The organism is Phycicoccus jejuensis (genome assembly GCF_000720925.1).
Taxonomy (GTDB): Bacteria; Actinomycetota; Actinomycetes; order Actinomycetales; family Dermatophilaceae; genus Phycicoccus; species Phycicoccus jejuensis.
Map to the genome: position 1 here is coordinate 1 of NZ_JOEE01000008.1, position 114,551 is coordinate 114,551.

At 73.9% G+C, this 114,551-nt stretch carries 107 protein-coding genes, 2 tRNA genes and 1 pseudogene (1 of these 110 running past the window's edge); 66 read left to right on the plus strand and 44 right to left on the minus strand.

Annotated elements, in window-relative coordinates; translation table 11 throughout:
- Positions 1-106 precede the first annotated feature (106 nt).
- The 4 genes and pseudogenes from IG69_RS23300 to IG69_RS0114770 form a co-directional block, all read left to right on the plus strand.
- Positions 107-232 (plus strand): annotated as a pseudogene (locus IG69_RS23300) (hypothetical protein); the annotation flags it as partial.
- A 247-nt stretch (positions 233-479) separates the two neighbouring features.
- On the plus strand, positions 480-4,544 hold the full coding sequence (locus tag IG69_RS0114760) for a fibronectin type III domain-containing protein (RefSeq protein WP_030528941.1): 4,065 nt from the start codon (positions 480-482) through the stop codon (positions 4,542-4,544).
- A 57-nt stretch (positions 4,545-4,601) separates the two neighbouring features.
- A complete protein-coding gene (locus tag IG69_RS0114765) occupies positions 4,602-4,850 on the plus strand; it encodes a hypothetical protein (RefSeq protein WP_030528942.1) in 249 nt (82 codons plus the stop codon).
- Positions 4,851-4,873: 23 nt separating this feature from the next.
- On the plus strand, positions 4,874-6,130 hold the full coding sequence (locus tag IG69_RS0114770) for a gluzincin family metallopeptidase (protein WP_030528943.1): 1,257 nt from the start codon (positions 4,874-4,876) through the stop codon (positions 6,128-6,130).
- On the opposite strand, the gene IG69_RS0114775 is transcribed toward IG69_RS0114770, so the two are convergent.
- Together IG69_RS0114775 and IG69_RS0114780 are read right to left on the minus strand one after the other, a co-directional pair.
- Positions 6,087-7,469 carry a hypothetical protein gene (locus IG69_RS0114775; protein ID WP_157577632.1) on the minus strand — a complete coding sequence of 461 codons (1,383 nt, stop codon included), beginning with the start codon at positions 7,467-7,469 and terminating at the stop codon, positions 6,087-6,089. The two genes, IG69_RS0114770 and IG69_RS0114775, sit on opposite strands and share 44 nt — an antisense overlap.
- Positions 7,462-9,252 (minus strand): AMP-dependent synthetase/ligase, encoded by a 1,791-nt coding sequence (locus IG69_RS0114780; protein ID WP_030528945.1) that lies wholly within the window; start codon positions 9,250-9,252, stop codon positions 7,462-7,464. Before IG69_RS0114780 ends, IG69_RS0114775 begins: the two co-directional genes overlap by 8 nt.
- 75 nt (positions 9,253-9,327) lie before the next feature.
- Here IG69_RS0114780 and IG69_RS0114785 point away from each other — a divergent pair, with 75 nt between their 5' ends.
- The 4 genes from IG69_RS0114785 to IG69_RS0114800 are packed head-to-tail and all read left to right on the plus strand — an operon-like array spanning position 9,328 to position 11,874.
- Positions 9,328-9,771, plus strand: coding sequence for an SRPBCC family protein (locus IG69_RS0114785; protein WP_030528946.1), 444 nt, complete (start codon positions 9,328-9,330; stop codon positions 9,769-9,771).
- An 8-nt stretch (positions 9,772-9,779) separates the two neighbouring features.
- Positions 9,780-10,148, plus strand: a complete 369-nt coding sequence (locus tag IG69_RS22785; RefSeq protein ID WP_030528947.1) for a hypothetical protein — start codon at positions 9,780-9,782, stop codon at positions 10,146-10,148.
- The gene (locus IG69_RS0114795; protein WP_211251020.1) at positions 10,141-11,181 is read left to right on the plus strand and encodes an ROK family glucokinase; all 1,041 of its coding nucleotides are present in this window, start codon (positions 10,141-10,143) and stop codon (positions 11,179-11,181) included. Before IG69_RS22785 ends, IG69_RS0114795 begins: the two co-directional genes overlap by 8 nt.
- Before the next feature lie 9 nt (positions 11,182-11,190).
- Positions 11,191-11,874 carry an endonuclease/exonuclease/phosphatase family protein gene (locus IG69_RS0114800; RefSeq protein ID WP_030528949.1) on the plus strand — a complete coding sequence of 228 codons (684 nt, stop codon included), beginning with the start codon at positions 11,191-11,193 and terminating at the stop codon, positions 11,872-11,874.
- Positions 11,875-11,883: 9 nt separating this feature from the next.
- Here IG69_RS0114800 and IG69_RS0114805 read toward each other — a convergent pair whose 3' ends face one another.
- Positions 11,884-12,432: a hypothetical protein gene (locus IG69_RS0114805; RefSeq protein ID WP_157577634.1), complete on the minus strand. Its 549-nt coding sequence runs from the start codon at positions 12,430-12,432 to the stop codon at positions 11,884-11,886.
- Between the two features lie 144 nt (positions 12,433-12,576).
- Here IG69_RS0114805 and IG69_RS0114810 point away from each other — a divergent pair, with 144 nt between their 5' ends.
- The 6 genes from IG69_RS0114810 to IG69_RS0114835 all read left to right on the plus strand — a co-directional run bounded on the left by IG69_RS0114810 (position 12,577) and on the right by IG69_RS0114835 (position 18,144).
- Positions 12,577-13,383, plus strand: a complete 807-nt coding sequence (locus IG69_RS0114810) for a lysophospholipid acyltransferase family protein (protein WP_030528951.1) — start codon at positions 12,577-12,579, stop codon at positions 13,381-13,383.
- Positions 13,384-13,390: 7 nt separating this feature from the next.
- Positions 13,391-14,572 (plus strand): MacS family sensor histidine kinase, encoded by a 1,182-nt coding sequence (gene macS / locus IG69_RS0114815; protein ID WP_030528952.1) that lies wholly within the window; start codon positions 13,391-13,393, stop codon positions 14,570-14,572.
- Positions 14,569-15,270: a response regulator gene (locus IG69_RS0114820; protein WP_030528953.1), complete on the plus strand. Its 702-nt coding sequence runs from the start codon at positions 14,569-14,571 to the stop codon at positions 15,268-15,270. Before macS ends, IG69_RS0114820 begins: the two co-directional genes overlap by 4 nt.
- A gap of 70 nt (positions 15,271-15,340) precedes the next feature.
- A complete protein-coding gene (locus tag IG69_RS0114825) occupies positions 15,341-16,693 on the plus strand; it encodes a class II 3-deoxy-7-phosphoheptulonate synthase (RefSeq protein ID WP_030528954.1) in 1,353 nt (450 codons plus the stop codon).
- Positions 16,694-16,701: 8 nt separating this feature from the next.
- Complete coding sequence (locus tag IG69_RS0114830; protein WP_030528955.1) at positions 16,702-17,748, plus strand: threonine aldolase family protein; 1,047 nt, start codon at positions 16,702-16,704, stop codon at positions 17,746-17,748.
- Between the two features lie 63 nt (positions 17,749-17,811).
- A complete protein-coding gene (locus IG69_RS0114835) occupies positions 17,812-18,144 on the plus strand; it encodes a hypothetical protein (protein ID WP_157577636.1) in 333 nt (110 codons plus the stop codon).
- Positions 18,145-18,457: 313 nt separating this feature from the next.
- On the opposite strand, the gene IG69_RS0114840 is transcribed toward IG69_RS0114835, so the two are convergent.
- From IG69_RS0114840 to IG69_RS0114850, 3 genes are read right to left on the minus strand one after another with little or no spacing between them, the layout of a single operon-like run.
- The gene (locus IG69_RS0114840) at positions 18,458-19,387 is read right to left on the minus strand and encodes a DMT family transporter (protein ID WP_030528957.1); all 930 of its coding nucleotides are present in this window, start codon (positions 19,385-19,387) and stop codon (positions 18,458-18,460) included.
- A gap of 5 nt (positions 19,388-19,392) precedes the next feature.
- Positions 19,393-21,303, minus strand: a complete 1,911-nt coding sequence (gene pknB / locus IG69_RS0114845) for a Stk1 family PASTA domain-containing Ser/Thr kinase (RefSeq protein WP_030528958.1) — start codon at positions 21,301-21,303, stop codon at positions 19,393-19,395.
- A gap of 50 nt (positions 21,304-21,353) precedes the next feature.
- The gene (locus tag IG69_RS0114850) at positions 21,354-22,463 is read right to left on the minus strand and encodes a LysM peptidoglycan-binding domain-containing protein (protein WP_051750610.1); all 1,110 of its coding nucleotides are present in this window, start codon (positions 22,461-22,463) and stop codon (positions 21,354-21,356) included.
- Positions 22,464-22,628: 165 nt separating this feature from the next.
- On the opposite strand from IG69_RS0114850, the gene IG69_RS0114855 reads away from it, so the two are divergent.
- Entirely contained in the window at positions 22,629-23,018 is a 390-nt protein-coding gene (locus IG69_RS0114855; protein WP_030528960.1) for an Rv2175c family DNA-binding protein, read from the plus strand.
- Between the two features lie 9 nt (positions 23,019-23,027).
- On the opposite strand, the gene IG69_RS0114860 is transcribed toward IG69_RS0114855, so the two are convergent.
- Entirely contained in the window at positions 23,028-24,113 is a 1,086-nt protein-coding gene (locus tag IG69_RS0114860; protein ID WP_030528961.1) for a polyprenyl synthetase family protein, read from the minus strand.
- Between the two features lie 105 nt (positions 24,114-24,218).
- Between IG69_RS0114860 and IG69_RS0114865 the strand changes: the two genes are divergently transcribed.
- From IG69_RS0114865 to IG69_RS0114875, 3 genes are all read left to right on the plus strand, one after another.
- Entirely contained in the window at positions 24,219-25,124 is a 906-nt protein-coding gene (locus IG69_RS0114865; RefSeq protein ID WP_051750656.1) for a methylenetetrahydrofolate reductase, read from the plus strand.
- Between the two features lie 274 nt (positions 25,125-25,398).
- The gene (locus tag IG69_RS0114870) at positions 25,399-25,809 is read left to right on the plus strand and encodes an MmcQ/YjbR family DNA-binding protein (RefSeq protein WP_030528963.1); all 411 of its coding nucleotides are present in this window, start codon (positions 25,399-25,401) and stop codon (positions 25,807-25,809) included.
- Positions 25,810-26,249: 440 nt separating this feature from the next.
- Positions 26,250-26,825, plus strand: coding sequence for a hypothetical protein (locus IG69_RS0114875; RefSeq protein WP_157577638.1), 576 nt, complete (start codon positions 26,250-26,252; stop codon positions 26,823-26,825).
- A gap of 76 nt (positions 26,826-26,901) precedes the next feature.
- On the opposite strand, the gene IG69_RS0114880 is transcribed toward IG69_RS0114875, so the two are convergent.
- Both IG69_RS0114880 and IG69_RS0114885 read right to left on the minus strand, forming a co-directional pair.
- Positions 26,902-27,372, minus strand: a complete 471-nt coding sequence (locus IG69_RS0114880; protein WP_030528965.1) for a heme-degrading domain-containing protein — start codon at positions 27,370-27,372, stop codon at positions 26,902-26,904.
- A gap of 53 nt (positions 27,373-27,425) precedes the next feature.
- The gene (locus IG69_RS0114885; RefSeq protein WP_051750612.1) at positions 27,426-27,962 is read right to left on the minus strand and encodes a YbaK/EbsC family protein; all 537 of its coding nucleotides are present in this window, start codon (positions 27,960-27,962) and stop codon (positions 27,426-27,428) included.
- A 69-nt stretch (positions 27,963-28,031) separates the two neighbouring features.
- Here IG69_RS0114885 and IG69_RS0114890 point away from each other — a divergent pair, with 69 nt between their 5' ends.
- The 7 genes from IG69_RS0114890 to IG69_RS0114920 all read left to right on the plus strand — a co-directional run bounded on the left by IG69_RS0114890 (position 28,032) and on the right by IG69_RS0114920 (position 35,871).
- Complete coding sequence (locus IG69_RS0114890; protein ID WP_030528967.1) at positions 28,032-28,517, plus strand: hypothetical protein; 486 nt, start codon at positions 28,032-28,034, stop codon at positions 28,515-28,517.
- Between the two features lie 190 nt (positions 28,518-28,707).
- Positions 28,708-28,983: a DUF6504 family protein gene (locus IG69_RS0114895; RefSeq protein ID WP_030528968.1), complete on the plus strand. Its 276-nt coding sequence runs from the start codon at positions 28,708-28,710 to the stop codon at positions 28,981-28,983.
- 14 nt (positions 28,984-28,997) lie between these two features.
- Complete coding sequence (locus tag IG69_RS0114900) at positions 28,998-29,411, plus strand: SAV_6107 family HEPN domain-containing protein (RefSeq protein ID WP_036830319.1); 414 nt, start codon at positions 28,998-29,000, stop codon at positions 29,409-29,411.
- Positions 29,412-29,419: 8 nt separating this feature from the next.
- Entirely contained in the window at positions 29,420-33,292 is a 3,873-nt protein-coding gene (locus IG69_RS0114905) for a DNA polymerase III subunit alpha (protein ID WP_036830322.1), read from the plus strand.
- Positions 33,293-33,337: 45 nt separating this feature from the next.
- Positions 33,338-34,111, plus strand: a complete 774-nt coding sequence (locus IG69_RS0114910) for a class I SAM-dependent methyltransferase (RefSeq protein WP_030528971.1) — start codon at positions 33,338-33,340, stop codon at positions 34,109-34,111.
- 18 nt (positions 34,112-34,129) lie between these two features.
- Complete coding sequence (gene dinB / locus IG69_RS0114915; RefSeq protein ID WP_084696845.1) at positions 34,130-35,428, plus strand: DNA polymerase IV; 1,299 nt, start codon at positions 34,130-34,132, stop codon at positions 35,426-35,428.
- 62 nt (positions 35,429-35,490) lie between these two features.
- Positions 35,491-35,871, plus strand: a complete 381-nt coding sequence (locus IG69_RS0114920; RefSeq protein WP_030528973.1) for a DUF3040 domain-containing protein — start codon at positions 35,491-35,493, stop codon at positions 35,869-35,871.
- A gap of 34 nt (positions 35,872-35,905) precedes the next feature.
- Here the strand turns inward: IG69_RS0114920 and IG69_RS0114925 are convergent, their stop codons facing one another.
- Both IG69_RS0114925 and IG69_RS0114930 read right to left on the minus strand, forming a co-directional pair.
- Positions 35,906-36,388, minus strand: a complete 483-nt coding sequence (locus tag IG69_RS0114925; protein WP_030528974.1) for a DUF456 domain-containing protein — start codon at positions 36,386-36,388, stop codon at positions 35,906-35,908.
- A gap of 35 nt (positions 36,389-36,423) precedes the next feature.
- On the minus strand, positions 36,424-36,636 hold the full coding sequence (locus IG69_RS0114930) for a DUF7455 domain-containing protein (protein ID WP_030528975.1): 213 nt from the start codon (positions 36,634-36,636) through the stop codon (positions 36,424-36,426).
- A gap of 236 nt (positions 36,637-36,872) precedes the next feature.
- Between IG69_RS0114930 and IG69_RS0114935 the strand changes: the two genes are divergently transcribed.
- Both IG69_RS0114935 and IG69_RS0114940 read left to right on the plus strand, forming a co-directional pair.
- Positions 36,873-38,999 (plus strand): DNA gyrase/topoisomerase IV subunit B, encoded by a 2,127-nt coding sequence (locus IG69_RS0114935; RefSeq protein WP_030528976.1) that lies wholly within the window; start codon positions 36,873-36,875, stop codon positions 38,997-38,999.
- Between the two features lie 135 nt (positions 39,000-39,134).
- Positions 39,135-40,580 (plus strand): APC family permease, encoded by a 1,446-nt coding sequence (locus IG69_RS0114940; RefSeq protein WP_030528977.1) that lies wholly within the window; start codon positions 39,135-39,137, stop codon positions 40,578-40,580.
- On the opposite strand, the gene IG69_RS0114945 is transcribed toward IG69_RS0114940, so the two are convergent.
- From IG69_RS0114945 to IG69_RS0114970, 6 genes are all read right to left on the minus strand, one after another.
- Complete coding sequence (locus IG69_RS0114945; RefSeq protein WP_051750657.1) at positions 40,573-41,619, minus strand: LacI family DNA-binding transcriptional regulator; 1,047 nt, start codon at positions 41,617-41,619, stop codon at positions 40,573-40,575. The two genes, IG69_RS0114940 and IG69_RS0114945, sit on opposite strands and share 8 nt — an antisense overlap.
- Positions 41,616-42,566 carry a carbohydrate ABC transporter permease gene (locus tag IG69_RS0114950; protein ID WP_030528978.1) on the minus strand — a complete coding sequence of 317 codons (951 nt, stop codon included), beginning with the start codon at positions 42,564-42,566 and terminating at the stop codon, positions 41,616-41,618. Before IG69_RS0114950 ends, IG69_RS0114945 begins: the two co-directional genes overlap by 4 nt.
- Positions 42,567-42,569: 3 nt before the next feature.
- Positions 42,570-43,589 (minus strand): carbohydrate ABC transporter permease, encoded by a 1,020-nt coding sequence (locus IG69_RS0114955; protein ID WP_084696846.1) that lies wholly within the window; start codon positions 43,587-43,589, stop codon positions 42,570-42,572.
- Positions 43,590-43,679: 90 nt separating this feature from the next.
- The gene (locus tag IG69_RS0114960; protein WP_030528980.1) at positions 43,680-45,053 is read right to left on the minus strand and encodes an ABC transporter substrate-binding protein; all 1,374 of its coding nucleotides are present in this window, start codon (positions 45,051-45,053) and stop codon (positions 43,680-43,682) included.
- A gap of 284 nt (positions 45,054-45,337) precedes the next feature.
- Positions 45,338-47,782 carry a DNA gyrase/topoisomerase IV subunit A gene (locus IG69_RS0114965; RefSeq protein ID WP_030528981.1) on the minus strand — a complete coding sequence of 815 codons (2,445 nt, stop codon included), beginning with the start codon at positions 47,780-47,782 and terminating at the stop codon, positions 45,338-45,340.
- Positions 47,783-47,875: 93 nt separating this feature from the next.
- Positions 47,876-48,481 (minus strand): nitroreductase family protein, encoded by a 606-nt coding sequence (locus IG69_RS0114970; RefSeq protein WP_030528982.1) that lies wholly within the window; start codon positions 48,479-48,481, stop codon positions 47,876-47,878.
- Positions 48,482-48,534: 53 nt separating this feature from the next.
- Between IG69_RS0114970 and IG69_RS0114975 the strand changes: the two genes are divergently transcribed.
- Positions 48,535-51,198: a bifunctional acetate--CoA ligase family protein/GNAT family N-acetyltransferase gene (locus IG69_RS0114975; RefSeq protein ID WP_030528983.1), complete on the plus strand. Its 2,664-nt coding sequence runs from the start codon at positions 48,535-48,537 to the stop codon at positions 51,196-51,198.
- Positions 51,199-51,204: 6 nt separating this feature from the next.
- Here IG69_RS0114975 and IG69_RS0114980 read toward each other — a convergent pair whose 3' ends face one another.
- On the minus strand, positions 51,205-52,827 hold the full coding sequence (locus IG69_RS0114980; RefSeq protein WP_157577640.1) for a hypothetical protein: 1,623 nt from the start codon (positions 52,825-52,827) through the stop codon (positions 51,205-51,207).
- Between the two features lie 144 nt (positions 52,828-52,971).
- Between IG69_RS0114980 and IG69_RS0114985 the strand changes: the two genes are divergently transcribed.
- The 3 genes from IG69_RS0114985 to IG69_RS0114995 are packed head-to-tail and all read left to right on the plus strand — an operon-like array spanning position 52,972 to position 55,387.
- Positions 52,972-53,562: a DUF5998 family protein gene (locus IG69_RS0114985; RefSeq protein WP_036830325.1), complete on the plus strand. Its 591-nt coding sequence runs from the start codon at positions 52,972-52,974 to the stop codon at positions 53,560-53,562.
- Between the two features lie 2 nt (positions 53,563-53,564).
- Entirely contained in the window at positions 53,565-54,698 is a 1,134-nt protein-coding gene (locus tag IG69_RS0114990) for an alkaline phosphatase family protein (RefSeq protein WP_051750613.1), read from the plus strand.
- A gap of 11 nt (positions 54,699-54,709) precedes the next feature.
- Positions 54,710-55,387, plus strand: coding sequence for a thymidine kinase (locus tag IG69_RS0114995; protein WP_030528987.1), 678 nt, complete (start codon positions 54,710-54,712; stop codon positions 55,385-55,387).
- Positions 55,388-55,806: 419 nt separating this feature from the next.
- Here the strand turns inward: IG69_RS0114995 and sepH are convergent, their stop codons facing one another.
- Entirely contained in the window at positions 55,807-56,949 is a 1,143-nt protein-coding gene (gene sepH, locus IG69_RS21185; protein WP_051750614.1) for a septation protein SepH, read from the minus strand.
- A 108-nt stretch (positions 56,950-57,057) separates the two neighbouring features.
- Between sepH and IG69_RS0115005 the strand changes: the two genes are divergently transcribed.
- The 7 genes from IG69_RS0115005 to IG69_RS0115035 all read left to right on the plus strand — a co-directional run bounded on the left by IG69_RS0115005 (position 57,058) and on the right by IG69_RS0115035 (position 61,841).
- On the plus strand, positions 57,058-58,164 hold the full coding sequence (locus IG69_RS0115005; protein WP_030528989.1) for a ferrochelatase: 1,107 nt from the start codon (positions 57,058-57,060) through the stop codon (positions 58,162-58,164).
- Complete coding sequence (locus tag IG69_RS0115010) at positions 58,164-59,030, plus strand: inositol monophosphatase family protein (protein WP_036830391.1); 867 nt, start codon at positions 58,164-58,166, stop codon at positions 59,028-59,030. Before IG69_RS0115005 ends, IG69_RS0115010 begins: the two co-directional genes overlap by 1 nt.
- A 160-nt stretch (positions 59,031-59,190) precedes the next feature.
- Positions 59,191-59,490 carry a DUF4193 domain-containing protein gene (locus tag IG69_RS0115015; RefSeq protein WP_030528991.1) on the plus strand — a complete coding sequence of 100 codons (300 nt, stop codon included), beginning with the start codon at positions 59,191-59,193 and terminating at the stop codon, positions 59,488-59,490.
- Positions 59,491-59,522: 32 nt separating this feature from the next.
- Positions 59,523-59,975, plus strand: coding sequence for a dUTP diphosphatase (gene dut, locus IG69_RS0115020; RefSeq protein WP_242525613.1), 453 nt, complete (start codon positions 59,523-59,525; stop codon positions 59,973-59,975).
- A 35-nt stretch (positions 59,976-60,010) separates the two neighbouring features.
- Positions 60,011-60,754 (plus strand): DUF3710 domain-containing protein, encoded by a 744-nt coding sequence (locus IG69_RS0115025; RefSeq protein WP_030528993.1) that lies wholly within the window; start codon positions 60,011-60,013, stop codon positions 60,752-60,754.
- On the plus strand, positions 60,754-61,113 hold the full coding sequence (locus IG69_RS0115030) for an OB-fold nucleic acid binding domain-containing protein (protein WP_030528994.1): 360 nt from the start codon (positions 60,754-60,756) through the stop codon (positions 61,111-61,113). The genes IG69_RS0115025 and IG69_RS0115030 overlap by 1 nt, the downstream gene beginning before the upstream one ends.
- Complete coding sequence (locus IG69_RS0115035; protein WP_051750615.1) at positions 61,110-61,841, plus strand: DUF3159 domain-containing protein; 732 nt, start codon at positions 61,110-61,112, stop codon at positions 61,839-61,841. Before IG69_RS0115030 ends, IG69_RS0115035 begins: the two co-directional genes overlap by 4 nt.
- Before the next feature lie 28 nt (positions 61,842-61,869).
- Here the strand turns inward: IG69_RS0115035 and IG69_RS0115040 are convergent, their stop codons facing one another.
- Entirely contained in the window at positions 61,870-62,562 is a 693-nt protein-coding gene (locus tag IG69_RS0115040) for a potassium channel family protein (RefSeq protein WP_030528996.1), read from the minus strand.
- Between the two features lie 17 nt (positions 62,563-62,579).
- Positions 62,580-63,242, minus strand: coding sequence for a potassium channel family protein (locus IG69_RS0115045; protein WP_030528997.1), 663 nt, complete (start codon positions 63,240-63,242; stop codon positions 62,580-62,582).
- An 88-nt stretch (positions 63,243-63,330) separates the two neighbouring features.
- Between IG69_RS0115045 and IG69_RS0115050 the strand changes: the two genes are divergently transcribed.
- The 4 genes from IG69_RS0115050 to IG69_RS0115065 all read left to right on the plus strand — a co-directional run bounded on the left by IG69_RS0115050 (position 63,331) and on the right by IG69_RS0115065 (position 70,401).
- Positions 63,331-65,337, plus strand: coding sequence for an APC family permease (locus tag IG69_RS0115050; protein WP_036830327.1), 2,007 nt, complete (start codon positions 63,331-63,333; stop codon positions 65,335-65,337).
- Positions 65,337-66,632: a class I SAM-dependent RNA methyltransferase gene (locus IG69_RS0115055; protein ID WP_030528999.1), complete on the plus strand. Its 1,296-nt coding sequence runs from the start codon at positions 65,337-65,339 to the stop codon at positions 66,630-66,632. The genes IG69_RS0115050 and IG69_RS0115055 overlap by 1 nt, the downstream gene beginning before the upstream one ends.
- Positions 66,629-67,474, plus strand: coding sequence for an alpha/beta hydrolase family protein (locus IG69_RS0115060; RefSeq protein ID WP_030529000.1), 846 nt, complete (start codon positions 66,629-66,631; stop codon positions 67,472-67,474). The genes IG69_RS0115055 and IG69_RS0115060 overlap by 4 nt, the downstream gene beginning before the upstream one ends.
- A 146-nt stretch (positions 67,475-67,620) precedes the next feature.
- On the plus strand, positions 67,621-70,401 hold the full coding sequence (locus IG69_RS0115065) for an aconitate hydratase (protein ID WP_030529001.1): 2,781 nt from the start codon (positions 67,621-67,623) through the stop codon (positions 70,399-70,401).
- A gap of 85 nt (positions 70,402-70,486) precedes the next feature.
- Here the strand turns inward: IG69_RS0115065 and IG69_RS0115070 are convergent, their stop codons facing one another.
- The 4 genes from IG69_RS0115070 to IG69_RS0115085 are packed head-to-tail and all read right to left on the minus strand — an operon-like array spanning position 70,487 to position 74,889.
- The gene (locus IG69_RS0115070) at positions 70,487-71,425 is read right to left on the minus strand and encodes a carbohydrate ABC transporter permease (protein WP_245616164.1); all 939 of its coding nucleotides are present in this window, start codon (positions 71,423-71,425) and stop codon (positions 70,487-70,489) included.
- Positions 71,422-72,582, minus strand: a complete 1,161-nt coding sequence (locus IG69_RS0115075; RefSeq protein WP_051750616.1) for a carbohydrate ABC transporter permease — start codon at positions 72,580-72,582, stop codon at positions 71,422-71,424. Before IG69_RS0115075 ends, IG69_RS0115070 begins: the two co-directional genes overlap by 4 nt.
- Positions 72,579-73,829 carry an extracellular solute-binding protein gene (locus tag IG69_RS0115080; RefSeq protein WP_030529004.1) on the minus strand — a complete coding sequence of 417 codons (1,251 nt, stop codon included), beginning with the start codon at positions 73,827-73,829 and terminating at the stop codon, positions 72,579-72,581. Before IG69_RS0115080 ends, IG69_RS0115075 begins: the two co-directional genes overlap by 4 nt.
- A 40-nt stretch (positions 73,830-73,869) precedes the next feature.
- Positions 73,870-74,889 (minus strand): LacI family DNA-binding transcriptional regulator, encoded by a 1,020-nt coding sequence (locus tag IG69_RS0115085; protein WP_030529005.1) that lies wholly within the window; start codon positions 74,887-74,889, stop codon positions 73,870-73,872.
- A 92-nt stretch (positions 74,890-74,981) separates the two neighbouring features.
- On the opposite strand from IG69_RS0115085, the gene IG69_RS0115090 reads away from it, so the two are divergent.
- Positions 74,982-77,090: an amylo-alpha-1,6-glucosidase gene (locus IG69_RS0115090; RefSeq protein ID WP_169742077.1), complete on the plus strand. Its 2,109-nt coding sequence runs from the start codon at positions 74,982-74,984 to the stop codon at positions 77,088-77,090.
- 83 nt (positions 77,091-77,173) lie between these two features.
- Positions 77,174-78,448, plus strand: a complete 1,275-nt coding sequence (locus tag IG69_RS0115095; RefSeq protein ID WP_030529007.1) for a NupC/NupG family nucleoside CNT transporter — start codon at positions 77,174-77,176, stop codon at positions 78,446-78,448.
- Positions 78,449-78,469: 21 nt separating this feature from the next.
- Here IG69_RS0115095 and IG69_RS0115100 read toward each other — a convergent pair whose 3' ends face one another.
- Positions 78,470-79,195 (minus strand): phosphoadenylyl-sulfate reductase, encoded by a 726-nt coding sequence (locus IG69_RS0115100; RefSeq protein ID WP_030529008.1) that lies wholly within the window; start codon positions 79,193-79,195, stop codon positions 78,470-78,472.
- Positions 79,192-80,901, minus strand: coding sequence for a nitrite/sulfite reductase (locus IG69_RS0115105; RefSeq protein ID WP_030529009.1), 1,710 nt, complete (start codon positions 80,899-80,901; stop codon positions 79,192-79,194). Before IG69_RS0115105 ends, IG69_RS0115100 begins: the two co-directional genes overlap by 4 nt.
- Positions 80,902-81,008: 107 nt before the next feature.
- On the opposite strand from IG69_RS0115105, the gene IG69_RS23030 reads away from it, so the two are divergent.
- Positions 81,009-81,467: a hypothetical protein gene (locus IG69_RS23030; RefSeq protein WP_242525614.1), complete on the plus strand. Its 459-nt coding sequence runs from the start codon at positions 81,009-81,011 to the stop codon at positions 81,465-81,467.
- Positions 81,468-81,580: 113 nt separating this feature from the next.
- Here the strand turns inward: IG69_RS23030 and IG69_RS0115115 are convergent, their stop codons facing one another.
- A complete protein-coding gene (locus tag IG69_RS0115115; protein ID WP_030529011.1) occupies positions 81,581-82,195 on the minus strand; it encodes a DUF305 domain-containing protein in 615 nt (204 codons plus the stop codon).
- A complete protein-coding gene (locus IG69_RS0115120) occupies positions 82,192-82,824 on the minus strand; it encodes a thioredoxin-like domain-containing protein (RefSeq protein ID WP_030529012.1) in 633 nt (210 codons plus the stop codon). Before IG69_RS0115120 ends, IG69_RS0115115 begins: the two co-directional genes overlap by 4 nt.
- 201 nt (positions 82,825-83,025) lie before the next feature.
- On the opposite strand from IG69_RS0115120, the gene dxs reads away from it, so the two are divergent.
- From dxs to IG69_RS0115135, 3 genes are read left to right on the plus strand one after another with little or no spacing between them, the layout of a single operon-like run.
- Positions 83,026-84,894 carry a 1-deoxy-D-xylulose-5-phosphate synthase gene (dxs, locus tag IG69_RS0115125; protein ID WP_030529013.1) on the plus strand — a complete coding sequence of 623 codons (1,869 nt, stop codon included), beginning with the start codon at positions 83,026-83,028 and terminating at the stop codon, positions 84,892-84,894.
- An 8-nt stretch (positions 84,895-84,902) separates the two neighbouring features.
- On the plus strand, positions 84,903-85,481 hold the full coding sequence (locus IG69_RS22205) for a class I SAM-dependent methyltransferase (protein ID WP_211251021.1): 579 nt from the start codon (positions 84,903-84,905) through the stop codon (positions 85,479-85,481).
- Between the two features lie 10 nt (positions 85,482-85,491).
- Positions 85,492-85,821 (plus strand): VOC family protein, encoded by a 330-nt coding sequence (locus tag IG69_RS0115135; protein ID WP_030529015.1) that lies wholly within the window; start codon positions 85,492-85,494, stop codon positions 85,819-85,821.
- Between the two features lie 31 nt (positions 85,822-85,852).
- Here the strand turns inward: IG69_RS0115135 and IG69_RS0115140 are convergent, their stop codons facing one another.
- The gene (locus tag IG69_RS0115140; protein ID WP_030529016.1) at positions 85,853-86,173 is read right to left on the minus strand and encodes a putative quinol monooxygenase; all 321 of its coding nucleotides are present in this window, start codon (positions 86,171-86,173) and stop codon (positions 85,853-85,855) included.
- A 68-nt stretch (positions 86,174-86,241) separates the two neighbouring features.
- On the opposite strand from IG69_RS0115140, the gene IG69_RS0115145 reads away from it, so the two are divergent.
- Entirely contained in the window at positions 86,242-86,826 is a 585-nt protein-coding gene (locus IG69_RS0115145) for a DUF1349 domain-containing protein (RefSeq protein ID WP_030529017.1), read from the plus strand.
- A gap of 131 nt (positions 86,827-86,957) precedes the next feature.
- Here the strand turns inward: IG69_RS0115145 and IG69_RS0115150 are convergent, their stop codons facing one another.
- From IG69_RS0115150 to cysM, 3 genes are all read right to left on the minus strand, one after another.
- On the minus strand, positions 86,958-87,188 hold the full coding sequence (locus tag IG69_RS0115150) for a hypothetical protein (protein WP_030529018.1): 231 nt from the start codon (positions 87,186-87,188) through the stop codon (positions 86,958-86,960).
- A gap of 40 nt (positions 87,189-87,228) precedes the next feature.
- Positions 87,229-87,540 carry a PLD nuclease N-terminal domain-containing protein gene (locus IG69_RS0115155; protein WP_030529019.1) on the minus strand — a complete coding sequence of 104 codons (312 nt, stop codon included), beginning with the start codon at positions 87,538-87,540 and terminating at the stop codon, positions 87,229-87,231.
- A gap of 184 nt (positions 87,541-87,724) precedes the next feature.
- The gene (cysM, locus tag IG69_RS0115160) at positions 87,725-88,639 is read right to left on the minus strand and encodes a cysteine synthase CysM (protein WP_211251022.1); all 915 of its coding nucleotides are present in this window, start codon (positions 88,637-88,639) and stop codon (positions 87,725-87,727) included.
- A 113-nt stretch (positions 88,640-88,752) separates the two neighbouring features.
- Here cysM and IG69_RS0115165 point away from each other — a divergent pair, with 113 nt between their 5' ends.
- On the plus strand, positions 88,753-89,202 hold the full coding sequence (locus tag IG69_RS0115165; RefSeq protein ID WP_030529021.1) for a hypothetical protein: 450 nt from the start codon (positions 88,753-88,755) through the stop codon (positions 89,200-89,202).
- Positions 89,203-89,220: 18 nt separating this feature from the next.
- Here the strand turns inward: IG69_RS0115165 and IG69_RS0115170 are convergent, their stop codons facing one another.
- The 5 genes from IG69_RS0115170 to IG69_RS0115190 all read right to left on the minus strand — a co-directional run bounded on the left by IG69_RS0115170 (position 89,221) and on the right by IG69_RS0115190 (position 94,892).
- Positions 89,221-89,463 (minus strand): hypothetical protein, encoded by a 243-nt coding sequence (locus IG69_RS0115170; protein WP_030529022.1) that lies wholly within the window; start codon positions 89,461-89,463, stop codon positions 89,221-89,223.
- A 52-nt stretch (positions 89,464-89,515) separates the two neighbouring features.
- Positions 89,516-89,857: an antibiotic biosynthesis monooxygenase family protein gene (locus IG69_RS0115175; RefSeq protein ID WP_051750618.1), complete on the minus strand. Its 342-nt coding sequence runs from the start codon at positions 89,855-89,857 to the stop codon at positions 89,516-89,518.
- A gap of 10 nt (positions 89,858-89,867) precedes the next feature.
- Positions 89,868-91,409, minus strand: a complete 1,542-nt coding sequence (locus IG69_RS0115180; protein WP_245616165.1) for a helix-turn-helix domain-containing protein — start codon at positions 91,407-91,409, stop codon at positions 89,868-89,870.
- 141 nt (positions 91,410-91,550) lie between these two features.
- Positions 91,551-93,677: a 3-hydroxyacyl-CoA dehydrogenase NAD-binding domain-containing protein gene (locus IG69_RS0115185; protein WP_030529025.1), complete on the minus strand. Its 2,127-nt coding sequence runs from the start codon at positions 93,675-93,677 to the stop codon at positions 91,551-91,553.
- Between the two features lie 3 nt (positions 93,678-93,680).
- The gene (locus tag IG69_RS0115190; protein WP_030529026.1) at positions 93,681-94,892 is read right to left on the minus strand and encodes a thiolase family protein; all 1,212 of its coding nucleotides are present in this window, start codon (positions 94,890-94,892) and stop codon (positions 93,681-93,683) included.
- A gap of 130 nt (positions 94,893-95,022) precedes the next feature.
- Between IG69_RS0115190 and IG69_RS0115195 the strand changes: the two genes are divergently transcribed.
- Together IG69_RS0115195 and IG69_RS0115200 are read left to right on the plus strand one after the other, a co-directional pair.
- Entirely contained in the window at positions 95,023-95,658 is a 636-nt protein-coding gene (locus IG69_RS0115195) for a pyridoxamine 5'-phosphate oxidase family protein (RefSeq protein WP_030529027.1), read from the plus strand.
- Positions 95,659-95,724: 66 nt separating this feature from the next.
- Positions 95,725-96,006: a YrhK family protein gene (locus tag IG69_RS0115200; RefSeq protein WP_030529028.1), complete on the plus strand. Its 282-nt coding sequence runs from the start codon at positions 95,725-95,727 to the stop codon at positions 96,004-96,006.
- Between the two features lie 43 nt (positions 96,007-96,049).
- Here the strand turns inward: IG69_RS0115200 and IG69_RS0115205 are convergent, their stop codons facing one another.
- Together IG69_RS0115205 and IG69_RS0115210 are read right to left on the minus strand one after the other, a co-directional pair.
- Positions 96,050-97,306, minus strand: coding sequence for an HRDC domain-containing protein (locus tag IG69_RS0115205; protein ID WP_030529029.1), 1,257 nt, complete (start codon positions 97,304-97,306; stop codon positions 96,050-96,052).
- A 7-nt stretch (positions 97,307-97,313) separates the two neighbouring features.
- Entirely contained in the window at positions 97,314-97,898 is a 585-nt protein-coding gene (locus tag IG69_RS0115210) for a DUF3000 domain-containing protein (protein ID WP_030529030.1), read from the minus strand.
- A 161-nt stretch (positions 97,899-98,059) separates the two neighbouring features.
- Between IG69_RS0115210 and IG69_RS0115215 the strand changes: the two genes are divergently transcribed.
- From IG69_RS0115215 to IG69_RS0115235, 5 genes are all read left to right on the plus strand, one after another.
- A complete protein-coding gene (locus IG69_RS0115215; protein ID WP_030529031.1) occupies positions 98,060-98,260 on the plus strand; it encodes a hypothetical protein in 201 nt (66 codons plus the stop codon).
- A 74-nt stretch (positions 98,261-98,334) separates the two neighbouring features.
- Positions 98,335-99,159 (plus strand): DMT family transporter, encoded by an 825-nt coding sequence (locus IG69_RS0115220; RefSeq protein ID WP_030529032.1) that lies wholly within the window; start codon positions 98,335-98,337, stop codon positions 99,157-99,159.
- A 25-nt stretch (positions 99,160-99,184) separates the two neighbouring features.
- Positions 99,185-100,261, plus strand: a complete 1,077-nt coding sequence (hemE, locus tag IG69_RS0115225) for a uroporphyrinogen decarboxylase (protein WP_030529033.1) — start codon at positions 99,185-99,187, stop codon at positions 100,259-100,261.
- A gap of 32 nt (positions 100,262-100,293) precedes the next feature.
- On the plus strand, positions 100,294-100,749 hold the full coding sequence (locus IG69_RS0115230; protein ID WP_051750661.1) for a DinB family protein: 456 nt from the start codon (positions 100,294-100,296) through the stop codon (positions 100,747-100,749).
- A gap of 4 nt (positions 100,750-100,753) precedes the next feature.
- Entirely contained in the window at positions 100,754-101,263 is a 510-nt protein-coding gene (locus IG69_RS0115235; RefSeq protein ID WP_036830331.1) for a GNAT family N-acetyltransferase, read from the plus strand.
- A 3-nt stretch (positions 101,264-101,266) separates the two neighbouring features.
- On the opposite strand, the gene IG69_RS0115240 is transcribed toward IG69_RS0115235, so the two are convergent.
- Complete coding sequence (locus IG69_RS0115240) at positions 101,267-102,226, minus strand: DUF4349 domain-containing protein (RefSeq protein ID WP_030529036.1); 960 nt, start codon at positions 102,224-102,226, stop codon at positions 101,267-101,269.
- Between the two features lie 174 nt (positions 102,227-102,400).
- Here IG69_RS0115240 and hemG point away from each other — a divergent pair, with 174 nt between their 5' ends.
- From hemG to IG69_RS21190, 3 genes are all read left to right on the plus strand, one after another.
- Positions 102,401-103,873 carry a protoporphyrinogen oxidase gene (hemG, locus tag IG69_RS0115245; RefSeq protein WP_051750621.1) on the plus strand — a complete coding sequence of 491 codons (1,473 nt, stop codon included), beginning with the start codon at positions 102,401-102,403 and terminating at the stop codon, positions 103,871-103,873.
- Positions 103,870-104,595, plus strand: a complete 726-nt coding sequence (gene hemQ, locus IG69_RS0115250; RefSeq protein WP_030529038.1) for a hydrogen peroxide-dependent heme synthase — start codon at positions 103,870-103,872, stop codon at positions 104,593-104,595. The genes hemG and hemQ overlap by 4 nt, the downstream gene beginning before the upstream one ends.
- 212 nt (positions 104,596-104,807) lie before the next feature.
- Positions 104,808-105,725, plus strand: a complete 918-nt coding sequence (locus tag IG69_RS21190; protein ID WP_051750622.1) for a type IV toxin-antitoxin system AbiEi family antitoxin domain-containing protein — start codon at positions 104,808-104,810, stop codon at positions 105,723-105,725.
- Between the two features lie 126 nt (positions 105,726-105,851).
- Here IG69_RS21190 and msrB read toward each other — a convergent pair whose 3' ends face one another.
- A complete protein-coding gene (msrB, locus tag IG69_RS0115260) occupies positions 105,852-106,283 on the minus strand; it encodes a peptide-methionine (R)-S-oxide reductase MsrB (protein WP_030529040.1) in 432 nt (143 codons plus the stop codon).
- Positions 106,284-106,364: 81 nt separating this feature from the next.
- Between msrB and IG69_RS21730 the strand changes: the two genes are divergently transcribed.
- Positions 106,365-108,533: an ATP-dependent DNA ligase gene (locus IG69_RS21730; RefSeq protein WP_030529041.1), complete on the plus strand. Its 2,169-nt coding sequence runs from the start codon at positions 106,365-106,367 to the stop codon at positions 108,531-108,533.
- On the plus strand, positions 108,530-109,714 hold the full coding sequence (locus IG69_RS0115270) for an alpha/beta hydrolase family protein (protein ID WP_030529042.1): 1,185 nt from the start codon (positions 108,530-108,532) through the stop codon (positions 109,712-109,714). Before IG69_RS21730 ends, IG69_RS0115270 begins: the two co-directional genes overlap by 4 nt.
- Positions 109,715-109,733: 19 nt before the next feature.
- On the opposite strand, the gene IG69_RS0115275 is transcribed toward IG69_RS0115270, so the two are convergent.
- Positions 109,734-110,477: a dihydrofolate reductase family protein gene (locus tag IG69_RS0115275; RefSeq protein ID WP_030529043.1), complete on the minus strand. Its 744-nt coding sequence runs from the start codon at positions 110,475-110,477 to the stop codon at positions 109,734-109,736.
- Between the two features lie 39 nt (positions 110,478-110,516).
- Here IG69_RS0115275 and IG69_RS0115280 point away from each other — a divergent pair, with 39 nt between their 5' ends.
- Complete coding sequence (locus IG69_RS0115280) at positions 110,517-111,488, plus strand: polyphosphate kinase 2 family protein (protein ID WP_030529044.1); 972 nt, start codon at positions 110,517-110,519, stop codon at positions 111,486-111,488.
- Here IG69_RS0115280 and IG69_RS0115285 read toward each other — a convergent pair.
- The gene (locus IG69_RS0115285) at positions 111,478-113,157 is read right to left on the minus strand and encodes an acyl-CoA dehydrogenase family protein (protein WP_030529045.1); all 1,680 of its coding nucleotides are present in this window, start codon (positions 113,155-113,157) and stop codon (positions 111,478-111,480) included. The two genes, IG69_RS0115280 and IG69_RS0115285, sit on opposite strands and share 11 nt — an antisense overlap.
- Positions 113,158-113,189: 32 nt before the next feature.
- Between IG69_RS0115285 and IG69_RS0115290 the strand changes: the two genes are divergently transcribed.
- From IG69_RS0115290 to IG69_RS0115300, 3 genes are all read left to right on the plus strand, one after another.
- Positions 113,190-114,311, plus strand: coding sequence for a YihY/virulence factor BrkB family protein (locus IG69_RS0115290; RefSeq protein ID WP_084696850.1), 1,122 nt, complete (start codon positions 113,190-113,192; stop codon positions 114,309-114,311).
- Between the two features lie 108 nt (positions 114,312-114,419).
- A tRNA-Gly gene (locus IG69_RS0115295) sits at positions 114,420-114,492 on the plus strand.
- A 22-nt stretch (positions 114,493-114,514) separates the two neighbouring features.
- Positions 114,515-114,551: transfer RNA gene (locus IG69_RS0115300), tRNA-Cys, on the plus strand (it continues 34 nt past the right edge of the window).

Genomic DNA, 114,551 nt, shown 5'->3' on the forward strand with positions numbered 1-114,551 from the left:
CGTGCGGGTCGTCGGCGACGAGGTCAACTCCGCGCCGACCCTGCGGCCCGGTGGCGCCCAGCTCACCCAGCGGCGCTACCCGGTCATCGCGGGCAAGCGGCTGTCGGTGCCGGTCCTCGCCGACTGGCGCGACCCCGAGAACGACACGCTGGCCGCCCGCGCGGACGCCGAGGGAGCCGTCGTCGACGGCGCGGGGCGGGTGACGCTCACCGCTCCGGTGGAGGAGGGGCGCCAGCCGATCGGCTACGTCGTCACCGACGGCCGCGGCGGGTCCACGAAGGGCACCGTCGAGGCCCAGGTGCTCGGCACCGGGCCTGAGGTGCGCTTCGAGCCCCCCACCACGCAGCCGGATGCCGTGCGCGGTGTCGTCGGCAAGCCGCTGCAGGTCGAGCCGCTGGGCAACGACATCGCCGGCGCCGACCCGGGGGAGCCGGACGCGTCGCTGCGGCTGCGCTCCGAGGTCCGGCCGGCGTGGGGACGTGCTGGTCACCGCGGCCGCGTCGCCCGCGGACGGCTCCGGCTGGCTGCGCGCCTCCATCTACCAGGGTCGCTGGCTGCGCCTGGAGGCCGCGGAGCCCGCACCCCTCGACGCGGGGACCGGGCGTCGCGGCACCATCCGCTACACCGTGAGCGACGGCACGCAGCGCACCAGCGGAGAGGTGTCGGTGCTCCAGCAGCCCCCCGCCGACGACGCCGTCCCGCTCGTCGAGGACGACACCGCGACGGTGCGCGAGGGCGACACGGTGAGCATCCCGGTGCTGGACAACGACACGATGGCCGACGGCATCCCGCTGCGCCTGGACCCCGAGTCGGTGAAGGTCGTGAGCAAGGGGGACGCCCAGCGCGCCTTCGCCTCCGGCAACGTCGTGCGCTACGTGCCCGAGGCCCGCGGCCTGCGGGCGCCGAAGTTCGTGACGATCGAGTACGCCGCGTACGCCGAGGGTGCGAAGGGTCGGGCGCAGACCGCACGAGCGCGCGTGCAGGTCAACCCTCTTCCCACCAAGCAGCAGGTCAACCAGTCGCCCGTGGCTCGCAGCTTCACCGCGACCGTGACGGCGGGCGACCCGCTGACGATGACCATCCCGACCTTCGGCGTCGACCCCGACGGCGACAGCGTCACCCTGACCGGGGTCGTGGGCGCCGACGACGGCCCGGTCGACCTCGCGCTGGGCCGGGTCGTGGGGGTCGGGCCGACGACGATCCGGTACGAGTCCTTCCCGCTCGCGGCAGGGACCGAGGTCATCACGTACGAGGTGCGCGACCGCTTCGGCGCGACGAGCCGCGCGTTCGTGAGGGTCGGCGTGGTGCAGCCGGGCGACCCGCAGCCGCCCGTCGCCGTCGACGACGAGGTGTTCGCCGCGCCGGGCAAGACGGTCACCGTCAAGCCGCTCGTCAACGACCTCATCGCCCGCGGCGACGTCGTCGAGGTCGACACCGAGTCGCTCAACCCGGCGGATGCCCTGCGCGCCTGGCGCGTCGACGAGGACCACACGGTGCGGACCAAGGTCCCGGACGACACCGCCCGCGTGCACCAGCTGGCGTACGGCATCAGCGACGGCCTGTACGACCCGTCCCGCGCGAGCATCCTCGTCCGGCCCGTCGCGGGGTACAAGAACCCGCCGGTGGCCAACGACGACGTCGCCGCGCCGAAGCCGGGGGAGACCTCGACGGTGGTCGACGCGCTGGCCAACGACACCGACGTCGACTCCGACCCCGCGACGCTGCGGGTCAAGGAGGTCCTCTCCCCGGACGCGCAGGTCACGCCCGACGGTCGGGTCAGCGTCAAGATCCTCGACCACGCCTACTCGGTGCCCTACGTCATCGTCGACGAGGACAACGAGGAGGCGATGGCGCTCATCCACGTCCCGACCGGCGCCAACGGGCAGCCGTTCGTCGTGGCCGGCTCGCTCATCACGATGGACCCCGACTCGTCCAAGACCGTCAACCTGGGCGACCACGTGCGCTCCCCGCGCGGTCGGGTGGTGTCGGTGACGACGGCCTCGACGGTCTCGGCCTCCCCGGCGGAGAACCTCTCGGTCAGCCTGGGCGACAACCGGACCCTGCAGCTGACCTCCTCCAACGGGTACGTGGGCCCGGCCGCGGTGATGCTCGAGGTCACCGACCAGAGCGCGGTGGACCAGAAGGACTTCGGCACGGCGTACGTGTCGGTGCCGGTGCAGGTCGGGCCGCTGGTGCCGCTGCTGCGCTGCCCCGACGGCGCCGTCTCGGTCACCGCGGGCGGCCTGGACCGCACGGTCGACATCCCGACGGTCTGCCACGCCTGGCTCCCGGTCGGCATGACCCTCGACGACATCGAGTTCTCCGCTCGCTGGCGGGAGGAGCCGGACGCGGACCTGCGCGTCGACGGTGCGGGCAACCGCCGCCTGACGCTCCACGCGGACGGGGACGCCCGCAGCAGCAACGGCACCATCGAGGTCTCGGCGCCCGGTCTGCGCGAGCCCTCGACGATCGCCGTGCGGGTCATCGGCCGTGCCGACACCGCGGGGGCCGACGGCACCGACAGCACCTCGCCCGAGGACCCGCTGCCGCCGGCACGCGTGCGACCGGTGACGGTCGACGGCCTCGAGGCCGGCCAGTCCCGCACCGTCGACCTGCGTCCCTACCTGGACTCGCCGCTGCCGCAGCCCGAGTGCACCGTCACCGCCGCGTCCGTCGAGCAGGGGAGCGGCCTGACCGTGGCCCGCTCCGGATGCTCCGTCACGCTGACCGCCGGCGACCGGCCCTCGCAGAAGGCCGCGGTCGCCGTGACCCTCAGCGACGGCCCGAAGCGCAGCGCGCGCGGGCGCATCACGGTGACCCTCCTCGGCCGTCCCGACCCGCCGCGTCGCGTGCAGGCGGTCGCCGACCGCGACGCCGGCGGCCAGGCCCGCGTCGCGTGGCTGCCCCCCACCTACGACGGCGGAGCCACCATCACCTCGTACGTCGTCCGCTGGACCGGCGGCTCGTCCGGCAGCACGACGTGTACCGCCTCGCCCTGCACCGTCCAGGGACTGACCAACGGCAAGGACTACAGGTTCACCGTCGCGGCGGTCAACGGTGTGGGAGAGGGCGACCCGTCCGAAGCGAGCGCCGCGGTCCGCCCCGACACGCTGCCGCGGGCGGTGACCGGCGTGCGGATGGTCGACCGCGGCGACGGTCGCCTCACCATCGCGTGGGACCAGCCGGTCAACGAGGGCAGCGCCCTGCGCAAGTACGTCGTCCGCCTGATCTCCTCGACCGGCCAGACCACGACGCAGAACGTCGTCGCGCCGCGGCGGCAGGCCACCGTCACGGGCCTGGACAACATGGCGGAGCAGGACGTCCAGGTCCAGGCGTGGAACGAGCTCGGCGCGGGTCCGTTCGGACCCGCCGTCTCGATGCAGTCCGCCGGCACCCCGCCCGCGCTGCCGGCCCCGAAGATCGCGGCGAGCGGCCCCGGCCCGGCGAAGGACTCGGCGACGCTGACCGTCTCGTGGGAGCAGGGCAGCCCCAACGGGCCGCCGACGACCGGCTACACGCTCTACCAGTCCGTCGACGGCGGCGGGTGGACCGTCGCCGCGCGCACCGGGGCCGGTGACCGCAGCGCGAGCGTCGTCATCCCCTACGACGGGCGCCAGTACCGGTACACGGCGACCCTGACCAACGGTGCCGACCTCGAGGGGCCCAAGTCCAACGCGTCGTCGTTCACGTCGGTCGGACAGCCGTCGACCCCGACCGTCACCGCGTCGACGCCGTCGGCGAACCGCCAGATCCAGCTGACCGTCGGGGTCGGCCAGCCGCGCGCCGGGTCCTTCAGCGCGATCCGGTGGTCCGGCGGCGGCAAGAGCGGGTCGGTCGCCTGTGGCTGCGCGCCCGGCTCGCAGAAGACGTTCTCCGTCGGCCCGTTCGACACCAACCCGACCCGCCAGTACGCGATCACGGTGTGGACGGTGAACTCCGGGGCCCAGGAGTCGGTCCGCAGCTCCGCGGCCGCGACCCCCTACGGCGACACCCTGACCCCCACCGGCCTGCGCAGCTCGCGCAACGGCGACACCATCACGTGGACGTGGAACCTGCCGGAGAACGGCCGGCCGATCACGGACGTCCAGGTCCGCGGCGCCGTCGACCAGACCTTCGGCGGCAAGCGGACGCAGGTGAGCCACACCGGGTCGCCGGGGAACACCTACCGGCTCGAGGTGCGGTCGAAGTCGGCCGCCGGGTGGTCGGCGTGGGCCGGTCCGCGGGCCGAGACGATCCCCGATCCCAAGGCGATCTCGCTGAGCAGCCGTCAGGGCGCTGCCGAGCGGGGCGTCTGCGCGAACTGCTACCGCCTGGTCTGGACCCCGTCGGGGGTCGCGAACGGCACCTACGACTTCGCCTGCTACCGGACGGGCGGGGTGCGGTTCTACCCGCCCTCCGGGACGAGGACCGTCACGGTGAGCGGGTCATCGCACTCGGGGGCATGGTGCGCCGTCGACCCGAACTACGGGTATGACCTGTGGATCGTGCTGACGAACGGCCCCTCGGGGAGAGTCGAGTCCAACCACGTGAAGATGCAGCGCTGACCCCTGTCGGTGGTCACCCCTAGCGTCGTTCACGACAACGAGGACGAGGTGAGACGCATGACCCGTGACGACGTGATGACCATCGACTGCCGCACCTGCCCGGTGCGCGAGCTGCACTGCGACGACTGCATGGTGCCCGTGCTCCTGAGCATCACCGGCACGCGCACCGACGGCGCCCTCGACGCCGAGGAGCGGGCCGTCGTGACCCGGCTCGTCCGCGCCGGCCTCGTCGACGCCGAGACCGCCGCCACCGTGCGGGCCACGGTCGAGCCCGGGGCCGCCCACGGGAGCCGCGCCGTCGGCTGAGCCGTTCTCCGTACGATGACGCGGTGCCCGCCCACCGCCCGTCCCGCCCGCTGACGGCGGCGGTCGTCGGGCTGGTGCTCCTGGCCGGCTGCAGCGGGGGCGACGCGTCGCCACCCCGGGTCGCACCGCGGACCGCGACCCCGACCGGCTCTCCCGAGGTCGACACCGCCTCGGCCACCGCCACCGCCCTGGACGAGCTCCTCGCGCGCCGCGACGCCGCCGTCCTCGACGGTGACCGGGACGCGTTCCGCGCCACCGTCGCCGACCCCGACGGTGCCGCCGGCCGCGCCCAGCTGGCCGCCTTCGACGCCGCCCGCGCGCTGCGCCCGGACCGCCTCGCCCACGACGTCGTCGCACCCGTCGACGACCCCTCCGCCGTCGACGTCGGCGTCCGCTACCGCCTCGCGGGCCTCGACCGCGGTGACCGGACGGCACGCACCCGCTACCGCGTCGTGCGGGACGGCGACCGCTGGCTCGTCGCGTCCGAGGCCTCCGCGCCGGGGGCCCAGGCGCCGCCGTGGACGGCGATGCCGGGCCTCACCGTCCGCCGCACGACGCACGCCGTCGTCGCCGGCACCCTGCCGTCCGCCGACCTCGACGCCGCCGGCCGGACGGTCGACGACGCGCTGCCGGGTCTGGCCCGCCGCTGGTCACGCGCCCCGGGCCGAGTGCTCGTCCTCGCCCCGGCGACGGTGGCCGAGGGCGAGGCGCTCCTCGGTGCGGCCGCGGACGACGGGGTGGGCGCGAGCACCGACGGCCCGACGGGCGAGGACGGTCGGGCCACGGGCGACCGCGTCGTGCTCGACCCCTCGGCGCACGCGCGCCTGACCCGGACCGGGCGCGTCGTCGTCCTCACCCACGAGCTGGCGCACGTCGCCGTCCGCGCCACGCTGCCGGGCGCCCTGCCCACGTGGCTCTCGGAGGGCTACGCCGACCACGTCGGGTACGCCGGGGCCGACGTCCCCGTCACGGACCTGCTCGCGCCGCTGACCGCCGCCGTCCGGGCCGGCGCCGCACCCCGGGACCTCCCGGACGCGGCCGCCTTCGCCGCCGGTGGGTCGCTCGAGGTCACCTACCTCGCCGCGTGGCAGGCCGTCGAGCTCCTCGCCGACCGGCGGGGCGAGGCCGGCCTGGACCGGCTGCTGCGGGCCTGTGCCTCCACCGGCGGTGAGCAGGCTGCCGAACGCATCTGCGACACCGCCCTGCCGGAGGTCGCAGGGCTCGACCGTCAGGCGCTCACGCGGCTGTGGCGTCAGCGCCTCGACGACCTCGCGCGCTGAGCGCGTCCGGGTCGCCGCGCCCGGCTGCGTCGTCGTCGGCCCCGGAGGGCACGAGGACCGACGCCAGCACGAGCGCCGCCACCAGCCAGAACTGGTTGTAGAACGCCTGCTTGTTGACGAGGTTCGCGACGGCGAGCACGAGCGCGGCCCAGCGCAGCACCTCGCCGACCGGGGGCCGGCGCCGCCACACGGCCCACATCGCGCCGCCGACCGCGGCGAGCATCGCGAGCCCGGTGACGGCGAACGGCAGCGCCACGCCGTGGACGTTGAGGAAGTACAGGTACCAGGTGTTGGCGAACCGGATCGGGTGGAAGGTGAGCAGGGTCGTCACGGTGTCGTCGACGAACGCCGCCGGGTCGGCCACGAGCCACGGCAGGAGGAGGACGCCCGCGAGGCCGCCGGTGGCGAGAGTGCGCCGCCAGCCGAACGGCTGCCACACGAGGAGCACCGGGGCGACGAGGGCGAGGTGCTGCTTGCTCGCACAGGCCAGGGCGAGCGGCACGACGGCCCACCAGGCGTGCCCGCGGCGGACGAGCGCGGCCCACCAGACGAGGAGGGCGGCGAGCACGGGCTCGGTCCAGGACTGGTCGACCTGGGTGATGGTGCCCGGCGCGACGACGAGCACCGCGGCCGCGGCCGCCGCCCGCGCCCGGCCCGAGGGCGTGCCGCCGGCGAGGTACCAGAGACCGGCCAGCAGCACGAGGGTCCAGACGAGCATCATCCAGCGCACGTCGCCGGCGACCCAGCGCCCCGGCGCGGTGAGGACCATCATCCACGGCAGGTACGTGAAGTGGTCCTGCACACCGGGGGAGCCGCTCCACTGCGCCGTGTAGACGTTGCCGAGGCGGGCCGAGACGTCGGCGCCCTGCTGGAGGATGACCCACACGTCGATCTTCGGTGCACGGTCCCCGAGCACCGCGACCGAGGCGAGCACGGTGTGGGTCAGGGCGGCCCCGCCCAGCACCGCGGGCGGACCCCACGGCGCGCGGACGAGGAGCAGGCCGGCGAGCGCCACGCCGCCCACCGCGACGACGGCGAGCGCCGCCGTCAGCCACCCGCCGCGCAGGTACGAGAACAGCGGGACGGTGAGCGTGAGCACGACCGAGCCCAGGACGAGCACCGGTGCGAGCCACCGGGGCAGGGGCACCTCGACCCGGCGGACGAGCCACCACGCGAGCAGTGCCGTCCCCGCCGTGAGGACGAGGAGGATCGGTACCCGGAAGCGCACGACGCTCCACTGCGCGACCCCGAACCAGGCGAGCCAGGCGACGGCGAGGACGACAGCGGGTGCCGCCGCCCGCACTCCCGGCGCGGGGCGCCCGGCCGCGGGCTCAGCCACCGTAGAGCGCGTCGACCTCGTCGCCGAAGTCGCGCATCACCACGTTGCGCTTGAGCTTGAGCGACGGCGTAAGGTGGCCCGACTCCTCCGTGAAGTCGGCGTCGAGGACGACGAACTTGCGGATCGACTCCGCCTTGGAGACAGCGGTGTTCGCGTCGTCGACGGCCCGCTGGATCTCGGCCTGGATGCGCGGGTCGTCCTTCGCCTTCGAGAACGGCAGGTCGTCGAGCCCGTGGTTCGCGGCCCAGGCGGGGTACATCTCCTCGTCGAGCGTCACGAGCGCGCCGATGAACGGCTTGCCGTCGCCGACGACGATGCACTGGCTGACGAGCGGGTGTGACCGGAGGCGGTCCTCGAGGACGGCGGGCGCGACGTTCTTGCCGCCGGCCGTCACGAGGATCTCCTTCTTGCGGCCCGTGATCCGCAGGTAGCCCTTCTCGTCGAGCTCGCCGATGTCGCCGGTGTGGAACCACCCGTCGCGCACCGACTCCTTCGTCGCGTCGTCGTTCCCGCGGTAGGTGCGGAAGACGTTGACCCCCTTGATGCAGATCTCGCCGTCGTCGGCGATCTTGAGGTCGACGCCCGGCAGCGGCGGACCGACCGTGCCGATGCGCATCGCGTCGGGGAGGTTGACGCACGCCGGGGCGGTGGTCTCGGTCAGGCCGTAGCCCTCGAGGATCGAGACGCCGATGCCGCGGAAGAAGTGCCCCAGCCGCGTCCCGAGCGGCGCGCCGCCCGAGACGGCGTACTGCACCCGGCCGCCCATCGCGTCGCGCAGCTTGGCGTAGACGAGCTTGTCGAAGACGGCGTGCTTGACGCGCAGCCCGAGCGGGACCGAGCCGGTGTCGAGCGCCTCGGACCAGGCGATGGCGGTCGCGGCCGCTCCGGCGAAGATCTTGCCCTTGCCGCCGGCCTCCGCCTTGGCCTCGGCGCTGTTGTAGACCTTCTCGAACACCCGCGGCACCGCGAGGATGAAGGTGGGCCGGAACGACGCGAAGTCGTCCATCAGCGTCTTGAGGTCCGACGAGTGGCCCATCCGCACACCGGCGGTCACCGCGAGCACCTCGATGAAGCGCGCGAAGACGTGGGCGAGCGGGAGGAAGAGGAGGGTCGAGGCGCCGTCGGCCTTGACGACCGCCGCGATCTGCTCGGCGGTGTTCTCGGCGAGGGTGAGGAAGTTGCCGTGCGTCAGCTCGACGCCCTTGGGGCGGCCGGTCGTGCCCGAGGTGTAGATGACGGTGGCGAGCGAGTCGCGGTCCATCCCCGCGCGGCGGTCGGTCAGCTCGTGGTCCTCGACGTCGGCCCCGTCGCGGCTCAGCGTGTCGACGTCGCCGTGGTCGAGCACCCAGACGTGCGCGAGGCCGGGCAGCCGCCCGCGGACCCGCTCGATCGCGGCGAGGTGGGACTCGGACTCGACGAGCACGCCGACCGCGCCGGAGTCGCCGAGGATCCACTCGACCTGGTCGGGGGAGGAGGTCTCGTAGATCGGCACGGGCACCGCGCCGGCCGCCCAGAGGGCGAAGTCGGCGAGGGTCCACTCGTACCGGGTGCGGCTCATGATCCCCACGACGTCGCCGACCCCGATGCCGGCGGCGAGGAACCCCTTGGCGAGCGCCGCGACCTCCGCGGCGAACGTCGCGCTCGTGACGTCGGTCCACCCCGCGCCGGAGCGGACCGAGAACGCCACCCGCCCGGGCCGGTCCGCGGCCAGACGGGCCGGGAGGTCTCCCAACGTGCCCTCGTTCGTCGCGGGCAGGACGAGGGGCGTGAAGGTCTCGTGCACCGTCGGACTCCTTCGGTCTCGGGTGGGGAAGCCCCCCCAACTCTAGGCCCCGGCCTACGGGTAGCCTGCGGTGCCATGGCCGACCGCACCCGTTCCTCCACCGAGATCGCCGCCTCCCCGGGCGAGGTGCTCGACGTCATCGCGGCGTTCGAGGACTACCCCGAGTGGGCCGAGCAGGTCAAGGCGTGCTCGGTCCTCACCGAGGACGGCGACGGCTGGGCCGACCAGGTCGAGTTCACCCTCGACGCGGGCGCGATCAAGGACCAGTACGTGCTCGAGTACGACTGGGCGGTCGCCGAGGACGGCACCGGCGTGATCTCGTGGCACCTCGTGCGCGCCTCGCTGCTCAAGGGCCTCACCGGCAGCTACACCCTCGAGGCCGTCGGCGCCGGCACCCGGGTCACCTACGACCTCGAGGTCGACCTCACCATCCCGATGATCGGGATGCTCAAGCGCAAGGCCGAGAAGCTCATCATCGACGCCGCGCTCAGCGAGCTGAAGAAGCGCGTCGAGGGCTGATCGCCACGATGACCGCGCAGCGCTGGCACGAGGACGTCGGGAGCGTCGCCGAGGAGGCCGGGCGCCTCCTCGAGAGCCTGCGCCGCGCCGGTCGCGACTCCGCGGCGGACGCCGGAGCCACCGGAGCGCCGGCCGCGGGCGACACCGGAGCGGACGACACCCGCACCGACCCGCCTGCCGCCGAGACGTTCTCGTGCGACGACCCGGTGTGCCAGTGGTGCCCGGTGTGCCGGGCCTCGGCCTTCGTCCGCCAGCTCAGCCCCGAGACGCTCGGAACGCTCGCCGAGCTCGCGGGCTTCGCCGCCGCCGTCCTCGGCGACCTCGCCTCCGCCCGCGGGCGGGCCCACAACGACCAGCAGGGAGGCGACCGTGGCTGAAGGACCCCTCGCGGTCGGTGTCGACATCGGCGGCACCAAGGTGGCCGCCGGCCTCGTCGACGGCAGCGGCGCCGTGCTGCGGCGCACCCGCCGCGACACCCCGCACCGCTCGACGAGCCCGCGGGTCGTCGAGGACACCATCGTCTCCGCGGTCGAGGAGCTGCTCGGCGCGGGCAGCGAGGAGGTCGTGGCCGTCGGCATCGGCGCCGCGGGCTTCGTCGCCGCCGACCGCGCGACCGTCGTCTTCGCCCCGCACCTCTCGTGGCGCAACGAGCCGCTGCGCGCGGCCCTCGGCGAGCGGCTCGCGATGCCGATCTTCGTCGACAACGACGCCAACGCCTCGGTGTGGGCCGAGCACCGCTTCGGCGCCGGCCGCGGCGAGAGCCACCTCGTCATGGTCAACCTCGGCACCGGCATCGGCGGCGGCATCGTCCTCGACGGCCGGGTCGTGCGCGGCCGCTTCGGCATCGCGGGCGAGTTCGGGCACATGCAGGTCGTGCCGGACGGCATCCGCTGCGAGTGCGGCAACCGCGGGTGCTGGGAGCAGTACGCCTCCGGCAACGCGCTGGTCCGCGAGGCGCGCGCCCTGATGTCGGCCGGCAGCCCGGTCGTCTCGGACCTCTTCGAGCGCGTGGGCGGTGACCCCAGCGAGCTGACCGGTCCGCTCGTCACCGAGGCTGCGCGCGACGGCGACGCGCTGGCCCGTGAGCTGCTCGGCGAGATCGGCCGCTGGCTCGGGGTCGGGATGGCCGACCTCGCCGCGGCGCTCGACCCGGGCACCTTCGTGATCGGCGGCGGCGTGAGCGCGGCCGGCGAGCTCCTCCTCGGCCCGGCGCGCGAGGCCTTCCGGCGCCAGCTGACCGGCCGCGGCTACCGCCCGGAGGCGACGATCGTCGCCGCGCAGCTCGGCAACGAGGCGGGCCTCGTCGGGGCCGCGGACCTCGCGCGGGTCGGGGCGGCGGACCTCGCCTGGGCCGACGCGGCCGACCACGCGTCCGGTCCGGCAGCCGGCGACGCGCCGCCCGCCGGCTGACCGGACGCCGTGCCGGTCGAGCGGTTCCGGGTCGCGACGTACAACACGCGCGACTTCCTCGACGACCACCGGCTCGCCGCCCGGCTCGTGCGTGCCGTCGACCCCGACGTGCTCTGCCTCCAGGAGGTGCCCCGGCGCCTGCTCGCGCCGTGGCGGCTGCGGCGCTTCGCCGACGCCTGCGGGATGCGCTGGAGCGGCCGGCAGCGGGGGAGCGGCGGGACGACCGTGCTCACCGCCCCGCACGTCGAGCTGCTCGACGCGTCCCACCACCGCCTGCCGGTGCGCTGGCCCGACCGCACCCGGGGCTGGGCGCGGGCGACCGTCCGCCTGCGGGGCGGGCACGAGGTGACGGCCGTGTCGCTGCACCTGTCCCTGCGCGCGGACGAGCGGGTGCGCCACGTCGAGGCGGTCCTCGCCGCGCTCGACGGGGTCGAGCCGCTCGTCGTCGCCGGCGACCTCAACGAGGGCGAGGACGGGGAGGCGTTCCGCCGGGTCGCGCAGCCGGACCGGCTCGGTGTCGCGGGCCCGCACGTCCCGACCTTCCCGGCGCGGTCACCGCGCAGCCGCCTCGACGTCCTCTTCGCATCTCCCGGGCTGCGGGTCCTGCCGTTCCGCGAGGTCGCGGTCCCGGAGGCGGTGTGGGCGCGGGCGAGCGACCACCGCCCCGCCTGGGTCGACCTCGAGGTCGGCTGAGCCCGAGCGTCAGACGCGGGCGCCGTCGTCGCTGTCGTCGCGGTGGCGGGGTTGGCGCAGGACGAGGAGCGCGAAGCCGGCCAGCGAGAGCACGAGCCCGGCGACGAACCAGCGGGTGCTGTGGAAGGGCCGGGCCAGCGCGACGTAGAGCAGGCAGAGCGGCCCGGCGACGAGGCCGACGACCGCGCCCCAGAAGTGCAGGTCCTCCTGCGGGGGGAGCTCGACGGCGGGCGGGTCGTAGTGCTCGTCGTCGTCCGGATCCTCCGCGGCGGCCTCGGCGGCGGGCTCGGGCGCAGGCTCGGCGGCGCGCCACGCGGAGGCGGGGACGACGACGTCGACCGGCGGGTTGACCCACGGCGGACGCGTCGCGGGCGGGGTCGGCGTCGACGCGGCGGGCTCGTCCGGGTCGTCCTGCGCGGGAGCGGTGTCCCGGGCCGTGGGGGTCTCGTCGACCTCGGGGTCGTCGGCCGAGGGGAGGGCCCCGTCCCACGCCGCCACGATGGACGCGAAGCGCTCGTCGACGTCGCGCTCGTCCATCTCGCCTGGCCGCTCGTTCACGGTCACTCCTGGGGGTCCGGGGCAGGGCATGATCTTCGCACGGCCTCCTGTGCGAGCGAAGGGGTCGCCCGTCGTCCGTGACGGGGGGAGCAACACCGCGGGGGTGCACTAGGCTTCCCGGCACAGACGCGGAAGGGTGGATCGGTGTTCTACTGGGTGCTGAAGACGGTCGTCCTGGGGCCGATCCTCCGCCTCCTGTTCCGGCCCTGGGTCGAGGGCGAGGAGAACATCCCCGAGGAGGGGGCCGCGATCTTCGCGAGCAACCACCTCTCCTTCAGCGACTCGATCTTCCTGCCGCTCGTCGTGCCGCGCCGGATGACCTTCCTCGCCAAGGCCGACTACTTCACCGGCGTCGGCCTCAAGGGCCGGCTCACGGCGGCGTTCTTCAAGGGCGTCGGCCAGCTGCCGATCGACCGCTCCGGCGGCCGGGCGAGCGAGGCCGCGCTCACCTCCGGCCTGCGCGTCCTGCACCGCGGCGAGATCCTCGGTCTTTACCCCGAGGGCACCCGCAGCCCCGACGGTCGCCTGTACAAGGGCCGCACCGGCGTCGCCCGGATGGCCCTCGAGGCCGGCGTCCCGGTCATCCCCGTCGCGATGATCGACACCGACAAGGCGCAGCCCACGGGCACGAAGGTCCCCAAGCTCGTGCGCATCGGCGTCCGGATCGGCGAGCCCCTCGACTTCTCGCGCTACGAGGGGATGGAGGGCGACCGCTTCGTCCTGCGCTCGGTCACCGACGAGATCATGTACGCGCTGATGGAGCTCTCCGGGCAGGAGTACGTCGACATGTACGCGACGGCGATGAAGGACCGCATCGCCCGCGAGAAGAAGAACAAGGCCAAGGAGGCCGCCGAGGCCGCCACCCCCGGGCGCGCCGCGACCGAGCTCGAGGCCGCGCTCGACGCCGAGGGGCTGGAGGGCGACGCCGGTCCGGAGCGTCGCGCGAGCTGAGGCGCACGTGGGAGTCCTCGGACCGCGCTCACCCCGCACCGGCCGCCGCGAGCCGGTCGTCGTCGAGGCCTTCCTGCGCGGGCTCGACGTCTTCCGCCCGATCGGCACCGCCTACGCGGCCTTCCTCGCGTGGACCCGCCGCGACGACATGGTCCGGCCATGGGTCGCCGTCCTCGTCATCGGCGTCCTCGCGGCGTGGTCGCTCGGGCTGCTGCTCTACCGGCGGCGCAGCCGGGTCGTCGTCGGGGTCGAGGTCGTCATCGCCGTCCTCGCCATCCTCGCGACGCCGCTCGCGGACGGGATGGACGCGGTCAGCGCCGGCCAGTACACGCTGCCGACCGTGTGGGCGGCCGGGTCGGTCGCGGGCGGCGCGGTCGTCGCCGGGGCCCGGGGCGGGCTGCTGTCCGCCCTCGTCATCGCCGCCGCCGACCTCGTCGAGATCGCCGGCCGTCCGACGCAGGCGACCGTGCACAACATCGTCATCCTCGTCCTCCTCGGCGGGCTCATCGGCCTCGCCGTCGACCTCGCCCGCTCCGGGCTGGCCCGGGAGGAGCAGGTGCTGCTCGAGCGCGAGCGGCTGCGCGAGCGCGAGCGCATCGCCCGCGTCGTGCACGACGGCGTGCTGCAGTCCCTCGCGTGGATCCACCGCCGGGGCGTCGAGCTCGGCGGTCCGGCGCAGGAGCTCGCCGACCTCGCCGCCGACCAGGAGCGGGCGCTGCGCCGCTTCGTCTCGGGGGCGGGCGCACCGGGCGAGGCGCCCGTCGACCTCCACGGCGTCGAGGGCGCCGAGGTCGACCTGCGCCTGCTCGTCACCGCCCACGAGCGCCCCGGCGTCGGGGTGGCCGTGCCCGGCGACCCGCTGCTCGTCGACCCGCAGGTCGCCCACGAGCTGGACGCCGCGCTCTCGGCGGTCCTCGACAACGTCGAGCGGCACGCCGGTCCCGGGGCCCGCGCCTGGGTGCTCCTCGAGGGCGACGCGACCGGCGTCGAGCTGACCGTCCGTGACGACGGCGCGGGCGCCGAGCTCGCCGAGCTCGTGTCCGCCTCCTCCCGTGGCCGGCTCGGGGTCTCGTCGTCCATCCGCGGCCGGGTCGAGGACCTCGGCGGAACCGCCACGTGGACCACGCGTCCCGGGGCAGGATGCACCGTGCACCTCACCGTCCCGCGCCGAGCCCAGGAGCAGCCGTGACCGACGCCCCGACGACCGGGACGGACACCGCCCCCCGGGTGCTCGTCGCCGACGACCACCCGCTCTGGCTCTCCGCGCTCGAGCGCGACCTCGTGGCCCGCGGCGTGCAGGTCGTCGGCACCGCCGCGGACGGACCGTCGGCCGTGCGGCGCACCCGCGCGACGACCCCCGACGTCCTCGTCCTCGACCTCAACCTGCCGGGGATGCGCGGCGACGAGGTGTGCCGGGCCCTCGGCGACCTGCCGACGCGCGTGCTCATCCTCTCCGCGAGCGGCGAGCAGCAGGACGTCCTCGCGGCGATCAAGGCCGGTGCCACCGGTTACCTCGTGAAGTCGGCCTCGCCCGGCGAGATCCTCGACGCCGTGCTCGCGACGGCCCGCGGCGAGGCGGTCTTCACGCCGGGGCTCGCCGGGCTCGTCCTCGGGGAGTTCCGTCGGCTCGGCGCGGCGGAGGAGCCGGCGGAGTCCGCGCCCGAGCGGCCCATCCCGCAGCTGACCGCCCGCGAGACCGAGATCCTGCGCCTCGTCGCGACGGGGATGACGAGCAAGGAGATCGCCGCGCAGCTCGTGCTGTCGCACCGGACGGTCCAGAACCACGTGCAGAACACCCTCGGCAAGCTGCACCTGCACAACCGCGTCGAGCTCGTCCGGTTCGCGCTCGCGCACGGCCTCGAGGACGAGGACCCCGCGGCCACCTGAGGCGTCGGGGGCCATCCGGCATCCGGGCCCCGTGTCCCGGATGCCGGACGCGCACCTACCATTGACGCTCGTGAGCACGACCACCTCCTCCACGCCCCTCCAGCGGCTCGCCGCCGGTGCCGACCTCCCGGCTGCGCAGCAGCCGACCTGGCCCGACCGCGCCGCCCTCGACGAGGCCGTCGGGACGCTCGCGACCTATCCGCCGCTCGTGTTCGCGGGGGAGTGCGACGTCCTCAAGGCCCGGATGGGCGCCGTCTCGCGCGGCGAGGCGTTCGTGCTCCAGGGCGGCGACTGCGCCGAGACCTTCACCTCGGCGACGGCCGACAACATCCGCGACCGGGTCAAGACGATCCTCCAGATGGCCGCCGTCCTCACCTACGGCGCGTCGGTGCCGGTCGTCAAGGTCGGGCGGATGGCCGGGCAGTACGCCAAGCCGCGCTCGAGCGACGAGGAGACCCGCGAGGGCGTGACCCTGCCGGCCTACCGCGGCGACATGGTCAACGACTACGAGTTCACCGCCGAGTCGCGCCGCCCGGACCCGATGCGTCTGGTCCGCGGGTACCACGCGAGCAGCGCGACCCTCAACCTCGTGCGCGCCTTCACGACCGGTGGCTTCGCCGACCTGCGCCACGTCCACGACTGGAACAAGGGCTTCGTCGCCAACGCGGCCAACGCCCGCTACGAGCGCCTCGCCAAGGACATCGACAAGGCGATGCGCTTCATGTCGGCGTGCGGCGCCGACTTCGACGCGATGCGCACGACCGAGTTCTTCTCCGCGCACGAGGCGCTGCTGCTCGACTACGAGCGACCGATGACCCGCGTCGACTCGCGCACCGGTGAGCTCTACGACACCTCGGGCCACTTCATCTGGGTCGGCGAGCGCACCCGCGACCTCGGCGGCGCGCACATCGACTTCGTCTCGAAGGTCCGCAACCCGGTGGGCGTCAAGGTGTCCGCGGGCGCCGACGTCGACGACCTCCTGCGGATGATCGACGTCATCGACCCGCAGCGCGAGCCCGGCCGGCTGACCTTCATCACCCGGATGGGCGCCGGCCGCATCCGCGAGGCGCTGCCCTCCATCGTCGAGAAGATCACGGCGTCCGGCGCGCAGGTCTCGTGGGTCTGCGACCCGATGCACGGCAACACGTTCTCGTCGGCGTCCGGGTTCAAGACCCGCGACTTCGACGACGTCGTCGACGAGGTGCGCGGCTTCTTCGAGGTCCACCAGGGCCTCGGGACGCACCCGGGCGGCATCCACGTCGAGCTGACCGGCAACGACGTCACCGAGTGCATCGGCGGGTCGGAGAAGATCCTCGACGCCGACCTCGGGACCCGGTACGAGTCGGTCTGCGACCCGCGCCTCAACCACCAGCAGAGCCTCGAACTGGCGTTCCTCGTCGCCGAGATGCTCTCGCAGGACTGACCCGAGAGGTGGCCGCCATCCGCGCCGACCTGCTGTCCGACACCCTGACCCGACCGACCCCCGCCATGCGCGAGGCGATGGCCCGCGCCGACGTCGGCGACGACGTCTTCGGCGAGGACCCCACGGTCCGCGCCCTCGAGGAGAAGGTCGCCGGCCTGCTCGGCCACGAGGCGGGGCTGTACACCCCCACCGGGTCCATGGCCAACCAGCTCGGGCTGCGGCTGCACGTCGCACCCGGACGGGAGCTCGTCGCCGACCAGCAGGCGCACGTCGTGCGCGCGGAGCTCGGTGCGGCAGCGGTGTTCTCGGGCATCACGAGCCGCACCTGGGCGAGCGAGCGCGGCCTGCTCGACCCGGCCGGCCCGATGTCGCTCGTGACGACCGGGGTCGGTCCGTACCAGGTCGAGACCTCGCTCGTCGTCGTCGAGAACACGCACAACTTCGGCGGCGGCACCGTCCAGCCGCTGTCGGCCATCCGCGAGGTGCGTTCTGCCACAACGGCTCTCGGCGTGGCGATGCACCTCGACGGCGCGCGCCTCTGGAACGCCCACGTGGCGTCCGGGGTGGCGCTGACCGACTACGGTCGCGAGTTCGACACCGTGTCGGTCTGCCTCTCCAAGGGCCTCGGCGCCCCCGTGGGCTCGGTCCTCGTCGGGTCCGTCGACGCGATGGCCGAGGCGCGCATCTGGCGCAAGCGCTACGGCGGCGGGATGCGCCAGGTGGGCATCCTCGCGGCCGCCGGCCTGCACGCCCTCGAGCACCACGTCGAGCGGCTCGCCGACGACCACGCCCGGGCGCGCCGCTTCGCCGACGCCTGCGCCGAGGCGGTGCCCGGGGTCATCGACCCCGCCACCGTCGAGACCAACATCGTCGTCCTCGACGTCGGGGCGGCCGGGCTCACCTCGGCCGCGTTCGTCGAGGCGCTGCTCGTCCACGGCGTGCGGACGTACTCGGTCGGGCCGCGGGCCGTCCGCCTGGTCTGGCACCTCGACGTCGACGACGCCGGCACCGAGGCCGCCATCGCCGCGGCGCGCGAGGTGCTCACCGCGGCCTGACGCCTCGCACCCGGCGGAGGAACCCGGTTGTCGGCGGGCCTGGCACGGTGCCACCCTCGCAACGTGCGACCCGTGCCGACCCACCCGCCCTACGACCAGTTCCTCGCGACCGCCGAGTGGGTGGCCGACGCCCGGCCGGGGGTCGACCGGGAGATGGCCCGGGAGGTCTTCGGCGAGGCTGCGACCCTGCTGTACGACGGGCTGGTGATCGACGACCTCGACGAGCACGACGCGGGGCTCGTCGTCACCGGGCTGTGCCTCGACCTCGTCTCGCCCGACCCGGGAGCGGCGCTGCGCGAGCGCGCGCGGCGCGTCGGTGAGTCTCCGGGGGAGCACCACGACCCGGAGTCGGTGGCGCGCTGCTACGCCGTCTGCGTGCGGCTCTTCCAGCTCTGACCGGGGTCCCAGGCGTCGACCCCCAACGGGCACACGCCGGTGAGGTCGAACGCGGCGTCGTCGAACGCACCCACCACGGAGCGCAGCCGATCCGAGACGTCGAACAGCTCGGGGAGCTCGGCCTGGCGTCCTGCGAGTGTCGAGGTCGTCCACGTAGCGACTGATCGCGGTCCGTACCTCCTCCGCGCGGGCCAGCAGGACCTGCCTGGCCTCGAGGCTCCACTGGTCCGGACCGTCGTCCACGGCACCCGTCTCGTCGTCCGTGCGACGACCGTACGTCGGCACGTCGCGACACCTCGCCCCCCGGGTGGCGTCAGACGTCGTGGTGCAGCGCCTCGACGGGCGGGTCGTCCGCGGCGCTGGCTCCCCGGCGGCGGCGGCGCGCGAGCATCCCGCGCAGCTCGACGAGGTACATCGACGCCACGACGAGCCCGCCGCCGAGCAGCAGCCGGGGCGTGGCCGACTCGCCGCCGAGCAGCACCGCGAAGAACGCCGCGAACACCGGTTCCATCGCCATGACGATGGCGGCGCGTGTCGCCGTGAGGTGCGCCTGCGCCCAGGTCTGTGCCCAGAGGGCCGCCGCGCCGGCGACGAGGGCCATGTAGAGCACCGAGGCCCACTGGCCGCCGCCGGAGGGCAGGGTCAGTCCGCCCGGGACCGCCCCCACCCCGCAGACGAGCGCGATGACGCCCGCCTGCACGGTCGCCAGCCCGACGGCGGCGGACGGGGTCGACCACCGGCCGAGGACGATGATGTGCCCGGCGTAGAGCACGGCCGACGCGAGCGTCACGCCCTCGCCGTACCCGACCGACAGCCCGCGCAGCGACAGCACGGCGAGGCCGACGGTCGTGAGGGCCACGGCGCCCCACGTGACGGCGTCGACGCGGTCGCGCAGGAGCAGCGCGCCGAGCACCGGCGTGAGCACGACGTAGGTGCCGGTGACGAACCCCGACACCGAGGCATCGGTGTGCGCGAGCCCGACGGTCTGCAGCACCTGGGCGAGCCCGTAGAGCACGCCGAGGGCGATCCCGAGGCGCAGGTCGGCGCGCGAGAGGGCCAGCGTCTGACGCCGGAAGACGGCGAACATCACGACGGCCGCGATCGCGAAGCGCACCGCGAGGAAGTCGCTCGGCGGCACCGTCTCGACGAGGTCGCGGATGAGGAAGAACGTCGAGCCCCAGACGGCCGTGACGAACAGCAGGAGCAGCGTCGCCGCGCGGGCGAGCCGGGGGGAGGTGGTCACCGTCGTCAGACGATGGTGACCGTGACGGTCGAGCCCTTGCGGGCCTTGCCGTTCTCGGGGTCCTGGAAGCGGACGGTGCCGAAGATGCCGCCGAGGGCCCGCTCGACCTTGACCTGGAAGCCGGCGCCCTCGAGGATGCGGCGGGCCTCCGGCAGCTGCTTGCCGATGACGTTCGGCACGTCGACGAGCACCGGCCCCTTGGACACGACGAGGGTGACCTGGTCGCCGCGGTACAGGGTGCCGTCGCGCGGCGACTGGCTGACGACGTCGCCCGCGGCGACGGTGTCGCTGTTCTCCTGGCGGGAGGCGTCGACGTCGAGGCCGAGGTCCTCCAGCGTCTTCGTGGCCGCCGCGGCGTCCTTGCCCGTGACGTCCGGCACCGAGATCGGCTGGCGTCCCTTGGACACGACGAGCGCGACGGCGGCGTCCCGCTTGAGCTGCGTCCCGGCCTTGGGCGAGGTCGAGACCACCTGGCCGTCAGGCACCTTCTCGGAGAACGCCTCGGTGACCTTGCCGAGGGCGAGCGTGCCGGACTCCAGCTGCCGGCGGGCCTCGGCGAGCGAGGACCCGGCGAGGTCGGGCACGGCGTAGCGCTCCTTGCCCTTGGAGACGGTGAGGACGACGTCGCTGCCACGCCGGACGGTCGAGCCCACGCCGGGGCGCACGTCCATGACGGTGCCGCTCGCGACGTCCTCGGAGAACGCCTGCTGCACGGTGGCGTCGAGCTCGGCCGAGCGCAGCGCCGCGACGGCCTGCGCCTGCGGGCGGTCGACGACGGACGGCACGGTGGCGGTCGCCCCGGGGCCGAGGAAGAAGAACCACGCGGTCGCGGCGGCGAGGAGCACCGACGCGGCGGCGGCCGGCCACCAGTTGCGCGGCCGGCCGCGCCGGTCGTCGACGACGACGCCCTCGAGCGGGCGCGCCCCGACGTCGATGGCGGTCGTGCGGGCGGTGTCGGAGGCGGGCGCGAGGGCCGTGCGGTCGCGCACCGGCAGGGCCGCGGTCGAGGTCGGCACGCTGGCAGCGGCGGCCGCGGCGACCCCGGCGGGGCGCGCGTCGAGGTCGGCGGCGCTGAGGCCGGAGCGGGTGCGGCGCAGCAGCGCGAGCAGCTCGGCGGCGTCGGCCGGCCGCTCGTCGGGGTCGCGGGCGGTCGCCTCGGCGACGAGCTCGTCGATCGACGCGGGCAGGCCGGGGACGCGCTCGGACGGAGCCGGCACGCCGCCGTGCACGTGCTGGTAGGCCACGTGGATGGGGGTCTCGCCGGTGAAGGCCTTGGTGCCGGTTAGCATCTCGAAGAGGACGAGGCCGGCGGCGTAGACGTCGGAGCGGGCGTCGGCCACCCCGCGCTCGACCTGCTCGGGGGAGAGGTAGGCGACGGTGCCGAGCAGGACGCCGGACGAGCTGGTCATCGTCTGGCTCGAGACCGCGCGGGCCAGGCCGAAGTCGGCGACCTTGACGGTGCCGTTGTCGTTGATGATGACGTTCTCGGGCTTGACGTCGCGGTGGATCAGGCCCTTGCCGTGGGCCTCGGCGAGCGCCATGAGGACCGGCTCGAGGAGGTCGAGCGCGGCGCGCGGCGAGAGCGAGCCCTCGGCGTGCAGCACCTCCCGGAGGGTCTGGCCGGGCACGTACTCCATCGCGAGGAAGGCGTGCCCGTCGTCCTGGCCCTGGTCGAAGACCGCGACGACGTTCGGGTGCGAGAGCGAGGCGGCCGAGCGGGCCTCGCGCCGGAAGCGGCTGACGAAGGTGTCGTCGTGGACGAGGTGCGGTCGCATCACCTTGAGCGCGACCTCGCGCTCGAGGCGCTCGTCGAGGGCGAGGTAGACGGTGGCCATCCCGCCGTCGGCGAGGCGCGACAGCACGCGGTAGCGGCCGTCGAGGGTGCGCCCGATGAGCGCGTCGCCGGTGGATGACACCGTAGGAGTGTACGTAGTCACGACCCTGCCCCCGTCCCGCGACCGGCCGGTCACATGGTCGCGCGGAGGCGGTTGATCGAGCGCACGTAGGCCTTGGTGTCGGAGTACATCCCGTGGCGCTGGACCGACGCCAGGCCCTGGTAGTACCCGGCGATCGCCTGGTCGGTGCTGGAGGCCGCGCGGCCGAGCGCGCGCAGCATCACGACCCCCGCGGTGATGTTGTCGCGGGCGTCCAGCAGGTTGAGCTTCCTCCCGACGAGCGAGGAGGCCCACTCGCCACCGGAGGGGATGACCTGCATGACGCCGACGGCGTTGGCGGGGGAGACGGCCCGCTGGTTCCAGCCCGACTCGTGGTAGCCGACGGCGAGCGCGAGGCGGGGGTCGACGCCGTGCCGGCGGGCGGTCTCGGTGATGATCCGCTTGGTCTCGGTGCGGCTCGGGACCGAGCGCTTCGCGAGGAGGTCGTGGTTGCGGCGGGCGGCCGCGACGACGCCGGAGGGGTACTTCACGCCGTTGAAGGTGTCGGAGACCGCGTGCGCCGCGGTCGTGGGCACCTTGAGGCGCTGGCCGACCCGCAGCAGCGAACCCGTGGAGATGCCGCTGGCGCGGGCGAGCGCGCCGACCGTCGTGTCGTACCGGGCGGCGATGCCGCTCAGGGTGTCGCCGGAGCGCACGGTGTAGGACCTGGTCGAGGGGGCCGTCGAGCGGGCCGCCGCCTTGGAGGTCGACGACGACGCGCTCTTCCCGCCCCGGACGACCAGGCGGTCGCCCGGGTGGATGAACGAGCTCGCGGAGCGGTGGTTGGCCTTGAGCAGGGACGCGAGCGAGACGCCGTAGCGCTGCGCGATGCCGCTGAGGGTGTCGCCGGAGCGCACGACGTGGACGGTGCTCTTGGTGGTCGCCGCCTTGGCCGACGAGGCGCCGCCCGAGGTGCGCGGGACCGAGATCCGGTCGCCGGGGTGGATCATGCCGGGGTTCTTCAGGTGGTTGTGCGCCGCGAGGACCCGCACGGTCGTGCGGTAGCGCTGCGCGATGCCGTCGAGCGTCTCACCGGGGCGCACGGTGTGCGCGGTCCAGCCGTGCGGGGCGACCCGGCCCGGGGCGGCGACGGCGTGCAGCGTGGCGGCGGGAGCGGCGGGCGGGGGAGCGGCGGTGACCATGCGGAGGGGTCCTTCGTCGGGGGTGTCGGGCGCGCGAGGGCGTCTCGGCTGTGATATCCGGGACTCAAGGTACCGGAGTGACGGCTGGTGTGCGTGGTGTGGAAGGGATTCGGCGGCCCCGGGGCTGCTCCCGTCGCCGGCCCGGGCTGTGGCACGCTGGCCCGCGTGAGCGAGACCCCGACGAGCCCCGACGCCCGCGACGACCTCGAGGCCCTCGTCCCCGAGTGGCTGACCGTCCCCGACCTCGTCGAGCGGCTGGGCCGCCGGCTCTCGGACGTGCGCACCCTCCTCGAGGAGCGCGAGCTCATCGCGGTGCGCCGCGGCGAGCGCAACGTCGTCTCGGTCCCGGCGGGCTTCGTCGACGACGACGGGCCCCTGCCGGCGCTGCGTGGCACCTTCACCGTGCTCGCCGACGGCGGGATGGACGACGCCGAGATCATCCGCTGGCTGCACACCCCGGACGACACGCTGCCGGTGCCCGGCACGCCGCTCGACGCCATCCGCGCCGGCTTCAAGACCGAGGTCCGCCGGCGGGCGATGGAGGAGGCCTTCTAGGCCCTCGCCTCAGGCGCGGCGGGCGGTCGCGGTCGCGACGAGCTCGAGGAGCACCTCGCGGGCCTGCGGGTCCAGCGCGGGCGCGGCGTCGAGCGCGGCCCGGGCGGAGTCCGCGAGCCGCCCGATCTCGTCCTCGAGGACGCCCACGGCGCCCGAGCCGGTGATGAGGCCGCGCAGCTCGTCGACGTCGCCGACCGCGAGGTCCGGGCGGCCGACGAGCTCCTCGACGCGGGCGCGCCCGCCGGCGTCGCTGCCGGCGAGGGCGTGCGCGAGGAGGACGGTGCGCTTGCCCTCGCGCAGGTCGTCGCCGGCGGGCTTGCCGGTCTCGTCGGGGTCGCCGAAGACGCCGAGCAGGTCGTCGCGCAGCTGGAACGCCCGCCCGACGTCGAGGCCGTAGCGCGAGAGCGCGTCGAGCCCGGCGGCGTCCATCCCGCCGACCGTCGCGCCGATGAGGAGGGGGTGCTCGACCGTGTACTTGGCGCTCTTGTAGCGGATGACCCGGCCGGCGCGGGCGACGCGCTCGTCGTCGGGCAGGCCGGCCCAGGGGCGCACCGACTCGACGACGTCGAGGAACTGGCCGGCCATCAGCTGGGTGCGCATCCGGTCGAAGACGGGGCGGCCGCGGGCGACGTCGGCGTCCGGCAGCCCGCACGTCGCGTAGAGCTCGTCGGTCCACGTGAGGCAGAGGTTGCCGGCGAGCACGGCGCCCGCGAGGCCGAAGCGGGCGTCGTCGCCGGACCAGCCGCGGTCGGCGTGCCGGGTGGCGAGCGCGCGGTGGGCGGCGGGCATCCCGCGGCGGGTGTCGGAGTCGTCCATGACGTCGTCGTGGATGAGCGCCGCGGCCTGGAACAGCTCCATCGCGGCGGCGAGGCGCACGAGCGCCTCGGAGTCGGGGAGGCCTGCGGCGCGACCGCCCCAGTAGAGGAAGGCGGCGCGCAGCCGCTTGCCGCCCCGCAGGAGGTCGCCGATCGCCAGCAGCAGGTCCTCGACGTCCGGTCCGAGCTCGGCGAGGACGTGCGCCTGCGCGGCCAGCTCGTCGTCGAGGACGCGCTGGACCCGTCCGCGCAGGTCGGCGGTGTCGAGCACGCTGGTCACGCGGTGGCTCCTCGGCGGTTCGGGCGGGGTCGGCGCCGGACGGGCGACGGTCGGATGCTGGCGCCCCCGAGCCTACGGTGTCGCGCCTCGCGTACCCTCGCCGCCATGGCCCACTTCGGCGGGGGCGGCCGCCCCGAGCACCTCGTCGCGTCGATCCCGGCGCGCCTGCGGGATGCCCGCCCGGCCGTCAGCTTCGAGTTCTTCCCCCCGAAGGACGACGCCGCGGAGGTGCTCCTCTGGGACGCGATCCGTCGTCTGGAGCGGGTCCGCCCGGCGTTCGTGTCGGTCACCTACGGCGCCGGCGGCACGAGCCAGGACCGCACCGTCCGGGTCACGGGCCGGATCGCCGACGAGACCTCGCTCACCCCGCTCGCGCACCTCACGTGCGTCGACCAGTCGGTCGCCGACCTGCGCCGGGTCGTCGGCCAGTACGCCGACTCCGGCGTCCGCAACGTCCTCGCGCTGCGCGGCGACCCGCCGGGCGACGTCCGCGGCACGTGGCGCAACCACCCGGACGGCCTCGACCACGCCGAGGACCTCGTCCGGCTCGTCCGCGGGCTCGGCGACTTCACGCTCGGCGTCGCGGCCTTCCCCGACGTCCACCCCGACAGCCCCGACCTCGACCACGACGTCGAGGTGCTCGTGCGCAAGGCCGACGCCGGCGCCGAGTTCGCCATCACCCAGATGGTCTTCGACCCCGCCACGTGGCTGCGTCTGCGCGACCGGGTCGCCGCCCGCCGCGACCTGCCGGTGACTCCCGGGCTCATGCCGGTCACGAGCTACCGGCAGATCCAGCGGATGAGCGAGCTCATGGGCACGCCCCTGCCGCCCGGCGTCGTCGAGCGCCTCGAGGTCGTCAAGGACGACCCCGCGGCGGTGCGCGCGGTCGGCGTCGAGATCGCCGTCGAGATCGGCCGCCGCCTCCTCGACGAGGGCGCGCCGGGGCTGCACTTCATCACGATGAACCGCTCGACCGCCACGCTCGAGGTGCACGAGGCCCTCGGCCTCTGACTCCGGCGCCGCGTGTCCCCGCCGGCCGAGAAGCCGGGGGAGTGACAGGGCCGGCTTTCGCGTCGTCACGGTGATGGCGCAGAAACTCATGGAGGACCCGGATGCATCCGCGTCCCGCGCCGACTTCCGCGTCACGCCCGTGACGGCAGCGTTGCACGGCCGCCGCTCTGGCCCCTGGTGATGCGTCCGTCGGACTGGCCCCACGGTCGCTGGAGAACCCCGCGGTGCATCACCGGTTCGGGGAGCTGTCGGAGGGCGCTGGGAAACTCGACGGGTGGCCAGGGAACCGCGTATCGAGCCCTCCGGGGACGTCGTCGACCGGGTCGCGTCCACGGCTCTGGCGCTCCCCGACGCGTACGAGGAGGACGCCTGGACGGGTGTGAGGTGGCGGGTGCGGAGCAGAACCTTCGCCCACGTCCTGGTCTCCCAGGAGGGTTTTGCGTCGTCCTACCGGGACGTGACCGGCGTGGCCGCACCCATCACGGTCCTGACCTTCCGGTCGACCGGGGAAGAGCTGCAGGCACTGACACACGTGGGCCCGCCCTTCTACCGACCGTCCTGGTCGCCCACCGTCGTCGGCATGGTGCTCGACGACGAGACCGACTGGCAGGAGGTCGTCGAGCTGGTGACGGAGAGCTACCGGTTCTGCGCACCCAGGAAGCTCGGGCGGCGGCTGGACGGATGACGACTGGCCATCATGCGGCGAACGCACCGCGGCAGGTGGGTACGTACGACGGAACCGCCGCGTCATCACTGGGACGGCGCGGAAACCGGTGCTCAGCGGCAGATGCGGACGGAACTGCGCCGTCTCGACCCGTGTCTCGTCGCCGGTAGGCGACGGTCGCGTGGTGGTGCGACCCTGACGATGGTCGAGGTCGCGCAGGGCCGACGAGCGGCGTCGAGGCGGGCCACGACGACCACGTCGTCGATCCGAGCAGTGCGGATCCGCATCCGCTGCGCGCGGGCCAGCGCTCGCAGCTCGGCCCGCAGCCCGTTCGCCTCGGTGTCGGCCACGCGCCGGGCCGACTCCCTCCTCGCGTCGTCGAGCCCGGTGACCGATAGTCGCCCAGGGGGGCGGCGACGCGAAGCCTTCCCTCGAGGGGAACCGTGCAGGACACTCCCGAGATGAGCACGGACGCTTCGATCGTCGCCGCATGGATCGCCGCAGGGGCTGCACTCGCCGCTGCCGGGGTGGCCTACTGGTCGTCGCGCGAGCAGGTCTCTCGCCAGAACGCCTTCGAGAGGGAGCAGTCTCGGCTCCTCGACCTGCGGACGACCTACCGCTCGTTCATGGCACCTGCCGAAAAGCTCGTCGACCTCCTCGACCAGTACATCCACGTGGGGGAGATCAGCAGGTACGAGATCGCGCTGGAGCTGACCAGCGCAGTCGCGGAGCTGGTTCCGGAGTCGGCCCCCGGGATGGTGCCGCCCAACCCGATCCCCGAGCTGGATCCCCAGAGTCACGAGGCCGTGACGCTGAGGCAGCTCACCGGGGCCATGCGGACGCAGAGGGTGATGGTCGACCTCGTCGGGCCGGATGACGTCGCGAGCGCCGCACTCGCGTTCGAGCGTTCGATGCGACGAGCGGCCGGTGCGGTGCTCAGCCGGGACGCCGCCGGCGCTGCGGACAGCTTCATGGAGATGGTCGGTGACCGAGAGAAGTTTCTTGCCGCGGCCAAGGACGTCACGCGACACGGGTGACCTCGGAGAGGCCGAGACGGCCCCGCTCCGGAGGCAGGAGCGGGCACTCGCCCCTGCGTCACGTCGCCGCTGGCCGTTAGCGCTCGCCGAGGTGCTCGCGCAGGATCCTCATGACGAACCGGTGGTCCTCGAGCTGCGGCAGCCCGGAGACCCCCATCCACCCAACGACACCGGCCCCCCGGACGTGCAGCGGGACGGCGCCGCCGGCGGCGGCGAACCGCGACGAGGGCAACGCGAACTTGTCTGCAAGAGTAGTCCCTTGGTCCTTGCACAGTCGGGCGACGTACAGCGAGGAGCGTTCGAACCGCATGACCACGCGCCCCTTGCGGCGCAGCCACTCGTTGTTGTCGCGCGTCGAGCCGGGGAGCGCGCAGTGGAACAGCTGGCGCTCTCCTCGCCAGACCCCGACCGCGATCGGCAGCCCCTGCTCCAGGCCCGCCTCCACGGCCCGGCAGCCGAGGGCGTAGGCGGTCTGCTCGGTGAGCTCGGGCAGGACGACCTCGTCCTCCGCCCGCGCGATGTCCTCCGTCGTCGGCCACTGGTCCACAGCGCCATCATGGGGCACCTGTCAACCGATCCGTGCGCCGGTCGGGTCCCGGGTCAGGCGACGTCCATCGCCTGGCCGCCGGTGATGCGGATCAGCTCGTCGTAGGTCGTCGCGAAGACGGCGTGGCTGTGGCCGGCGGCCGCCCAGACGCGGTCGTAGCGCCCGAGGGTGACGTCGACGACCGTCCGCAGCCGCTGCGGGTGCCCGACGGGCGCGACGCCGCCGATGGCCATCCCGGTGTGCTCGCGGACGAAGTCGGGGTCGGCCCGCTCGAGCGCGTCGACCTCGAGGAGGCTCCCGACCTTCGCGGTGTCGACGCGGTGCCCGCCCGAGGCGAGGACGAGCAGGGGCGTGCGAGAGCCGTCGGCGCCGACGGCGACGAAGACGAGGCTGTTGGCGATCTCGGCGGGGGAGACCCCGAGCGCGTCCGCGGCGGCCTGCGCGGTGCGGACCGCCCCGGGCAGCTGGCGCAGCTCGGGGCGGACGTGGTGCAGGGCGAGGGTCTCGAGGACCCCGGCGACGCGCCGGTGGGTCGTGAGGTCGCGCTCCGGAGGGGGTGCGGCGGCCACGCCGGCGGGGTCGGTCGACATGACCGCAGCGTAGTGGCAGCCGGACGTCCGCCGGCGGGGGTGACGGCGCCCGGCGGTAGGGTCCCGGCGATGCGCGCGCCCTCCACGGTCCTGGTCCGTCACGACCCGTGCCACTGGCTGCCCGAGGGGGGTGTGGCGGAGGTGGTCCTCGCGGGGTCGGCGACGCCTCCCGACCCTGTGGCCCTCGTGCGCCTGGCCGTGACCTCCCCGGGGCCCGACGGGCCGGCCCTGCTCGTCACCGAGCGGGCAGACGGGCGCGGACCGGACCTGCCGACCGCGGTGGTGGGCGACACCGTGGGGGCGACGGTCCGACGCCTGGCCGGGGAGGTGCTCACCGGTCACGACCCGACACGGTTGGTCGGCTGGGTCCGCAACACCGTGCCGGTCGACGCGGCTCCCTACCCCTGGCCCACCCCGGTGGCGCACTTCGCCGTGTGGCACGTCGTGGCCGCCCGCGACCAGCTGCGGACCGGGCGCTGGCTCCCACTCGTGGAGACGGGATCGGTTCTGGGAGAACGGCACTGGTGGCCGTTGCTGCCCCACGTCCGGACCTGACGGGTCGCTGGTGGCCCGGGTGCGCCGGGGGCTGCGGCGATCCTCCCGGATGTCCCGTACCGCTTGACGAGGTGTCGGGGGAGGGGTCTACAGTGGTCATCAGGTCGAACACGCGTTCGAACATCCCCCACCGGTCCACCGGCCCCGCGAGGTCGCCGGGCGATCGGTCCTGCCCGTCCGGAGGTGCCTCATGGTGCGTCGTCACGACGACCCGCTCGAGGTGGCGGGGGCCGACCCGACTCCGCGCTCCTTCGTCTGGCGGGGGCGGCGCTACACCGTGTGCGCCGTCCTCGACGCCTGGCAGGAGCGGCGCGCCTGGTGGCGCGAGGTGGGGGAGGACGGTGCGGCCACCGCGACCGAGCGGCGGGTGTGGCGGGTCGAGGCCCGCCCGCCGTCCGGGCCGGTCGGGGTCTTCGACCTCGGCCGTGACGACGACCACTGGCTCCTCCTGCGGGCCCACGACTGAGACGGACGAGACCGATGCCCCACGCCGCCACCACCCTCGACCTCCTCGAGCGCTCCCGCGCCTCCCTCGCCGACGCCTGCGTCGCGGGCCGGGCCTCCACCCGCTACCTCGCGGCCTCGCTCGCCGCGCTGCGCGCCGCCGCCGCGCTCGTCGCCTCCCGGCCGGCGCCCGAGGCCCCCGGCGCCGGACCGCACGACGTCTGGGCGCTCGTCGCCCGCACCGCGCCCGAGCTCACCGAGTGGGCCGAGCGCTTCGCCGCGGTGACCGGGCACCGGGTCGGGGTCGAGACCGGCCTGGTCCGGGTCACCGCCCGCGAGGCCGACGACCTCCTGCGCGACGCCGAGGTCCTCCTCGACCTCGTCGCGGCCCGCCTCGGGGTCCCCGTCGCCCCCGCCGCCCGCCGGCTCGCGCCCGTCCGCTCCGCCTGAGGCCCGCCATGCCCACCGCCGACGGGTTCGCCCACCTCCACGTCGCCTCCGGCTACTCGATGCGCTACGGCGCCTCGCAACCCGAGGACCTCGTCGCCCGCGCCGTCGACCTCGGCCAGGGCACGCTCGCGCTGACCGACCGCGACGGCCTCTACGGCGCGGTCCGCTTCGCGCAGGCGTGCGGCGCGGCGGGCGTCGACCCCGTCCTCGGGGTCGACCTCGCCGTCGAGGACCTCCTGCCCGCCCCGCCCGTGCGGCGGGCGCGCACCCCGGTGCGCGGCGGTGCGATCGTCGACCCGCGTCGGCCCCGGGTCACCGTCCTCGGCCGGGGCGGCGGCGGGGGAGCGGCCGCGGGCGCCGGCTGGGCCTCCCTCTGCCGCCTCGTCACCGAGACCCACCTGCGCGGCGAGCGCGGCGTCCCGGTCACCACCCCCGCGCTCCTCGCCCGGTGGACCGCCCCGGCCGGTGACGACGCCGCGGCCCCTGCGCGCCTCGTCGTCCTCCTCGGCCCCGACTCCGACGTCGGGCGGGCCGTCCTCGCCGGGCAGCGCGAGCACGCCCGCGACCTCCTCGCCCGCTGGCGGGCGCTCCTGCCGCGTGACGGCCTCGCCGTCGAGGTCGTCCTCCACGGCGGCCCGGAGGGCACCCCCGGCTGCCGGTCACACGCCGGCCGGATGCTCGCCCTCGCCGACGCCGCCGGCGTGACGGCCGTCCTCAGCGCCGCCGTCCGGCACGCCGAGCCGGGACAGGTGCGCACCGTCGACGTCCTCGACGCCGCGCGCCGGCTCGTCGTCCTCGACTCCCGCCACCTCGACCGGGTCACCGACGCCGGCCACCTCGCGAGCACCGCCGACATGCACGCCCGGGCCCTCACCGTCACCGGCGGCGACACCGCCCGCGCGCAGCGCCTCCTCGCGATGACCGCGCGGGTGGCCGCCGAGTGCGTCCAGCACGCCCGCGACGACCTCGGCATCGGCGCGGTCCACCTGCCCGAGCCCGAGATCCTCGGCATCGAGCCCGGCACCGACCCGATGGACGTCCTCGCGCAGCGCTGCCGCGCAGCGGTCGGCCGGCGCTACCCGGACGCCACCGACACCGAGCGGCAGGTCGTCCTCGACCGCCTCGACGCCGAGCTCACCGTCGTCCGCTCGCTCGGCTACCCGACCTACTTCCTCACCGTCGCCGAGGTCACCGACCTCATCAGGGCCCGCGGCGTGCGGGTCGCGGCCCGCGGCTCGGGCGCCGGCAGCCTCGTCAACCACCTCCTCGGCATCAGCGGGGTCGACCCGATCCGCCACCGGCTGCTCATGGAGCGGTTCTGCTCCCCGCTGCGCGCCGAGCTGCCGGACATCGACGTCGACGTCGAGTCCGCCCGCCGCACCGAGATCTACGAGGCCGTCCTCGAGCGCTTCGGCGGCGAGCGCGTCACGTGCGTCTCGATGATGGACACCTACAAGGTCCGCCACGCCGTCCGCGACGTCGGGGCCGCCCTCGGGATGCCTCCGCTCGAGATCGACGAGATCGCCAAGGCCTTCCCGCACGTGCGCGCCAAGGACGCCCGGCACGCCATCGCCGACCTGCCCGAGCTGCGCAGCCGCGGCCTGGACTCCCCGCGGATGGCGCAGTTCTTCGACCTCGTCGAGTCCCTCGACGGCCTGCCCCGGCACATCGCCCTCCACCCGTGCGGGGTGGTGCTCTCCAACGCCGGGATGCTCGACCGCACGCCCGTCGAGGCGTCCTGGCTCGGCTTCCCGATGAGCCAGCTCGACAAGGACGACGTCGAGACCCTCGGCTTCCTCAAGCTCGACGTCCTCGGCATCCGGATGCAGTCCTCGATGGCGCACGCCGTCGCCGAGGTCGAGCGGGTCACCGGCGAGCGCATCGACCTCGACGACGAGGCGCAGGTGCCGCTCGACGACCCCGACACCTTCGAGCTGATCCGCACGACCCGCACCCTCGGGATGTTCCAGATCGAGAGCCCCGGCCAGCGCGAGCTCGTCGGCAAGCTCGGCCCGACCGCCTTCGACGACCTCATCGTCGACATCTCGCTCTTCCGGCCCGGCCCGGTCAAGTCCGACATGATCACGCCGTTCCTCGAGTCCCGGCACGGCTGGCGCGAGACGCGCTTCCTCCACCCGAGCCTGGTCCCCGCGCTCGCGGAGACCGAGGGCGTCGTCGTCTTCCACGAGCAGGTGCTCCTCATCGTCGCCGAGACGACCGGGGTGAGCCTGGCCCAGGCCGACGAGGTCCGCCGCTCGATGGGCACCCCGCACGGCCAGCAGGAGGTCGAGGCGTGGTGGCGCCCGGCGGCCGCGGCCCGCGGCTACGCGGCCGAGGACCGCGACCGGATCTGGGAGGTCCTCAAGTCCTTCGCGTCCTTCGGGTTCTGCAAGGCGCACGCCGCGGCCTTCGCGCTGCCGACCTACCACTCGGCGTGGCTGAAGACCCACCACCCGGCGGCCTTCCTCTCCGGCATCCTCACGCACGACCCGGGGATGTACCCCAAGCGGCTGCTCCTCGACGACGCCCGCTCCTTCGGCATCCCCGTGCTCGGCCTCGACGTCAACGCCTCGCGCGAGGTCTACCGGATCGAGCCGGTCGAGGAGGTCGCCCCGGACCCGCGCCCGGGGTGGAAGCAGGACCCCCAGCCCTACGGCATCCGGCTCTCGCTCGCCGACGTCAAGGGCATCAGCGAGGCCGAGGTCGCCCGCGTCGTCGCCGGCCAGCCCTACGCCGACCTCGGCGACTTCTGGGCCCGCGCCCGGGTCAGCCGCCCGGTCGTCGAGCGGCTCGTCCTCGCCGGTGCCTTCGACTCCCTCCACGGCACGACGGCCGACGGCGGGCTCGGGCGGCGCGGCCGGGTCACCCGCCGCGACCTGCTCCTCCACGTCGCCGAGCTCGACCGCTGGGACCGGGGGAGCGGGCGCCCCCGCCCGAGCCGCCGCCGTGCGCTGCCCACCTCGGCCGCCCGGGAGGTCGAGGCGGGCGGGGTCGACGTCCGTCTCCGCGCGGCCGCCCAGAGCCGGGCCGCCCGCGAGGTCGTGCCCGCCGCGGAGCAGCCGACCCAGCTGACCCTCGACCTCGGCGACCGCCCGCGCCTCGTCGCCGGGGCCGGGCTGCCCGAGATGACCGGGGCCGAACGGGTCCGGGCCGAGCTCGACGTGCTCGGCCTCGACGTCTCGAGCCACGTCGTCAGTTTCTACGAGCCGCTGCTCGAGGCCCTCGGGGTCACCCGCAGCCGCGACCTCGTCGGCTCCCGGAGCCGCTCGGAGGTCTGGGTCGCCGGGGTCAAGGTCGCGACCCAGACCCCGCCGGTGCGCTCCGGACGACGGGTGGTCTTCCTCACCCTCGACGACGGCACCGGCCCCTCGGACTGCACCTTCTTCGAGGACGTCCAGGGCCCGTACTCCGGCGTCGTCTTCCACTCGTGGCTGCTCCTCGTCCGCGGTGTGCTGCGCCGCACCGGCGACCGCGGCGTCTCCATCCGCGCCACCGGTGCGTGGGAGCTCGCGGCGCTCTGGGACGCCTGGCAGCTCGGCGGGCTCGAGGCCGTGCGGGCCGCCGTCGCGGCGGGGGAGGCCGAGGCGGTCGCCCGCGCCGAGGCCGCCGAGCACGCCGCCCGCGAGGCCGCCGAGCGCTCCGGGCGCCGGGTCCTCGTCCACGCCTCCGGCTTCCGCCAGTCGCCGTACGCCGACATCAAGCCGGCGGGCGCCGACCCCCGCGCCGGCCGTGGGGCCCCGGTCCTCGACCACCCGGGCGGGATGCCGCGACCGGTCCCGGGCACGCCCCCGGGGCGGGTCGTCCCGGCCGCGGCGGCCGCGACCCCGGCGCTGCCGCCGCGCAAGCTGTGGCACGCGAGCCCCGGCAGCTCGGGACACTAGGGTGGGCACCGCACCAGCGCCCCACCGTCCCGGAGGAGACTCACCGTGTCCGACGACCGCGGCCGGCGGCCCGGCCCCGCGAGCGGGTCGCGGACGACGGCGGTCCAGCGCGTCCTCGACGCCCACGCCGAGCAGCGCCGCACCGCGCTCGGCCGGCCGCTGCGGGTCCTCGACCTCGGCGGGGGCACCGGCGGCACCGCCGTGCCCCTCGCCGTCGCCGGCCACGAGCTCACCGTCGTCGACCCCAGCCCGGACGCCCTCTTCTCGCTGCGCCGGCGCGCGAGCGAGCGCGGTGTCGAGGCCCGGGTCCGGGCGCTGCAGGGCGACGCCGACACCGTCGCCTCCCTCGTCGGCGCCGACGAGCCCTTCGACCTCGTCTGCCTCCACGGCACCCTCGAGGTCGTCGACGACCCCGCGGCCGCGGTCGGGGCGGCCGCCGGCCTCCTCGCCCCCGGGGGCACCTTCAGCCTCGTCGTCGCGCAGCGCCTGCACGCCGTCCTCACCCACGCCCTCGCCGGCCGGCTCGACCGGGCCCGCGCGGTCCTCGAGCGCCCCGACGGGCGCTGGGGCGAGGAGGACCCCGCGCCCCGGCGGTTCGACGAGGCCGCGGTCGTCGCGCTCGTCCAGGCGCAGGGCCTCACCCCGGTCCACGTCCAGGGTGTGCGGGTCTTCGCCGACCTCGTGCCCTCCGCGCTGCTCGACTCCGAGGCCGACCGCACCGCCCTCGCCGCCCTCGAGGAGGCCGCGGCGGCCGACACCGCCCACCCGGTGCTCGGCAGCCTCGGCAGCGCTCTGCACGTCCTCGCGACCCGGGGCTGAGCACCGGGGGAGCGCCCCGTGAGCCGGCGGCAGTTCGCGCTGCCCGAGCGGCTCGTCGACACCCCGCCCGACGACACCGGCTGCACCGTCCTCCACGTCGACATGGACGCCTTCTACGCGTCCGCGAGCCTGCTCGCCCACCCCGAGCTCGTCGGCACCCCGGTGATCATCGGCGGCGGCACCCGCGGCGTCGTCCTGTCGGCGACCTACGAGGCGCGCCGGTTCGGGGTCGCCTCCGCCATGCCGATGTCCCGGGCCCGTCGCCTCTGCCCGCAGGCCACCGTGCTGCGCCCCGACCACGACCTCTACGCGACGATCTCGGCCGGGGTGATGGAGACCTTCCGGTCGGTGACGCCGCACCTGGAGCCGCTCTCGCTCGACGAGGCCTTCCTCGACGTCTCCGGGGCGCTGCGCCGCCTCGGCAGCCCCGCGGCCATCGCCCAGATGCTCCGCGACACCGTCCACGACGAGCAGGGCATCACCTGCTCCGTCGGGGTCGGGCCGAGCAAGTTCGTCGCGAAGCTCGCCTCCGGGCTGGCCAAGCCGGACGGGATGGTCGTCGTCCCGCGCGACGAGGTCGTGCCGTTCGTCCAGCAGCTGCCCGTCGCGGCGCTGTGGGGGGTCGGGGACCGCACCGAGGAGGCCCTGACCCGGCTCGGCCTGCACACCGTCGCCGACATCGCCCACACGCCGCTCGCGACGCTCGAGCGTGCGCTCGGCACGGCCACCGGGCGCCACCTCCACGAGCTCGCCTGGGGGCGCGACCCCCGGCCGGTCGAGCGCGAGCAGCGCGAGAAGAGCATCGGCAGCGACGAGACCTTCGAGGCCGACATCGACGACGCCACCGAGATCCGCCGGCGCCTCCTCGGGCTCGGTGACCGCACCGCGGCCCGGGCCCGCGCGGCCGGGCTCACCGGGCGGACCGTCACCCTCAAGGTGAGGTTCAGCGACTTCACGACGATCACCCGCTCCCGGACGCTGCGCGAACCGACCGACAGCGGACGCACGCTCCACGCGACGGCGGTCTCCCTCTTCGACGCCCTCGGCCTCCAGCGCGCCCGGATCCGCCTCGTCGGGGTCCGGCTCTCCGGTCTCGTCCCGGCGACGGAGGCCCCGCTGCAGGGGGTGCTCGGCGAGCCCGAGCACGGCTGGCGGGACGCCGACCGGGCGGTCGACCGGGCCCGCGCGCGGTTCGGCTCGGGGGTGGTCCGGCCGGCCAGCCTCGTCCGTCCCCGCCATGCGGACGTCGAACCTCGTCCGTCTGGTGTGCAACCTCGTCCATCCGCTTCCGTGGGAGGACGACGCGACATATCCTGACATTCCAGAGCTACACCCCCGGGGGCGTCGTGAGGACGCCTTGGGCCGACCAGGGAGGATCTGTGCCCCTCTCCGACCACGAGCAGAAGATGCTCGAGCAGATGGAACAGGCGCTCGCCGCCGAGGACCCGAAGTTCGCCTCCAGCATGAAGGGCGGCGGGTCCCTCCAGCGACGACGGTGGATCATCGGCGTGCTCGGGCTGGTCGCGGGGCTCGGTCTCGTCCTCGTCGGGGTCAACACGACGATGTGGGTCGGGGCCATCGGCTTCGCCCTCATGGTCGCCTCGGTCGCCTATGCCGTCACCCCGCCCCGCAAGGCCCACCTCGGCGTCGTCAGCCCCGAGGGCGGCGTCCAGCCGGCCAAGGGCCGCCCCCGCCGCAAGAGCTCGCTCATCGACCGGCTCGACGAGCGCTGGGAGCGCCGCCAGGGCGGCAACTGGTGAATCCTGCCCGCCGCAGCAGCGGTGGGCGGACCCGTCAGGTGAGCAGCAGACCGAGCACATAGAGCCCGGCGACGACGAGCGCCGCCGCGAGCTCGATGCCCATGCTCTGGGCGACGGCCACGACGGCGTGCTTCGTGCGCGTCCACGCCTCCGCACGGGAGGCGCCCCGGCCGGTCTCGACGAGCCAGATACCGAGCACGAACCCGATGAGCGCCCCGATGACCGGGACGACGAAGAACCCGACGACCGCGAGGACGAGGGCCAGCGCCAGGGTCGAGGTGCGCACGCCCTGCGCCTTCATCCGCCGCCCGGGGACGAGGTACTGCAGCACGCGGCCGGCGACGGCGACGAGGACGGCGAGGGTCAGCAGGACCCATGCGGTGGGGGTGTGCGTGACGACGGCCCAGACGGCCACGCCCGCCACGACGAGGAGGGTGCCGGGCAGCGCCGGGACGACGATCCCGACGAGCCCGAGCAGGATGAGGAGCGGGGGCAGGACGAGCCAGATGTCATCCACCGGCGCGTCCACGGTGAGGGGTGCTGCGGGTGGGGTCAGTCGCCGACGACGGGCTGGCGCTCGGTCAGCCGCTCGCTCTCGTCGATGATGTCGGCCTTGTCCACGAGGGCCGGCACGTGCTCACGGCCGTGGTGGGCGCAGAACAGGAGCTCTCCGCCGGCGTGGAGGCGGGCGCGGATGTACGCCTGGGCCCCGCAGCGGTCGCACCGGTCCGCGGCGGTCAGGGTGGGTGCCAGTGCGGCGTTCACGTCGGCCTCCTCGGCTCGTCCGGGTCAGTGCTAGGTGTTCGGTCCACCGACCCTGTGTGGATCGGCAGGCGTTGCAACAGTCAAGCACGCCGTTTGCTTCCCGGGGCGGAGGGGGTGTCGAACTGACCGGGCGGTGTCGAGATCGTGACCTTTCGACCGACCCCCCGGACGCGTCGGCACCGGGCCCTGCGGTGCGCCTGTCGGGGGCCGTCGGGGCCGCCGGATACCCTGCGGACGTGCCTGCGACCGCTGCCAAGAAGACCGCGACGAGCAAGTCCGCGACCGAGTACACCGCCCACCACCTCCAGGTCCTCGAGGGCCTCGAGGCGGTGCGCAAGCGTCCCGGCATGTACATCGGGTCCACCGACTCCCGCGGCCTCATGCACTGCCTGTGGGAGATCATCGACAACGCGGTCGACGAGGCCCTCGGCGGCTTCTGCGACCGGGTCGAGGTCATCCTCCACGGCGACGGCTCGGTCGAGGTCCGCGACAACGGCCGCGGCGTCCCCGTCGACATCGAGCCGCGCACCGGCCTGACCGGCGTCGAGCTCGTCTACACGCGCCTGCACGCGGGCGGCAAGTTCGGCGGCGGCTCGTACACGGCCTCAGGAGGCCTCCACGGCGTCGGCGCCTCCGTCGTCAACGCCCTCTCCTCCCGGCTCGACGTCGAGGTCGACCGCGCCGGCAAGACCTACGCGATGAGCTTCCGCCGCGGCGAGCCGGGTGTCTTCTCCGACGTCGCCGGCGCCCAGGGCCGCAAGGACCCCGAGCACGGGTTCACCCCCTACACCGCCACGAGCGACCTCGAGGTCGTCGGCAAGCCGAAGCGCGGGGTCACCGGCACGCGGGTGCGCTACTGGGCCGACCGGCAGATCTTCCTCAAGGACGCCGGGCTCGACCTCGAGGGCCTGCTGGGGCGCGCCCGGCAGACCTCCTTCCTCGTCCCCGGCCTGACCATCGTCGTCCGCGACGAGCGGGGCGAGGAGCCGACGGAGGAGGTCTTCCTCCACGACGGCGGCATCTCCGAGTTCTGCGAGTACCTCGCCGCCGACGCCCCGGTCACCGACGTCTGGCGCCTCCAGGGCACCGGCACCTTCACCGAGACCGTGCCCGTCCTCGACGCCGCCGGCCACATGACCCCGACCGACGTCGAGCGCGAGTGCGTCGTCGACGTCGCGGTGCGCTGGGGCAGCGGCTACGACACGACGCTGCGCTCCTTCGTCAACATCATCGCCACGCCGAAGGGCGGCACCCACGTCGCGGGCTTCGAGCAGTCGCTGCTCAAGGTGCTGCGCAAGCAGGTGGAGGCCAACGCCCGCCGGCTCAAGGCGGGCACCGACAAGCTCGAGAAGGACGACGCGCTCGCCGGCCTCACCGCCGTCGTCACCGTCCGCCTCGCCGAGCCGCAGTTCGAGGGCCAGACCAAGGAGGTCCTCGGCACGGCCGCGGTCCGCCAGATCGTCTCGCGCGTCGTCGAGCGCGAGCTCACCGCGCTGCTCACCGAGACCAAGCGCCCCACCAAGCAGCAGGCCGCGACCCTCCTCGAGAAGGTCGTCGCCGAGATGAAGTCGCGGATCAGCGCGCGGATGCACAAGGAGACCCAGCGCCGGAAGACCGCGCTGGAGTCGTCCTCGCTCCCGGCCAAGCTCGCCGACTGCCGCAGCAGCGACCCCGAGCACACCGAGCTGTTCATCGTCGAGGGCGACAGCGCGCTCGGCACCGCGAAGCTCGCCCGCAGCAGCGACCACCAGGCCCTCCTGCCGATCCGCGGCAAGATCCTCAACGTCCAGAAGGCCTCGGTCACCGACATGCTCGGCAACGCCGAGTGCGCCTCGATCATCCAGGTCATCGGCGCCGGCTCCGGGCGCACCTTCGACCTCGAGTCGGCGCGCTACGGCAAGGTCATCATCATGACCGACGCCGACGTCGACGGCGCCCACATCCGGACCCTCCTGCTCACCCTCTTCTTCCGCTACATGCGGCCGCTCGTCGAGGCCGGCCGGGTCTTCGCCGCGGTGCCGCCGCTGCACCGCATCGAGGTCGTCAACCCCGGCAGCAAGGCCAACGAGGTCATCTACACCTACTCCGAGGCCGAGATGCGCCGGACGATGGCCTCGCTCGCCAAGCGCGGCAGGAAGACCAAGCCGCTCCAGCGCTACAAGGGCCTCGGCGAGATGGACGCCGACCAGCTCGCGGAGACGACGATGGACCCCGCCCACCGCACGCTGCGCAAGGTGACCCTCGGCGACCTCGACACCGCTGGCAAGGTCTTCGAGCTGCTCATGGGTGGCGAGGTCGGGCCGCGCAAGGACTTCATCATCGAGAGCGCCGGCGCGCTCGACCGCGAGCGCATCGACGCCTGAGCGGGGTCGCCACGCCCCGCGCCACCCTCGACGCGACCACGGCGCTCCCGCGCGCCCTGTTGCCGCTGCCCCGACGCTGGGCCATGGTGGGCGGACCGACGCCGGACCGGAGGCGTCCCGCAGAGGGGACCGACGATGAACACCGAGGTGGAGCAGGGCCGGGTCGCGGGCGAGGAGCCCACGGAGCTCAAGCGGGTGATGGGGCCGAAGCTGCTCCTGCTGTTCATCGTCGGGGACATCCTCGGCACCGGCGTCTACGCGCTGACCGGCGAGGTCGCCGCGGAGGTCGGCGGCGCGGCGTGGGTGCCCTTCCTCGTCGCGTTCGTCATCGCGACGATCACCGCGTTCTCCTACCTCGAGCTCGTGACGAAGTACCCGCAGGCCGCGGGCGCCGCCCTGTACACGCACAAGGCGTTCGGGCTGCACTTCGTCACCTTCATCGTCGCCTTCACCGTCATGTGCTCCGGCATCACGAGCGCGTCGACGGCCTCGCGGGCCTTCGCGGCGAACTTCGCCAAGGGCTTCGGTCTCGACAGCGGCAACGCGACGCTCGTCATGGCGATCGCGCTGCTGTTCATGGGCCTGGTCGCCCTCGTCAACTTCCGCGGCGTGGGGGAGTCGGTCAAGGCGAACATCGTCCTCACCTGCGTGGAGCTCTCCGGCCTCCTGCTCGTCATCATGGTCGGCTTCTACGCCCTGGTCGCCGGCCGCACCGACTTCAGCCGGACGGTCGTCTTCGACAGCCCCGGCGACAAGAACGCCTTCCTCGCCGTCACGGCCGCCACCTCGCTCGCGTTCTTCGCGATGGTGGGCTTCGAGGACTCGGTCAACATGGCCGAGGAGACCAAGGACCCGGTCCGCAACTTCCCGAAGATGATGCTCACCGGCCTCGGCATCACCGGCGCCATCTACGTCCTCGTCGCGCTCTTCGCCGTCGCGATCGTCCCGGTCGGTGAGCTGTCGAGCGGTGACACCCCGCTGGTCACCGTCGTCGAGACCGCGGCACCGGACATCCCCATCTCGACCCTGCTGCCGTTCATCTCGATGTTCGCCGTCGCCAACTCGGCCCTCATCAACATGCTCATGGCGAGCCGCCTGCTCTACGGCATGGCCCGCCAGGAGGTCCTGCCGCCGTTCCTCGGGAAGGTGCACCGCGGCCGGCAGACCCCGTGGGCGGCCATCCTCTTCACGACGGCCATCGCCGTCGGGCTCATCGTCGTCGTGACGCAGAACGCGGAGGGCCAGGTCATCTCGGCGCTCGGCGGCACCACGGCGCTGCTGCTGCTCGGCGTCTTCACGATCGTCAACGTGTGCGTGCTCGTCCTGCGCCGGGACCGGATCGACCGGGAACACTTCGTCGCGCCGACCGTCCTGCCGGTGATCGGCGCGGCGCTCTGCGCGTTCTTCGTCGGCCCGTGGACCGGCCGCGACGGGCTGCAGTACCAGATCGCCGGGTGGCTGCTCGCGATCGGTGTCGTGCTCTGGGCGGTCACCTGGTTCGCCAACCGGGCCATCCGCGGCAAGAAGACCTACCTGCGCGACCCCGAGGACCTCGCGGAGTCCGAGGGCACCGTCAACTGACGGGCACGGGTCCGGTCGACTCGCGCACGACGAGCTCGGTCGGCATGACGACCTGCTCGAGGGCCGGCTCCTCGCCGGTCAGCGCACGCAGGAGCAGGACCGCGGCCTCGCGGCCCTGGGCGGCGACGTCCTGGCGGACGGTCGTCAGGCCGAGGACGCCGGAGAGCACGTAGTCGTCGATCCCGATGACCGAGAGGTCCTCCGGGACACGCAGGCCGCCCTTGCGGGCGCTCTCGCGCACACCGATGGCCATCTCGTCCGAGGCGGCGACGACGGCGGTCGGGCGCTCGGGGCGGGAGAGCAGGACCGCGCTGTCGCGGGCGGCGGCCTCGGCGGTCCAGTCCGAGCCGAGGATCCAGTCCTCGACGACCTCGAGGCCGGCCTCGGCCATCGTCGCGCGGAAGGCCGTCAGGCGGTCCTGCGGCGTCTGGACGTGCGCGACGTTGCGCGGGACGTCGCCGATGTAGCCGATCCGGCGGTGCCCGAGGGAGATGAGGTGCTCGACGGCGGTGCGCATCGTCGCGCCGTCGTCGATGCGCACGCAGGCGCGGCCGGGGACCGCGGAGCCGATGGCGACGAGGGGGAGGCCGAGCCGGTCGACGAGGTCGACCTCCTCCTGCTCCATCGGCACGTTGAGGGTGATGACGCCGTCGACCCGCTTCCAGAGCATGTTCTGGGTCAGCGGGAGGCGCTGGTCGTAGCTGTCGTCCTCGAGGTCGAAGAGGATCGCGTGGTGACCGTGCGAGCGCAGCTCCTTCTCGATGGCGCTCACGAGGGTCGCGAAGAACCAGCGGGTGAGGAACGGCGCGACGACGGCGACGACCCTGGTCCGCCCGGAGGCGAGGGACGTCGCCGTCGGCGACGCGACGTAGTGCAGCTCCTCGGCGACCTCGAGGACCCGCTGCCGGGTCTCGGGGGAGACCCGGTCCAGGCCCCGGAGCGCGCGGGAGACCGTGGCCACGGAGACCCCGGCCGCCCGCGCGACGTCCGTGATGGTGCTGATGACGAGACCTCTTCCCGGTGGTCCGGCCGCGCTCAGCCCTTGAGCCCGCCCGCGAGCAGGCCGCGGACGAAGAAGCGCTGGAGGGCGAGGAACACCGCGACGGGGACGACCATCGAGATGAACGCACCGGCCGAGAGGATGTACCAGGCGCTGCCGCGTGACCCGGACAGCTCCGCGACGCGCACGGTGACCGGCGCGACGTCCGGTGTGCCGCCGAGGAACACGAGCGAGACGAGCAGGTCGTTCCAGACCCAGAGGAACTGGAAGATGCCGAACGCCGCGAGGGCCGGGGTGAGGAGCGGCAGGAGGATCTTGAAGAAGATCGTCACGTGCCCCGCGCCGTCGACCCGGGCGGCCTCCATGAGCTCGCCGGGCAGCTCCTTCATGAAGTTGTGGATGAGGAACGTCGCCAGAGGTAGCGCGAAGATCGTGTGCGACAACCAGACGCTCCAGTAGGACGCGCCGAACCCGAGCTTGTTGACGTAGATGTCGAGCAGCGGGATGAGCGCGACCTGCAGCGGCACGATCTGCAGCGCGAAGACGGCGACGAAGAGCCAGTCCCGCCCCGGGAACGGCATCCACGCGAAGGCGTAGGCCGCGAGCGAGGCGAGGAAGATCGGCAGGAGCACCGCCGGGACGGTGATGACGATCGTGTTGATGAAGTACTGGCTGAAGCTCGAGGTGCTGCTCGGCGCGAGCGCCTGGCGGTAGTTCTCGAGCGTGAAGTCACCCGGGTTGCTGAAGGCCGTCCACCAGCCGGTGCGCTGGATGTCGATCTGCCGGCGGAACGAGGTGACGAGCAGGCCGATCGTCGGGAGGGTCCACAGGACCGCGATGACGACGGCGACGAGGGAGGCCCAGGGCGAGGAGATCGCCTTGGCCGCGTTGCCGGCGGCGGACTTCTTGCGGCGCTTGCCGGTGACGGTGACGCCGCTCTCGGTGGTGACGGACTCTGGCGTGGCGGCGGGCTGGAGAGTGCTCACGGCTCAGGCCTCCTTCCGCATCTGCACGATGTTGTAGGTGACGATCGGGACGACGAGGATGAAGAGCAGGACCGCGAGCGCGGCGCCGAGACCCGGTGCGTTGTAGCGGAAGCTCTGGTTGTAGAACTCGTTGGCCACGACCGAGGTGTCGAACTGGCCGGCCGTCATGGTCCGGACGATGTCGAAGACCTTGAGCGTGCCGATGCCGATCGTCGTGAGGACGACGACGAGGGCGGAGCGGATGCTCGGCAGCGTGATGAACCGGAACATCCGGAAGCCGGAGACGCCGTCGAGGCGGGCGGCCTCGATGATGTCGTCGGGGATGGCCTTGATCGCGGCCGAGAGCACGGTCATCGCGAAGCCGGCCTGGATCCAGACCATGACGACGATGAGCATGAGGGTGTTGAGCGGGGCGTCGAGGAGGAACTGCTGGGTCTCGAAGCCCAGCGCCTTGAGGACGCCGTTGAGCAGTCCGATCTGCGGCCGCTCGGTCTGCTTGTACTGGTAGACGAACTTCCAGATGATGCCGGCGCCGACCATCGAGATGGCCATCGGCAGGAAGATCAGGGCCTTCGCGAACGCCTCGCCGCGGGCGCGGTCGATGAGGATCGCGTAGAGCAGGCCGATCGCCGTCGCGAGGAACGGGACGAGGACCACCCAGAGGGCGGTGTTGCGCAGCACCGTCAGCAGCTCGGGCTGGGTGAACATCTGCACGTAGTTGTCGAGCGAGAAGCCGGCCTCGCCGGAGCGTCCGCGCAGCGACTGGATGATCGTGAGGATCGCCGGGTAGAGCAGGCCGACGGCCAGGAGGAAGATCGCGGGGAGGGCGAAGAGGAAGCCCTGGACCTTCTCTCCCTCGCGGCCCTTGAACAGCGAGGCGAGGAAGAGGACGAGGCCGAAGATCGCGGCGAACAGCAGGACCGCGAAGGCCATGAGGAGGAACTTGCCGCCGGTGCTCTCGGCACGCAGCAGGGGTTCGGGGAGGATACCGACCGGGAGGGCCTGCACCACGCTGGACACCATCACGACCGCCTTTCGGGGTGTCTCGGAAAGGGGGAGCCGGGGTGGGGCGGGAACGCCCACCCCACCCCGGCTCGTGGACCTGTGGTCAGGTCAGGACTTCGGCCAGGACTGCTCGATGTAGTCCAGCGTGGACGCGTCGTCCTTGCCGGTGATCCAGTCGGTCATGCCCTTCCAGAAGGTGCCCGCACCCACGGCGCCCGGCATGAGGTCGGAGCCGTCGAAGCGGAAGGTGGCGTTCGCGTCGGTCAGCTGCTCGGCCGACAGCTTGTCGACCGGGTTCTTCAGCAGCGAGGCGTCGGCGTTCTTGTTGGCGGTGACACAGCCACCGGAGCCGCAGGTCTTGGCCCGCTCGTTGGCCCACTCGACCGAGGAGAGGTAGGTCTGGAAGGCCTTGACCTCGGGACGGTCGGCGAAGGCGGCGACGAACTCGCCACCACCGAGGACCGGGCGGTCCTCCGCGGTCTTCGACGGCAGGTAGAAGGCCCAGACGTCGCCGTCCTCGGCGACCTTGGTGCCCTCGGGCCAGTTGGCCGCGTAGAACGAGGCCTGGCGGTGCATGTAGCAGGAGCCGTCGAGGATCGGCTGGCCCGCGTCCTGGAAGGACGTCGAGGCGATCGTCTTGACGTCACCGAAGCCACCGTTGACGTAGGCCGGGTTCTTGAGGATCTTGCCGACCTCGGCGAGGGCCGTGGCGACCGACGGGTCGTTGAAGGGGATCTCGTGCTTGACCCACTTGTCGTAGGTCTCCGGGCCCGCCGTGCGGAGCATGACGTCCTCGACCCAGTCCGTCGCCGGCCAGCCGGTGGCGTCGCCGGACTCGATGCCCGCGCACCACGGCTTGGCGTCCGGGTTGTCCTTGGAGATCTTGTCGGTCAGGGCGAGGAGCTCGTCCCAGGTCTTCGGGATCTGGTAGCCCTTGTCGGCGAAGGCCGACGGGGAGTACCAGACGAAGGACTTGACGTTGGCGCCGAGGGCGGCGGCGTAGAACGTGCCGTCGACGGTGCCGTACTCCTTGAAGTCGGGCATGTTCTTGTCGACGTTGGCGACGACCTCGGCCGGGGCCGGCTTGACGGCGCCGGTGGCGACCATCGTCTTGAGCAGACCGGGCTGCGGCAGGTACGCGATGTCGGGGGCGTTGCCACCCTTGACGCGGACCGGGAGCTGGGCTTCGAACTCCTTGGAGCCTTCGTACTTGATGGTGACGCCGGTGCACTCCTCGAACGGCTTGTAGGAGGCGATGTGCGGCCCATCCTCGGGCGCGGTGATCGAGGTGTAGACGGTGACCGTCTTGCCCTTGAGGTCGCCGAACGCCGTGTAGGGCGCGCAGTCGATGCTGCTGGTGCCACCGCTGCTCGCGGTGTCGCCGGAACCACCGTCGCTGCCGGAGCCGCAGGCCGTGGCGCTGAGGGCCACCGCCAGGACTCCGGAGAACGCCAGGGCGCGGCGCGTCGAGATGAGGGCCATTGCCCGCCTCCATTTCACTGGGTCGCACCGAGGCGGGATGCCTCGGCGGTGAGGGGAACCGGGAGTAACGTAAAAGCGTTTACACATGCGGGTCAACGCCCTGTCGAGCGTGTGCGGTAACGATTACGTAACACGGCCGTCGCCCGGGTGGCCATCCGGCCGCCCCCGCGGTCCCACCAGCCCCTGCATTTCGGGGTCACCCCGAAATGTCCACGGGACAAGGGAACCGAGCCGGGGTCCCGCGGACGAAGCCTTGTGTCGGGCCGGCGCGGGGCCCGGATGCCTCAGCGGACGGGTGCGCCGATGCCCGCGACGACCGTCGGGTGCGGCGCGCCGGAGCCGTCGCGCTTCCCGCTCGCGGCGGGCAGCTCGAGCGCGACGCCGCCGGCACCCGACGCGCGGGCCGGCAGCGCGCCGACCCAGGCGAGCACGAGCGTGTCCTCGCCGCGCAGGAACCGGTGCGCGCGCACGCCGCCGGTCGCCCGACCCTTGGCCGGGTACTCGGTGTACGGCGCGACCTTGAGCGAGCCCGGCTGGGTGCCCGGCAGCGCGTCCGAGGAGCCGGACGAGGTGACGACGACGTTCTCGGCGGCCGGGTCGACCGCGCCGAAGAAGACCGCGGACGCCTTGGGGGAGAGGCGGATCCCTGCCATGCCTCCGGCGGCGCGACCCTGCGGCCGGACGGACGAGGCGGGGAAGCGCAGCAGCTGCGCGTCGCTCGAGACGAACACGAGGTCCTCGGCGCCGTCGCGCAGCTCGACCGCGCCGACGACCGCGTCGCCGTCCTTGAGGGAGACGACCTCCCAGTCGGGGCTCTTCGGGTACTCGGGCACGACGCGCTTGACGACGCCCTGCGCCGTGCCGAGCGCGAGGCCCGGGCCGTCGGGGTCGAGCGAGACGATGGTCAGCGGCTCCTCGCCGCGCGGCAGGTCGACGTACACGGCGAGCGGCGCACCCCCGGAGAGGCTGGGGGAGCCGCCGAGCGGCGGCAGCGCCGGCAGCTCGAGCGCGGACATCCGCACCATCCGGCCACGGGAGGTGACGAGTGCGAACTCGCCTCTCGCGGTGGTGCGCACGGCCCCGATGATCGCGTCGTGCTTGGCGCGCGGACCGTCCGCCGGGATCGGCTCGGCGGAGGAGGTGCGGGCGAGCAGGCCGGTGGAGGAGAGGAGGACCCAGCACGGGTCGTCGCTCACCTCGAGCGGCGTGGTCTGCGTGAGCGGCGTGCCGGCCGACTCCAAGAGCACGGTGCGGCGGGGTGTGCCGTGGGCCTTGGCGACGTCGGCGAGCTCGCCGGAGACGGTGCGGCGCAACAGCTTCTCGTCGGCGAGGATGGCCTCGAGCTCCTCGATGAGGCGCTTGAGCTCGTCGCGCTCGGCCTCGAGCTCGATGCGCGAGAACTTCGTGAGCCGGCGCAGCTGGAGCTCGAGGATGTACTCGGCCTGCACCTCGGAGAGGTCGAAGACGTCGATGAGGCGGGTGCGCGCGGCGGCGGCGTCGTCGCTGCCGCGGATCAGCTGGATGACCTCGTCGATGTCGAGGATCGCCACGAGCAGGCCCTCGACGAGGTGGAGCCGGTCCTTGCGCTTGCCGAGCCGGAACTCGGTGCGCCGGCGCACGACGTCGGTGCGGAACTGCACGTAGACGCGCAGCAGCTCCTTGAGCCCGAGGGTCTGCGGCTGGCCGTCGACGAGCGCGACGTTGTTGATGCCGAAGGAGTCCTCCATCGGCGTGTGCTTGTAGAGCTGCTCGAGGACGGCCTCGGGGTTGAAGCCGTTCTTGACCTCGAAGACCAGCCTCAGGCCGTTCTTGCGGTCGGTGAGGTCCTTGACGTCGGAGATGCCCTGGAGCTTCTTGGCCTGGACGAGGACCTTGACCCGCTCGATGACCTTCTCGGGGCCGACGAGGTAGGGCAGCTCGGTGACGACGATGCCCATCCGGCGGGGGGTGAGCTTCTCGACGCGGGCGGTGGCGCGAGTGAGGAACTTGCCGCGGCCGGTGAGGTAGGCGTCGCGGATGCCGTCGAGGCCGACGATCCGGCCGCCGCCGGGCAGGTCGGGGCCGGGGACGAACTTCATGAGGTCGTCGAGCGAGCAGTCGGGGTGGTCCAGGAGGTGGCGCGCGGCGCCGATGACCTCGACGAGGTTGTGCGGCGCCATGTTCGTCGCCATGCCGACGGCGATGCCGCTGGTGCCGTTGACGAGGAGGTTCGGGTAGGCCGCGGGCAGGACGCCGGGCTGCTCGAGGGAGTCGTCGTAGTTGGGGACGAAGTCGACGGTCTGCTCGTCGAGGCCGGTGACCATGAGCCGCGCGGCGGGGGCCATCCGGGCCTCGGTGTACCGGGAGGCGGCCGGGCCGTCGTCGAGGGAGCCGAAGTTGCCGTGGCCGTCGACGAGCGGCAGCCGCATCGTCCACGGCTGGGCCTGGCGCACGAGGGCGTCGTAGATCGCCTGGTCGCCGTGGGGGTGGTACTTGCCCATGACCTCGCCGACGACACGGGAGGACTTGACGTGCGGGCGCTCCGGGCGCAGGCCGAGCTCGGACATCCCGTAGAGGATGCGCCGCTGGACCGGCTTGAGCCCGTCGCGGGCGTCGGGCAGCGCGCGGGAGTAGATGACGCTGTAGGAGTACTCGAGGAACGCGGTGCGCATCTCCTCCTCGACGTCGATGTCGACGACGGTGCCGAGGGAGTCCTCGGGGGGAGGCGGGGGAGTCGTGCGCTTGGCCATGGGGTGGCGGCCGTCCTCGTGCTCGTGCGGTGCGCCGGGGTCAGGACCCGGCAGGGGGCGACCCCATCCTCACAAACGCCCCCGGCGGGGTCGTCACGACACTCCGAACCGGCCCCGGTGCAGCACCTCGTCGACCCCGCGGCGGCGGCGCGTGCGGGCCGACCCGGACACCCGCTCGGCCTCGTGGCCCAGGGCGACGACCCCGACGAGCCGGCGCCCGGCGGGCACGTCGAAGGCCGCCAGGACCTCGTCGTGGCGCTCGGCGGGCACGCCGAAGAACAGCGCCCCGAGCCCGCGGTCGACCGCGCCGAGCAGCACGAGCATCACCGCCATCGCCGTGTCGGTGTCCCAGTAGGGGACGGGCCAGCGAGCCGGGTCGCGGTCGGTCCACCCCTTGTCGGGCTCGGCGTAGCGGTCGAGGTAGGCGTCGGGATCGGACAGGCACAGCAGCAGGACCGGCGCGGCCGAGACGCCTCTCAGCCAGGCGTCGGGCGCGCCCGGGCCGGACGCCGCGGCCCAGTAGCGCTCGCGGTCGGCCGCGTCGGTCAGCGCGACGAAGTCCCATCCCTGGCTGAAGCCCGCGCTCGGCGCCCGGACGGCGAGCGCCACGAGGTCGCGGACCACCGCCTCCGGCACCGGCGCGTCGGGGTCGAACCGTCGGACCATGCGCCGCCGTCGGACGGCCTCGTCGAGCTCCACCCGGACAGTGTGCCCGTCACGCGCGGGCCGTCCGCGGGTGGCAGGATGGAGGCATGGCGGAGGCGACGCTCCCCCCGGGCTACCCCATCGCGTGGGAGGCCGACGTGGTGCTCCGCGACGGCACGGTGGCCAGCGTCCGGCCGATCCGCCCCGCCGACGGCGACGCCCTGCGGCGGTTCCACAACGCGCAGTCCGACGAGTCGATCTACCTGCGCTTCTTCGCGCCGCTGCGCCGCCTCTCGGACGCCGACGTCCACCGCTTCACGCACGTCGACTACACCGACCGCGTCGCGCTCGTCGTGACGATGCGCGAGGAGATCATCGGCGTCGGGCGCTTCGACCGGCTCGACGCCCGCAGCGCCGAGGTCGCGTTCAACATCAGCGACCACTACCAGGGCAAGGGCATCGGGTCGGTGCTGCTCGAGCACCTCGCGGCCATCGCCCGCGACGTCGGCATCGCCCGGTTCACCGCCGAGGTGCTGCCGCAGAACCGCAAGATGCTCGCCGTCTTCTCCGACGCCGGCTACGAGGTGGCGCGTCGGGTCGAGGACGGCGTCGTCGAGGTCGGCTTCGACATCGAGCCCACCGACCGCTCGCGCGCCGTCGAGATGAGCCGCGAGCACCGGGCGGAGGCGCAGAGCCTGCACTCGGTGCTCACCCCGGACACCATCGCCGTCGTCGGCGCGAGCCGGCGCACCGACACCTTCGGCGGGCAGCTGCTCGACCGTCTCCTGGAGTCGGGGTTCGCCGGGCGCGTCGTGCCGGTCAACCCGAGCTCGAAGAAGGTGCGCCGGCTGACCTGCTACCCGACCGTGCGCGACGTGCCCGGGACGGTCGACCTCGCCATCGTCGCGGTGCCCGCCGAGGCGGTGCTCGACGTCGTCGACGACTGCGCGGAGGTGGGCGTCAAGGCGCTGCTCGTCGTGTCCGCGGGCTTCGCCGAGGACGGCCCCGAGGGGGCCGCGCGGCAGGCCGAGCTCGTGCGGCGCGCCCGCGGCGCCGGGATGCGCGTCATCGGCCCGAACTCCTTCGGCATCATCAACAACGACCCCGAGGTCCGGCTCAACGCCACCCTCGCGCCGACGCTGCCGCCACCGGGTCGGCTGGGGCTCTTCGCGCAGTCGGGGGCGCTCGGGATCGCCGTGCTCGCGTCGGCCGCCCGGCGCAACCTCGGCATCTCGACCTTCGGCTCGGCCGGCAACCGGGCCGACGTGTCCGGCAACGACTTCATGCAGTACTGGATCGACGACGCGTCCACCGACGCGGTCGGCCTGTACCTGGAGTCGATGGGCAACCCGCGCAAGTTCTCGCGGATCGCGCGCAAGCTCGCGCTCATCAAGCCGGTCATCGTCGTCAAGTCCGGCGTCTCACGCTTCGGGGTGCCGCCGGGGCACGAGGTGCGCGAGACCAAGGCGCGCCCCGAGGTCTTCCGGGCGATGCTCAACCAGGCCGGCGTCATCCGCGTCGAGAACGTCCACCAGCTCTTCGACGTCGGGCAGCTCGTCGTGCACCAGCCGCTGCCGGCGGGCGACCGCGTGGCCGTCGTCGGCAACTCCGCCGCCCTCGGGGCGCTGACCGGCGACGCCTGCGCCAGCTGGGGGCTGACCGTGGCGCACGGGCCGGTCAGCCTGCCGAGTGAGGCCTCGGCCGAGGACTTCCACGCCGCCCTGCGCCGCGCCTTCGAGGACCCCGGGGTCGACTCGGTCGTCTCGTGCTTCATCCCGCCGCTTGCGACCGGTGACGCCGACGTCGCCGCGGCCGTGCGCGCGGCGGCTGCCGACTCCGACAAGCCGTGCGTCGCCACCTTCCTCGGCCTGCGCGGCGTCGACGACCGCGGCTCGGTGACGGGCACCGGCGGTGAGGTGCGGGCCATTCCGGTCTACGCGATGCCGGAGGACGCCGTGCGCGCGCTCGCCGCCGCGACCCGGTACGGGCAGTGGCGGGCCCGCGACCACGGCACCCCGGTCGCGCCGGTCGGCATCAACCGACGCGTCGCGGAGGACGTCGTCGAGACGGTCCTGTCGGTGCACCCGAACGGCCGACGCCTGACCCACGACGAGGCCACCGCCCTGCTGTCGGCGTACGGGGTCGACCTCTGGGGGCAGCAGGAGGTCGCGACCGTCGAGGACGCCGTCGCCGCCGCCGAACGCGTGGGCTACCCGGTCGTCCTCAAGTCCGTCGCCCCGATGGTGCGCCACCAGGGCGGCTCGGGCGGCGTGCGCGTCGACCTCGACGGCGAGCGCTCGCTGCGCGCCGCCTGGGCCTCGCTCAGCGAGCGGCTCGCCCCGCTCCAGGCCGACCGCTTCGTCGTCCAGCGGATGGCCAGCCAGGGCGTCGCGTGCGTCGTCTCCTCCGACGAGGACCCGCTCTTCGGCCCGGTCATCGGCTTCTCGGTGGCCGGCCTGCCGACCGAGCTGCTCGGCGACGTCGCGTACCGCATCCCGCCGCTCACCGACGTGACCGTCTCCGAGCTCATCTCGTCGGTGAAGGCCGCGCCGGTGCTCCACGGCTACCGCGGGCAGACCCCCGTCCACCGCGCAGCGCTCGCGGACCTCATCGCCCGCATCTCCGTCCTCGCCGACGACATGCCCGAGATCGCCTCGCTCGTCCTCAACCCGGTCAACGCCCACCCCGGCGGGGTCGAGGTGCTGGGGGCCGAGATCTCCGTCGCGCCGGCGCCGCGCCGCATCGACCCGGGTCGCCGCTCGCTGACCTGAGGCGCGTCAGCCCGCGCGGGCCTGCGCGACGAGGTCGCGCCAGGTGAGCGTGGCCGTGCTCGTGCTCGACGCGGTGCCCACCGGCGACCCCCAGCGCAGCCGCCAGTCGGCCCGGTCCCCCTTGGAGTCGAAGACGTTGACGTGGTGCGCACCGTTGGCCGCGGCGTAGGCGACGGCGTCGCGGAGCGCTCGCGACTTCCGCGCGGGGTCCCGGACGTCCTCGAGGTAGCCGAGCTCGCTGACCGACCAGGGCGTGCCGTGGCGGGCGGCGAAGTCGCGGACGAACGACATGAGGTACTCGGGGCGCCGCCAGTCGACGCCGTCTGTGTAGCCCGCTGGGCAGCACGCGGTCTGCGTCGCGTGCGGGAGGGCGTACACGTCGGCCGAGACGAGGTCGACGTGGCCGCCGTCGCGGGCGTCCGTGGGCCACCAGTCGTCCGGGGTGCTGCTCCACATCCCCTTGAACGTGATGTTCATGAGGACGAGGGCGACCATCCGCTGCCCGCCGTCGGCGGCGTCCTGCTCGTCGACGATCCGCTTGAGGGCGAGCAGGCCGGCGCGGTACTGCGCGGCGTCGAAGAGACCGGCGCCGTAGTTCTCGGGCTCGTGGTAGACGGTGAGGACGATGTCCTTCGGGGTCGTCGCCACGAACGAGCGGACCTGCTCGACCACGGGGTCGGAGGGTGTCGAGAGCCGCTGGGGGAGGACCCGGAACGAGTACTCGAACCGCGCCCCCGGATGGGCCCGGTGGGCCGGGGTGTCCTGCCAGCGCGCGTAGCCGAAGCCGGAGTCGAACTCGCGGTACATGTCGACCGGCCCGACGGCCGCGTCGAACCACGGCCAGCTGCTCGAGGCGGCGCCGAGGAGCAGGCGGTCGGTGGGCGGGCCGTCGCCCGGCCCGCCGTCGCCCGGCAGCAGCAGCAGGGTCCATGCCAAGGCGGTCGTGGCGGGCGTCGAGGTGGCCGACGCACCGGCCAGCGGCCCGCTCGGCACGTCCGCGCGGTCGACCAGCAGCGCCGAGAAGCGCCCGCTGCCGGTCCCGATGGCCGTGTCCCGGGTCGTCGCCGAGGCCGGTCCGTCCCACCCCGTCGTCGTCGAGGACCGGTCGGCCCAGTACGAGACGGCCGTCTCGCCGCCGCCGGCCTGCACCGAGGGTGCGGGGTGCGAGGGTGACGCCGAGGTCTCGACGGAGCCGACCGCGGTGACCGTCCCGTCCGCAGCGACGCCGCGCCAGACGCCGAGGGTGAGGACCGCCTTGGCGTAGGTCGTGGTGTCGAACCGCACCCGGGCCCCGGCCTCGCCGCCCCCCGCCGTGCGCCGGTAGACCGTGGACGTGACGGAGGCGGTGCCGGTCGTCGCGACGGTCGTCCAGCCCGAGAGCCCCGTCGGCCCCGTCCACCGGACGCTCGTGGCCCGCGTGAGGACGAGCAGCATCGTGTCGCCGGCCCGGGTGCCCGCGGGGACGACGACCTCCTTGGCGCGCTGGGCCTGCGGCGCCGAGTGCGACGCGCCGACGAACGTCACGCCGGTGGCGGCCTCCGCCCGCCCGGGGACGAGGAACGAGGCCAGGAGCGCGACGAGCACGCCGAGCACCGCCGGACCGCGACGAGCACCCTGTCGGAGCCCCATGGTCACACCTCCCACCCCTGGACCCGCCGGCCCGGCCGACGGTGGATGAGAGTGTGCCCGTCGGCGGGGTGCCTGTCACCCCCCGGACGGACGGGTGGGCCGAGCGGCGTCGCCTGCGCCGCACGTCACGGCACAATGGGCGCCATGACCAGCGCCCACCACGCTCCCGCCCTCCCGGCGGACCTCATCGCCTCCATCGACCGGGCCGGCTACTTCCCGGCCCTCGTCGCGGACGTCGTCTCCGCGGCCCTCGGGAGCGAGCGCATCGACAACCACCTCGTGCACCTCGAGACGACGTTCGACCGCGACGTCGTCCGGCGGCACATCACGGTGCTGGTCCTCACGCCGACCCGGCTGCTCATCGCGCACGCCGACGACCACGCCGACGAGCCGCCGGCGCCGCAGGAGGTCGCGACGGCCACGACGGAGTCCATCCCGCTGTCGGCGGTCAAGGGCGTCATGCTCACCCACGTCGTCGAGAAGCCCGAGTCGTACGTGCCCGGCACGCTCGGCCGCGAGGTGACGCTGACCCTCGGCTGGGGCACCGTGGCCCGCATCGACATGGTGCCGGCCGCGTGCAGCGACCCCGACTGCGACGCCGACCACGGCTACGAGGGGACCATCACCGGCGACGACATCGCGCTGCGCATCTCGGCCGCGGCCGACGGCGACGACAAGCTGCAGCGGGCGCTGGCCTTCGCCCGCGACCTGTCCGGCGCCATCGGGCAGCGCTGAGCGTGCTGCTCCCCGCCGCGCCCGACTACGCCTCCGGCAGCCTCGCCGACGTCCTCCCGAGCGTGTGCGCGTCGCTCGGCGTGCCGGGAGCGGTCGGCGGGCTGGGGCTGGCCCCGGCGCGGCGGGCCGTCGTCGTCCTCGTCGACGGGCTCGGGGCGGCGCAGCTCGCGCGGCGGCTCGGGCACGCCCCGTGGTTCCGGTCGCTCGCGGGCTCGACGCGGCGGGTGCCGGCCGGCTTCCCGTCGACCACCGCGACCTCGATGGGCACGTTCGGCACCGGCGCGACGTCGGGCGCGCACGGGATGCTCGGGTACGAGGTGATGGTGCCGGGGGAGGACCGCGTCTTCAACGAGCTGTCGTGGGAGGACGGCCCGGTACCGGAGCGCTGGCAGAGCCTGCCCACGTGGTTCGAGCGGGCCGAGGCCGACGGGGTCGCGGTGACCCGCATCGGCCCGGCGTTCTTCGACGGCTCGGGCCTCACGCAGGCCGCGCTGCGCGGCGGCCGGTTCCGGGCCGCCGACGCGCTCCCTGCCCGGGTCGACGCCGCCCTGGCCGCCGTGCGCTCGGCACCCCGCTCGCTCGTCTACCTCTACTGGGGCGAGGTCGACAAGCTCGGCCACGTCCACGGGCCCGAGTCCTTCGAGTGGACGACCGAGCTCGAGGCCGTCGACCGCGAGCTCTCGCGCCTCGCGGCCCGGCTGCCCGACGACACCTCCCTCACCGTCACCGCGGACCACGGGATGGTCCTCTGCCCGCAGGAGACCCGCCTCGACGTCGCCCGCGAGCCCGGGATGCTCGACGGCGTGCACCTGCTGGGCGGGGAGCCGCGCGCGACCCACGTCTACTGCCGCCCCGGGGCCGCCGTCGACGTCGCCGCCGCGTGGTCGGCGTGGCTGGGGGAGCGCGCGAGCGTCGTCCACCGCGCTGACGCCGTGGCCGCGGGGTGGTTCGGGACGGTCGACCCGGCGCACCTGCCCCGCATCGGCGACCTCGTCGTCGTCGCGCACGACGACTTCTGCCTCGTCGACTCCGCGCGGATGCGCCCGCAGCTGCTCGCGCTCGCGGGGATGCACGGGGCGCTGACCGCCGAGGAGCTCGACGTGCCGGTGGTCCACGCGCCGGCCCGCGTCGCCTAGGGTGTTCGCCCGTGGCGGATCTGGTGTTCTTCTCGGGGACGATGGACTGCGGCAAGTCGACGCTTGCCCTGCAGATCGACCACAACCAGCGCGCCCGCGACCGGCAGGGCATCATCTTCACGAAGCTGGACCGGGCGGGGGAGTCGGTGCTGTCCTCGCGCCTCGGGCTCGAGACGAGCGCCGTCGAGGTCGGTGACGACCTCGACTTCTGGGACGTCGTCGTCGAGCGGCTGACGGCCGGTGGGCGGGTCGACTACGTCATCTGCGACGAGGCGCAGTTCTACACCCCGCGCCAGGTCGAGCAGCTGGCCCGGCTCGTCGACGAGCTCGGGATCGCGGTGACGGCGTTCGGCATCACCGCCGACTTCCGGACCGAGCTCTTCCCGGGCTCGCGCCGCTTCATCGAGCTCGCGGACCGGGTCGAGGTGCTCCAGGTCGAGGCGCTCTGCTGGTGCGGGCGCCGGGCCACGCACAACGCGCGCATCGTCGACGGCGTCATGGTCGTCGAGGGCGCGCAGGTCGTCGTCGGCGACACCGCGGCCGCGAGCGAGGGGCTCGTCGAGTACGAGGTGCTGTGCCGCCGCCACCACATGCGCCGGATGAACAGCCACGCGGCCCGGCAGGCGTCGCCCACCCCCGACACGCTCCCGTTCGACCTCGACGCCTGCCCGGTCCCGCCACCCGCCTGACCGCGCCGGCCCCACCTGCCCCTCGCGCCTCAACATTTCGGGGTCACCCCGAAATGTCCACGAGACACGAGCTCGGAGCCGGGGTCTCGCGGACGAACCGGGGTCTCGCCGTGCCGGGTAGGTCTCGCAATGCCGAGGTGGACTTGCCGTGTCGGCGTGGTCTCGCGGTGCCGGGGTGTCATGGCGGGTCGGCGAGGCGAGGCAGGGGCGACAGAGCGAGGTCAAGTGGTCCAGCTGGGTGGAGGTATTCCGTTGATGCTGGAGAGCGGCCGGATACCTCGAACCGTTGGAGCGTCGTTGCATCGAGGTGAAACGCGACCGCGAGAGGGTCCGGTTTCACCTCGAACCGCCGGGAGCCGTGCTGGGTCGAGGTGAAACCCGACCGCGAGAGGGTCCTCTTTCACCTCGAACCGCCGGGGTCAGGAGGGGCCGGAGCCCTTCGTGCCGAAGACGATGTCGTCCCAGCTCGGGACGCTCGGACGGCCCTTGCGGCCGGCCGACGGACGCGCCGAGGCGGCCGGCGACTCCGCGGGATCGGGCTGCGGCGTCGCGGGCTCGGGAGCGGGGGAGACCGGTGCCTCGCGGACGGCGCGCTCGGCCTCGGCCTCCTCGCGGGCGTCGTCCTCGGGCCAGCCGCCGACGAGCGCGGTCGACGTCGTCGGCTCCTCGAGGTGCTCCTGGACCGGCTTGCGGGCGCGGGCGGCGGGCGGCGGCGGCGCGAGGACCGGGTCCTGGGTCAGCTCCTCGATGGGCAGCGCGTCGGGGCGGCCGTCGTCCTCGCCGGGCGTGTGCGTCGGGGAGGTGCGCCGCTTCGAGCGCCGGCCCCGCGCGCTGTGCTCGCGCATCGCGGCCATGAGGTCGATCGGCTCGTGCGGCTCGCGGGCCCGCGGTGCGGATGACCCGCCCGCGCGCTCGATGCCGCCGTCGGCGTCGACGTCGTAGACATCGAGGTCGCCCGGGGTGGGCGCGCGGTGAGGGGCGGGCAGCAGGCCGGACGTCGTGTCCTCGCTCAGCCAGCGCGCCTCGTCGTTGGTCGGGGTGACGGAGCCGCCGAGCGGCTCGTACAGCCAGGTGGCGGTGCGGCGGCGCCCACCGGCGGCGAAGACCATCGAGACCTGCCAGACGCCCTCGTCGTCACGGGCGGAGTCCCACTCGACGTCGTCGCGGTCGACGTCGCGGTCGCGCAGGCGCTCGGCGACGCGCTCCTCGAGGGTCACCGGGGCCGGGCCACGGGTGCCGACGGCGCAGCGGCGGGCGACGCGGGCGACGTGCTCGCGCTCGGCGAGGATCGGGCCCTCGAAGCGGTGCACCTTCTCGACCGGCCAGCCCGAGCGCTCGGCGACCTCCTCGGCGGACAGGCCGCGCCGGATGAGCGCCTGCACCTCGCGCGGGCGCATCCCGCCGGACATCTCGATCTGGAGCTGCCCGAGCCGGGGCCGGTCGCGCCGGGCGGCGGCACGCAGCGGCTCGTCGAGCGGCAGCCGGTAGCGACCACCGTCGGCGTCCGCGAGCAGGAGGTGCTGACCGTCCTCGTGGACGCCGATGAGGCGAAGGTCCTGCATGTCCGTACTCCCGGGTCGCTGGTCGTCAGGATGACGATGCCACCCTCGCGCATGTCGAGGGTGGAGCCCACGCCGGGTGTCCGTCGATTGCCCCGATAACCTCGTGCCATGACCGCTGCGACCGGCGACCTCGCCCCCTACGACGTCGTCCTGCTGGGCTCCTTCGGCGGCCCCGAGTCCGAGGACGAGGTGATGCCGTTCCTCCGCCGGGTGACCGCCGGCCGCAACATCCCCGACGAGCGCCTCGTCGCCGTCGGCGAGCACTACTACGCGCGGGGCGGCCGCAGCCCGATCAACGACCTCAACCGCGACCTCCTCGCCCGGCTGCGCGCCGAGCTCGAGCGCCGCGGCCTCGACGTCCCCGTCGTCTGGGGCAACCGCAACTCCGAGCCGTTCTTCGCCGACGCCCTCCACGAGGCCCTCGACGGCGGCGCGACCCGGGTCGTCTCGCTCTTCACGAGCGCCTACTCCTGCTACTCCTCGTGCCGGCAGTACCGCGAGGACCTCGCGAGCGCGATGGAGCAGGTCGGCCCGGCCGGTGACGGGCTCGCCGTCGACAAGGTGCGCCAGTACGTCCACCACCCGCGGCTCGGCGCCGCGTGGGCGCGGGCGCTCGCCACGGCGCTGCGCGGCCTCGACGACCCGTCCGCCGCGCGCATCCTCTACGTGACGCACTCGATCCCGCTCGCGATGGACGACACCTCCGGGCCGGGCGACGGCGAGGGCAACCTCTACACCGACCAGCACCTGCGCCTCGGCCGGCGCCTCGACGAGGTCGTCGGCGCCGAGCTCGGCGTGGAGCTGCGTGGCGAGCTCGTCTTCTGCTCGCGCTCCGGGCCGCCGAGCCAGCCGTGGCTCGAGCCCGACGTCAACGACCGCATCGAGGAGCTCGCCGCCGAGTCGAGCGCCCCGGTCGTCTGCGTCCCCATCGGCTTCGTCTCCGACCACATGGAGGTCGTCCACGACCTCGACACCGAGGCCGCCGAGACCGCCGAGCGAGTTGGGGTGCCCTTCGTGCGGGTGCCCACGCCGCACGCCGACGACGAGTTCGTCGAGGGCCTCGTCGACCTCCTCCTCGAGCGCGCGGCCGAGGCGCGCGGCGAGGTCGTCGTCCCCGAGTCCTGGCTGCCCGGTGACGTCCGGCCGTCGACGTGCGCGCCCGGCTGCTGCCCGAACCTGCGGATGGCCAAGCCGGCCCTGTGCGGCAGCGACTGATGCTCCCCGACGTCCCCGCCGGGCTCGACCTCGCGCAGCTCGAGGACGTCGCCTGCCGCGTGGCCCGCGAGGCCGGGCGGCTCGTGCGCGACGAGCGCCCCGACGACCTCGGCTTCAGCACGAAGTCGACGGGCACCGACGTCGTGACCGAGATGGACCAGCGCAGCCAGGAGCTGTTGCTGCACCGGCTCGGCGCGCTGCGCCCGGACGACGCCGTGCTCGGCGAGGAGGAGGGCGGCCGCGAGGGGACGAGCGGGGTCACGTGGGTCGTCGACCCCATCGACGGGACGACGAACTACCTCTACGGGGTGCCGGCGTACGCGGTGTCGGTCGCGGCCGTCGTCGGCGACCCGACCCGGCCCGGGCACTGGCGCAGCGTCGCGGGCGCGGTGCTCGACCCCGAGCGCGCCGAGCTGCACCACGCCCGCCTCGGTGGCGGCGCCTGGCTGACGACGGCCGCCGGCACCCGCCGCCTGCGCGCCCGTGGCACGACCGACCTCGCGCTCGCGCTCGTCGGCACCGGCTTCGGGTACGACGCCGCCGTGCGCGCCCGGCAGGCGGCCGTCCTGGCCGAGGTCCTCCCGCGGGTGCGCGACGTCCGCCGGCACGGCAGCGCGGCCCTCGACCTGTGCGCCGTCGCGACCGGTCGGCTCGACGGCTACTACGAGAGCGGGCTCAACGCCTGGGACCGCGCCGCCGGCGAGCTCGTCGCCCGCGAGGCCGGCGCGGTCGTCGGCGGGAGCGTCGACGACGTCGCCTCGCGCGACCTCACGTGGGCCGCGGCGCCGGGCCTCGCGGACGCCCTCGCGGCCCTCGTCCGGCCCCTCACGACCGAGCACGTCGGGAGCCTCGGGCAGCCCGGCTGACCGGGCGCAGGGACGACCCTGCACCGGGGGATGGACCCGCGTGGCGGGGGTATCCGGCGATGGTGCACAATCTGGCGCGCACGATCGTCCCACCGGGCACAAAGACGCCTCTCCGTGCGTTGTCCGGGCCGATCGGCACGACGAAGGGTGGAACACCAGCATGGCAACCGACTACGACGCACCTCGCAAGACCGAGGAGGACGTCTCCGAGGACTCGATCGAAGAGCTGAAGAACCGGCGCGTCGACTCCCGGTCCTCGAGCGTGGACGTCGACGAGACCGAGCAGGCCGAGGGCTTCGAGCTGCCCGGCGCCGACCTCTCCGGCGAGGAGCTCTCGGTGCGGGTCCTCCCGCGCCAGGCGGACGAGTTCACCTGCTCGCAGTGCTTCCTCGTCCACCACCGCAGCCAGCTTGCGAGCGACGCGAAGGGCGTCCTCGTCTGCCGCGACTGCGCGGCCTGAGCACCGCCGCACCCGTGGGAGGCCCGACCCGCGTGCCCGTCGCCGTCCGGCGGCTGCACGAGGACGCCGTCCTCCCGCGCTACAGCACCGACGGGGATGCCGGGGCCGACCTCAGCAGCGTCGCCGAGGTGACCCTGGCACCCGGGGAGCGGGCGCTGGTCCCGACCGGGATCGCGCTCGCGCTGCCGCCGGGGACCGTGGGGCTGGTGCACCCCCGCTCGGGCCTCGCGGCCCGGCACGGCGTGAGCATCGTCAACGCCCCGGGCACCGTCGACTCCGGCTACCGCGGCGAGGTGCTGGTCAACCTGGTCAACCTCGACCCGACCGAGAGCTTCACGGTGCGGGTCGGCGACCGGATCGCCCAGCTCGTCGTCCAGGAGTACCTCCACGCCGACTTCTCGGCCACCGATTCGCTTCCCGGCAGCGCCCGGGGAGAGACTGGACACGGGTCCACCGGGGGCTTCGGCTCCACCGACACCCCCTGACCCACCGACCACCACACGTTTCGAGGACCACCGCCGTGAGCATCTTCCGCAGGAGCAAGCGCACCGAGACCGAGCCGGCGTCCGCGCCGGAGGTCGAGGACGCCACCGCCGTCGAGGACGAGGGCACCGAGGCCGCGCCGGAGGACGACGCGGCCGACCGCACGAGCGGCCCCTACGACGTCAGCGAGGTCGACGGGCGCGACGGTCGCCTCGACCTCGGCGCCCTCTGGGTGCGCGGCGTCCCCGGGATGGAGCTGCGCCTCGAGGTCGACCAGGAGACGCAGGTCGTCAACGCGGCGACCGCGGTGTTCGGCGAGTCCGCCCTCCAGGTCCAGGCCTTCGCGGCGCCGCGCACCGAGGGCCTGTGGGCCGACATCCGCCGCGAGATCGCGATGTCCGTCGAGCGGCAGGGCGGCACCGTCGAGGAGGTCCCGAGCGAGCTCGGCACGCGGCTGCGGACGCGGCTGCCCTCGGCCGGCCCGGACGGGCGCACCGTCTTCGCGCCGGCGACCTTCGTCGGCGTCGACGGCCCCCGCTGGTTCCTGCGCGGCGTCCTCTCCGGGCGCGCGGCCATCGACGACGAGGCGGCCGAGCCGCTGCTCGAGGTGCTCCGCGAGCTCGTCGTCGTCCGTGGCACCGACCCGATGGCCCCGCGCGAGCTGCTGCCCCTGCGCCTGCCGCAGGACGAGCAGGCGGCGGCCGCCGACGAGACCGACGACGACGCGCCCGCGACGCTCGACCCCTTCGAGCGCGGGCCCGAGATCACCGAGGTGCGCTGATGACCCTTCGTGAGCGCCTGCGCGACCTCTCGCGCACGCCGCTGGAGCAGGACGCCGACGAGCTGCAGCAGCAGTCGGCCTCCGAGGGCGGCGACGACCTGTCGGCCCTGGCCCCCCGCTTCTCCGCGTGCGTGTGCGGCTCGGTCCGCGCCGTGACGCTGCCCCCGCGCCGCAGCGTGCCCGCCCTCGTCGCCGAGGTGTGGGACGGCAAGGGCGCGGTCAACCTCGTGTGGGTGGGCCGGCGCTCCATCGGCGGCATCGAGCCCGGGACGTTCGTGCGGGCCCGCGGTCGGGTCACGACGGTCCGCGGGGTGCAGACGATCTTCAACCCCGCCTACGAGATCCTCCCGAAGCAGTGAGCGCGGCCCACCCGGCGCCCGCGGCCGAGACCGTCGAGGCGCTGATCCGCCACCGCCTCTCGGTGGCGCTCGGCGGGTGGCGCGGGTCGGTCGAGACGGCGCTGCCGACCCTCGTCTTCGTCGTCGCGTGGTCGGTGAGCGACCACGACGTCACGGTCGCGGCCGTCGCCGCCGTCGCGGTGGCCCTCGTGCTCGCGGTGCTCCGGCTCGTCCAGCGCTCGTCCCTGCAGCACGTCGGCGGGGCGGTGTTCGCCACGGCGATCGCCGCGTTCTTCGCGCTGCGCTCCGGGGAGGCGCAGGACGCGTTCCTGCCCGGCATCCTCACGAGCGTCGGCTTCCTCGTCGCGACGCTGGTCTCCATCGTCACCCGCTGGCCCGCGGTCGGCTTCATCGTCGGCGCCGGCGACCCGCGGGCCGCCGAGGACCCGTTCGGCTGGCGCCGCGACGCCGGGATGGTCCGCGTCTGCATCCGGCTCACGTGGGTGCTCGTCGCGATGTACGTCGTCCGGGTCGCCGTCATGGTGCCGCTCTACCTCGACGAGCGGGTCACGCTGCTCGGCGTCGCCAAGGTCGCGCTCGGCTGGCCGCTCTGGGTGGCCGGCATCGCCGTGATGGGCTGGCTGCTCGTCTCCGGCCACACCCCGCTCGAGCCCGGCCGCGGGCCCGCCGCCGACGACGCCGACGCGAGCGACGACGCGGACGAGCCGCTGACCGGCCGCGACGCCTGACGTCGCGTCGCCCGAACCGGCTTGCGGCTCAGCCCTCCTCGTCGTCCTCGCGCTTCTGGCGACGGCCGGGGGAGAGCAGCGACTCGAGGTCGGACTCGGCCTCCGGGGTCGTGACGAAGAGGAGCTCGTCGAGCGGCTCGAGGGCGTCGTCGCGGCTCGGGGCGATGGGGTGCCCGTCGCGGATGATGCCGGTGAGGACGGTGTCGGCGGGGAAGGGCACGTCGCCGACCCGGGCGCCGGCGTAGGGGCTGCCGAGCGGCAGGGTCATCTCGACCATCATCGCGCGGCCCTGCTGGAACTCGAAGATGCGCACGAGGTCGCCGACGCTCACGGCCTCCTCGACGAGCGCGGTCATCAGGCGCGGGGTGGAGACGGCGACGTCGACGCCCCAGGCCTCGTCGAACATCCACTCGTTCTTCGGGTTGTTGACGCGGGCGACGGTGCGGGGGACGCCGAACTCGGACTTGGCGAGCAGCGACAGCACGAGGTTGACCTTGTCGTCACCGGTCGCGGCGACGACGACGTCGCACTCGGCGAGGCCGGCCTCGGAGAGGGTGTCGATCTCGCAGGCGTCGGCCTGCAGCCAGCTGGCGTCCGGGACCTTGGACACCCGCTCGCCGTCGGCCTCACGGTCGACGAGGAGCACCGAGTGTCCGTTGCGGATGAGCTCGCGGGCGATGGACCGCCCGACGGAGCCCGCCCCGGCGATGACGACGCGCATGGAGGAGCCTTTCGGGGTCAGTGGGAGGGGGGCGGCGCGTCGAGGACGCGCTCGGCGGTCGCGAGGTGCTCGCGCAGCAGGGCGAGGTGCACGAGGTCGCCCTCCTGGTACACGGTGTCGGCGCCGGGGATGAACCCGTCGCCGAGCCGGGTCACGTAGGCCAGCCGGCCCTCGGTGGCCGTCTCGACCTCGGTGTAGCGGCGGCCGATCCACGACGCCGCCACCGGGATCTCGGCGATGACGACGTGCCCCGACGGGTCGGTGAACTCGGGGACGTGACCCTGGGGGAGCAGGCGGCGGAGCATCTGGTCGCTCGTCCACTTGACGGTGGCGACGGTGGGGATGCCCAGGCGCTGGTAGATCTCGGCGCGACCGGGGTCGTAGATGCGGGCGACGACGTTCTCGACGCCGAACTTCTCGCGGGCCACGCGCGCGGCGAGGATGTTCGAGTTGTCACCGCTGGAGACCGCGGCGAACGCGTAGGCGTTGTCGATGCCGGCGGCCCGCAGGGTGTCGCGGTCGAAGCCGACGCCGGTGACCGTGCGCCCCTCGAAGGAGGTCCCGAGGCGCCGGAAGGCGCTCTCGTCCTGGTCGACGACGGCGACCTCGTGGCCGGCGCGTTCGAGGGCCCGGGCGAGGGAGGCGCCGACACGGCCGCAGCCCATGATCACGAAGTGCACGACAGGGACGCTACTACGCGCCCGCAGCGGACGGACCGCAGTCCGGGACGTGCACGCGCCGTGCGCGCTTCTGCCTACAGTTGTCCTCGTGTCAACACCCGGACGTCTCGTCAAGCGCGTCATCCTCGGGCGGGCGATGCGCAGTGACCGTCTCGGCGAGACGCTCCTGCCGAAGAAGCTCGCTCTGCCGGTCTTCGCGAGCGACGCACTGTCGTCGGTGGCCTACGCCCCCGACGAGATCCTGCTCACCCTCGGGCTCGCGGGCGGCACGCTCGCGCTGACCCAGTCGTGGAAGATCGCGCTCGTCGTCGTCTTCGTCATGGCGATCGTCATCATGAGCTACCGGCAGAACGTCCACGCCTACCCCAGCGGCGGCGGCGACTACGAGGTGGCGAGCGTCAACCTCGGGCCGCGGGCCGGCCTGACGGTGGCGAGCGCGCTGCTCGTCGACTACGTGCTGACCGTGGCGGTGTCGGTCTCGTCGGGCGTCCAGAACGCCGCAGCGGCCTTCGGCTTCGTCCGCGGGCACGAGGCGGTCGTCGCGGTGCTCATCATCGTCGCGCTCACCGCGATGAACCTCCGGGGTGTGCGCGAGTCCGGGACGGCGTTCGCCATCCCCACCTACCTCTTCATGGCCAGCGTGCTCGGCATGGCCGCGTTCGGTTTCTTCCGCAAGGTCTCCGGCGACCTGCCGCTGGCCGAGAGCGCGTCGCTGACGCTGCGTGCCGAGAGCGGTTTCGAGGAGCTCGGCACCGTCGCGATGGCCTTCCTCCTGCTGCGCGCGTTCTCGTCCGGCTGTGCGGCGCTGACCGGGGTCGAGGCCATCTCGAACGGCGTGCCCGCCTTCAAGAAGCCCAAGAGCCGCAACGCCGCGACGACCCTCCTGCTCATGGGCGTCGTCTCGGTGACGATGCTCATGTCGATGATCACGCTGGCCTCGTGGACCGGCGTCCACTACGCCGACGACGAGGCCAACCAGCTGCTGCGCGACGGCGTGCCGGTCGGTGACGACTACGTCCAGGACACCGTCATGGGCCAGGTGTCCAAGGCCGTCTTCTCCGACTTCCACCTCGGCGTGGTCGTCGTCTCGATCGTCACCGGCCTCATCCTCGTGCTCGCCGCGAACACGGCCTTCAACGGCTTCCCGGTGCTCGGCTCGATCCTCGCCCGTGACGGCTTCCTGCCGCGCCAGCTGCACACCCGCGGCGACCGCCTCGCGTTCTCCAACGGCATCCTCATCCTCGCCGGCGCGGCGGCGGCCCTCGTCGTCGTCTTCAACGCCGACGTCACCCGGCTCATCCAGCTCTACATCGTCGGCGTGTTCGTGTCGTTCACGCTGTCGCAGATCGGGATGGTGCGGCACTGGAACCGGTACCTGCGCGTCGAGAAGGACCCCGCGTCCCGGGCCCGGATGATGCGCAGCCGCGTCATCAACGGCGTCGGCGCGGCGATGTCCGGCACCGTGCTCGTCGTCGTGCTCCTCACGAAGTTCACGCACGGCGCCGGCTACGCGATCGCGGCGATGGCGGTCCTGTTCTTCCTCATGCTCGCGATCCGAAAGCACTACGACCACGTCCGCGACGAGCTGAGCGTCGAGGAGCGCGACACCAAGGCGCAGATGCTGCCCTCGCGCGTGCACGCCATCGTCCTCGTCGCGAAGATCCACAAGCCGACGCTGCGCGCGCTGGCGTACGCGCGGGCGACCCGCCCGTCCGTGCTCGAGGCGATCACCGTCTCGGTCGACCCCGACGAGACCAAGGGCCTGCAGCAGGAGTGGGACCGGCGCGACATCCCGGTGCCGCTCAAGGCCCTCGACAGCCCGTACCGCGAGATCACCCGTCCGGTGCTCGACTACGTCAAGTCGATCCGCACCGACAATCCGCGCGACATCGTCGTCGTCTACATCCCGCAGTACGTCGTCGGGCACTGGTGGGAGCAGATCCTCCACAACCAGAGCGCCCTGCGGCTGCGCACCCGGCTGCTCTTCACGCCCGGGGTCATGGTGTCGTCGGTGCCGTGGCAGCTCGCGTCGTCCGAGGGCGCCGAGGAGCGGATGGACGGCCCGGTGGCGGGCGACGTCCGCCGCGGCGAGTGATGGCGGAGCACCCGGAGGGGCTCGCGGTCGGCGACGAGGTCGAGGTCGACGTCACGGCCTTCGCCCACGGCGGGCACTCGATCGCGCGCGCCGACGGCCAGGTCCTCTTCGTCCGCCACACGCTGCCCGGTGAGCGGGTGCGGGCGCGGGTGACCGAGACCGGGTCCGGCGGTCGCTTCGTGCGCGCCGACGCGGTCGAGGTGCTCGACGCCTCCCCGGACCGCGTCGTGCCGCCGTGCCCGTGGAGCGGTCCCGGCCGGTGCGGTGGCTGCGACCTCCAGCACGTCGCGCTCGAGGCGCAGCGGCGGCTCAAGGCCGGTGTCGTCCGCGAGCAGATGAGCCGCCTCGCCGGGCTCGAGGTCGACGTCGACGTCGAGCCGGTGCCCGGTGACGACGGCGGGCTGGACTGGCGCACCCGCGTCGAGTTCGCCGTCGACGCCGAGGGCCGGGCGGGCCTGCGCCGGCACCGCTCGCACGAGGTCGTGCCGGTCGACCACTGCCGCATCGCCGCCCCCGGGGTCGACGCCCTGCGCGTCACGGAGCGCACCTGGCCGGGCGCCGAGCTCGTCGACGTCGTGGCGCCCTCGGTCGGGGCGCCCGTGGCCGTCGAGGTGCCCGGCGGGCCGGTGCCGGACGTCCTGGAGCGGGTCGAGGTGCCGGCCGCCGACGGCCGCCCGGGGTTCGTGCACGACTTCTCCGTCTCGGCCCGTGGCTTCTGGCAGGTGCACCCCGGCGCCCCCGCGACGTTCCTCACCGCGGTCCTCGACGGGCTGCGGGTGCGCCCGGGGGAGCGGGCGCTCGACCTGTACTGCGGTGTCGGGCTGTTCGCCGCCGCGCTGTCCGAGGCGGTCGGCCCGGACGGGCAGGTCGTCGCGGTCGAGGCCGACCGCGACGCCGTCGCCCGGGCGACCGAGGGGCTCGGGGCCGCGGGCAACGTCGCCGTGGTCGGTGCGCGGGTCGACGACGCCTTCGGGCTCGCGCGGACCGACCGCCGGCGGGGTGCGGCGCGCGGCCGCGGCCGTCGTCCGGCGCGCTCGCCCCTGCTGCCGCAGCGCGCCGACGTCGTCGTCCTCGACCCGCCGCGCACCGGGGCCGGCCCGGCCGTCGTCGGGGCCGTCGCCGACCTCGCGCCGCGGGCCGTCGCCTACGTCGCGTGCGACCCCGCGGCGCTCGCCCGCGACACCGCGGCCCTGCTCGCCCGCGGCTACCGGCTCGTCTCGCTGCGGGCCTTCGACGCCTTCCCGATGACCCACCACGTCGAGTGCGTCGCGATCTTCGAGCCCGCGACGGCGTGACGGGGCGGCCGGGCCGGCGCGCCGTCGTCACGGCGGCGCTCGGGGTGCCGTTCCTCGCGACGGGCTGCTCGACGTCGACGACCGGCGGCGACGACGCTCCGCAGGGCCCGGCGCCCGAGCGCATCGCCTACGGACCGCACGAGGCCCAGTACGCCGAGCTCACGCGGCCGACCGGTGCCTCGCGCGGTGTCGTCGTCGTGCTCCACGGCGGGTTCTGGCTGGCCGAGTACGACGTCTCGCTCGCCCGCCCCCTCGCCGCCGACCTCGTGCGGCGGGGCTGGATGGCGCTCGCGGTCGAGTACCGCCGGGTCGGCGACGGCGGCGGCGTGCCCGCGACCCTCGACGACGTCTCCACGGCGCTCGACCTGCTCGCCGACCGGGACCTCGCCGACGGCCCGGTCGTCACGCTCGGCCACTCCGCGGGCGGTCAGCTCGCCGTCTGGGCGGCCGCCCGGACGCGGCTCGAGCGCTGGCGCGGGGCGCAGGTCGTCCCGACGCACGTCGTGTCGCAGGCCGGCGTCCTCGACCTGCGGACCGCCGCCGACGAGGACCTCGGCGGGGGAGCGGTGCCGGGGTTCCTCGGCGGCACGCCGCAGGAGCGGCCGGAGGCCTACGCCTGGGCCGACCCCGTCGCGCTCGCGCCGGTCGAGGCGCCGGTCTGGTGCGTCCACGGCCCGGACGACGGCACGGTCCCGATCGCCCAGTCGCAGGCGTACGTCCGGGCGGCGCTCGCGGCCGGGGGAGCGGCGACGCTCATCGAGGTGCCCGGCGACCACCTCGACCAGGTCGACACCGGCTCGGACGCGTGGGCCCGCACGGTGGCCGTGCTCGACGGCCTCTGAGCAGCCGCATGTCTCCCGCGCGCGGCCGCGCGACACCCGGGGGGCGGGCATAGGCTCGACGCCACCGACCCGGTGTGGTTAGATATCTTGACGTCAAGATAAATAGCGGGTCCGTGCGACGACGCAACGACCCGGAAGGAGACCCGGTGGCCAGCACGAACAGCTTCGACGCCCACGGCACGCTCGAGGTGGGCGAGAGGTCCTACGACATCTACCGGCTGTCGACGGTCGAGGGCAGCGAGTCCCTCCCGTACAGCCTCAAGGTCCTCCTCGAGAACCTCCTGCGGACCGAGGACGGCGCCAACATCACCGCGGACCACATCCGCGCGCTCGGCGGCTGGGACGAGAACGCCCAGCCCGACACCGAGATTCAGTTCACCCCGGCCCGCGTCATCATGCAGGACTTCACCGGGGTGCCCTGCGTCGTCGACCTCGCGACGATGCGCGAGGCGATGAAGGACCTCGGCGGCGACGCCTCGAAGATCAACCCGCTCGCCCCGGCCGAGCTCGTCATCGACCACTCCGTCCAGATCGACGTCTTCGGCCGCGCGGACGCCTTCGAGCGCAACGTCGAGATCGAGTACCAGCGCAACGGCGAGCGCTACAAGTTCCTCCGCTGGGGCCAGACCGCGTTCGACGACTTCAAGGTCGTCCCCCCGGGCACCGGCATCGTCCACCAGGTCAACATCGAGCACCTGGCCCGCACGGTCATGGTGCGCGACGGCGTCGCCTACCCCGACACCTGCGTCGGCACCGACAGCCACACGACGATGGTCAACGGCCTCGGCGTGCTCGGCTGGGGCGTCGGCGGCATCGAGGCCGAGGCCGCGATGCTCGGCCAGCCCGTCTCGATGCTCATCCCGCGCGTCGTCGGCTTCAAGCTGACCGGTGAGATGAACCCCGGCGTCACCGCCACCGACGTCGTCCTCACGATCACCGATCTGCTGCGCAAGCACGGCGTCGTCGGGAAGTTCGTCGAGTTCTACGGCGCCGGCGTCACGGCCCTCCCGCTCGCCAACCGCGCGACGATCGGCAACATGAGCCCCGAGTTCGGCTCCACCTGCGCGATCTTCCCGATCGACGACGTCACGCTCGAGTACCTGCGCCTCACCGGCCGCGCCGAGGACGACGTCGCCCTCGTCGAGGCGTACGCCAAGGAGCAGGGTCTCTGGCTCGACCCGGCCGCCGAGCCGCGCTTCTCCGAGAAGCTCGAGCTCGACCTCACGACGGTCGTCCCCTCGATCGCCGGCCCGAAGCGCCCCCAGGACCGCATCGAGCTGACCCAGGCCAAGAGCGCCTTCCGCGAGGTGCTGCCGACCTACGTCGCACACGAGGAGGGCTCCGACGGCGAGGCCTCGTCCTTCCCGGCGTCCGACCCGACCCCGCAGGGCAGCCCCGACGGGCAGAACGGCGGCGAGGCCCCGGCCCACGAGGGCTCGGCCTCCGGACGCCCGAGCCGTCGCGTGCCGGTCACGCTCTCGGACGGCACGAGCTTCGAGATCGACCACGGCATCGTCTCGATCGCCTCGATCACCTCGTGCACGAACACCTCGAACCCGTCGGTGATGATCGCCGCCGCGCTCCTCGCGAAGAACGCGGTCGAGCGCGGGCTCACCGCGAAGCCGTGGGTCAAGACCTCGATGGCGCCCGGCTCCAAGGTGGTCACCGGCTACTACGAGGCCGCGGGCCTCTGGCCCTACCTCGAGAAGCTCGGCTTCCACCTCGTCGGCTACGGCTGCGCGACGTGCATCGGCAACTCCGGCCCGCTCGCCGAGGAGATCTCGGCGGCCATCCAGGAGAACGACCTCGCCGTCACGGCGGTGCTCTCGGGCAACCGCAACTTCGAGGGCCGGATCAACCCGGACGTCAAGATGAACTACCTCGCGAGCCCGCCGCTCGTCATCGCCTACGCCCTCGCCGGGACGATGGACTTCGACTTCGAGTCCGACGCCCTCGGCCAGGACACCGACGGCACCGACGTCTTCCTGCGCGACCTGTGGCCCGCCCCGGCCGACGTCGAGGAGACCATCCGCGGCGCCATCACCCGCGACCTGTTCGAGCAGGACTACGCCGACGTCTTCGCCGGCGACGAGCGCTGGCGGTCGCTGCCGACGCCCGAGGGTGACACCTTCGCCTGGGACGCCGACTCGACCTACGTCCGCAAGCCCCCGTACTTCGAGGGCATGCAGATGGAGCCGTCGCCGGTCACCGACATCACCGGGGCGCGCGTGCTCGCCAAGCTCGGCGACTCCGTGACGACCGACCACATCAGCCCGGCCGGCTCCATCAAGGGCGACAGCCCCGCGGGTCGCTACCTCGCCGAGCACGGCATCGAGCGCAAGGACTTCAACTCCTACGGCTCGCGACGTGGCAACCACGAGGTGATGATCCGTGGCACCTTCGCGAACATCCGCCTGCGCAACCAGCTGCTCGACGGCGTCGAGGGCGGCTTCACCCGCAACTTCCTCGCCGGCGGCGAGCAGACGTCGATCTACGACGCGTCGGCCGCCTACCAGGAGGCCGGGGTGCCGCTCGTCGTCCTCGCGGGCAAGGAGTACGGCTCCGGGTCCTCGCGCGACTGGGCCGCCAAGGGCACCGCGCTGCTGGGCGTCAAGGCCGTCGTCGCCGAGTCGTACGAGCGCATCCACCGCTCGAACCTCATCGGGATGGGCGTCCTGCCGCTGCAGTACCCGCAGGGCGAGAACGCCGAGTCGCTCGGTCTCACGGGCACGGAGACGTTCTCGGTCACCGGGATCGAGGCGCTCAACGACGGTACGACGCCGCGCACGGTGTCGGTCGTCGCGACGGCCGAGGACGGCACGGAGACCTCGTTCGACGCGGTCGTCCGCATCGACACCCCCGGTGAGGCGGACTACTACCGCAACGGTGGCATCCTCCAGTACGTGCTGCGGAGCCTCGTGCGCTGACGCCCGCGACACCCGAACGCGCCGCCCCGGACCTCACCGACCGGGGCGGCGCGCTCGTCTCCTCGCGGGGTCGCCGCGAGGGGTCTCAGCCCTTCTCGGCGCCCGCGTTCGCGCCCTGCGTGAAGTAGCGCTGGAACACGGCGAAGATGATCGCCGAGGGGATCGTCATGAGCAGCGCGGCCGCCATCGAGATGGGGTACTGGTTGCCCGAGCCCAGGCCGCCCGAGGTCAGCTGGCCGACGCCGCGGGTGAGGGTGAAGAGGTTCGGGTCGTTGGTCGCGATGATGAAGTGCGCCAGCTCGTTCCACGACCCCTGGAAGGACAGGATCGTCAGGGTGATGACCGCCGGGCGGGCCATCGGGAGGACGACCGACCAGAAGATGCGGAAGGTGCTCGCACCGTCGATGCGGGCCGCCTCCTCGACGGACGGCGGGATCGACTCGAAGAACTGCTTCATGATGAACACGCCGGCGGCGTCGACGAGCAGCGGGACGATGAGCGCCGGGTAGGTGTTGTAGATCCCGAGGTAGTTGAGCACGAGGAACTTCGGGATGAGCAGCACGATGCCCGGCACCGCGAGCACGGCGAGGATCGCCGTGAACACGGCGTCCCGGCCGCGGAACTTCAGTCGCGCGAGGGCGTACCCGGCGAGCGAGTTGAAGAACACCCGACCGATCGTCACGCACACCGTGACGATGACCGAGTTGGTGAACCACAGCGGGAAGTCGGTCTCGGCGAGCCGCTGGAACGCCGCGGTGGTCAGGGGGTCCGGGACGATCCCGAGGGGGTTCGCGACGGCGTCGCCGTTGGTCTTGAGCGAGGTCGAGACCTGGACGACGAAGGGGTAGATGTAGACGACAGAGAACGCGACGAGCGCGAGGTAGACCGCGAGCTTCTTGCCGCGACCGCTCCGGTGGACACGAGAGGATCCACCGGCAGCGGGCGGCAGGCGCGTCCCCATCGTGGCGGTCGCCTCGGCTCGCACCTGAGGGGTCACGACGTCCGCGGGTCCGAGGTCGCTCATGCCGTCGCCTCCTTCTTCTTCGCCGCGCGCTGCTGGGCGCGCCGGGCCTTCTTCGCGGCCGCCTCGTCCTTGTCGCGCAGGACGAACCGCTGGAACGTCGTGAGCACGAAGATGAGGACGAAGAGCAGGAACGCCATCGCGGCGCCCTGGCCCCACTGCTGCTGCCCGAAGGCGGCGGTGTACGACAGGTAGGCCGGCGTGAGCGTCGTCTTCGCGGGGCCGCCCTGCGTCATGACGTACATCTGGTCGAACACCTGCCACGTGCCGATGACGCCGAGCGTCACGACGAGGAGGATGGTCGGCCGCAGGTGCGGGACGGTGACGGCCCGGAAACGCTGCCACCGGTTGGCGCCGTCGACGAGCGCGGCCTCCTCGACCTCCGTCGGCAGGTCCTGGAGGGCCGCGAGGAACATGAGCATGAAGGTGCCGGCCGTGGTCCAGACGACCTGGAGCATGATCGCCGACAAGGCCACCGAGGGCCCGCTGAACCAGTCCCACAGCGACAGGCTCATCACCTGGTGGTCGGCGAGGGCCCCGGGTGGCGCGTCGATGCTCCACAGCCCGAGACCCTGGCCGGCGAGGTGGATGAGGCCGCGCGGGTCCGAGAACCACGTCGGGCCGTCGATGCCGAAGATCCCGAGGAACTGGTTGACGGCGCCCGTCCCGGTGAAGAGGAAGAGGAAGACCAGCGAGATCGCGACCGACGACACGACCGAGGGGAAGTAGAAGGCCGTCCGGAAGAACGTGCGGCCCTTGAGGAAGCGCTGGTTGACGATGACCGCCAGCCCGAGCGCGAGCACCGTCTGGAGCGGGACGACCCCGACGACGTAGTAGAAGGTGTTGCGCAGCGAGATCATGAAGTCTTGCCGCGAGAGCCCCTGCTCGGTGAGGAGCGCCTGGTAGTTCTCGGTGCCGACGAAGCCGACGCGGGACGAGAACGGGCTCCCGCGCCCCGTCCAGTCCGTGAAGGACACCCAGATCGCCATGAGGATCGGGATGACGAGGAAGAGCCCGAGGACCACGAGCGTGGGGGTGACGAACAGCCACCCGGCGGTGGACTGACGCTGCCCGTCCCCGCGGCGGCGGCGCCGCGGGGCCCGGCCGGAGCCGGTCCCCGCGGTGGTGCCGCGCTCGGCGACGGTGTCGGCGGTGCTCACTGGCCGAGCGCGGAGCCGGCGTTGGTGTCGAAGCCCTCGAGGACCTGCGGCAGGTTGGCGTTGCCGAAGCTCTCGAGCTTGGAGTTGAGGTCGGCGACGACCTGCTCCATCCCGGGCGCGTTGATCGGGCCGTGGCCGTACTCACCACCGGCGATGAACGGGGCGTCCTCGGGGAACTTGCTCTTGTACTGGTCGGCGGCCGACTGGCGGCTCGGCATGACCCCGAACGCGTCGGCGAAGGCCATCTGCTGGTCGACGGTGGTCAGCGACTTCACGAGGTCGACGGCCTGGGCCTGGGCCTTGGAGTCGGACGCGACACCCCAGCACTGGGTGAACTGCAGCGTGCCCTTGCCCGCCGGGCCGGCCGGCAGCTCGACGGTCTTGTACTTGAGGTCCGGGTAGTCGTTCTTGACGGCGCCCTTGATCCAGTTGCCCTCGATAGTCATCGCGGCTTTGCCGGTGCCGAACGCCTCACCGCCCCAGCCGGAGTCGAGCTGGTTGGACATCTTGAAGTTGCCCGCCTTGACGTTGCGCTGGACGTACTCGAGGGCGTCGGTGACCGCCGGGGTGTCGGCCGACGCGCTCTTGCCGTCGTCGGACAGCCACCAGCCGCCGTTCTGGACGACGAACGCGCCGAGGCGGTCGATGCCGACCCCGATGCCGAGGCCGACCTGGTCCTTCGTGGTCAGCTTCTTCGAGACGGCCTCGAGCTGGTCCCACGTCGTCGGGACGTCGGCGTCGGTCAGGCCGGCCTTCTCCCACGAGTCGGTGTTGATCTCGAGGGCGAGGGTCGAGAAGTCCTTGGGGGCGCAGTACTGCTTGCCCTCGTACGTGAAGGTCTGGCGCAGCGGCTCGTAGAAGTCGCTGTTGTCGGAGAGCTGGTCCGCGTACGGGTAGAGGCTGCCGTTCTTCGCGTAGTCCGCGAAGCGCGAGGCGTCCATGTAGAAGACGTCGGCGGGCTTGCCGCTGGCGAAGCCCTGGGCGAGCTGCTGGTTCATGTCGCTCGCGACGGTGACGGTGACCTTGTTGCCGGACTTCTGCGCCCAGGCGTCCGCCGCGGCCTTGACGGCGTTGGTCTCGGCGTCGCCGGAGGACGCGATGAGCATCGTCAGGTTGGCCGGGCCGCTGGCCGACGCCGGTGCGCTGGATGCGCCCTCTTCCTCGAATCCTCCTCCGCCGCAGGCGGACAGGGCCAAGGCGCCGGTGAGGGCCAGGACCAGGGCGGTGGTACGGGTCGTGCGCGTCATCGTGACTCCTTCGTCGGGGTGGTGCGCGGGGGTGGCCGGGTCAGGCCCGGGTGCTGCGGGCGGTGGTCAGGGTCGGCCGGAGCAGCGAGCCGTGCTCCGGCGGTGGAGAGCCCTCGAGAGCGGCGCTCACGAGGTCGAGGCAGGTCTCGGCGATGGCCTCGAAGGGCTGCGCGACCGAGGTGAGGTGGTGCATCGTCGCCGTCTCGGAGCCGTCGAAGCCGACGACGCCGACGTCGCGACCGGGCTCGAGACCGCGGCGGACCAGGGCGTGGTGGACGCCGAGGGCGAGGACGTCGGAGGCGCAGACGACGGCGTCGCCGGGGGAGAGGTGCTCGAGCAGCGCGGTGGCCGTGGCCGTGGCGTCGTCGAGGTCCTGCTCGGCGACCGCGGCGGGGCCGGCGACACCGCCGGCGTCGGCGCAGGCCCGGGCCCAGCCGCTGCGCCGGTCGTCACCGACGACCGAGCCCGCCGGCCAGCCGAGGAACGCCACGCGCTCGTAACCCTGGTCGCGGCAGTGTCGGACGGCGTCCTCGGTGCCGGCGCCGCCGTCGACGTCGACCCAGCGGGTGAACGTCGGGTCGTCCCAGACTCGGCCGAAGGTGGCGTAGGGGATGCCCTGCTCCTCGAGCCACGGCGGGCGCGGGTCCCCGTGGTGGGTCTCGGCGAGGACGAAGGCGTCGACGAGCCGACCGGCCCACATCGAGCGGTAGCCCTCGAGCATCGGGTGCCCGGACTGCGAGCCGAAGGGCACGATGTGGCAGCCGTGGCGGGCGGCGCCGATGCTCAGGGCGGTGAGCACGGGGGCGGTGGTCGCGTTGTGGGCGCCGAGCGTGTGCAGCTCGATGCCGACGGCACCGGCGCGACGGCTGCGCAGCGACTGGGCGGAGCTGGAGGCGCGGTAGCCGAGCTCGTCGATGGCGGCCCGCACCCGCTCGAGGGTGTCGGGGCGGACCCGCTCGGGGTTGTTGACCGCGTTGCTCACGGTCTGGCGCGACACGCCGGCGGCGCGGGCGACATCGTGGATGGTCACGCGGTCGGCGTCGCCGGGCTGCGGGGTCATCGGTCCTCCTCGTCGAGGGTCCTGCGCCTGTGAACGTTCAAACGATCGTGACGACGGTTGATTTGAACGATCAAATGGATAGGGTCGTCACTGTGCATCGACCTGACACCGGAAGTCAAGAGGCCGCCGTCGACCCCGAGCGCTCGCGCCAGCCGTGGCTCCACGAGCTCGAGGTGGCGGTCCGGGGACCGGTGACCTGCCTGGCTGCGCGCAGCGGCGACGTCGACGCCGGGTGCGAGGGGGGCGAGGCCACCGGCCTGCTCGTCGACGACCGTCGTGTGGTGCACCGGCTCGTCCTCCGGGTCGACGGGCTCGCCCCGACCCCGGTCGTCGCGGCGAGCCGCGGCGGCTCGTCCGAGACCCTCGCCGTCGCCCGCCACCTCGGCGACCCGGGGCCCGACCCCACCGTCGAGGTCGCCCGGCACCGGGTGCTGACGGACGACGGCCTCACCGAGACCGTCGAGGTCCGCAACCGTTCGGCCGAGCCCGTGCGCTGCGTCGTCGAGCTCCTGGTCGCCGGCGACGGCGCCGACCTGCACGACATCAAGCACGGTGTGGCACAACCCCGTCCGCTGCCGGTCGCCGTGTCCGACGAGGTCGCCTCCTGGTGCGACGAGCGGCACGCGGTGACCGTCCGCGGTGAGGGCGCGCAGGTGTCGGCCGACGGAGCCGACGCGTCGCTCCGGTGGTCGCTCGAGGTCCCGCCCGCGGGGGCACGGACCGTCGTCGCGGAGGTCGCCGCCCGCCGCCTCGCCACCACGGCCTTCGACGCCGACGCCGGGTCCGACGCGCTCGGCTTCGACGTCGTCCACGTCGAGGCCGACGACGCCCGGTTCTCGCGCACCGTGCAGGACGGCCTCGAGGACCTGCGCCACCTCGCGATGCGCGACCCGCTCGCCCCCGACGACGTCTTCGCCGGGGCCGGCACCCCGTGGTACCTCACCCTCTTCGGCCGCGACGCCGTGTGGGCGGCGCGGCTCTCCCTCCCGTTCGGCACCGACCTCGCCCGCGGCACGCTGCGCGCGCTCGCCCGGCGCCAGGGGCGGCACGACGACCCCGTCACCGCCGAGGCGCCCGGCAAGATCCCGCACGAGATCCGGCGCACCGCGTTCGGCAGCGAGGGAGGCATGGTGCTGCCGACGACCTACTACGGCACGGTCGATGCGACCCCGCTCTGGGTCTGCCTGCTCCACGACGCCTGGCGGTGGGGCATGGACGCCGCGGTCGTCCGCGAGCTCGCGCCCGCGCTGCACGCGGCGCTCGGCTGGATGGAGCGTGCGGCCGACGGCAGCCCCGACGGCTTCCTGCGCTACCTCGACGAGACCGGCACCGGCCTGGCCAACCAGGGCTGGAAGGACTCCGGCGACTCGATGCGCGACGCCGCCGGGCGTATCGCCGAGGGTCCGATCGCCCTCGTCGAGACGCAGGCCTACGCCGTCGAGGCGGCCCGCGCCGCGGCCGACCTGCTCGAGCAGGTGCTCGACGCCGACGGCGGGCGCTGGCGCGCCTGGGCCGAGGCCCTCGCGGGTCGCGTCGAGACGTCGTTCTGGTCCGACACCGGGGGGCGCCGCATCCTCGCGATGGCGCTCGACGGCCACGGCGCGCCGGTCGACGGGCTCGGCAGCAACATCGGGCACGTCCTCGGTACCGGCACGCTCGGTGCGGTGGGCGAGGCGCGGGTCGCGGCGGCTCTCGCGAGCCCCGAGCTGCTCGGCCCGCTCGGCATCTCGACGCTCGCGCGCGACAACCCCGCCTTCAACCCGATCGGGTACCACACCGGCTCGGTGTGGACCCACGACACCGCGATCTGCGGCCTGGGCCTCGCGCGAGCCGGGTTCCGCGACACCGCCGCCCGGGTGGCCCGGGCCCTCGTCGACGTGTCCGCCGCGAGCGGGTACCGCTGGCCGGAGCTCTACGGCGCGGACCCCGTGCTCGGCCGTCCCGCGCCCTACCCGGCGAGCTGCCGCCCGCAGGCGTGGGCGGCGGCGAGCGCCGGCGCGCTCGTGACGACGGTCCTCGGCCTGCGCGCCGACGTGCCGGCCGGCCGGCTCCACCTCTCGCCCCTCCCGGACGCCCCGTTCGGGGCGCTGGACGTGCGGGGGCTGCGCCTCGGCGACGGTCTCCTGGACGTCGAGGTCGACGCCGAGGGCCAGGTGCGTGCGGTGCGTGCGCCCGACGGCATCGACGTCGAGGTGGGCTGACCGGCGCGCAGGCCCGCTTGTTAGCGTGACCGTCCGGCCGCGGCGGGGGACAGGTCCTGCCCGGCACGACGGAAGGACCGACCGTGCTCGACGTGCTCTGGGGACTCGGCGGGATGGCCGCCCTCCTGCTGGCCGCCGTGGCCATCTCGACCGACCGCCGGGCCATCCGCCCGCGGACCGTGGCCGCCGCCCTCGGCCTGCAGGTGCTCTTCGGGGTCCTCGTCCTCTACGTCCCGCCGGGGCGCGCGGCCCTCGACGCCGCGACCCGGGCGGTCCAGGCGGTCATCGACTCCTCGAAGGAGGGCATCGCCTTCCTCTTCGGCTCGCTCGTGCCCGAGGACGGGGTGGTCTTCGCGCTCCAGGTGCTGCCGGTCATCGTCTTCTTCGCGGCCCTGACGTCCGTGCTCTACCACTGGAAGGTCCTCCAGCGGGTGGTGCGCGTGCTCGGCTCGGGGCTGCACGTCCTCCTCGGCACCTCGCGCGCCGAGTCGGTCAACGCCGCGACGAACGTCTTCCTCGGCCAGACCGAGGCGCCGCTCGTCATCCGTCCCTACCTCCCGCGGATCTCGACCTCCAGCCTCTTCGCCGTGATGACCGGGGGTCTCGCGACCGTCGCGGGGTCGGTCCTCGTCGGGTACGCGCTGCTCGGCGCAGAGCTCGACCAGCTGATCGCCGCCGCGTTCATGGCGGCGCCCGGCGCCCTGCTCATGGCCAAGATCGTCGTGCCCGAGAGCCAGGAGGTCGACGCCGACGGCGTGCCGGTGCGGGTCGCGACCGGGGGCGGCGGGGTCGCCGACGACGAGGACGCCCCGGAGGAGGCGCCCGAGCCCGAGGAGGAGGAGCACGTCAACGTCATCGACGCGGCGGCCGACGGCGCCGCGCAGGGGCTCAAGCTGGCCGCCAACATCGGCGCGATGCTCCTGGCGTTCATCTCGCTCATCGCCCTGGTCAACCTGCTGCTCGGCGCCGTCGGCGGGTGGTTCGGGCAGCCCGACCTCACCTTCGAGCGGCTGCTCGGCTGGCTCTTCGCACCCGTGATGTTCCTCGTCGGTGTGCCGTGGGACGAGGCGGTGCGCGCCGGCAGCTTCGTCGGGCAGAAGACGGTCGTCAACGAGTTCGTCGCCTTCAGCAACTTCGGCCCGGTCGCCGACGAGTTCAGCGCGAAGACCAAGGCCATCGTCACGTTCGCCCTCACCGGCTTCGCCAACCTCGGCTCGCTGGCCATCCTCCTCGGCGGCCTCGGCGGGATGGCCCCGAACCGCCGATCCGAGATCGCGACCTACGGCGTGCGTTCCATCGCGGCGGCGACGCTGGCGAACCTCATGAGCGCGGCGATCGCCGGGATGCTCCTCGCCTGAGCGCGCGGGACGGGGTCCGGCTCAGGCCGGGTGCAGCCCGCACTCGGTCTTGCCGAACCCGACCCAGCGCCCGGAGCGCTCGTCGGCGCCGGCCTCGACGCGCTGGGTGCACGGGGCGCAGCCGATCGACGGGTAACCGTCCGCGAGGAGCAGGTTGACCGGCACACCGTGCTCGAAGGCGTAGGTCGTCACGTCGTCGGAGGTCCACGTGGCCAGCGGGTTGACCTTGACCAGCCCGAACGTCTCGTCGAAGGTCACGACGGGGGTGTTGGCCCGCGTGGGCCCGTCGGCGCGACGGACGCCGGTGGCCCAGCACTCGTAGTCGGCCAGGGCCGCGCGCAGCGGCTCGACCTTGCGCAGGCGGCAGCACTCGGCCGGGTCGCGCTCGAACAGGCGCGGGCCGACGCGGATGTCCTGCTGGGTGACGGACAGCCGCGGGCGGACGTCGACGACGGTGACGTCCAGCTCGGCCGCGACGCGGTCGCGGGTGTCGTACGTCTCGGTGAAGTGGTAGCCGGTGTCGCCGAAGAGGACGTCGACGCCCGGCAGGTGCTGCGAGACGAGGTGGGGGAGAACCGCGTCCTGCATGCTGCTCGCGACGGCCAGGCCCTCGCCGAACGCCTCGACGGCCCAGGCGACGACGTCGTCGGCCGCGGCGTCGGGGCCGAGCTCGCGCGCGCCCGAGGCGGCGATGGCGCGCAGGGCGCCGGGGTCGCGGCGGGTGGAGGTGCGGGCGGTCGCGGTCATCGGAGCTCCTCCTCGTCGACCCGGTGGACCCAGGACGAGAACGACTCGCTGCCCTCGCGCTGGGCGAGGAAGCGACGGACCAGGCGCTCGACGAGGCCGGGCAGGTCGTCGGCGGTCACCTTGAGGCCGCGGACGGTGCGGCCGAGGCCGGCCTCGTCGCGGTCGGCCGACGCGAGACCGCCGCCGAGGTGCACCTGGAAACCGGGCAGCTGCTCGCCGTCGACGGTGACGAGCTGGCCCTTGAGGCCGATGTCCGCGACCTGGATGCGGGCGCACGAGTTGGGGCAGCCGTTGACGTTGAGCGTGATGGGGGTGTCGAGCGACGCCGTGACGTCGGCGAGGCGCTGCTCGAGCGCCGCGACGGTGGTGGCCGCCGTCGCCTTGGTCTCGACGATCGCGAGCTTGCAGTACTCGATGCCCGTGCAGGCCATCGTGTGGCGGCGGAACGGGCTGGGGGACACCGAGAGCCCGAGCTCCTCGAGGCCCGCGACGAAGCCGTCGAGGCGGTCCGGGGCGATGTCGAGGACGACGAGCTTCTGGTGCGGCGTGAAGCGGACACGGTCGGTGCCGGCGGCCTCCATGAGGTCGGCGAGCCCGGCGAGGACGTCACCGCTGACGCGGCCGACGACCGGGGCGGCGCCGACGTAGTGGTTGCCGTCCTTCTGGAGGTGCACGCCGACGTGGTCACCCGGCGTCGACGGCGTGGGCGGGGGAGGGCCGTCCGGGAGGGCGTACCCGAGGTAGTCCTCCTCGAGGACGCGGCGGAACTCGGCCGGGCCCCACTCGGCGAGGAGGAACTTCAGGCGCGCCTTGGTGCGCAGCCGGCGGTAGCCGTGGTCGCGGAAGATCCGGATGACGCCGAACCACACGTCGGCGGCCTGCTCCTGCGTGACGAACACGCCGAGGCGCTCGGCGAGGCGGGGCGCGGTCGAGAGCCCGCCGCCGACCCAGAGGTCGTAGCCGGCGCCGAGCTCGGGGTGGACGACCCCGACGAGGGAGATGTCGTTGATCTCGTGGACGACGTCGAGGCTCGGGTGGCCGGTGACCGCCGACTTGAACTTGCGCGGCAGGTTGGCGAGGTCGGGGTCCCCGACGAAGCGGGAGACGATCTCGTCGATGACCGGCGTCGGGTCGATGACCTCGTCCGCGGCGATGCCGGCGAGCGGGCTGCCGAGGACGACGCGCGGGGTGTCGCCGCACGCCTCGGTCGTCTGGAGGCCGACGGCCTCGAGCCGACGCCAGATCTCGGGCATGTCCTCGACCCGGATCCAGTGGTACTGGATGTTCTGCCGGTCGCTGATGTCGGCCGTGCCGCGGGCGAACTCCTGCGAGATGCCGGCGACGACGCGCAGCTGGGGCAGGGTCAGGGCCCCGCCGTCGAGCCGGATCCGGAGCATGAAGTACTCGTCGGAGAGCTCGGTGTCGGACAGCTGAGCCGTCCGGCCGCCGTCGATGCCGGGGCGGCGCTGGGTGTACAGGCCCCACCAGCGGAAGCGGCCGGCGAGGTCCTCCGGCGGGATGGAGCCGAAGCCGTCGCGGCTGTAGACGGTCTCGATGCGCTCGCGCACCGACAGGCCGCCCTCCTCCTGCTTCCACACCTCGTTGGCGTTGAGCGGCTCGCGGCCGTCGACGGCCCACTGCCCGTTGGACCGCCCGGTGCGGGGCGGGCGCAGGGCGCGCGACGGGGTGGAGTCGGTGGTGGTCATGGGGTCCTCACGCAGGGGGCGATCACGTTTCGTTGTCCAAGGTATAACACCCCATTATCCCCGCCACCGGGGTCCACCATGTGGTCGGCATCGCTATGATCGAACACGTGTTCGACGACGCGGCTCCGGGTGGTGGGCCCCCGCTGCGCGCCGGCACCCCGGCCGCGCCCGTGCGCCAGCGCTCGGGCGCCGGGGCCACCGGCGCGGGCGGACCGCCGGGCTGGCCGCAGGGCGTCCCACCGCCGGGCACCCACGGCTGGGAGCAGCGGGCGGTCGCGTGGCTGCTCGACCACTGCCCGCCGGACTACCGGCTCTACCCCGCGTGGCGGCGCCACCCGGTCGCCCTCGCCTGGCTCGCCGTGCGCCACCTCGACGCCCAGCTCGACGCGATGCGCTCCTCCTACCGCGAGGTGCGGGTCGCGCTCGTCGACGACATCGGGCCCGAGGGGGTCACCCAGGTGCTCGCCGACCTCGAGTGCGAGGGGGTGCGCCTCGTCGCCGCCCGGCGTGCGGCGGGGCTCCTGCTCGACGGCCTGCGCGGCCTCGAGTTCGTCCCCCGCCTCTGACCACGAGCCGGGTCGTCACTGTGGTGACGCGGAACTTGGCGCGGGACGCGGATGTATCCGCGTCCAGGAATGATGTCCGCGTCATCACCGCGACGACGCGGATGCTCGCTCCGCTAGCTGCGCTCGGCGAGCATCTGCTCCATCAGGGTGATCTCGGCGGTCTGCGCGCGGCGGATGGCGCCGGCGAGGGTGCGCACCTCGTCGGTGCGGGCGTCGGCGAGCGCGGCGTCGGCCATCTGCACCCCGCCCTCGTGGTGGGCGATCATCAGCCGGAGGAAGAGCCGCTCGGCCTCGACCCCGCGGGCGGCCCGCAGCTCGTCGAGCTGGGCGGGCGTCGCCATCCCCGGCATCCCGTCGCCGGAGGCGCCGTGGGCGGCGTGCTCGCCGCCGACCCACGCCATCGGGGCGCGGGAGGCGGTCTGCGGCAGGCCCCACTGGACGAGCCAGCCGTACATCTGGCCGGCCTGCTGCTGCTGGCTCGTGATGATGTCGAAGGCGAGCGTGCGGACGGCCTCGTCGTCGGTGTCGTCGCGTACCGCGAAGGCCATCTCGACGGCCTGGAGGTGGTGGGTCTGCATGTCTCGGGCGAACCCGGCGTCCGCGCCGAAGTCGGTGACCTCGGACGTCGAGGCCAGGCGGCCGACCGCGACCGTGCCGCCGACACCGGCGAGCAGGGCGAGGACCGCGACGAGGACGAGGACCCCGCGGGGACGGGCCGCGGGCGTCACGAGGTCGGCTGGTCGCCGGCGCCGGTCTGCGGGAGGGTGCCGTCGCTGCCGCCGGTGCACGCCGCACCCGGCTCGGGCGTCTGCGGGCCCTGGCGGTACTCGCGGATGAACTCGTCGAGGCGGGCGTCGTCGACGCCGGTCAGGTCAAGCTGCTTGCCCCACGCGGACGCGACGACCGGCGCGCGCAGCCCGTCGACGGGGGAGACGACCATGTAGGTGTCCGGCACGCGGTCGACGAGCGTCTGCACCTGCGCCGCGGGCAGGTCCGAGCGGTAGGTGACCCAGACGGCGCCGTGCTCGAGGGAGTGGACGGCCAGCTCGTTGGGCACCGGCTGCGGGTAGACGCCGCAGTTGAGCCAGACCGGGTTGTGGTCGCCGCCGACGGGCGGGGTCTGCGCGTAGGTGACCGGGGTCGTCACGTGGTTGGCGCTGACGTCGTCGTAGCTCTTGACGGCGTCGAGGGTGGGGCGCGAGGAGGTGTCGCGCCAGATCGTCACGCCCACCGTCGCGACGATGGCGAGCACGAGGAGAGAGACACCGCCGACGACGAGGAGGCGGGAGCGTCGCTCCTTGGCGCGCTGGGTCTTCTGCACCTCGGCGAGGGCGCGGGCGCGGGACGACGAGGGCACAGGGAGCCTCCTGGGTCGGGCCCACCGGGTGGTGGACGGTTCAACCATCCCCAGCGTCCCGCAGGGCCGGTGAGTTCCCGGTTCGTGGAGGTCTCGTGGAGATCCTTCCCACCCCGCCCCGGGGTGCCGGGAGGCTCACCCGCAGCACCTAGACTCGTCGGGTTACCCGGACCCCGAGGACAGGACGAGGAGGTAGGCGCCGTGAGCCTGCTGGAACGGATCGCCGGCCCCCGCGACCTCAAGGCGCTCCCCGCGGACCGGCTGCCCGAGCTCGCCGCGGAGATCCGCGCCTTCCTCGTCGAGCAGGTCTCGCGCACCGGCGGCCACCTCGGGCCCAACCTCGGCGTCGTCGAGCTGACCATCGCCATCCACCGGGTCTTCGACAGCCCGCACGACGCGGTCGTCCTCGACACCGGGCACCAGTCCTACGTCCACAAGCTGCTGACCGGCCGCCACGACTTCTCCGGCCTGCGCACCGAGGGTGGCCTGTCCGGCTACCCGAGCCGCGCCGAGTCGCCGCACGACGTCGTCGAGAACTCGCACGCGTCGACCTCCCTGTCGTGGGCGCACGGCATCGCCGCCGGTCGCGTCGTGCGCGGCGAGCGCAACCGGCACACCGTCGCGGTCATCGGCGACGGCGCGCTGACCGGCGGCATGGCGTGGGAGGCCATCAACAACATCGCGGCCGAGCAGGACCTGCCGCTCGTCATCGTCGTCAACGACAACGAGCGCTCCTACGCCCCGACCCGCGGCGGCCTCGCCGACCACCTCTCGACGCTGCGCACGACCCGCGGCTACGAGCGCTTCCTCGACTGGGGCAAGCGCAACGTCTCGCGCACGCCGGTCGTGGGCGGCGCGATGTACGAGACGCTGCACGGCGTCAAGAAGGGCATCAAGGACATCGTCGCCCCGCAGGGGATGTTCGAGGACCTCGGCCTCAAGTACGTCGGCCCGATCGACGGCCACGACGAGCCGGCCGTCGAGGCGGCGCTGCGCAAGGCCAAGGCCTTCGGCGGGCCGGTGCTCGTCCACGTCATCACCCAGAAGGGGCGCGGCTACGACCCCGCCGTCTCCGACGAGGCCGACCAGTTCCACGCCGTCGGCGTCATCAACCCCGAGACCGGCCTGCCCCTCGAGATCGCCGGCCGCTCCTGGACCGACGAGTTCTCCGACACGATGGTGCAGATCGGCGAGGAGCGCCCCGACGTCGTCGCGCTCACCGCGGCGATGATGATGCCCGTCGGGCTCCAGCCGTTCTGCGAGCGCTTCCCCGAGCGCACCTTCGACGTCGGCATCGCCGAGCAGCACGCCCTGACGATGGCCGCCGGCCTCGCGTTCTCGGGGCTGCACCCGGTCGTCGCCGTCTACGCGACCTTCCTCAACCGCGCCTTCGACCAGCTGCTCATGGACGCCGCGCTGCACAAGGCCGGCGTCACGGTCGTCCTCGACCGCTCGGGCGTCACCGGGCCGGACGGCGCGTCGCACCACGGCATGTGGGACATGACGATCTCCGGCGTCGTGCCGGGCCTGCACCTCGCCGCGCCGCGCGACGGCCAGCAGGTGGCCCGCGCGGTCCGCGAGGCCGTCGACATCGCCGACGCGCCGTCGGTCGTCCGCTTCCCCAAGGGCACGGTGGGGGAGCCCCTCACCGCCGTGCGCACCGTCGACGGCGTCGACGTGCTGTCCGAGCCGGACGACGGTGACGTCGACCTGCTGCTCGTCGGCATCGGGTCGATGGTCGCCACCGCGCTCGCGGCAGCCGAGAAGCTGGCCGCCGAGGGGCACCGCGTGCGGGTCGTCGACCCGGTGTGGGCGCTGCCCGTGCCGGCGGCCCTCGCGTCGCTCGCCGGCGCCGCCGGGCGCGTGGCCGTCGTCGAGGACAACGTCGTCGTCGGAGGCATCGGGACGCAGGTCGTCCAGGCGCTGCGCGACGCCGGTCTCGGGCTGCCCGTCGACACCTTCGGCCTGCCCAAGCGCTTCCTCGACCACGCCTCCCGCGGACGGGTCCTCGACGCGGTCGGGCTGACGCCGGACGCCGTCGCGTCGGCCCTGCGCGAGCGCCTGGCCTGAGCGGCGTCGTGGAGAGCCGCCGCGACGAGGTGCGCGCCGCCTACGACGCCATCGTCGAGGACTACGCCGCGACCTTTCCCTCGACCGAGCCCGAGCTGCCGGTCGACCTCGCGATGCTCGACCACTTCGTCGGGCGGGTCGTCGCCGGCGGCGGGGCGCACGTGCTCGACGCCGGCTGCGGGACCGGCCGCATCGCCCGGTACCTCGTCGACCGCGGCCTCTCGGTGGTCGGCGTCGACCTCTCGCCGGGGATGCTGGCGATGGCCCGGCGCGACCACCCGGACCTCGAGCTGCACGAGGGGGCGCTCACCGAGCTGCCCCTCGCCGACGTCTCCGTCGACGGAGTCGTGTTCTGGTACAGCCTGGTCCACCTCACCGATGACGAGCTGCCGGTCGCGCTGGCCGAGGCCGTGCGGGTGCTGCGTCCCGGCGGGCACGACGTGTCGCTCGTCCGGTGGCACTGCGGGCCGAAGCAGGTGCTCGACGCCCTGGCCGACGCCGGGTTCGTCAAGGAGGCGCGGCTCGTGCGCGAGCCGGTCGGCCGCGAGCGACACGGTCAGGCGTTCGTGCTCGCCCGCCTCGGCTAGCGTCGCGGGCATGGTCCGCATCGGAGCGATCGTCCTCAGCACCGCCGACACCGAGCGCGCCGGCGCGTTCTGGAGCGAGGCGCTCGGCTACGACCGGGGACCCAACCCGGACTTCCTCGCCCCGCGGGGTGACGGCCCGACGCGCCTGCACCTCGACCGCACGGACCGGACCCACCTCGACCTCTGGGTGGACGGTGCGGAGGAGCAGCGCGCCGAGGTCGAGCGCCTCGTCTCGCTCGGGGCCGAGCGCGTCGAGTGGGACTACCCCGACGACGCGGACTTCGTCGTGCTGGCCGACCCGACGGGCACGCTCTTCTGCGTCGTCGACGCCGGCCGGTAGCGCCGGCCCAGCCTCGTGCCGGCTGCTGCGGTCAGCCCGCGGGGTCCGCGATGCCGGTGGCCGTCACGAGGTGCAGCCGCTGGACGTCGACGCTCGTGACGAACTCGTCGACCCGGTCGAGGAAGGCTCGGGTCGTGGGCTGGGCCTCGTGCTCGTCGAGCGCGGCCTCGTCGTCGTACAGCTCGTAGAAGATGCGGACGTCCGGCTCGCCCTCGAGCGCGTGCACCGCATAGGCCAGGGTGCGCGGCTCGTGGGTGGCGATGCCCGCCACCGTCTCGCGCATCATCGCGTCGAACGCCTCGGCCCGCCCGGGCCGCAGCTCGAACCGGACCACCAGGCCGAACCGGGTCATGTGTCGCTCCTCGTCATGTGCCGACCCTCCCACGTCGCGGGCCCGTGGGACGGGGGAGACTGGGACCCATGTCCGCCGTCAGCGTCCCGTGGTCGGAGGGTTCGTGGACGCACGAGCCCGTGCAGGTCGAGACCGACGGGGAGGACCTCCTCGTGACGGCGGCCGAGGGCTCGGACGCCTGGCGGACCACCTCGTACGGGTTCGTCCACGACTCCGAGCACGCCCTGCTGCGGCCCCTGGACCGGGAGGGTGCGGTCGAGGTGACGTTCACGGTGGCCTTCACCGACCAGTTCGACCAGGCCGGTGTGTTCCTGCGCGCGTCGGCGACGCAGTGGGTCAAGGCCGGCGTCGAGCACGTCGACGGCGCGCCCAGCGTCGGGGTGGTCGCGACGAGGGACCGCTCGGACTGGTCGGCCTTCCCCGTCCCGTCGTGGGCGGGCCGCCGGGTCACCGTGCGCGCCAGCCGATCCGGAGACGCGGTGACGGTCCGGGCCAGGGTCGACGACGAGCCGTTCGTGATGATCCGCGTCCTGCCGCTCGACCCCGACCTGGACGTTGAGGCGGGGCCCTTCGTCTGCACGCCCACCCGGTCCGGGCTCACCGTGCGCTTCCACTCGTGGGAGGTCTCTCCCGCGGACGCCGCGCTGCACTGACCTGTCCCACGAGGATGCTGGCGCCGACGTCCGGGGACGCGCTATGAATCCGCCGCCGAGGCCCGTGGCGAGGCCCAGCACGTTCTTCCCCTTCGACACGTCGAGGTCGGCCACGTTCTGTCCCCTTGGTGCTACAGCCGGTCGAGCACCTTGCTGACCAGGTACACGAGCGCGCCGAGCGTCACGGAGGTGGTGGTCAGGGCAGCACCGACCACGAAGAAGCCCGTCTCTGACAGGGCCGTCACCACGCCGACCACGACGCCGGCGGCAGCGGCCAGCAGCCCCAGCCAGACGACGCCGTAGATGCGCGTCTCCGCCGCGTCGAGGTCCCGACGCTCCTGCCCCTCCACCGAGCTCGTCATGGACGGATCGTAGGGCGCGTGGCCCGACTCGCGCAGCGGTCTAGAGACCCTTGAGGAAGTCGGGGTCGTCGTCCGGACCCTGCGAGCGACGGCGCTCCTGTGCGCGGAGCCACTCCTGCTCGCGGCGGTGGTCCTCCCAGCGCTGCTGCTGGGTGCGCCCGGACCACGTGTCGCGGGTCGGGCGACCGGCGACGAGCCACGCCACGCCACCGACGATCGGGAACAGCAGGATGATGAAGATCCACGCGAGCTTCGGCAGGTTGCGGATGACGAGCTCGTCGGTCTGGACGGCGTCGATGAGGCAGTAGACGGTCAGGGCGAGCTCGAGCAGCACCGGCAGGTAGCGGATCACGCGGGGCAGCGTCGCACGTCACGCACTGCGTCGTCATCCGATCGGGGCAGATGGGCCCTGCCGAGGCCCGGTTCGTCACAGGGACGGCGCGGAAAGTGGCGCGGGACGGGGATACAAGCGCGTCCTGCACGAACGTCCGCGTCATCACCGTGACGACGCGGAACCTCGCTCGACAGAGGGCGCCTCAGGCGGGGAAGACGCCGCTCGAGAGGTAGCGGTCGCCGCGGTCGCAGACGACGAAGACGATCGTCGCGTTCTCGACCTCCTGCGCCACCTGCAGCGCGGTCCAGCAGGCGCCGGCCGCCGACGGGCCGCCGAAGATGCCCTCCTCGCGGGCCAGCCGCCGGGCCATCTCCTCGGCGTCCGCCTGGGTGACCTCGACGGTCCGGTCGACCGCGGACGGGTCGAAGATGCGGGGGACGTACGCCGGCGGCCACGCGCGGATGCCGGGGATCTTCGAGCCCTCCGCCGGCTGCGCGCCGACGATCTGCACCTCGGGGTTGCGGGACTTGAGGTAGCGCGAGACGCCGGTGATCGTGCCGGTCGTGCCCATCGCCGAGACGAAGTGCGTGATGCGACCACCGGTCTGCTCCCACAGCTCCGGACCGGTCCCGAGCTCGTGGGCCCGGGGGTTGTCGGGGTTCCCGAACTGGTCGAGCACCCGGCCGCGACCTTCCTGCTCCATCCGGGTCACGACGTCGCGGGCCTCCTCCATCCCGCCGGACGCGGGCGTGAGGACCAGCTCGGCGCCGAACGCCCGCATCGTCTGCGCCCGCTCGACGGAGGCGTCCTCGGGCATGACGATGACCAGCGGGTAGCCGCTGATGGCCGCCGCCATCGCGAGGCCGATGCCCGTGTTGCCGGAGGTGGCCTCGAGCAGCGTGTCGCCGGGGGAGATCTCGCCGCGCGCCTCGGCGCCGCGGATCATGCTGATCGCCGGCCGGTCCTTGACCGAGCCGGCGGGGTTGTTGCCCTCGAGCTTGGCGAGCAGCACGTTGCCGCGCCGGTCGTTCTCCACCCCGGGGAGCCGCTGCAGACGCACCAGCGGCGTACCGCCGATGACGTCCTCCATCGTGGGGTACGCCGGGGGAGTGGTCACGGCCCCAAGTCTAGGGCGGGCGCCGGGAGAGGATGATGACGTGCCCACCCGACGCGACGACACCGCGACGCCTCTGCCGTGGAGCGGTCACGGCGTCCTGCGATGATCGCTCCATGAGCGTGGACGGCGACCCGACGGACGCGGCGGCGCAGCGGCGACGGCAGGCCCGCGAGAACGCCGAGTACCACCACGCGGCGGCGCAGCGGGCGGCGCAGGCCGAGGCCCGGCGCACCGCCCCGATGGTCGCGGAGTTCGCCGAGGCGATGCGCGCGGCCGGTGTGGAGCCCACCCGCCTGCGCGCGCGGCCCTACAGCGGCAGCGGGACGCTGCGGACCGACGTCGAGGGCTGGTACGTGCGCCGCGACCACCGGGCCGCGGTCGGCACGGACGGGCGCTGGTACGTCCTCGTCGTCGCGCCCAGCCTGCGCGGACGGCTCACGGGCATCCACCTCGACCCGAGCGACGCGCCGCTGCAGGTCGGCGCCGGAGGGCGCGACGGCGACTCGGTGGCGCTCGACGTCCTCTTGCGGCTGAGGCTCGAGGCCGGCGCCGGCTTCCCCTGACGCACGAGCCGAAGGGGCTCAGCCGGCCTCGGGACGCGCCTGCCGCACCGCGTCGTAGCCGTCGGCAAGGCCGGAGGCCAGCACCTCGACGAGGTCGGCGGCCTCGTCCGGCGCGAGGCGGGTCGTCGCGACGCAGACGTTGTCGCGCCAGACCGAGAGCACCACGACGCCGGCCTCCGGGTGCCACGTCACGCGCAGCGCACGCCCCTCGCCGCGGGCGTCGGCGACGACCGCGCTGCGACCGGGGACGGAGCGCTCCATCCCCGCAGTGTGCGCCGGGGGAGAGCCTCCTGTCGAGAGGTCGCGAGAGGGCTCAGACCTCAGGGCGGTGCGTGAAGGACGACGCGTAGGAGGTCTCGCCGACGGCGATCGAGTACTCGCTGTAGTAGTCGGCGATGCCGTGGCGCTGCGCCTCGCGGTGGCGCGGGTGGTCGCGCCATCCCCGGTGCGACGCGGCGTCAGCGAACGTGACGATCGTGGCCCGCTCGCCGTCCTCGGCGACGAAGGTCTTCGTCTCGACGAACCCCGGCATCGACCGGGCGAGCTCGGCCACGACGGCGAGCTCGTCCCGGTAGGCACCCTCGTGCTCCGGGCGCAGGCGGTTGCGGAAGACCGTCACCACCTGGCCCGTGAGCGGGCGCTCGACGCCGGGCACGTCAGGACCCTCAGATGTCGCGGAAGGTCTCGATCGTCGCGCCGAGGGCGTTGAGGCGCTCGGCGAGGTCCTCGTACCCGCGGTTGATGACGTAGACGTTGCGCAGCACCGAGGTGCCGGGCGCGGCCAGCATCGCGAGGAGCACGACGACGCCGGGGCGCAGCGCCGGCGGGCACATGACCTCGGCGGCGCGCCACTTGGGCGTCGGGCCGGTGATCATCACCCGGTGCGGGTCGAGCAGCTGCACCTGGGCGCCGATCTTCGTCAGCTCGGTGAGGTAGATCGCGCGGTTCTCGTAGACCCAGTCGTGGATCATCGTCGTGCCCTCGGCGCACGCGGCGATGAGCGCGAAGAACGGCAGGTTGTCGATGTTGAGGCCAGGGAAGGGCATCGGGGCGATCTTGTCGACCGGCGCGGTGAGCGGGCCGGGGTGGATCGTCAGGTCGACGAGGCGGGTGTGCCCGTTGTTCGCGAGGTACTCCTCGGTGAGGTCGAACTTCAGGCCCATCTCCTCGAGGGTGGCCAGCTCGATTTCGAGGAACTCGATCGGCATCCGCTCGATGGTGATCTCGGAGCCGGTCACCACCGCGGCCGCGATGAGGCTCATCGCCTCGATCGGGTCCTCGGAGGGGAAGTACTCGATGTCCGTGTCGACGCGGCCCACGCCGGTGACGGTGAGGGTCGTCGTGCCGATGCCGTCGATCTCGACCCCGAGCCCGCGCAGGAAGAAGCACAGGTCCTGGACCATGTAGTTCGGGGACGCGTTGCGGATGACCGTCGTGCCCTCGTAGCGGGCGGCGGCCAGCAGGACGTTCTCGGTCACGGTGTCGCCGCGCTCGGTGAGGACGATGGCGCGCTTCGGGTGGCGGCTGCGGTCGACGGCGGCTTCGTAGAAGCCGTGCGTCGCCGTGACGTCGAGCCCGAAGTGGCGCAGCGCCGACAGGTGCGGCTCGACCGTGCGCGTGCCGAGGTCGCAGCCGCCGGCGTAGGGCAGCTGGAAGTCGTCGTACTCGGCGAGCAGCGGCCCGAGGAACATGATGACGGTGCGCGTGCGGCGGGCGGCCTCGATGTCGATGCCGTCGAGGTCCAGGCGGGCCGGCGGCACGATCTCGAGGTCGTTGCTGTCGGGCAGCCAGCGCACCTTGACGCCGATCGAGGTGAGGACCTCGATGATCCGGTTGACCTCCTCGATCCGCGCAAGGTTGCGCAGCGTCGTGCGGCCCTTGTTGAGCAGGCTCGCGCACAGGAGGGCGACGGCGGCGTTCTTGCTCGTCTTGACGGGGATCGAGCCGGAGAGCTTGCGCCCGCCGACGATCCGCAGGTGCTGGGGACCGGAGTGGCCGAGCGAGACGAACTCGCTGTCGAGCTTCTCGCCGACGCGGGCGAGCATCTCGAGCGAGAGGTTCTGCTTGCCCTGCTCGATCCGGGCGACCGCGCTCTGGCTGGTCCCGAGGAGCTCGGCGAGCTCGCTCTGGGTCAGCCCCTGGTGGCGGCGGGCGTCCCGGATGAGGGTGCCGATCCGGGTCAGATAGGTGTCGGAGGTGGTCGTCACGCAGACCATGGTAGATCAGATATGAGATATCGCCGCGTTGCGGCCCGCGCGTCCTGGGGGGTCTCTCAGGGACCCCCGTGACCTGCGACGACGGCACGGACCGGGTGGTCCGTGCCGTCGTCGAGCGGGTCGCGCGGGTGGTCAGGCGGTGGCGGGCACGCTCGCGACGCCGTGGGGGAGGACCCGGCGGCCGAGCACGCGCTGGGTCACGCCCTCGCGGTCGAGCAGGGGGATGATCCCGCCGTTCCAGAACTGGAAGCCGGCGCCGGTGATCATCGCCAGGTCGATGTCCATCGGGGCCTCGACGACGCCCTCGGCGAGCATCAGCCCGACCTCCTCGGCGATGGCGCCGAGCACGCGGGCCCGGACCTCGTCGACGGAGAGCTCGACCGGCTCGGCCGGCTGCTCGCGCATCGCCTCGACCTCCGGGTCGGGCACCGGGCGGCCGCGCTCGTCCGTGGCGTAGTAGCCACGCTTGCCCGCCTCGACGAGGCGCCGCAGCGTCGGGGAGACGAAGAAGCGGTCACCGAACGCGCGGTGCAGGGTCTCGCTGTTGTGCAGCGCGATGGCCGGACCGACGAGGCCGAGCAGGACGAACGGCGGCATCGGCGCGAGGCCGGCGACGGCGCGGTCCGCGACGGCGACCGGGGTGCCCTCGTCGACGACCCGCGAGTACTCGCCCATGAAGCGGCCGAGCAGGCGGTTGACGACGAACGACGCCGAGTCCTTGGAGCGGATGCACGTCTTCTTCAGGCCCTTGCCCACCGCGAAGCCGGTGGCCAGGGTCGCCTCGTCGGTGTGCTCGCCGGGGATGACCTCGAGCAGCGGCATGACCGCGACGGGGTTGAAGAAGTGCAGGCCGACGACCCGCTCGGGGTGCGTGAGCCCGCTCGCCATCTCGGTGATCGACAGCGACGAGGTGTTGGTCGCGAGGACGCACTCGGCGGAGACGACGGCCTCGACCTCGGCGAAGACCTGCTGCTTGACCGACATCTCCTCGAAGACGGCCTCGATGACGAGGTCGGCGTCGGCGAAGCCGTCCTTGCTCGTCGAGCCGGTGACCAGGCCCTTGAGGAAGGACGCCTTGTCGGGGGAGACCCGGCGCTTGGCGAGCAGCTGGTCGACCTCCTGGTGCACGTAGCCGACGCCCTTGGCGACGCGGTCCTCGTCGAGGTCGGTCATGACGACCGGCACCCCGAGGCGGCGCGCGAAGAGGAGCGCGAGCTGGCTCGCCATGAGCCCCGCGCCGACGACGCCGACCTTGGTGACCGGGCGGGCGAGCGCCTTGTCGGGGGCGCCGGCCGGCCGCTTGGCCCGCTTCTGGACGAGGTCGAAGGCGTAGAGGCCGGCCCGCAGCTCGTCGGACATGATGAGGTCGCCGAGCGCCTCGTCCTCGGCCGCGAAGGCGTCCTCGCGCGACGCGGTCCGCGCGGCCCGGACGAGCTGGACCGCCCGCAGCGCGCCGGGGGCCCGCCCGCCGGTCTTGGCGACGACGACCTTGCCGGCGCGGTCGCACGCGGCGTCCCACGCCTCGGCGGACCGGTCGACCTCGGCGCGCTCGACGGTCACGGCGCCGCTCAGCACTCCGGCCGCCCAGCGCAGCGAGTCCTCGAGGAAGTCCGCCGGGGGGAGCAGGACGTCGGCGATGCCCATCGCGGCGACATCCTTGGCGGCGAGCATCCGGTTCTGCGACAACGGGTTCTCGATGACGACCTTGAGGGCCGCCTCGGCACCGACGAGGTTCGGGAGCATCCAGCAGCCGCCCCAGCCGGGGACGAGCCCGAGGAAGGTCTCGGGGAGGGCGAAGGCGGGCACGCCGGCCGAGATGGTCCGGTGGTCGGCCGCGAGCGCGAGCTCGACGCCGCCGCCCATCGCCGCGCCGTTGACGAACGCGAACGTCGGCACCGGCAGGTCCATGAGGGTCGCGAAGGCGCGGTGGCCGGCCTGCGCGATCTCGACGGCCTGGCTGCGGTCGGTGACGTACGGGATGCCGGACAGGTCGGCGCCGACGGCGAAGACGAACGGCTTGCCGGTGACGCCGACGGCCTGGATCTCGCCGGCCTCGGCGCGGGCCCGCAGGGTGTCGAGCGTGGCCTGGAGCCCGGCGACGCCCTCGGGGCCGAAGGTGTTCGGGCGGGTGTGGTCCTTGCCGTTGTCGAGCGTGACGAGGGCCAGGGTGCCGGCGCCGCCGGGGAGCGTGACGTCCTGCACGGGGGTGCGGGTGACGACCTCGGCGGGCAGGGCGGGGGCCTGGGTGGTGGTGGTCATGGCTCAGGCGTCCTTCCGGTAGTCCGCGTGGTTCGGGTTCTCCCAGATGACGCAGCCGCCCATCCCGATGCCGATGCACATCGCGGTGAGGCCGTAGCGCACCTCGGGGTGCTCCTCGAAGTGACGGGCGAGCTGGGTCATGAGGCGCACGCCGGAGGACGCGAGCGGGTGACCCGTGGCGATGGCGCCGCCCCACGGGTTGACGCGCTCGTCGTCGTCGGCGATGCCGAAGTGGTCGAGGAAGGAGAGGACCTGCACGGCGAACGCCTCGTTGAGCTCGAAGAGGCCGATGTCGTCGATGGTCAGGCCCGCCTTGGCGAGGGCCTTCTCGGTGGCGGGGACCGGACCGATGCCCATCACCTCGGGCTCGACGCCGACGAAGGCGTGCGAGACCAGGCGCATCCGGACCGGCAGGCCGAGCTCGTCGGCGGCGGCCTGGCTCGCGAGGAGGCAGGCGGTGGCGCCGTCGTTGAGGCCCGCCGCGTTGCCGGCGGTGACGTTGCCGTGCGGACGGAACGGGGTCTTGAGGCCGGCGAGCTCCTCGAGCGTCGTGCCGGGGCGCGGCGGCTCGTCGGCGGTCGCGAGGCCCCAGCCCTTCTCGACGTGGCGGGTCGCGACGGGGACGAGGTCGGGCTGGACCTTGCCGGCCTCGTAGGCGGCGGCGAGCTTGCGCTGGCTGCCGACGGCGAAGGCGTCGGAGCGCTCCTTGGTCAGCTGCGGGAAGCGGTCGTGGAGGTTCTCGGCGGTCTTGCCCATGACGAGGGCGGACTCGTCGACGAGGCGCTCGGCGACGATCCGCGGGTTGGGGTCGACACCCTCGCCCATCGGGTGACGGCCCATGTGCTCGACGCCACCGGCGACGGCGATGTCGATGGCCCCGACGCCGATGGCCGACGACACGGTCGTCACGGCGGTCATCGCGCCGGCGCACATCCGGTCGATCGAGTAGCCCGGCGTCGACTTCGGCAGCCCGGACAGGAGCGCCGTCATCCGGCCGAGGGTCAGGCCCTGGTCGCCGATCTGCGTCGTCGCGGCGATGGCGACCTCCTCGACCCGCTCGGCCGGGAGCTCGGGGTGGCGCCGCAGCAGCTCGCGGACGCACTTGATGACGAGGTCGTCGGCGCGGGTCTGGGCGTACATGCCCTTCTCGCCGGCCTTGCCGAAGGGGGTGCGGACGCCGTCGACGAAGACGACCTCCTGGAGCTCACGGGGCACGAGGTGGCCTCCCTGGTCGGGGACGTGGGACCGCCCGGCGGGGACCGGGCTGTGGCGATCGTACTAAGCAAGCGCTCAGTCATCGAGAGGTGCCGGAGTGACCGGGGTCACGCGCCATAGCCTGAGGGGCATGGACGAGCGCGGGTGGACCACCGTCGACGACGTCGAGGCGCTCGCGGCCCTCGTCGGGGAGCCGGCCCGGCGGGCCGTCGAGAAGGAGCGCGACCACCTGCTCGACGTCGACCTCGCGTGGCTGCGGGCCGCCCCGTTCTGCGTCCTGGCCACCGCGGACGCCGACGGCGCGTGCGACGCCTCGCCGAAGGGCGACCCCGCCGGGCGCCTGGTCCACGTCCTCGACCGCCGCACGATCGCCGTCGCGGAGCGCCCGGGCAACCGCCGCGTCGACGGCTACCGCAACGTGCTGGAGAACCCGCACGTCGGCCTGCTCTTCCTCGTGCCCGGGCGTGGCGACACGCTGCGCGTCAACGGCCGGGCGCGCCTGGTGTCGGACGCGCCGTTCCTCGACGAGATGACGGTGCGGGGCCACCGCCCGCTGCTCGCCCTCGTCGTCGACGTCGAGCAGGTGTTCTTCCACTGCAGCAAGGCGTTCCTGCGCGCCGGCCTCTGGGAGCCGGAGACCTGGCGGCCCTTCGACGAGGTGCCGCGGCGGGCCGTCATCGCCCACGACGTCGAGCCCGACGGGCGCAGCCTCGAGGAGCTCGACGCCTACTACGGCCCCGCGTACGCCGAGGGCCTCTACCGCTGAGGGTGTGGGACTCGCGGTCTGCCAGCCTGGACGGGACCGACCCCTGACCTCCGGGAGGAGAAGACCGTGGACCTGACGCTGCCCTGGACCGACGACGAGCTCGTGCTGCGCAATCGCTACGAGACGCTGAGCATCGTCAACGACCTGCTCATCGCGGTCTGGTTCCTCGTCGGGAGCATCCTGTTCTTCCGGGAGTCGACGACGTACGCGGGCACCTGGTTCTTCGTCGTCGGCTCGGCCCAGCTGATGCTGAGGCCCTCGATCCGGCTGTCCCGGCGCATCCACCTGCGCCGCCACCGGCAGCGGCACGGCGGGAGCGGGCCGACCGAGAGCAGCCAGGACTTCTGAAGGCGGCGACCAGCCTCGCCAGGGGCGGCCGGTGAGGCTGCCGTCAGGAGTCGGGGTGCGCCTCGAAGGCCGCGACGAGCATCGGCGCGACGACGTCGGCCTGCCAGCGGCGCACGCCGTAGGCGGCCAGCGCGGCCGAGAAGCCCTCGACGTCGCGCTGCTCCGGCGGCGTCCAGACGACGCGGCGCAGCGGGTCGGGGGAGCAGACGTTCTCGACCGGGATGCTGTGCTCGTCGGCGAACTCGGTGAGGGCGGCGCGCGTCGCCGAGAGCCGGGCGGCGGCCGCGGGGTTCTTGTCGGCCCACACGCGCGGCGGCGGGGGGCCGTCCGACGGGAGGGTCCGCGGCGGCAGCTTCTCCTCCGGCAGCGCGACGGCCCGCTCGACCGCCTCGACCCACTGCCGGCCGTAGCGCTTGATGGCGCGGTGGCCGGACGGCAGGGCCGCGGTGTCGCGGGGGAGCGCGGCCGCGATGTCGACGAGCGCGGCGTCCGGCAGCACGCGGCCGACCGAGGTGTCGCGCTCGCGGGCGATCGTGTCGCGGGCGTACCAGAGCTCACGGATGACGCCGACGGCCCGGCGCGAGCGCAGCGTGTTGATGCCGGAGGTGCGCCGCCACGGGTCGACGCGCTCGGTCGGGGCCCAGGTGAGCAGCGCGGTGAACTCCTGGCGCGCCCACTCGTCCTTGCCCTGCGCCGCGAGGTCGACGCCCATGAGGTTGCGCAGCTCGCCGAGGACCTCGACGTCGAGCGCCGCGTAGCGCAGCCACGGGTCGGGCAGCGGGCGGGTGGACCAGTCGACCGCGGAGTGCTCCTTGGCCAGGCGCAGCCCGAGGTAATGCTCGACGACCGCGGCGAGACCGACCCGCGGCAGGCCGAGGATGCGGGCGGCGAGCTCGGTGTCGAACAGCTGGCGCGGGCGCAGGCCGACCTCGGCGAGGCAGGCGAGGTCCTGGGTGGCGGCGTGGAGGATCCACTCCGCGGCGCCGATCGCGTCGTTGACCGGCGTGAGGTCGGGGACGGCGACGGGGTCGATGAGCCAGGTGCCCGAGCCCTCGCGGCGCAGCTGCACGAGGTAGGCGCGCTGGCCGTAGCGGTAGCCCGAGGCGCGCTCGGCGTCGATCGCGACCGGGCCGACGCCCGCGGCGATGGCGGCGGCGGCCTCGTCCAGGCCGCGTTCGGTCTCGACGACGGAGGGCACGCCCTCGGCCGGCTCCTCGAGTGGCACGGGCTCCGCGACGGGAGTGGCGGGCACGTGGTCGTCCTCCGGGGTCGGGTCGGTGTGGGGGGTCTCCTGGCTCATCCGGCGGTCACCGTCGAGGGCCCGGGAGGGCGACGACGCCGTCGGGCAGCGGGGGCAGCCCGGCGATCGTGCACAGGAGGTCGGACCAGGCGAGGAGGTGCTCGCCGGCCTCGGGGCCGAGCGGCGTCCACGACGCCCGCAGCTCCATCTCGACGCTCGCGGGGCGGTCGGCGAGGCCGCCGAAGCTCTCGGACACGACACGCGTCACGGTGCCGGCCTCGGCGATGAACGGCACACCGCGCGCCGTGAGCGCGTCGGTCAGCCAGCTCCAGCCGACCTCGCCGAGCAGCGGCTCGGTGGCGAACTCCTCCTCGAGCTCGGCCCGGGCGAAGGTGACGGCGCGCCAGGCGCCGCCCCACGGCTCGGGCTCGGAGGGGTCGTGGAGGAGGACGAACCGGCCCGAGGCGAGCTCGGAGTCGGGGTCGTGCGGGTCGATGACGTCGGCGGTCAGCGCGACCGCGTGCGGGGCGATCCGCTGGGGCGCGGGCACCTCGGTGAGCCGCACCTCGGGCCGCAGCCGCGCACGGTGCAGCTCGTCGAGTGCCCGGGTGAAGTCCGGGGACTCCCTCCCGGTCACGGTGCTGCGCGCCACGTGGAGCACAGTAGGACGCGCGCCCGCCCCAGCGCGGCAGGGCGCGCCGAACGGCAGCCGACCGGTCGACCCCTTGCACCCGGCAAGATTTCCCTTCCACCGCGGAAGGCGTCCCTTCCACTCGGCAAGGTTTCCCTTCCACCGCGGAAGGTGTTCCTTCCATGGCGCACGGGAAACCTCGCACGGGCAAGGAAATCGGGGGCATCCACCATCGGGCGACGGGACTCCGCCGAGTCGAGGTGAAACGCGACCGCGAGGGGGTCCAGTTTCACCTCGACCCGGACGGGCTCGAGTGGGTCGAGGTATTCGGCCACCGCGAGGGGGTCGCCGAATACCTCGACCCGTCGGTGGAAACCGCCTGACCCACCCCTCCGACTCCGAACGCCGCCCCCGGACGGCGCTGCCCGGCCCGCCCCTCCTCGCCTAGCCTGCGGCTGTGCTGAGCCTCCTCGCCCTCGCCTCGTCGGCGGTCTGGGGCACCTCGGACTTCTTCGCCGGCCTCGCCTCGCGGCGCCGCCCACCGGTCGCCGTCGTCGGCTGGACGCAGGGCTTGGCCCTCCTGGTCGTCTCGGCGATCGTCCTCGTCCGTCGCGACACCGTCACCTTCGAGGGCTGGCCGCTGTGGTCGGTCGCCGCCGGCCTCGCGGGGATGACCGGCCTCGTCTGCTTCTACTCCGCCCTGTCCGCCGGGACGATGGGCGTCGTCGCACCGATCGCCGCCCTCGGCGTCGTCGTGCCCGTCGTCCTCGGCGTGGCGGGTGGCGACACCCCCTCGCCGTGGGCCTGGGTCGGGATGCTCGTCGCGATCATCGGCGTCACGCTGGCCAGCGGCCCGGAGCTGACCGGCGAGGTCTCCCCACGCCCGGTCGTCCTCGCCTCGGTCGCGGCCCTCGGCTTCGGTCTCGCCCTCTACTGCCTCGACCGCGGCGCCCGCGAGTCCGCGCTCCTCACGCTCTGGGGGATGCGCCTGACGTCGGTGAGCATCCTCGTCGTCGTCGCCCTGCTCGTGCGCTCGACCGGCGGTGTCACCCCGCGCGAGGTGCCCGGTCTGCTGCTCATCGGCTGCGGCGACCTCGGCGCGAACTTCCTCTTCGGCATCGCGTCCTCGCGCGGCGAGGTGAGCATCGCCTCCGTGCTCGGCTCGCTCTACCCCGTCGTGACGATCGTGCTCGCGCGCGTCGTCATCAAGGAACGGCTGCGGCGGGTGCAGCGGGCCGGCGTCGCCCTCGCCCTCGGCGGCGCGGTCCTTATCGCCCTCTGACCGCGGCGTCCACCCCCGCCGGCGGATGGGAGGATGTCGAGCCGTGACGACCTCCCCGAGCCCGGCCGCCGCGCCCGCCTCCGACTCCGCCCTCGTGCGGGCCGCCCGCGGCCTGCCCGTGCCGCACACCCCGGTCTGGTTCATGCGCCAGGCCGGGCGCTCGCTGCCCGAGTACCGCAAGGTCCGCGAGGGCGTCGGGATGCTCGAGTCCTGCCGGCGCCCCGACCTCGTCACCGAGATCACCCTCCAGCCCGTGCGCCGCCACGGCGTCGACGCGGCGATCTTCTTCTCCGACATCGTCGTGCCCCTCGCGGCCGTCGGCATCGACCTCGACATCGTCGCCGGTGTCGGCCCGGTCGTCGCCGAGCCGGTGCGCACCCGCGCCGACCTCGAGCGGCTGCGCGACCTCGTCCCCGAGGACGTCCCCGACATCACCGAGTCGGTCCGGATGCTCACCGCCGAGCTCGGCGCGACGCCGCTCATCGGCTTCGCCGGCGCGCCGTTCACCCTCGCGTCCTACCTCGTCGAGGGAGGGCCGTCGAAGAACCACGAGCACACCAAGGCCCTCATGCACGGCGACCCCGAGCTGTGGCACGACCTGTGCGCCCGGCTCGCCCGCATCTCCGGCGCCTTCCTGCGGGTGCAGGGCGAGGCCGGTGCCTCGGCGCTCCAGCTCTTCGACTCCTGGGCCGGCTTCCTCAGCCGCGCCGACTACGAGCGCTTCGTCGCCCCGCACTCCGCGGCTGCGCTCGCGTCCGTCGCGGACCTCGGCGTGCCGCGCATCCACTTCGGGGTGGGCACCGGCGAGCTCCTCACCCTCATGGGCGAGGCGGGCGCCGACGTCGTCGGGGTCGACTACCGGGTGTCGCTGACCGACGCGCTCGAGCGCACGGGCGGACGCTGGCCGCTCCAGGGCAACCTCGACCCGGCGCTGCTCTTCGCGCCGTGGGAGGCGCTCGAGCGCCGGGTCGTCGAGATCGTCGAGGAGGGTCGGGCCGCTCCCGGGCACGTCTTCAACCTCGGCCACGGCGTCCTGCCGCACACCGACCCCGACGTGCTCACCCGCGTCGTCGAGCTCGTCCACGAGGTCTCCGCGCGGTGACCGGCGGCCCGGCGGCACCCGACGAGCGCGCCATGCTCGACGCGTTCCTCGACGAGCACCGGGCCGGGCTGCGCGTGACGCTCGCCGGGTTGACCGAGGAGCAGGCGCGACGTCGGCTCGTGCCGTCCGCGACGACGCTGCTCGGGCTGCTCAAGCACGTCACCTTCGTCGAGCGGGTGTGGTCGGAGGAGGCCGTGCTGCAGCGGCCGCGGACCGAGATCGGGCTGCCCGCCACGGTCGACGAGACGTTCGTCCTCGACGACGCCGACACCATCGCCTCCGTGCTGGCCGACCACGAGAAGGCCTGCGCCACAGCGCGGTCCATCGCGGCGACCGTCGGCCTCGACGACCTCGTCCACGGCAACCGGCGCGGGCCGCTGTCGATGCGCTGGGTGCAGCTGCACCTTCTGCGCGAGCTCGCGCAGCACGCGGGGCACGCCGACATCCTCCGCGAGCAGGTGCTCGCCGCGGATGCCCGGGACGCCTGAGCCCGTGCCCGCCGACCGTGTCCTCACCGGTGACGGGCTGACCCTCGAGCCGCTGCGCGTGGAGCGCGCCGAGGAGATGGCGAGCGCCCTCGGCGACCCGGCCTTGCATTCGGTGATCGGGGGCCGTCCGGCGAGCGCCGACGAGCTGCGCGCCCGCTACGCCCGGCAGCTGCGCGGGCCCGCGGACCCGAGCGAGGAGTGGTGCACCTGGGTCGTGCGCGACGGCGGCGACGGCCCTCTCGTCGGCTACGTCCAGGCGACGCTGACCCGCGACGGAGCCCGCGCCGAGCTCGCGTGGGTCGTCGGGACCCCGTGGCAGGGCAGGGGCGTCGCGCGCCGGGCGGCCGCGCTCGTGCTGGCCGAGGCCCGGCGGCGGGGCGCCGAGGTGGTGCTCGCCCACGTGCGACCGGGCCACGCGCCGTCGGAGGCGGTGGCCCGGTCGCTCGGGATGCGGCCGACGGACGTCGTCGTCGACGGCGAGACCCGGTGGTCAATGGAGACCGGGCGCCCCTGAGCCTCAGGCCGAGGGGGCGGCCGGCGGGGTCTGCGCCGTCGCGACTGTGACCGGCCGGCGGCGGCGCAGCCACGCGACGAGCGGGACGAGGACGAGCGCCGCGGCGACGCCGAAGGGCAGGACCGCGCCGAGGAGCGTCAGGACGAGCTGCACGGACCGGGTGAACGCCGTCCAGCCCGCCGCGAGCCCGGCGACGAACCCGGTCGGCTCCTCCGTGGGCGCCGCACCGGCCTTCGTCGCGAGCCGGACGGTGACGGGGGAGAGGCTCACCTGGTCGTCGAGGGCGGCGAGCTGCTGCTCCATCGACTCCAGGTCCGCCTGCCGCCGGGACAGCTCGGCCTCGAGGCTCACGACGTCGGCCAGCTTGTCCGCGCGGCCCATGAGCAGGCGGACCCGCTCGACGCTGGCCTTCATCGTCTCGACGCGGGCGGCGGTGTCGACGTACTGACCGGTGACGTCGTCGGTGCTCGTCTGCCGCGACAGGACCTTGCCGGCCTTCCCGACCTCGTCGAGCGTCGCGTCGAGCTTCGCCGTGGGCACCGAAAGGGTGATGGTGCCCCAGCTGCCCTGCGCGGCAGGGTCGCTCGAGACCTCCTCCGCGACGACGAGCCCGCCCTGGCGCGTGGCGACGGCCCGCAGGGTCGAGGCGGCCCGCGCGACGTCGCCCACCTCGAGCGAGACGTCGGCGCGCCGCGCCAGCTTGCGCTCGGCCACGGCCGGGACGACCGCCGCCGAGGCGCCGCCCCCGGCGGCCTTGCTGCCCGTGCCCTGCTGGTCCACGGCGGTCGCCGCCTGGTCGCGCGCCTCGACGCTCGCGGCCGGTGCATCGGCCGCACCGCCGGCGGCGGACGACGAGGCGCCGGAGTCGGACGCGCTGCACGCGGCGAGGGCACTGACGCACAGGACGCCGGCGGCCAGGGCGGCGGCGAGGCGTCGGGACGGGGGGAGGGAGGTGGTGGGCACGGTGACTCCTTCGTCGGTGGCTCGGTCTCCGCTGGGGCGCCGCACCGTCCGTCGGAGTTCCCCGTCGGCGGTCTCGATGTGGTCACGGGTCGGCATCGGCCGGGTCTCGCCGGACCCCGGTCCGGCGCGCCACCCGCCCGGGAACTCCCGGATGCCCCGTGAGAACCTGAGGACATGCCCGACGCGCCCCCGACCCGGCCCCACGTCGCCGTCGTCGGAGGCGGCATCGCCGGGCTCACCGCGGCCCTCGAGGTGCTCGACGCGCTGCCGGACGCCGATGTCACCGTCCTCGAGGCCGGGGACCGCTTCGGCGGCAAGCTGCGCACCGACGCCGTCGCGGGACTCCTCGTCGACGTCGGCGCCGAGTCGCTGCTCGCCGTCCGGCCCGAGGCCGTCGGGCTGGCCCGGCGGGTCGGCCTCGGGGACGACGACCTCGTCACGCCGGCGACGACCTCCGCCACGCTCTGGTCCCGCGGCGTGCTGCGGCCGCTGCCGCAGGGCACGCTCATGGGCGTCCCGACCGACCCGGAGTCGGCACGCGGCGTGCTCTCGGACGACGAGGTCGCGCGCGCGGCCGACCCGCAGCCGTGGCCGGGCGGCGCCGTCCACGACGACGTGTCGGTCGGCGAGTACGTGTCGCACGTGATGGGTCGCGCCGTCGTCGACCGGCTCGTCGAGCCCTTGCTCGGCGGGGTCTACGCCGGCCACGCGGACCGGCTCTCGCTCCGGGCGACGATGCCGGCGCTCTGGCAGCGTGCGGCGGCCGGTGAGGCCCCGACCGCTGCACCGCCCGTCCGGCCGCCCGGCCCCGACGCCCCCGCCGCCGCGCCGCGCCAGCCGTTCGCGGGCATCCGCGGCGGCATCGGCCGGCTGCCCGTCGAGGTCGCCGACGCCCTGCGGGCGCGCGGAGCCCTGCTGCGCACCGGCGCCGTCGTCCGCGGCCTCGAGCGCGCCGGCTCGCGCTGGCGACTCGTCGTCGGCTCCGCGGCCGACCCCGTCGCGGTCGAGGCCGACGCCGTCGTCCTCGCCCTGCCGCCCGCCCCCACCGCACGCCTGCTGGCCGACCTGGCGCCGGCCGCGTCCCGGCTGCTCGGCGAGGTCGAGACGGCGTCGATGGCCGTCGTCACCCTCGCGGTGCGCCGGGAGGGGCTGCCCGAGCTGCCCGGGTCGGGCTTCCTCGTGCCGCCGGTCGACGGGCGGAGCATCAAGGCGAGCACCTTCAGCGCCAACAAGTGGGCGTGGGTCGGCGCGCTGTCGCCCGACGTCGTGCACCTGCGTGCCTCGCTCGGCCGGGCCGGGGAGGAGGCCGTCCTCCAGCGGGACGACGCGGACCTCGTGACCCTCGCGGTGGCCGAGGTCGGCGAGGCGCTCGGCGCCCCGCTGACGCCGGTCGTCGACCACCACGTCCAGCGCTGGGGCGGCGCGCTGCCGCAGTACGCGGTCGGCCACGTCGAGCGCGTCGCGGGCGTGCGCGCCGACGTCGCGGGCCTCGCCGGCGTGGAGGTCGCCGGCGCCACCTACGACGGCGTCGGCGTGCCGGCCGTCATCGCCTCCGCCACGACCGCCGCCCGCGCCGTCGTCGAGCACCTGACCTCCGCCGCGGCAGGCGCGGCGAGCACCGCAGCACCCCGAGGAGAGTCGCGATGAGCACCCCCAGCCGCCCCGCCCCGAGCAAGCCCGGCGCGAGCCGCATCCGCGAGATCAACGACACCATCCGCTACGCCATGTGGTCGGTGTTCGCCCTCGCCGAGCCGCTCGGGGACGCCGACCGCTCCGCCCTCGCCGACGAGGTCGAGCAGCTCTTCGCGTCCTTCGGCGCCGAGGACGTCGTGGTCCGCGGCGTCTACGACGTCGCCGGCCTGCGCGCCGACGCCGACCTCATGGTCTGGTGGCACGCTCCGACCATCGAGGCGCTCCAGCAGGCCTACCACGCGCTCCTGCGCACCGAGCTCGGGCAGCACCTCGACCCGGTGTGGTCGGTCGCGGCCCTCCACCGCCCGGCCGAGTTCAACAAGAGCCACATCCCGGCGTTCATGGCCGACGAGGAGGCGCGGAAGTACGTCTGCGTCTACCCGTTCGTGCGCTCGTACGAGTGGTACGTCATGGACGACAAGGAACGCCGCGACATGCTCGTCGAGCACGGGCAGATGGCGCGCGAGTACCCGGACGTGCGAGCCAACACCATCGCGGCGTTCGCCCTCGGCGACTACGAGTGGGTGCTGGCCTTCGAGGCCGACGAGCTGCACCGCATCGTCGACCTCATGCGCGAGCTGCGCGCGTCCAAGGCGCGGCTGCACGTCCGCGAGGAGATCCCCTTCTACACCGGCCCCCTCGTCGAGGTGCGCGACCTCGTCGCCCGCCTGCGCTGACCCTCCGCCGCCCCGCCCGACTCACCCCATCCGCACCACGCGTATCGGGTGACCCGATACGGCCGCGCTGTACCCGGGAACCGTTGTCGGGTGAGGCGCGGCCTTGTCCGCCTCAGGGGGCGTCGTCCACAGGGCGCGTCACCGAGCGCGGTCGTCCACAGATCGGGTCGACCCCGATGACGTGACCCGTCGCGCCGCCCGACGCTGGCCAGATGGATGACGCACTCCGAGCGCTGGCCGACGCCCAGGGCGGTGTCTTCACGACGATGCAGGCCCGGCGCATCGGGGTCGGGGACCGTGGCTTGGCGCGGCTGCGGCGTGATGAGGAGGTGCACGCCGTCGCGCGCTCCGTCTCCAGCACCACGCCGTGGCGGGACGGTCGCGTCGATGCCCGCCTCCTCGTGCGGACACGCGGGGCGCTGGCCCTGTACCCGGACTCGTACGCGGTCGGTGCCTCCGCTCTCGTGCTGGCCGGCGTGCCGGTCCACCGGGTCGGCTCCGACCGGGCCGACGTCGCGCGACCCGTCCATCGCGAGGTGCTGACGGACCTGTGCCGGATCCGTCCGCCGCACCCGTCGCTGCGGTCCTCGACGAGCCCGTCGACGGCACCGGGGCTGGCCGAGGCCATCGTGCAGACCGCTCTCGACCACGGCCACGTCGCCGCCGTCGTGGCGGCCGACCACGCCCTGCACCACGGATTGGTCACCCGCGCCGAGATCGAGGCGGTCGCCGACCTCGTCGAGGGATGGCCCGAGTCGGCCCGGGTGCGCACGACGGTCGCCCTCATGGACGGACGCTCCGAGTCGGTCGGCGAGACGCTGGCGCGCCTGTTCGTCGTGGGCCTGGGTTGGCGCGTCACGCCGCAGCTACCCCTGCGGGACGCCGCCGGGGTCTTCGGCTACGGGGACCTCGGGGTCGACGGCACGAACCTCGTGCTGGAGTTCGACGGGCGGGTCAAGTACGCGAGCGACGCGGACGCGCTCTGGAAGGAGAAGCGCCGCGAGGACCGCGGGCGCCGGGCCGGCTACCTCTTCGAGCGCATCATCTGGTCCGAGCTCGATGCGCCGGCGGTCCTGGGACCGCGGCTGACGGCGGCGCGCGCCAGGGCCGAGCGCCGGCCGGACGCCTGACGCGGCCGGCCATCCCGGACAACGGTGCGCCTCACCCGAGAACGGAACTCGGGTGAGGCGCGGTCGTATCGGGTGACCCGATACGCGTGTGACGAGCGGGGTGGGGGGCGGCGCGGTGCGGGCGGGTCAGGCGTCGGTGGCCGGGCGCAGCGTCATGCTGATCGAGTTGATGCAGTAGCGCTGGTCGGTCGGGGTGTCGAACCCCTCGCCCTCGAAGACGTGCCCGAGGTGGCTGCCGCACGCGGCGCAGCGGACCTCGACGCGCTTCATGCCCATCGAGCGGTCCTCGAGCAGCTCGACGGCGTCGCCGGCCAGCGGGCTCCAGAACGACGGCCAGCCGCAGTGCGACTCGAACTTCGTGTCCGACTCGAACAGCTCGGCGCCGCACGCCCGGCAGGCGTACACGCCGGTGGTCTTGCTGTCGGTGTACTCCCCGACCCACGGGCGCTCGGTCCCGGCCTCGCGGAGCACCTGGTACTCGGCGGGCGAGAGCTGCTCGCGCCACTCGGCGTCGGTCTTGCGGACGGTGTACTCGTGACCGGTGGGCTTCATCGTCATGTCCGTCCCAACACCACGCGCGCCCCGATGGTTCCCGCCGCGTCCACCCGCCCGTCGGCACCCGTCGTTAGGCTCCGGGACATGGCCGATGCACAGATCGTCGAGGTCGAGGGGCCGCACGGCGTCCGGCAGGTCCGCCTGAGCAGCCCCGACCGGCTCATGTGGCCCGACGCGGGGATCACCAAGGGGGACCTCGCGGGGTACGTCCGGGCGGTCGGCGACTGCCTCGTGCGCCACATCGGCGACCGGCCGGTCACCCTCCAGCGCTTCCCCGAGGGCATCGAGGGCGAGGAGTTCTACCAGAAGAACCCCCCGAAGGGGATGCCCGACTGGGTCGGCACGGTCGGCTGCCGCTACCCGAGCGGCCGGCGCCACCCGCAGATCGTCGTCGACGAGGTCGCGACCGCGGTCTGGGCCGTGCAGATGAACACGGTCACCTTCCACCCGTGGCCGGTGCGCACCGCCGACACCGACCGTCCGGACGAGCTGCGCATCGACCTCGACCCGCAGCCCGGGCGCACGTTCTCCGACGCCGTCGAGGCCGCGGTCGCCCTGCGCGAGCTGATGGGCGAGCTCGGGCTCACGGCCTGGGCCAAGACGAGCGGCAACCGCGGCGTGCACGTCTACGCGCGCGTGGCGCCGACGCACGAGTTCCTCGACGTGCGCCACGGCGTCATCGCCATCGCCCGCGAGCTCGAGCGCCGCCTGCCCGACCTCGTCACCGCGTCGTGGTGGAAGGAGGAGCGCGGCGAGCGCGTCTTCGTCGACTTCAACCAGGCCTGCCGCGACCGCACCATCGCGTCGGCGTACAGCCCGCGCCCGCTGCCCGGTGCGCCGGTCTCGATGCCGGTCACCTGGGACGAGCTGCTCACCGTCTCGCCCGGCGACTTCACCGTGCTGACCGTCCCCGACGTCCTCGAGGACCGCGGCGACGCCTGGGAGGGCATCGACGGCACCGTCGGTGACGTCACCACGGCGATCGCCCTGTGGGACAGGGATGTCGAGGAGCGCGGCCTCGGAGAGCTCAACTTCCCACCCGACTACCCGAAGATGCCGGGCGAGCCGCCGCGCGTGCAGCCGAGCAAGCGCCGCCAGGACAAGGCCGACGCCGAGTACATGGCGCCCAAGGCCGAGCGCGACGCGGCGCTGCGCGAGGAGTGGGGGATGCCCGTCGTGCCCCCGGTCGCGCCGATGCTCGCCAAGCCGGTCAAGGGCCTCGACGCGAAGGTGCTGCGCGACACCGAGGTCGTCTACGAGCCGAAGTGGGACGGGTTCCGCTCCATCGTCTTCCGCTCCGGCGACCGCGTCGAGATCGGCAGCCGCAACGAGAAGCCGATGACGCGCTACTTCCCCGAGGTCGTCGAGGCGGCGCTGGCCAACCTGCCCGAGCGCTGCGTCGTCGACGGCGAGATCATCGTCGTCCGGCCGGGGGAGGACCGGCTCGACTTCGAGCTGCTCAGCCAGCGCATCCACCCGGCGGCCAGCCGGGTCACGAAGCTGTCCGTCGAGACGCCGGCCCGGTTCGTGGCGTTCGACCTGCTGGCCCTCGGCGACGACGACCTGACCGGCCGGCCCTTCGCCGAGCGCCGCGCTCTGCTCGAGGAGGCCCTCGCCGACGCGCAGGCCCCCGTCCACCTCACCCCCGCGACGCGCGACCCCGGGATCGCCGCCGGGTGGTTCACCGAGTTCGAGGGGGCGGGCCTCGACGGGCTCGTCGCCAAGCCGGCCGACGGGGCGTACGAGCCGGACAAGCGGACGATGCTCAAGATCAAGCACGAGCGCACGGCCGACTGCGTCGTCGCCGGCTACCGCACCCACAAGTCCGGCGACGACGTCATCGGCAGCCTGCTCCTCGGCATCCACGACGCCGACGGCACGCTCGTGTCCGTGGGGGTCATCGGCGCGTTCCCGATGGCCCGCCGCAAGGAGCTGTTCGAGGAGCTCCAGCCGCTCGTCACGGGCTTCGACGACCACCCGTGGGCCTGGGCGAAGCAGGAGGAGGGCAACCGGACCCCGCAGAACGCGGCCGGCAGCCGGTGGGCCGCCGGGAAGGACCTCTCCTTCACGCCGCTGCGGCCCGAGCGCGTCGTGGAGGTGCGCTACGACCACATGGAGGGTGTGCGCTTCCGGCACACCGCCCAGTTCGTGCGCTGGCGCCCCGACAAGGACCCGGCGGACTGCACCTACGAGCAGCTCGACGAGCCGGTCTCGTACGACCTCTCGGCCGTCCTGGCCGGGGAGCCCACGTGACCGAGCAAGCACCGGCCCGAGCCGGCCGTGCCCGTCGCCTCGCCCTCGCCGGCGCTGCCGTCGGGGGGACGGCCGCCCTCGCGTCCGGTGGGGGCTCCGTCGCCGCCGCGGCCTACTTCGCCCGCAGGGTCGTCACCCCCGAGCGGGCCCGACCCGATGACGTCGTCGTCCACTCCGCCGACGCCACGAGCGTCGTCCTCGGCACGACCGCCGAGACGGTCGTCCCCGGTCGCTACGGGCTGTGGCTCGAGGGCGGCCTCGGGCACGCGCGCTACGGAGAGGTCCTCGAGCTCGACGCGACGGCCGGCCGCGTCCGCCGCGAGCTGCTCGGGGTCGACCGCGGCGTGCTCGCGCCCGGCACGGCACGCTTCAACCCCTACTTCCACGGCAGCGCCCCCGACGACAGCCTCGACCTGCCGACAGAGCACGTCACCTACGACGGCGAGCTCGGCCCGATGCCCGCGTGGGTCGTCACGCCGGGCGGTGTGCCGACCACGCGCTGGGCGGTGCTCGTGCACGGCCGCGGTGCCCGGCGCGAGGAGACGGTCCGGGCGCTCGCGCCCCTGCTCGCCGAGGGATGGACCTGTCTCGTGCCGACCTACCGCAACGACGAGGGCGTCCCCGCCGGCCCCGACGGCCGGTACGCCCTCGGCCTGTCGGAGTGGCGCGACATCGACGCCGCGATGGGTTACGCCCTGGGCCGCGGCGCCGAGGAGCTGCTGCTGGCCGGCTGGTCGATGGGGGGAGCCATCGTGCTCCAGGCCCTCGACCGGTCGGTGCACGCCGACGCGGTCGGCCGGGTCGTCCTCGACGGGCCGGTCGTCGACTGGGGCGACGTCCTCGCGCACCACGCGCACGAGCACCACATCCCGCCGCCGGTCGGCTCGCTCGCGCGCCTCCTGATGCGCCACCGGCTCGGGCACCGGCTGGTGGGGGTGCACGAGGGCGTCGACCTCGCCCTCACCGACTGGGTGCGGCGCGCCGACGAGCTGCGCCACCGCGTGCTGCTCATCCACTCCGCCGACGACGAGTTCGTCCCCTTCGGTCCGTCGCTGGCGCTCGCCCAGGCGCGCCCGGACCTCGTGCAGTTCCACGAGTGGCGGCTGGCGCGGCACTGCAAGGAGTGGAACACAGACCCCGAGCGGTGGGAGTCGCTCGTCCGCGAGTTCGCCTCGGGCTGAACCCAGTTGGTGGCGCCGGTCAGCGGCGGACGCGCCAGAGGCCGAGCAGTGTGCCCGACTCCTCGAGCAGCAGGTGGGGCCGGAGCGCGACGCCGTCCGGGACGGCGAGGGCCGGCCCGCCGACGATCCGCGGGAAGTCGCCGCCGACCACCACCGGGGCCGTCGTCAGCGCCATCTCGTCGACGACGCCGGCCGCGAGCGCCGTGCCGAGGAGCGACGGCCCGCCCTCGACGAGCACGTGCCGCAGCCCGCGCTCGGCCAGGCGGTCCAGCGCCTCCGGGAGGTCGACCTCGTCGTCGCCGCACACGAGCACCGACTCCTCGCCGAGCACGGAGCGCGCCCGTGAGAGCGCCGCGTCGCCGGCGGACGCGCAGGTGACGAGCAGGCCCGCGCCGCGTCCCTCCGTCGGCGTGCGCAGGCCCTCGGGCACGCGACCGCTGCGGGTCACGACGACGAGGGCCGCCGGAACCGGGGAGCGACGGGTGGGCGGGACGCGGGTGTAGCCCTCGTCGCGCACGGTGCCCGCGCCGACGAGCACCGCGTCGGCGTGGTCGCGCAGGACGGCGAAGACGCGGTGGTCGGCCGGGGTGTTGACCGACCCGCTCGTCCCGTCCGCGCCGGTGGCGGAGCCGTCGAGCGTCGTCACCATGTTGGAGCGCACCCAGCGGCGGTGCCGTGCAGGCGCGTAGAGGTCGACGAGGTCGGCGGCCGTGACCCGGCTGCCGGGGGAGGCGGGACGGCGGGGGTCGATGAGCACGCGCACGACGGCATCCTCGCAGCCCGGTTCTGCGAGGATGCCGAGATGGGCAAGCGCAAGGGCAAGGGGACGAAGGCCGGCCGGGCCGTCGAGGCGGCCGACCTCGAGGGCAAGGCGGCGAAGAAGGCGCGCAAGAAGCGCGAGGCGGCCGCGCAGGCGCGTGCCGACGAGGCGGTCGAGGCCGCGTCCTGGTCGGAGGCCCTCCGGTTCCGACCCGGTGACCGGCTCAGTGACGTCGACCCGGGCTCGACGCCCGGCTTCGACGGCAAGAAGTCCGACGGCGAGGAGGTCATGGTCGAGCTCCAGCAGCGGCTGTCCGACCTCCAGGAGCGCCTCTTCGCCGAGTCCAAGGGCGGCGGCACGCGCTCGGTGCTCCTCGTCATCCAGGGGATGGACACCTCCGGCAAGGGCGGCATCATGCGCCACGTCGTCGGGGCCGTCGACCCGCAGGGCGTGCGCATCACCTCCTTCAAGGCGCCGAGCGCCGAGGAGAAGCGGCACCCGTTCCTCTGGCGCATCCGCAGGGCGCTGCCGACGCCGGGGCTCATCGGCGTCTTCGACCGCTCGCACTACGAGGACGTGCTCATCGTCCGCGTCCACGACCTCGTGCCGCGCACGACGTGGTCGCGCCGGTACGGCCAGATCAACCGGTTCGAGGAGCAGGTGGTCGCCGACGGCACGACGGTCGTCAAGGTGATGATGCACCTCTCGCCCGAGGAGCAGAAGGAGCGCCTCGGGGAGCGGCTCTCGCGGGGCGACAAGTACTGGAAGTACAACCCCGGCGACCTCGACGAGCGGGCCCGCTGGACGGACTACATGGAGGCGTACCAGGTTGCGCTGGAGCGCTGCTCGACGGACGCCGCGCCGTGGCACGTCGTCCCGGCCGACCGCAAGTGGTACGCCCGGCTGGCCGTGACCAACCTCCTGCTCGAGGCGCTCGAGCGGATGGACCCGCAGTGGCCCGCGGCCGACTTCGACGTCGAGGCCGAGCGCGAGCGGCTCGAGCTCAGCCCCTGACCGGCCCGTCGGCGGCCCCGGGCGGCAGCGCCCGGTCGACCACGATGCCCGCCGTCGTGACCCCGACGGCGTCCGACAGCGTCCCGAAGACCGCGCCGTGCTCGCGGCGGACGCGGCTCGCGACGAAGGCGTCGGCGACCGGGCCGGGGGAGTGGCGCACGAGGAGCGCCGCCTGCAGGGTGACGGCGAGCCGCTCGACGACGCGGCGCGCGTTCCAGGCGGCGTCGGGCTCCATCGCCTCGGCCCCTGCGCGCTCGCACGCGTCGATGGCGGCGTCCAAGGCGGGGTCGTGGCCGCGGGCGAGGGCGAGCTCCTTGCCGAGCGCCGCGAGCGAGGCGGGCTCGCGGGTCAGCGCGCGCAGCACGTCGAGCGCGCCCACGTTGCCCGAGCCCTCCCAGAGCGAGTTGAGCGGCGCCTCGCGGTAGAGGCGGGCGAGCCCGTTCTCCTCGACGTACCCGTTGCCGCCGAGGCACTCCAGCGCCTCGGCGACCATCGGCGCGGTGCGCTTGCACACCCAGAACTTGCCGAGGGCGACGCCGAGCCGCGCGAGGTCGTGCTCGCCGGCGTCGACCGCGTGGGCCAGGCGCATCCCGAGCACGGTGGCCGCCTCGGACTCCAGCGCGAGGTCGGCGAGCACGTTGCGCATGAGCGGCTGGTCGACGAGGGGCGCCCCGAAGGCCCGGCGGTGGCGGGCGTGGTGCACGGCACGGGTCAGCGCGGCCCGCATCGTCGCCGCCGAGCCGAGGACGCAGTCCAGCCGGGTCGAGGACACCATCTCGATGATGGTGCGGACGCCGCGCCCCTCGTCGCCGACGCGCGAGGCCCACGCGCCGTCGAGCTCGATCTCGGAGCTCGCGTTGGCGCGGTTGCCGAGCTTGTCCTTGAGCCGCTGGAGGTGGAGCGCGTTGCGGGTGCCGTCGTCGAGGACGCGGGGGAGGAGGAAGCAGGTGAGCCCGCCGTCGGCCTGCGCGAGGACGAGGAAGCCGTCGCTCATCGGGGCGGAGCAGAACCACTTGTGGCCGGTCAGCCGGTAGGTCTCGCCGGGCAGTGGACCGCCGGCAGTCAGGACGGCCCGCGTCGTGTTGGCGCGCACGTCCGAGCCGCCCTGCTTCTCGGTCATGCCCATGCCGAGCGTGAGGCCCTGCTTGTCGGCCCGCGGCCGCAGGACGGGGTCGTAGGCGCGCGCCGCGAGCCCCGGCACCCAGGCGTCGGCGAGCTCCGGCGCGTGGCGCAGCGCCGGCACCGCCGAGTAGGTCATCGAGACCGGGCACAGGTGCGCGGCCTCGACCTGGGACCAGAGCACGAAGCCCGCCGCCCGGCGTGCGTGCGCCCCGCTGCCGGCCGGTCGCGTCCACGGCTCGGCGGTCAGGCCCTCGCCGACCGCGACCTCGAGCAGCCGGTGGTAGTGCGGGTGGTAGTCGACCTCGTCGAGGCGCTCGCCCGTCGGCGCGTGCGTCCGGAGCGTCGGCGGCACCCGGTCGGCGTGGTCGGCCCAGGTCCGCACCTCGGGGGTCCCGGCGAGCCGGCCGAGGGCCCCGAGCGCGTCGGCGGCGCCACCGTCGGCCGGGCGCACCCAGCGCTCCACGGCCTCGGTCAGGGCCGCGTCGGCGGCGAGGACGTCGTGCCCCTCCATCGGCGGCACCTGGTTGGTCACGTCGTGGGTGCGCACCGATGCACTGTACGGCGGATACCGTGGGCAGCATGACCGACGCGAAGCGCCGCGTGAGCCGGGCCCTCGCGCGGGTCCCGGGGGCGCTGCCGCTCGCTCGTCTGACGGTGGTGACCACGCGGATCTGCCTGCGCTACCGGGTCACCGGCCTGGCGTCCGAGGCGGGGTTCTTCGCGCTGCTCTCGCTGCCGCCTCTCGTCCTGGGGCTCTTCGGCGGGCTCGGCTACCTCGGCGGCGCGCTCGGGCCGGACACCGTCGACGAGGTGCGCGTGGCCATCCTGCGGTACGCGACGCAGTTCCTCACGCCGCAGGTCATCAACTCGGTCCTCGGGCCGACCGTCGACGACGTCCTGCGCGGCGGACGCTTCGACCTGCTGTCGATCGGTTTCGTCCTCTCGCTGTGGTCCGGCTCGCGCGCGGTCAACGTCTTCGTCGACACCATTTCGATCATGTACGGCCAGTCGGGGGTGCGCGGCATCATCCAGACGCGGGCGCTGTCGTTCTCGCTCTACGTCGTCGCGCTGCTCCTCGGCATCGTCACGATCCCGCTCGTGCTCCTCGGCCCGACGCTCCTCGGCGACCTGCTGCCGACCGCGTGGCACCCGCTGACCCTGCTCTACTGGCCGCTCGTCACGCTGCTGACCGTCGGGGGGCTCACGAGCCTCTACCACGTGTCCACGCCACGCCGGTCGCCGTGGACCCGGGACGTGCCGGGCGCGGTCCTCACCCTCGTGATCTGGGCGCTGGCCTCGTTCGTCGTGCGCGGCTCGATCGCCGCCTCGCTCGGCGGCACGTCCATCTACGGGCCGCTCTCGGCGCCGATCGTCATCCTCATCTGGCTCTACGCCCTCGCCATCGCGGTGCTCATCGGCGCCGCGCTCAACGGCGCCATCCGCGAGCTGTGGCCGGCCGACGAGCGCCGCGCGCTGCACACGCGCCTCCTCGACCGGATCCGTCACCGCTCGGTGGCCGCACCGGCCGCGCCGCGCGACCCCTTCGGCGACTACCGGCGCACGGGGGAGACCGACGAGCTCGACCTGCGCAGCCTGCGCACCGCCGCCAGCCAGCCGATCACGCCCCTGTCCAACGCCGCCGAGCCCGCCGAGACGCCCGCTTCGCGCGAGGTCCTCGCGGGCTCCGAGAACGACCGCTGAGCGCCCGACGGGCCTCCCGCGGCCCCGGTTTGGAGTTCGCGGCACGGGTCGGATACTGTTTCGGAGCACGCCGAGAGGGGATGCCGAAAGGGATCGCTTCCGACGCGCGCGGATGTAGCTCAGTTGGTAGAGCGCAACCTTGCCAAGGTTGAGGTCGCCGGTTCGAACCCGGTCATCCGCTCGGAGGGTTAGCCGCCCCCAATGGTGGAGTGGCCGAGAGGCGAGGCAGCGGCCTGCAAA

Coding starts and splice junctions, on each gene's coding strand:
- IG69_RS0114765 (WP_030528942.1), top strand. CDS start 4,602: ATGACCCGTGACGACGTGATGACCATCGACTGCCGCACCTGCCCGGTG.
- IG69_RS0114785 (WP_030528946.1), top strand. CDS start 9,328: ATGGCCGACCGCACCCGTTCCTCCACCGAGATCGCCGCCTCCCCGGGC.
- IG69_RS22785 (WP_030528947.1), top strand. CDS start 9,780: ATGACCGCGCAGCGCTGGCACGAGGACGTCGGGAGCGTCGCCGAGGAG.
- IG69_RS0114850 (WP_051750610.1), bottom strand. CDS start 22,463: ATGGTCACCGCCGCTCCCCCGCCCGCCGCTCCCGCCGCCACGCTGCAC.
- IG69_RS0114865 (WP_051750656.1), top strand. CDS start 24,219: ATGGCCCACTTCGGCGGGGGCGGCCGCCCCGAGCACCTCGTCGCGTCG.
- IG69_RS0114875 (WP_157577638.1), top strand. CDS start 26,250: ATGAGCACGGACGCTTCGATCGTCGCCGCATGGATCGCCGCAGGGGCT.
- IG69_RS0114885 (WP_051750612.1), bottom strand. CDS start 27,962: ATGTCGACCGACCCCGCCGGCGTGGCCGCCGCACCCCCTCCGGAGCGC.
- IG69_RS0114890 (WP_030528967.1), top strand. CDS start 28,032: ATGCGCGCGCCCTCCACGGTCCTGGTCCGTCACGACCCGTGCCACTGG.
- IG69_RS0114895 (WP_030528968.1), top strand. CDS start 28,708: ATGGTGCGTCGTCACGACGACCCGCTCGAGGTGGCGGGGGCCGACCCG.
- IG69_RS0114900 (WP_036830319.1), top strand. CDS start 28,998: ATGCCCCACGCCGCCACCACCCTCGACCTCCTCGAGCGCTCCCGCGCC.
- IG69_RS0114905 (WP_036830322.1), top strand. CDS start 29,420: ATGCCCACCGCCGACGGGTTCGCCCACCTCCACGTCGCCTCCGGCTAC.
- IG69_RS0114940 (WP_030528977.1), top strand. CDS start 39,135: ATGAACACCGAGGTGGAGCAGGGCCGGGTCGCGGGCGAGGAGCCCACG.
- IG69_RS0114955 (WP_084696846.1), bottom strand. CDS start 43,589: ATGGTGTCCAGCGTGGTGCAGGCCCTCCCGGTCGGTATCCTCCCCGAA.
- IG69_RS0114960 (WP_030528980.1), bottom strand. CDS start 45,053: ATGGCCCTCATCTCGACGCGCCGCGCCCTGGCGTTCTCCGGAGTCCTG.
- IG69_RS0114965 (WP_030528981.1), bottom strand. CDS start 47,782: ATGGCCAAGCGCACGACTCCCCCGCCTCCCCCCGAGGACTCCCTCGGC.
- IG69_RS0114975 (WP_030528983.1), top strand. CDS start 48,535: ATGGCGGAGGCGACGCTCCCCCCGGGCTACCCCATCGCGTGGGAGGCC.
- IG69_RS0114980 (WP_157577640.1), bottom strand. CDS start 52,827: ATGGGGCTCCGACAGGGTGCTCGTCGCGGTCCGGCGGTGCTCGGCGTG.
- IG69_RS0114985 (WP_036830325.1), top strand. CDS start 52,972: ATGACCAGCGCCCACCACGCTCCCGCCCTCCCGGCGGACCTCATCGCC.
- sepH (WP_051750614.1), bottom strand. CDS start 56,949: ATGCAGGACCTTCGCCTCATCGGCGTCCACGAGGACGGTCAGCACCTC.
- IG69_RS0115005 (WP_030528989.1), top strand. CDS start 57,058: ATGACCGCTGCGACCGGCGACCTCGCCCCCTACGACGTCGTCCTGCTG.
- IG69_RS0115010 (WP_036830391.1), top strand. CDS start 58,164: ATGCTCCCCGACGTCCCCGCCGGGCTCGACCTCGCGCAGCTCGAGGAC.
- IG69_RS0115015 (WP_030528991.1), top strand. CDS start 59,191: ATGGCAACCGACTACGACGCACCTCGCAAGACCGAGGAGGACGTCTCC.
- IG69_RS0115030 (WP_030528994.1), top strand. CDS start 60,754: ATGACCCTTCGTGAGCGCCTGCGCGACCTCTCGCGCACGCCGCTGGAG.
- IG69_RS0115040 (WP_030528996.1), bottom strand. CDS start 62,562: ATGCGCGTCGTCATCGCCGGGGCGGGCTCCGTCGGGCGGTCCATCGCC.
- IG69_RS0115055 (WP_030528999.1), top strand. CDS start 65,337: ATGGCGGAGCACCCGGAGGGGCTCGCGGTCGGCGACGAGGTCGAGGTC.
- IG69_RS0115070 (WP_245616164.1), bottom strand. CDS start 71,425: ATGAGCGACCTCGGACCCGCGGACGTCGTGACCCCTCAGGTGCGAGCC.
- IG69_RS0115080 (WP_030529004.1), bottom strand. CDS start 73,829: ATGACGCGCACGACCCGTACCACCGCCCTGGTCCTGGCCCTCACCGGC.
- IG69_RS0115085 (WP_030529005.1), bottom strand. CDS start 74,889: ATGACCCCGCAGCCCGGCGACGCCGACCGCGTGACCATCCACGATGTC.
- IG69_RS0115100 (WP_030529008.1), bottom strand. CDS start 79,195: ATGACCGCGACCGCCCGCACCTCCACCCGCCGCGACCCCGGCGCCCTG.
- IG69_RS0115105 (WP_030529009.1), bottom strand. CDS start 80,901: ATGACCACCACCGACTCCACCCCGTCGCGCGCCCTGCGCCCGCCCCGC.
- IG69_RS0115135 (WP_030529015.1), top strand. CDS start 85,492: ATGGTCCGCATCGGAGCGATCGTCCTCAGCACCGCCGACACCGAGCGC.
- IG69_RS0115140 (WP_030529016.1), bottom strand. CDS start 86,173: ATGACCCGGTTCGGCCTGGTGGTCCGGTTCGAGCTGCGGCCCGGGCGG.
- IG69_RS0115145 (WP_030529017.1), top strand. CDS start 86,242: ATGTCCGCCGTCAGCGTCCCGTGGTCGGAGGGTTCGTGGACGCACGAG.
- IG69_RS0115150 (WP_030529018.1), bottom strand. CDS start 87,188: ATGACGAGCTCGGTGGAGGGGCAGGAGCGTCGGGACCTCGACGCGGCG.
- IG69_RS0115165 (WP_030529021.1), top strand. CDS start 88,753: ATGAGCGTGGACGGCGACCCGACGGACGCGGCGGCGCAGCGGCGACGG.
- IG69_RS0115170 (WP_030529022.1), bottom strand. CDS start 89,463: ATGGAGCGCTCCGTCCCCGGTCGCAGCGCGGTCGTCGCCGACGCCCGC.
- IG69_RS0115185 (WP_030529025.1), bottom strand. CDS start 93,677: ATGACCACCACCACCCAGGCCCCCGCCCTGCCCGCCGAGGTCGTCACC.
- IG69_RS0115195 (WP_030529027.1), top strand. CDS start 95,023: ATGGACGAGCGCGGGTGGACCACCGTCGACGACGTCGAGGCGCTCGCG.
- IG69_RS0115205 (WP_030529029.1), bottom strand. CDS start 97,306: ATGAGCCAGGAGACCCCCCACACCGACCCGACCCCGGAGGACGACCAC.
- IG69_RS0115215 (WP_030529031.1), top strand. CDS start 98,060: ATGGCGCACGGGAAACCTCGCACGGGCAAGGAAATCGGGGGCATCCAC.
- hemE (WP_030529033.1), top strand. CDS start 99,185: ATGGGAGGATGTCGAGCCGTGACGACCTCCCCGAGCCCGGCCGCCGCG.
- IG69_RS0115230 (WP_051750661.1), top strand. CDS start 100,294: ATGCTCGACGCGTTCCTCGACGAGCACCGGGCCGGGCTGCGCGTGACG.
- hemG (WP_051750621.1), top strand. CDS start 102,401: ATGCCCGACGCGCCCCCGACCCGGCCCCACGTCGCCGTCGTCGGAGGC.
- hemQ (WP_030529038.1), top strand. CDS start 103,870: ATGAGCACCCCCAGCCGCCCCGCCCCGAGCAAGCCCGGCGCGAGCCGC.
- IG69_RS21190 (WP_051750622.1), top strand. CDS start 104,808: ATGGATGACGCACTCCGAGCGCTGGCCGACGCCCAGGGCGGTGTCTTC.
- msrB (WP_030529040.1), bottom strand. CDS start 106,283: ATGACGATGAAGCCCACCGGTCACGAGTACACCGTCCGCAAGACCGAC.
- IG69_RS21730 (WP_030529041.1), top strand. CDS start 106,365: ATGGCCGATGCACAGATCGTCGAGGTCGAGGGGCCGCACGGCGTCCGG.
- IG69_RS0115280 (WP_030529044.1), top strand. CDS start 110,517: ATGGGCAAGCGCAAGGGCAAGGGGACGAAGGCCGGCCGGGCCGTCGAG.
- IG69_RS0115290 (WP_084696850.1), top strand. CDS start 113,190: ATGACCGACGCGAAGCGCCGCGTGAGCCGGGCCCTCGCGCGGGTCCCG.